Here is a 115,343-nt window from a genome sequence, read left to right as displayed (position 1 = left end):
ATGATATAAAGGATCCTTGCCTTTCAGGTAAAACCACTGATCCGCCGCTTCGGGCTTTGTTTCTACGGTGTAAGGGAAACCGGCATCGCCATATTCCCAGCCTAATTGCTGGCCTGTCAGGTTGAGCTGTTCCTTGTAATGCATCAATTGTTCTTTTAATTGTTCTAAGGAAAGGGAAGGAATGGTAGAGCCTTCTACGAATTTAATATACGCGCTTTGAGCCATGATCGATACACCTGCCTGTAATTGGACTGAAAAGGGTTACATCTGATCGGATACCATGAACATCATAGCATTTTAGAAACCGTTTTGACAATATGGATAGAAAGAGGAGAGATTATAATGAGTAAGCAGCGTTTTGAAGGATATTTATTGGTAACAGATATGGATGGTACATTATTAAACAGTGGTAAAAAAATCAGTCCAGAAAATAAACAAGCGATTGAAATGTTTGTGGAGAATGGTGGTTTGTTCACACTGGCAACTGGACGTATAACCTCCTCTGTACAGCGGTTTGCGGATCAACTGCCGCTTAATGCGCCTGCGATTGTGTATAACGGTGCTATCATCCATGATTTTGATAAAGGCATCGATGTATGGCAGCGGACGCTGGGGCCTTCGGCTGGACCGATTCTGAGTCGAGTTATGGACAAGTTTCCTGGAGTTGGTGTAGAAATATACTGCGGCAGCGAGCCTTATTTCATTCGTGAAAATCAGACAACAGACCATCATCGTCGTATGGAGAACTTTAACAGACCTGTGATCGAGGGATTCGATTCCTTAAAGGATCCGTGGTTTAAGGTTCTTTTGGCTTGGGAACCCGAACGGTTGGACGAAATTGAACGCTATATAGCAGAAACAGAAGATGAGGACGTTACTTGGGTACGATCTGATGATAAATATTTCGAAATGCTGCCGTCTGGCGCAACGAAAGGACATGCTTTGGAGCACTTGGTAGAAATAATGGGCATTGACATGGCCAAATGTATCGCGATGGGGGACCATCTGAATGACCTAGAAATGATCCGCAGAGCTGGTGTTGGGATTGCTGTGGCCAATGCCCATGAAACGCTGCTGAGTGCCTCTAATCGCTCCTGCTGTCATCATGAAGAGAATGCAGTTGCAGATGTGATTGCCTGGCTGGATCGGGAAGTTGTTAGCAAATAAGCAAATAACCGAAACAGATGAATGAACAAAGCAAAAAGAACAAGTCGACTTCGACTTGTTCTTGCGGAATAATATTTGGATGCGCAGCGAGCTTTATTCACCGGACTTTTAGTTCGAAAAGAATTAAAAGATAGCGTTAGTTTCTACGATAACTTTTACATTTTGAATACTGCGATCCTCTGGTCCTTTGACTGGTAGACCAACTTCTACATGCTCGACAATATAATTGATCAAATCTTGTGAAATGACCTCGCCGGGCAGTAGAATCGGAATCCCTGGAGGATACACATATATAAATTCGGCAATGATCCGGTCTGCCGATTCCTTGAAGGGAATAATCTCAGTATCACCGTAAAAAGCATCGCGAGGTGTCAGCGTCAGCTGTGGAATACTCGGAACCTTAATAATCAAATCCGTAGCTGGACGGATATTGTAATTTTGGCTGGATAACTCACGAAGAGCGTTCAATAGAGTATCGATGTTCTCATGAGTGTCCCCGGGAGTAATCAAGCACAGGATGTTGTACATGTCGCTAAGCTCAACCTCAATATTATAGTGATCACGCAGCCAATTTTCTGCATCGTATCCGGTGATGCCCAAGTGGCGTACATGAATATTAACCTTGGTAGGATCATAGTTAAAGGTAGCTTCGGTTCCCAGAATATCTTCACCAAAGCAGGTCAGGCCGGGAATTTCATTGATGCCGTGACGTGCAAATTGTGCGAGCTCTATCGCTTTGTCAGCCAATTCTGCTCCGTTTAATGCCAAATGGCGGCGTGCGGTATCCAGGGAGGCAAGCAGAATGTAGGAAGTGGACGTTGTGGTCAGCATACTAAGGATCGTTTTGACCCGGCTCGGATTAATGCGCCCTTCCTTAATATTTAATACTGAGCTTTGTGTCATCGAGCCGCCAAGCTTATGAACACTTGTTGCCGCCATATCAGCGCCGGCTTCCATAGCGGATATCGGCAGCTTGCTGCTAAAATGAATCAACACACCATGCGCTTCATCAACAAGTACAGGGATATCATAACTATGCACAAGGTCAACAATTTCCTTAAGATCGGCGCAAACACCATAATAGGTTGGGTTAATAACCAGTACGGCTTTCGCATCTGGATGCCTTTCCAAGGCACGTTTGACCGAGCGAGTCGTAATGCCATGGTCAATCCCGAGATTCTTATCGCGAACAGGTGAGACAAAAACAGGCTTAGCTCCAGCAAAAATAATAGCGGACATGACGGACTTATGCACATTTCGTGGAACGATAATCTTATCGCCCTGCGAGCAAACCGTCAAAATCATGGTCATGATTGCGCCGCTGGTTCCTTGAACAGAGAAGAACGTATGATCCGCTCCGAAAGCATCTGCAGCTAAATGCTGCGCTTCTTCAATCACACCCGTCGGTTGGTGCAGGTCATCCAGAGGAGCTATATTTATAAGGTCGATAGAAAGGGCGTTATCACCGATAAATGCACGGTATTCCGGATCCATTCCAACTCCTTTTTTATGGCCTGGAATATGAAATTGAATTGGATTTCGTTCTGCGTGTTCTTTCAACGCAGAGAATAGAGGGGTACGCTTGTGGTCCACAGTCATCCCTACCTTTCACGGTATTAGCATAATACAAACTCTTTTAGATACTAAACTATAATCAGCCAAGGATGCAAGCGGTTTGTGTTAATAGTTTGTTAACTTTTGCAATAAAAATACATATTTATTTTAATGGGTTTTGTCCATTTTGTTAATCTTCAGTGGTAAGGTTTCCCTGTATAAATAAGTTGTGATACGATAGGGCTACAATATAATAAGCAAATGCTTTCGAAGTCATTCTCTATCGGAAGTTTGTAGGAGGCATAAGACACAATTATGAACAAACAGCTTGCCATTATTATGGTACTGCTGATGACGATATTTATCGGCTTCGGCATTATTATTCCTGTTTTACCGGATGCGATAGCGGGATCAGGAGCAAGCAGCTTTCACTTGGGGATGCTGTTGTCCATCTACTCATTGGCTTCTTTTTTGATGGCGCCAATTTGGGGAAGCTTGTCTGACAGGATAGGCCGAAGGCCTTTGATTATTCTTGGAACGATTGGTTTTAGCGTCAGCTTTTTTATATTTGGTTTCGCTGGCGATAATTTGGCACTGATGTATGTTTCGAGGATACTTGGGGGATTGTTCTCTGGAGCAGCTACGACTTGTGCCGTGGCCTATGTTGCGGATATTACCACAGAGGATAACAGAACGAAGGGAATGGGACTTGTTGGGATGTCCATCGGTCTCGGGTTTATATTTGGCCCGGCTGTTGGCGGCATTCTTAGCCAGTGGGGCTATCAAGTTCCTTTCTATACAGCTTCTGGTCTTGCTTTCGTTACGTTCTTATTCGCTTTGGTGATGCTTCCGGAATCGTTAACTAAAGAAAAGCGGCATAAGCCGCAGGGGGCCAAGGTTTCCAGATGGACAGCATTTATGGGCACGGTTAAATATTTGTATGTCCTTTCGTTTTTTGTATCGTTTACGTTAGCAGGCTTGGAGGCAACACTGCTTCTGTTTGAAAAGGATCAGATTGGTGCGACCTCCTTACAGCTGGGTATTATGTTTGCTGTGAGCGGTATCGTAGGCGCCTTGATCCAAGGAGGAGTCGTACGCAGATTCATTAAGCGGGGGGATGAAGCACGGGTCATAGGCATTGGTTTGGTGCTATCAGCGATCGGCTTCGTATTGATTTTATTTTCTTCTAGCTTGCTTACAGCGTCGATCTACTTATCCGTTTTTGCAGCAGGAAATGCCTTGATACGCCCTTGTGTCACTTCCTTGATCACTCAAAAAACCAAAGCTGGGCAAGGTGTAGCCTCGGGACTGAGCTCCTCAATGGACAGCCTTGGACGTATAACAGGGCCGCTGCTCGGAGCAGGCGTCTACCAATTCAGCAAGCAGCTTCCTTTTTATACCGGTGCTGTTCTTTCGTTAGCGGCACTTTATCTGTTATATCGATTTATGGTACTCGATCGCAGCCAAGCAGCAGGTAACCTGCGTCAGCCTTGATAAAAGACAATGTGATTTGCATGTAGCTGTAATTTAAAAGAACCGTGGGGCTTATCGATAAGCCCCACGGTTCTTTCCGTAAATAGCGTTTAAGATTCAGGAAGGGTAGAGCAATCTATAGATGACTGCAACGGCCTCACCGCGCTTCATTTCCTTTAGGGGGCGGAAAGTGCCGTCCTCATAACCGTCGAACAGTTTTGCCTGCTGAACAGCAAGAATATTGTCTTTGGCCCAAAAGTTGTCGGCTACATCGCTAAAGCTCTTACCAGGTGCGGCCTTCAGCATTTCACCTCGTGCCAGGATAGCCGCGATTTCAGCGCGTGAAATCTGGTTGTTGGGACGAAATGTATGGTCTGCATAACCGTCAATCAATCCGTATTCAACTGCAGTAATAATATAAGTTCTATCTTCCTTGTCGGTGTTGATGTCGGTAAAATCCGACGTGGTACTGTTGGATAAAAACATTTGCTTCGCCTTGACCAAATACCGGACAAATTCAACACGGGTAATATTTTGCTCTGGTTTAAAAGACATGGTGCCGTCTTGCTTATTCACATAACCATCGATCAACTGCTTATCGAACAGCTCTTTGATTTCTTTACTTGCCCAGTGGCGGCTAATATCATTGAATTCGGTTGGGACTCCATTGAGAGAGAGAATGTATCGGGTTACATTCTTGTAATCCTCCTCGCTAAGTGATCCTGGCGAATTTTGCGGCATGCTGCGGCTAATGAATTCGTAGGCCTGCTCGTAAGTGCCGTACTTCTTTTTCACATGATCACCGACCAGCGGCGGGTAGTGGTCAAGACCTTTGCCTTCAACCGCGTGACAAGCTATACAATTCTGCTCATATACTAGCAGACCATTATTAGCAGGGACACTAGCTGCAGGAGGTAATGAGGCAGCTTGCAGGGTGCTGTCTGAACGGAGCTCATCCTGAACCCATAGAACACCGGCAATGAGAGATGTGCCGAGCAAAAGCAGTGGAAAACGAAAACGTGCGGGGTTGAATATTTTCAAAAAAAGACACCTCCATAATCAGACCTTATTGTACATTATAAACGAATAATGTGACGTAAGTGTGAAAAATATCAATTAATTAGGAAAGAAACCAACACAAAAAAGCCTCAACCTCCACAATATTAACGTGGAAATCGAGGTTTGTTGAAAAGGCTCATATTTAGCTGGCTGGCTGCTGCTTCGCAGGAGTTTGACCCCACTTGTGGTCTACCGTTTTCTCAACCCAGGGTGTGATCTGTTCAGTAATATGCTTGATCAATTGTTCTTTGCTTATTCCTTTGGCTTCAGCGATTTGGGTTAACGATTTACCGGCTTTCATCTCTGCGTTAAGCTCATCAGAGGTTATACCCAAAATTGCAGCTAATTTATCTGGAGCGGGGAGCATGCGGTTATGCTGTTTTTTGTCAGCTTTGTTAGCGCCGTGCTTCATAACTTCGCCAGTATGATTGACCATAAATTTCAAATGATCAGCCATATTTGATTTGAGTTTGTCCGCATTTTCCGTTTTGATTTTGCCTGCTAGAACGGCTTCATCGATCTTTTTGGCACGTTCTGTCAACAGCTTAACGATTAAGTCTGTTTCAGAAATGCCTTTTTCATTTGCAATTTCTACAAGATTTTTATTTTTCAGTGAAGAGCTAAGCGATGTGCTGTTCATACCCAATACGGCAGAAGCCTCTTCAAGAATGGGCATTTTTCCTTTTGCAAAATCGCGGCCAGTGGTATGTTCTTTAGTAACTTTGCCCTGACTGACTTTTGTATGCTCAGAGGAAGTGTATGGTTTAACAGCTTGATCCGGTGTTTCGGCATAAGCTCGTTGTTTCGTTGTATAGAGAGCGGTTCCACTAAGCAGCAGAGCTAATGTTAAGCTCGTGACAATGACTTGTTTGGGTTGAAATCTGTTCATCATGTATGAAGCCACCTTTCCAGTGGAAAACGATATGTGCTTTGGGTTTTATCTATCTCTAACTTACACAAGCAGTCTTAAGCTAACTTTAAGCTAACCTTAATTTAAGATGAATTTCAGGACGACGCATGACGTGCCATTTGATACAAAGGCATTAACGTCTCGAAGGTTTGTTTGATGAATTCAGCAAAAGCTTGACCGTCGGCAAGGATAGGGTTGTTATAAGCGATGTTATGTCCAATTAACAGCTCTTCCTTCTTAATATCGCGAAACCTCTCAAGCGCGGTTTGCAGTTCCCGCTCGTTGAGATTTTTAAAAGAAACACAGTCTTTCTTCATGTGATCAGCGGACAGCACGTAATCCTTGGGGATGATGCGGCGGATTTTTTTAATTTGGCTCAGATAGCTTTCGGCAATCGCCTTTTTGTTAGGAAGCTCGTAAATCAGTGCAAGCCAAATAAATACGCGGTCGTCAAACAATCCTACCTGAAAATGCGGATGCTGCTTGTAGCCGCGTTTATCATGACCGATTGCCATCCACGTATCAACGGGGGCATTGACCTTCCGACGGGCATGCTTCGCTATATGTAGAAACATTGGATTTCCTGTTAGTAAGGAGAGTTCATCACGAAGAGGTTCTCCAAGCGCTTTAAATTTAGGTTGAATCCGGGATTGAATCCCTTCCATGCGACCTTCAAGGCCAGGAATAGAGAATACATCAAAATCATTTTGCGTAAATCCGGTAAATGTCATGGGGGGAACCTCCTTAGAGTTTTGATTTAGCAAAACTGGCTTCGTACGCGTTGCTTTGAGTTTTCGGAGAAAACTTACTTCGTAAGTCATCAACTTGATAGATAGCCTTACTATATCATAGGATCATAGGCCGAACCATATGAGCAGCGGAAGTCTTTGTGACAAACCTAAAAAAAACACAAGTTAGATAAAAGGGATTCCATTGTTGAATGTCTTCATTGCAAGTAGGATAGGGGTATATCAATCAAGCATGTACAGATTCATAACCAAAGGGGGCGGCCATATGGCAAGCAAGGTTCAATCAGCAGAGCAGGTCAGCTATCGCGCAACAACCCGAAAAAGCCTATTCAGCTTTATGTGGAAATATAAAGCGCTTTATCTGATTTCACTGCCAGGCATTATTTATTTCTTTATTTTCAAGTACATTCCGTTGTTCGGTTCCATCATCGCTTTTCAGGAGTACAATTTGTTCGGAGGAATCATGGGAAGTGAATGGGTGGGGCTTGAGCATTTTAAAAGAATGTTTGCCCATTACGATTTCCTGATTATTTTAAACAATACGCTGTTAATCGGGCTATATGATTTGGTGCTCGGATTTCCAGCTCCTATTATTCTAGCTTTGCTGTTAAATGAATTACGTGTAGTCGTGTACAAAAGATTTTTGCAAACACTCGTTTACATGCCACACTTCTTGTCGTGGGTAATTGTTAGCGGAATCGCTATCGGGATTCTTTCACCATCGACAGGAATTCTTAATCAATTCATTAGTTATCTGGGGTTCCAGCCTATCTATTTTCTAGGTGAAGATTCTTATATCCGTTCCGTATTGATCGGTTCAGGGATTTGGCGGGATTCAGGCTATGGCACGATCATCTATTTGGCAGCGCTGGCAGGTATTAATCCTGATTTGTATGAAGCTGCTGAAGTGGATGGAGCGAGCCGCTGGCGTCAAACGATTTCAATCACTCTGCCTTCGTTGCTGCCGACCATTATGATTTTATTCTTGCTTCATATCGGTAAATTTCTTGATTTCGGGTTTGAGCGTGTGTATGTATTCCTCAATCCGCTTAACAGTCATAACGGTGAAATTCTCGATACGTATATTTATAAATCAGGTTTGCAGTCGCAGCAGTACAGCTACACAACAGCTATTGGTTTGTTCAAATCGATTGTTGGTCTCGTACTCATTGTGATCGGAAATATATTCAGTAAAAAAACAACGGGCGAAAGCTTGTACTAAATAGAGGAGAGGAGGAAACGGTATGAGAAAAGCAAGTGCTGGACAGCAAGTATTTAATGGATTCAACATCGTCTTTTTGACTATACTCGGATTGCTGATGTTTCTGCCCTTTTTGAATGTTCTAGCGGAATCACTTAGTTCATCAGAGGCAATAATAAACGGTAAAGTAGTGTTTTGGCCGGTTGATTTTACTATGATTAATTATCAATATGTATTCAGTGATGGTTCATTATGGAGATCGTTCGGAATTACGGTATACATTACAGTAGTGGGTACGATCATCAACTTGCTGGCTACAGCTTCGCTCGCTTATCCTGTATCCAGACAGGAGTATATGGGACGTAAATATATTGTGTTTTTCGTCTTGATAACGATGGTTTTCAGCGCTCCATTGATTCCTAACTTTATATTAATGAAGGGCTTGAACCTGACTAATTCGTTGTGGGCTTTGATTTTGCCAGGAGCTATAAGCGCTTTTAACTTCTTCGTTATGCGTGCTTTCTTTATGCAAATTCCTCCGGAAATCATTGACTCCGGTCGTATTGATGGCTGCAGCGAAACACGGATGATCTGGAGTATCGTATTGCCACTGTCGAAGCCGGTTATGGCATCGCTCGGAATATTTTACGCGGTAGGCCATTGGAATACGTATATGAATGCCCTATACTATTTGAACAACCCGAACCTATGGCCGCTTCAGGTGAAATTGCGTCAACTCATCATGTCAGATGATATCAATATCGATCCTTCGGCTACCCAATTCAGCTCACTAGCACATATGAATCCGGAAGGCATCAAGATGGCAACTATTATCATTGCTACCATTCCGATTGTTCTCATTTATCCTTTCCTGCAAAAGCATTTTGTTAAGGGTATGATGATCGGTTCGGTTAAATCATAAACGCACATCTAAAAAAAAGCCTACTGTACCTAATGAAAGTCCATTGTGACAATTCTTAGGTAAATCTACAATGAAGCTATCTTGAAAGCGCTACACATCATTGTTAACTATTATCAGCTATCAGAAAAGAGGGGTAATACATGAAAAAGTGGATGAAAGTAAGTTTGGCTTCGGTAATGGCAGTAACTACATTGACAGCATGTTCTACCAAAGCACCTGAAGCAAGTAACGCTGCTGGAGGCAGCAAGCCTGCGGAGAAAGCCAAGTTTTCCATCTCTATGCGTACATTGGCTTTTAACCACGTAGAAAAATCACCAAATATTAATGAAGACAAATGGGTGAAAAGGCTTGAAGATTTAACGAATACGGATCTGAATATCGTATTGGTTCCACACAAGGAATACGAGCAAAAGATGGTACAAATGTTTGCTACCAATGACATTCCAGATGTAGTGGGTGGCTCTGGCGGGGTATCCGGTAAGGAAATGGCTGGCTCCGTACAAGCTGGAGTGTTCATGCCACTAGATGATTTACTACAAAAATATGGACAAAATCTATTGAAAAAAATTCCTAAGGATGCATGGCAGAAAGAAACCTACAAAGGTAAAATTTACGCGATTCCTGAGTATCTGTCGAATCCTTCCCGTCGTACTGTAGCCATTCGTAAGGACTTGCTGGATAAAGCAGGGCTGCCGATTCCAAAAACAGTAGATGAATATTTGACGGTGATGCGCAAGTTTAAAGAAATGGGTGTTGAAAACCCTTACCAAGGCCGCGAAAATTTCAAGTATGCGGATTCATTCTTCGGTGCATTTGATGCCTACCCTTACATGTCGATGTTTATGAAGCAAGGTGATCAGATCGTACCTAAATTCTTCAATGTCGAAAACATGACGAAAGCGCTTCAAACGTATAAAACCATGTATGATGAGGGCTTGATCAACAAAGAGTTCGCAACCATCAACCCTACGGTTTATAAAAACTCGATTCTCGCAGGTAAATCCGGTATTTGGTCGATGAATGCCAATGAAGTACTGCAATGGGAACAGCAGATGAGAGCGAACGTGCCAACTGCCAAGATCGAGCTAATCGCAGCACCTACAGGACCTGACGGCAAGGGTGGAGCGTATCTGTATAATTCCGTTACCCGGGCTTGGTTCATTAACAAAAATGTGAAAAATCCGGAAGCCATCATCAAGTTCTTCGATTGGATGCTGTCTGATGAAGCTGAGAAGTTCTTCACATTCGGTGTAGAAGGTGAAACTTTTAAAACGGTTGATGGAAAAATTGATTACAAAGCACCTACAGATCCTCAGGCTATCGACGAAGAGCGTTACCGTCAAGCATTCCTTTGGATGGTTCAAGACACAACTTACAACAAAGGCACACTCAGCTTGACTGAAGAAGGTAAAAAGCTGATGAGTACGTATGATAACATGCTTGCTAAAGAAGGCCGCGATGGAATCCAATTCGAACCGCGCCTCGACGCACTGATCAAAAACCCGGACATTTCACCGGAATCCGACTATGCCGCACCGCTTATTTTGCAGCACATGGTCAAAATGGTTTACGGAAAAGAGCCAATTTCCGACTGGCCTAAGGTTATTGAAGAATACAAGTCCAAGGGCGGGAATGACGTCATCAAAGAAGCGACTGAGAAATTTAATAAACAAGATCCAAGCGTGACTATCAGCATGCCACGTCGATAATTGCTCTACTTTAAGCTCCTCATGTCTGATGACATGGGGAGTACGTTTTATTCAGGTCATATATCCGGCAGGATTGCGCATTAAAGATTTCATATCTGGCATCGTGTATACTACAAGCATAGATGTTTAATTCAGCAAAGGAGGCGAACTCATGTACAGTATTCTAATTGCAGATGATGAGCCGATGATCCGTAAAGGATTACAAAAGCTGATTCAACAATCAGGTCAGCCGGTATCAAACTTACGACTAGCGGAAAATGGCGATGATGCGCTGCAGCAAATTCGTGAGGCGCGCCCCGATTTCTTATTTACGGATATTCGGATGCCAAAGCTGGACGGGCTTGAGCTATGTAGACAGGTGTCAGAGCTGGACCCCAGTATACACATAGTGGTTGTGTCCGGGTACAGCGATTTTGAATATGCGCAAAAATGTTTGTCCTATGGTGTGAAGGAATATGTATTAAAGCCGATCAGCAAGAAAACCGTGGAAGCCGCTTTGGTCAAGCTGACACGTCTGCATGCTTTGCAGCAATCTCAAACCTTTGTCTCCGTACAGCGGTTGGAGGAATGGATAGGTGCTATGGAGGAAGCGATATGGTCTCTGGATCATAAAGGTTTATGTGGCATGTTGCTCAAGGTTCAACAGGAGCTTCAAGAACAGCGGCTGCGCTTGAATCAATGGATTGATGTATTGGGAGAATTCTCCTCACTGCTATATAAGCGTCTGCTTAGCAGAGATGTGTTTACTTTTATAGAAAAGCTGGATTTACAAGGTGTCAAGAATGAAGATGAGGTATATGCTCGTTTTGCAGCAAGTCTTGAGCAATTATTCGCTGAACTGAAAGTGAAACGCAAAGGCAAGCTGAAGGACCCTGTTGAAGAAGCCAAGCAATATATAGAAACACATTTAGCTGAGGAGGTATCACTTGAGGAGGTTGCGGGCCGTATTGGTCTTAATGCTTCCTACTTCAGTCAGCTCTTTAAACAATCGACCCAGGAAACCTTTGTGCAATACCGTACACGCAGACGTATGGAAAAAGCTAAGAAGCTGTTAGCTCAGCCGCATTACAGGATTACGGATATTTCCGGAGAAGTGGGCTATGCCGACCATCCGCATTTCACAAAGACCTTTAAGAAGCACACGGGTTTATTGCCATCTGAATTCAGGAACAAGCTGGGAATCGAGTGATGAGAATACGCACGCTTTCAGGACAAGTGTATTTTTATTTCGCGATTGTCATAGTAATATCGCTCGCTTCTGTTGGATTTGTGTCATATTTTCAAGCATCCCGAGCCTTGGATACGCAGGTAGAGCAGTATATGGAGCAAATGGTCGAGAACGTTGCTTATCAAACAGATATTTATTTACAAACCTACGAGCTGCTGAGCAATACCTTTTCATCCAATACGGATGTTAGAAATTTTTTCGAAATCGGTCCAAATGATTCCTACGAATATTATTATTATTCGAACGAAATTAAAAATTTTGCATTAAGATCGGTACAATCGATCCAAACGATTTACAAACAGCTGAATGTTATTTATATCGTTGGGCGGCAGGGCAGATCTGTCGTGTATGATAATCAGAACTTTCTTTTCAGTGAGGCCGGACTTAGTCCTGAAAGATATGATTGGCTGATGAAAGCTATACCTGAGGACGGTTCCATTGTTCTTTTGAATACAAGCTTTCGTCAGAGCGATCAAGGGAATGTAGTTACCATGGCACGTCAGGTGCGTGGGGCTGCTTATACGGATTTTAAAGGAATTGTAGCGATTGAGTTCAAGCTGCAGGAGCTTGCGAAGATATGGGATCGTGTCAATATAGGGAAGGAAGGGTATTTTTTTATTGTGGATGAGACGGGAAAATCGATTTATCATCCACCCTTCGCACAACCTGATGATCAGGTGTTCAATAATATTGCCTCCCATTTGACAGATAGCAGTAATAAGGTATTCCAAGCTGAATATTTGGGAAAAAACCGAATGTTTGTAGCACGGAAATCGGATTACTCGAACTGGCGGCTTCTCGCCTCCGTACCAGTCAGTGAACTGCGTAAACCGATTTCTACAATCCGAACAACGACAATTGTTGTGGGATTGCTGACTTTGGTTGTGGCGCTGTGGTTTGCTTGGCGGTTTGGACGCTCGCTATTGGCGCCGATACGAGAGCTTAAGGATAGCATGCGTGAAACGGAAAAAGGGAATTTTCAGCATATTGATGAGATCGAGCGGACAGATGAAATTGGTGGTCTCGTTCACAGCTATAATCTAATGGTCACACGCTTGTCCGAAATGATCAATAAAGTGTATGCAGCCGAGCTTCAGCAGCAGAAGGATGCTCTGCAGATACAGGAGACGGAAATTGAACGGCATCGTGCCGAATTTCAAACATTGCAGCTGCAGATTAACCCGCATTTTCTGTATAACACGTTGGAGACGATTAATTGCTATGCTATTGTTCAGGATTCGCATGAGATTACCGAAATGGTCGAAGCGATGGCTTTTATGCTAAGGTATTCGATTCAGACGAATTTGGAAGAAATCACAGTGGCCAACGAATTGAATCATGTACGTAATTACTTAATTATTTTACAGCATCGGATTGACCGCGAGTTTGAAATTGATGTGATTATCCCGCCCTCGCTGCTGTTGGAAAAAATGGTTCGTTTAACTCTTCAGCCTGTGATAGAAAACAGCTTTCAGCATGCTTTTCCGAATGGGATTGAAGTTCACCACCGGATATCTATTGATGCCCGGAAGTATAATGGACTGTTTCAAGTCATTGTAGAAGATAATGGCGTTGGTATCCCGTCTGAAAGGCTTAGGGAGCTGCAGGAGCAGTTAAAGCTGAACCGGTTGGCAGAGCAGCAGACGGAGTCAGGTTACTATCGCCGCGGCGGTATTGGGTTGATGAATGTGCATCGACGGATTCAAATGGTATTCGGCGAGCAGTATGGAATGCAGATTGAAAGTGAATGGGGACAAGGTAGTCGAGTTATATTGTCCATGCCAGATATACCTAAACCAATAAAAATATAAAACGGGATGAATTTTATAAACCGTCAATCTTAGGAGGAAACACATAATGAATACACAATTAAATGGAAAAATCGCTTTAGTTACCGGTTCTAACGCAGGAATTGGGCGCGCAACCGCAGTCTTATTGGCAGCAAACGGTGCTAAGGTTGGCGTTAGCTATATGAACAATAAAGAGCAAGGCGAAGAAACGGTAGCGATCATTCGCCAAGCCGGCGGACAAGCAGAGTTGTTTCAAGCAGACCTGACTGACGCTTCACAGATCGAAAGCCTTGTGAGTGGTGTAGAAAGTGCATTTGGCGGAACGATTGATATTCTGGTTAATAATGCCGGACATATGGTACAACGTATGCCTAATGTCGAAATGACAGAAGAGATGTATGACAAAATCATGAATGTCAATCTGAAAAGCACTGTATTTATGTGCAAACGTGTAATTCCTGGCATGAAAGCTAAGGGTGCAGGGCGAATCGTGAATATGGCTTCGGTAGCTGGACATAACGGTGGCGGACCCGGAGCAAGTATTTATGCAGCGAGTAAAGCAGCTATATCTGCGTACTCCAAGGGCTTGGCCAAAGAAGTCGCAGGTGATGGCGTTACTGTGAATATCGTATCCCCTGGCTTCATTGGGCAAACTGCGTTTCATGCGACATTTACGACCGATGCTGCACGTCAGGCAACTATTGGCGGAATCCCGTTAAAACGTGAGGGTACACCGGAGGATGTAGCGGGTGCTGTATTGTATCTGACATCGGAACTGGGCTCTTATTTGACAGGCGAGACGATTGAAGTCAACGGCGGGATGTTCATGCGATGAGAATAGAAGAGAAGCTTCAATCCACCCTATGGGCAAATGAAACCTTGCAGAAGCTGAAGGAAGAGCTGGATGCTCTTCTTTCCAGCGATAGTTTACACATTCCAAAAGAGCCTGGCGGCTGGTGGCATCAATATGTATGCCCAGAGCATCATATTGAACTGTTGTTTGATCCAAACGAACAAGATGCTTATAGCTTCCATTGTCCGCATGGCTGCCGTATTGAAGGTGACGCGTACCGCGGGGCCTGGCTTGTTTTCAAGCACCAGTCTATGGCAAGGTGTGCACTGCAAGCTGCGGCTATTTACGCAGGAATCAAGGATCAAAGCTACGCCGAGCTAGCCAAGCGAATTATTGTCAATTATGCGGCTCAATTTCCACAATATCCGGTTCATCCGGATGCCCAGCCTTGGATGCTGAAGGGGCGCGCCTTTCATCAGGCATTAACGGAGGCGATCTGGTCTACGACGCTTTTGCGCGCCTATTTGCTGCTACAGGATGAAGGGGTTCGTTTTAACGAAGAGGAAAAAGCGACACTGGATATATTTCTTTCCATGCTTGAAGAGAGTATGGTTCAGTACCGTCAGATCCTGATTCACGATCGCCAAAACCCGGAAAACAACTACACAGCTTGGTTGAATGCTTCGCTTTCCTGCGTTTATGCCGTTCGTGGTCAGCAAGAGCTTCTACAAGGCTTGATAGACGGAGAAGGTGGCTGGAAGCACCACTTGGCCATTGGTGTAAAACCGGATCAATTTGAATTTGAGGGCAGCACTTATTATCATATTTTTGTATTGCGTGCTTATTTGATTTCGGCAGAAATGGCAGAGCGGTTCGGTGTGGATTTATATCCTGTACAGGCCGAGCAAGGTCAGTCCATGCGTGGGATGTTTGATGTGCTTGTCGGTCTTGCAGATGATCAGGGTGTGCTCCCGGCACTGCATGATGGACCGTTGGCTCGGGTTCCTTTTGCTAGAGAGATCGCTGAGATTTTGGAGATTGGACTTGTCCACTATGGGAATGAGCTCTATGCACCGTTGTTAGGGGAAGCTTATCGGCAAATGGATGGGGAAGCTCGTCGTATCTCATTGGAAGCACTTGTTTATGGAGAAGGCGATGCCAATCTCGCAGATACAGGCCTATTATCTGGAAGAAGCACGCTGCTGCTAAAGGATTCGGGATTTGTTGTTGGACGGAAAGCGGGTAATTCACTCTCATTTCTCGCAGACTTCGGTCCACACGGAGGATCACATGGACACTATGATAAGCTGCATGTAACCATACAGCACGAAGAGGGGACATTTACACCTGATTTGGGCGTAGTTCCTTATGGATCTTCCCTGCGGAAGTCATGGTTTGCCGAGACGGTCAGTCATAACACAGTATCGATTGGAGGGCAATCTCAAGCTGAACATACAGGCCGCTGCAAGTTGTTTACGGAGTCGGAGCAAGCGGTATATGTATGGCTGCAGTCAGATGAAGCCTATGAGGGGTGTATATTGAACAGGCACTTGCTCTTAAGCGGAGATTGGCTGCTGGATTGGTTTGAGGTGCAGTTGGTTGAAGAGCAAACAATCGATTGGTGGATGCATCCGCTCATTAAACCTAACGCTGCAGATGGTGCTTGGGTGAGAGAAAGCGGGACCGTGGATGGCAATGGGGGACTTGGCTTCGTTGATCACGGTTATGGTCTGGTTAAGATTACGGACTATTATGAAACTGAAGAAGGCGAGAGCCTGGGACTGGAAGGACAACTAGACAAGCTTAAGGCTCCCAAGATGCTGACGCTCCGATATGTACCAGATAACGACACCACAAAGTGGCTGCATCAATCGATTCTTGCGTTTCCAGGCACGTCACTGCTTCGGGTTGAAACACCTGGCACATCGGTGGATCCAAGTCTGCCCTTAAACGGCCTTTTACAGCGGCAGACGGGCAAGCGGGCAAGCTTTGTACAGATTTATAAGGTTGGACCTGCGGCTCAAGCTAATTGGGAAGCAAGAAGCGAGGATAATAGTGAAGCGAGCAACGGGCAGCTGGTTATAAGCACACAATCGCAAGAAGCAGTTTGCGTGCTTGATCCTGAACAAGGCCTTATCGTGACCTGGAGGGATAAACATGAGTAAAGCGTTATATCAACCACAAAGTGGATTATTGACTGTGCAATATACACCAGACGAAAAGACAGTTTTGATCGAAAATCCGCCGCGGTTTACCTGGATTCCGGCTCAGCTTGAGCATGACCAGTATATATTGCAATATTCTTCCTCCTCGCTGTTCACTACAGAGGATACCATTACCGTTCAGCCGATTCCTTACAATTTGTATACACCTGATCATGTTTTTTCTGCGGGAACCTACTATTGGCGGTATGCGCTGTTGCAGCAAGGGGATGGGCAGCAAACGGAATGGAGCCACGTTCGCAGTTTTAACGTGCAGGACGGATTGCCAGAAACACCGCTGCCATCGCGCAGTCAAAGATATAAAGCACTGTCTCAGGAGCATCCAAGATTGTGGCTGCAAGCGGAAGAGCTTCCGGAATTTCGCCGCAAGGTACGTGAGCTTCCTTCCGAGTGCGGTTGGGATCTATTCGTTGAGCGCTCGGTTAAACCGTGGTTTGAACGTGAACTGATCGCTGAGCCTTTGCCTTATCCAAATAATAAGCGTGTTGCCAGCCTATGGCGTCAAATGTATATTGATTGTCAGGAAGCTCTGTACGCGGTTCGCCATCTTAGTGTGGCTGGCGTTATTCTTGAAGATAAGGCTTTGATAGCACGGGCCAAAGAATGGCTGCTACACATTACTTCGTGGAATCCAGAAGGCACGACAAGTCGGGACTATAACGACGAGGCATCCTTTCGTATTGCCGGGGCGCTTGCCTGGGGTTATGATTGGCTGTTCCATGAGCTGACGGAGGAAGATCGCGAAGCGGTACGAATCAATTTGCTGACCCGGACACGTCAAGTTGCGTTCCACGTGATCGAACGATCCAAAATCCACCATGTGCCCTTTGACAGTCATGCGGTTCGCTCCTTGTCTTCAGTTATCGTTCCAAGCTGTATGGTTCTTCTTGGTGAGGCCACAGAGGCAGAAGAATGGCTTGATTACACGCTGGAGTATTATGCATGTTTGTATTCCCCATGGGGTGGGATAGACGGGGGCTGGGCGGAAGGTCCAATGTATTGGACAACAGGAATGGCGTTTGTGACAGAAGCTATGAATCTATTAAATAAATATACGGGAATTAACTTTTACCGCCGTCCTTTCTTCCAGCGTACAGGTGATTTCCCATTGTATTGCTTTAGCCCAGATACACTTCGCGCCAGCTTTGGTGACCAATCCACGCTTGGAGATCCAGTGAGCTTGAAAACAGGCTTCAACATACGTCAATTTGCTGGTGTTACCAATAATGGACACTATCAATGGTACTATGAGCAGACTCGAGCTATCGATACCGATTCCGAGATGAAATTTTACAACTATGGTTGGTGGGATTTCCGGTTTGACGAGCTCATGTACAAACACGATTATCCGGTTGTACAAGCCAAAGCGCCTACAGATATCGAACCTGTGAAATGGTTCCGTGATATAGGCTGGGTTGCTTTTCATGCCCATATGGATCGTCCGGAAGACCACGTCATGCTGTTGGCAAAAAGCAGTCCTTATGGATCGATCAGCCACAGCCATGGAGACCAGAACGGCTTTCTGCTGCACGCCTATGGGGAACCGCTTGCTATAGAGAGCGGCTATTACATTGCCTTCGGCAGCACCATGCACATGAACTGGCGCAAGCAGACCAGGTCTACCAATAATGTACTGATCGATGGTCTGGGTCAATATGCGGGCACTAACAAGGTACTGAATATGTCGGCATCCGGAACGGTGGAGGCTGTAGAAGTCCATGAGGGCTACACCTATTCACGGTGCAATGCGACGGCAGCATATAAAGAGAATGTACCTTATTTAGAACGATATGTCAGAGAGCTGTATTTCTTTGGTGGCTCCTATATCGTCGTTGTAGACCAGATCGATCTGTCACAGCCTGGACGTGTCGATTGGCTGTTCCATACACTTTATGAGATGGAGCTGAATGGCCAGTCCTTTAAGCTTCATGGGCAAAAGGCCGACATGGAGGGGCGTTTCGTTTACAGCTCGTCTGGTGATCTGGTGTTGTCGCAGCATAACGAGTTTACGGATGTGGACCCAGCAGAGATTGAGGGTCTGGACAATCATTGGCATTTGACAGCTACAACACGGACAGCACGTAGTCATCGCATAGCAACACTTTTGGTGCCGCTACGTAAGGAAGAGCCTAAGTATGTATCCTATTTTATGGATGATCAGGGTCATGGTGTGGATATTTACTTTACCGAAGATGGTATAACACACAAAATTGAAATTCCTAAGCCTTATTAAAGGTTTGAGAGAAGGACAGCTAATCATGGGGTTAGCTGTCCTTTGATTTGATGCTGATAGCAACACAGGATAAGTAAATTGACATGAACGGATTTTTTATATACAATGGAAACTATAAAAACTAATATAGTTTCCTTGGTTTCAAGGCTGTGGAGGGCATTATTGTGGACGAAGCTATGCGCATACGTATCATACAAATAGCAACGGAGTTATTTCAAATAAATGGATATCGTTATGTGACTCTAAGTGATCTGGCGACAAAACTTGGCATGAGCAAGAAAACATTGTATTTGTATTTCGACGGAAAGGAGCAGATCGCTGCTGCTGTACTGGAGAACACTATGGCTGCGATTAGGAATAAAATTGCCGAATCCACACAGATGGATGGCGATCCGCTTCACATTTTAAGAGACACACTTCAGGGAGTCAAACAAGAGATTGTAAAGCTGAATCCAGTGTTCCTGGAGGATGTCCAGAAATATATTCCTGAACTATGGGCACATATTGAGGCTTTTCGCTCCGGGCAGCTTACTTTTATAGAAAAACTGCTGGTTCAAGCTCAGGAGGCGGGTGTGATTCGAGATGTCGATCCGCGAGTAGCGGCTGTGCTCATGTCGGAAAGTGTTCAGACCTTTTTGCGTCCTGATTTTGCAGCGAAGCATGGATTTTCAACTACTGATGTGGCAGAAACGCTGCTTGTTATGTTTACAGAGGGCCTTCGAATTCATAACAATGATTGAGGAGCGTGTGTGTGATGAAAGGATACGTTCTTGATTTTACACAGATCGATAAATCCAGCTTGCCGATTGTAGGCGGAAAAGGCGCAAATCTGGGTGAAATGACGCGGGCTGGGTTTCCGGTGCCTCCTGGGTTTTGTGTAACAACTGCAGCATATCGCGAGTTTATCCGACAAAGCGACCAAATGGCAGCTTATTTTCATCAGTTGGATGGAATAGAAGCCGATCATCTGGGTGCAATAACCGAGCTTGGGCAAAAGATACGGAATCATCTGGTGACGGTATCGATTCCTGAAGCCATTGTTGTTGAAATCCTAAACAGCTGGGAGCAATCTGGAAAAGATCATGCGTATGCTGTACGTTCCAGCGCGACAGCCGAGGATCTTCCAACGGCCTCATTTGCGGGACAGCAGGATACTTATTTAAATGTAAAAGGAAGAGAGCAGCTGCTGCAAGCTATCCGTCAATGCTGGGCTTCATTGTTCACGGATCGGGCTATTTCCTATCGCGCCAAAAATCGATTTGATCACCGAACGGTGCTGCTCTCCGTTGTTGTTCAGCAGATGGTGTTCCCTGAAGTATCTGGGATTATGTTCACAGCTGATCCGATTAGTGGACATCGGGGAACCTTGTCTATAGATGCAAGCTTTGGACTTGGAGAGGCTCTTGTTTCTGGATTGGTTTCAGCTGATTTATATCAGGTGCGCGCGGGAACGATCATTTCTAAAAAAATAGCTAAAAAGAAGCTTGCTATTTTCTCATTACCGGAGGGTGGAACCGTTACAAAGGATCTGCCTGATGACATGCAAAACAGGCAGGCGCTTGAGGATTCGAAAATTAAACAGCTGGCCTCTCTCGGTGAAAGCGTCAAAGCTCATTATGGTGCGGATCAAGATATGGAATGGTGTTTGGCGGAGGGGACTCTCTTCCTGGTTCAGAGTAGACCGATTACCTCTTTATACCCACTGCCCCAAGTGTTGACAGATCAGGGGGAATCCCCGCATATTCTCCTATCATTCGGTCACCAGCAGATGATGCCGGATGCGATGAAGCCAATGGCGCTGTCAATTTGGCAGACGATGTTTCCTTTTGGAAAGCCTGCAGTTCAAGTTGAAAGTCGGTTCACCTATCGTGCAGGCGGAAGAATGTTTATCGATATCACCCCCATACTCACACTCAAGCCCGCACGAAACATTGTGCCTAAGGTGTTGAAAGGTGTGGATGAAATGATAGGCATCGGAGTAGGCGATTTCGTTCAACGAGATGCATTCGTTCAAGGCTTGAAACAACCCAAAGGACTTCCTATGCAGGTGGCCCGTTTTGTCGCTCCTTTGTTTGGGAGAGTTGTTAATAATCTTGTGTTTGCTGATACATCACAAGCGATTCACACCGTCAACAGGTGGTTAAGATCCTCGTTCCAATCAAGCAAGGATCAATTGCCAGATGTAAGTGGTACGACTCGGGTAATTTGGGTACAAGAACACGCTGGTAAGCTGCTGCGTTCGTTATTTCAACAATTGATGGCGTATCCATTGTCGGGTGTGATTGCCTCAAAATTGATTCAAGAACTTGCTATAAGATGGTTAAATGATAAGGAAGTTATCCATACCCTGAATAAATCGCTGACTGGTAACGTCACCAGTGAGATGGGACTGATGATTGGAGATTTGGCAGATTTAGCGAGACCCTATCCGGAAGTAATCAGGCTGATTCATGAGGGCAACGTATCCAGCTTTCGTGAGGATCTTTTGACCGTTGAAGGGGGATCCCACTTTTTAGCGGGATGGGACCGCTTTATCCAGCTGTATGGCATGCGCTGTGCCGGTGAAATCGATATTACTCGTCCAAGATGGGGAGAGGACGCCAGCTCACTACTTCCCTCGATTGAAAGCCATATGAGAGCCATGAAGCCAAAGGAGCATCGGGAGCGATTCGCACAAGGCGCATTAGAAGCGCAAGCGGCCGCTGATGATTTATTAGAACGGATCGGTAGGCAATCCTTCGGATGGTTCAAAAAAAGACTGATGCGCCGCCTGATGCGAGTATTTCGTGATTTGATGTGTTTACGAGAGCATCCTAAATATTTGATGATGCAGCATTTTGGCTTATTCCGGGAGTCCATTCTGAAGGAAGCGCAGAGCTTGAAACAAACCGGTGTGCTGTTGGAACGCGAGGATGTCTTTTATTTGTCCTTAGATGAGCTGCTGCAGTTGACGGAAGGAAGGCCTATTGAGCATCTTTCCCAAATAATTGACTCACGTAAACAGGAATATGAGTACTTTAGGTCCCTAACGCCGCCGCGTCTGATGACAAGCGAGGGAGAAATCATTACGGGCAGCCGTAGTCAGAAAGCTGCACCAGAGCATGCGCTAGTCGGAACACCTGTTTCAGCAGGGGTTGTAGAAGGTATTGCTCGCGTTGTACTACGGCCTGAGGAAGCTAAATTGAACAAGGGTGAAATATTAATTGCGCCCTATACAGATCCAGGCTGGACGCCATTATTTCACTCGTGTGTCGGTCTGGTGATGGAAGTCGGTGGATTAATGACGCATGGTGCTGTCGTTGCACGCGAATACGGGCTTCCAGCTGTTGTAGGCATTGATGATGCAACCAAGCTGATTCATGATGGAGACCTGATCCGTCTCGATGGCACCCACGGATATGTAGTGGTCTTGAATTCAAGTTTCAAGTCGTGAAAAAAGCCCTTCAAGGCATCATTCAGATGCTCGAAGGGCTTTTAGACTTTACCGTATTATTTGCCTGCTTTTACTTCATTTAACAGGGTCAGATCCACAAACTTGCTCAGATCAAGCTCTTCCTTCTTTACGTCTTTAATATATCCGGCATCGATAGATACCTTAGCCATTTCTTCGATGGCTTCCTTGCTTACATCTGTGGTTAAGCTAAAACGACCCAGAGATGCTTTAATCAGGTTGATTTCCATGCCTTTACCACTCAAAGCTTTCAGACGATTGTTAATAAGCTCATATGATTTATCTGGATTTTTCTTAATAAAATCAACAGCCTCTGCATTGGCTTTAATCGCTTGCTTTGTCATTTCACGGTGATCCTTCAGGAACTTGTCGCTTACAGCAAGCAAAGTCAAAGGATAGTTACCATTGTTTGGTGGGATTTTGTCCCAATCTACGATGATTTTGCCTACACCTTCTTGCTCCATTTGTGTGCCCCAAGGTTCTGGAACAAGAGTAGCATCAATTTCTTTTTGACGCATAGCTACCATGGTGTCTGCAGGTGCACGTGCAATGATATTTACACCGGTTTTATCTGTAGTGATTTTTAAATTATTTTGCTGAAGCAGCAGGCGCAGTGAAATTTCGTTCGTGCTGCCTTTAGTCGGGATTGCAACAGTTTTACCAAGCAGATCCTTAGGGCTTGTGATGCCAGAATCTTTAGCTGCTACCAATACAGCTCCACCATTCGTTGATCCGCTGACGATCCGGAAGTTCTTACTTTTAACGAATTGGTTGGTAGCGGGTCCAGGTCCTGTATACCCCAGATCGATTTGATCTGTAGCTAGCGCTGTTGAGAAATCGGAGCCGTTGTCAAAGCCGACAACCTCGATTTTAACTTTATCTCCCCATGCTTTTTGGAACAAACCTTGTTCCAAAGCAACGTAACCTGCTGCGTGGGTAACATTCTTGAATATCCCGATGCGGACTGTCGATGCTGTTGGTGCTTGCGGAGCAGCGGCTCCTCCAGCAGCAGGAGCGGTTGGCTCTTCTTTTTTGCCGCATGCAGATAGAACCAGTACGGTGACTAACAGCAGGGCCAATAACAGTGAACCTTGTTTTTTCATTGATGAACTCTCCCTTTTTATAAATTGTCGCTATTTTTTATTTTTATTCTCGGCTAGGCCGTAGCGAACTAAAATTGTATCCTCCAACCGTTTGAAGCAAAAATGGTCGGAAAGTGTACCCAAGACGGCAATAATGATAACTACACACAGCATCAAAGCGGTATCGGATAAGCTTCTTCCATCCTGGAGCAGCTGACCAAGGCCAACACCTTTGGCTATCAACTCTCCGGATACTAGTGCCCGCCAGGCAAATGCCCATGCAACACGAACTCCCGTTATCATATGAGGGAAGGCAGCAGGGACCATAACCTGGTAAAACATCTTGAAGCCGTTGCCCGTACCCATCGTTCGTGCCGCTTTCAGGTATAAAGGAGGTATATTCATAATACCGGTTCGACTCGACATAGCCATAGTCCAGGTTGCACCAAGTGTAGTAATGAATACGACGGAAAAGTCGTTCATTCCGAACCAGATAATAGCAAAAGGCAGCCAGGCGATACTTGGGACGGTTTGCAGGGCAACGACGAGGAAGCCGAGGGTATCGTCCAAAAAGCGGTATCTGGCGAATAAAAAGCCGAGAGTAACACCAATCGATATTGCGAGTACAAACGCCGTCAGCAGCCTGCGTATGCTCTGTAGGGTTGCTTCCAACAACTGACCATGAACAAAGCCGTCATAGAACGCTTGGGCAGTTTGGACAACAGAGGGGAATTTCCAGCCCCAATCAAATATTCTAAATCCCGCTTCCCATGCTATTAGAACTACGATCAGAAAGAGTGTTCTTCTTAAGGCTGTACTCATCGCCCATCTCCTCCTTTACGACTTTTTCCAACTCATCGGCAAGAACTTCCATGATGTTGGTTTCCGTATGGTGAAGAAGTGGGTCGGATGCATCTCTTGGACGTTCTGCCTGAACGGCAAATTCTTTTTTTATGGTACCAGGTCTTGTCGACATGACGAGAACTCGGTCAGATAAAATAACAGCTTCACGTATATTGTGGGTGATGAATAGAATCGTTTTCTTGGTACGCATCCAGATCTCTTCCAGCTCTTTATGTAAAATAAGCCTGGTTTGTTCATCCAATGCAGCAAATGGTTCATCCATCAACAGGATCTCAGGGTCCATCGCCAAAGCGCGTGCAATAGCCGCTCGTTGCTTCATCCCGCCTGACAGCTCATGCGGATAACGATCTGCAAATCGGCTTAAGTGTACAGACTTGATTTGTTCCCGTGCCATTTCCTCGCGTTCCTTTTTACCTATTCCTTTTTGCTTAAGCCCGAATGCTACATTGTCGAGCACGGTTAGCCATGGAAACAGAGCGTGTTCCTGAAATACCACGACACGATCAGGTCCAGGAGTGCTGCAGTCTTTACCGTTGACGGTTATCTTTCCCTGCTCCGCATGCTCAAGTCCTGCAACCAAATTTAAGAGTGTGGATTTTCCGCAGCCGGATGGTCCCAGCAAGGAGACGAATTCCCCTTTTTGAATCGTTAAAGAGACATTGTCGATAGCGGTGAATGTGCCGCCGGTTCGCTGCTGAAACGTCTTGCTGATATTCTTGATTTCAATCATGTGTTGCTCACTCCTCCATGAACTCCGTACAAGTTAGTTTTCTTTTGAAAGATCACACTAATAGTATATACCAACCTATTCTATCGGAATTAGCATATTTGTCAATATAAAATTTATGAAGGAGAAAAGGTTCATCGTGCCGAAGTAGTCTAATTGAAAAATATACAGCCTTACAGGGTACCAACAATTCATGAACAAGAAAGGTTTGGATAGCGAATGAAACGATGGAAACGCGTGCTGATTACGGGAACTCTATTGACAACTGCATTCACGGCTGGTGTATATGCAGAGGATGTGCTTCAACGGGTCGACGCCTATTTACGTCCTGATTTCAATGTGGTGCTCGATGGAAAACCGATACAATTAGAGAGTCCAACAATAGTGTATGCAGATAAAACCTACTTATCTTTGAAGGAGATAGGCAATTTGCTGGGAGCAAGCATTATTTGGAAAGATGCGACTAAAACGATCTTCATTAACAGTCGGATCAATCCTGAGCAGCCGGTCGTTGAGAAGGATCAGTCCATTGAAGAATTTAAATTTCGCAACCCTTACTCCATCAAGGTTAATTATTTGGGAGCTGAATATCCATTGATGCTGGCTTACGCCGATGAGGGTACAGGAGTGCGAAATAATTTGATCTATTATCGTCTTTCCGATGTGAGGAAAATGGGGATTGATACGAACGGCTTGAAGCAATCCAAAGAAAAACTGACCGGAGCCATTTACATAAGTGAGCCTGAAATGAAAAAGCGCTTAAAGCAGATGCCGACACCGATCCAAAGTGGATATGAGCGTTATGTAATTTCCGGCGAAGTTAATACCAATAGAATTAAGGCGCTTCAAACGTATGTTAAAGATAGTGCGAGTAATCGTACGGACGATATTTCATTTACGAACACACCGATTATGATTGAAAAGTTGGGAACAGAGAACATGTATGAATATTTATTTTATCAAACCAGGTCAAGTTCCAAATTTACGATTAACCACTTTATCTCAACCAAGCTGATCTTAACCAAAATGGAGGAAAAATTGGTGGATGGCTCGGATGGCTATACGATTAATACTTACGGCTGGACGGATTTGGATGACCAACTAGAACGTGAAGTTACACGTAAAGAAGATGAAGCGAAAAAGGCTAGGGAAGAAGAAGCGATAAGACAATCGGCTCAAAAATAAAGGTAAAACGAACATAAGTCTTTAACAGAGAATCGTCTGGGCTATATTCCGGGCGATTTGTTTGCTTTCAAAAAAATAAATAACAATTAATTAATAAAGCAAGTTGCCAAAACATAAAATTCATAATAAAATAGCAATAAGTAACTGAATCTTCTGACTATTCATTCGAAAAATGGAGTAATCGTTTTGTCACTATTGGTTGTCGTCGATTGTGGCGCAACAAATTCACAATGAGTGCCAAGCATATATTGGAGGGGATTGCCGTGAGTAAGAGTCATGAAGTTGAATACTGCAACCTTGAGTTACGATTTGACCGTCGGCTAATCCGTAATTTCATTAAGGCGCTTATACAGGAAGGCTACTCATTGTATTGGAATGAAAGCGATCAGCAATTTATCGTATCGATTCGTACCGGCAGAAAGCTGGTAAAGCTGAAGTTCCAACGGCTGGGAGATCGCTATAAAATTGTTGGCAACTATTCTTTTAAGGATGAGAAGCTCGCTGAGTTGATGGAAAAAATGATTGGTGATACTCGCGGTCATGCAATCGTCAAACGTTTCAAGGACAGACAAATTTTGATTGAAAATATTATGTTTGGTGAAATTATCCGGATGGTAGAAATCTCGGGGGTGGAGCATAAAGTGCTATTCCAAAAGGAATCTGGAGTCACATTGGATGAAATGATGCAGGCGTTCCGATCTAAGCGTCTGGACGATCGTATCCCTGTTCTGCGTATGGAGCTCGATTACGAGCTTATGAGTCTGCAGGATGCGCTTCAAGCCAACGATTCGGAAGCCATTCATACTAGCAAAGAAAGGTTGTTGGAGCTAAGGCATGAAATGTTACAGCTGGAAATGTAAACAGTTTGACTAAATGGTCTGTGGAATTCTGCACAGGCCATTTTTCATGTATAAAAACAGCAAAAAGCGTATATACTGCGCAAAAATTGCTCGTTGTTAACGTGTGCAGCTATATGATATGATAAATTTTGAGGTGGTAGGATTGAGCGTTACAATCAAGGATATCGCCAAGCTGGCAGGCGTCTCTCATACAACAGTTTCCCGTGCTTTGAACGACAGTCCTTTAATTAATCAGGAAACCAAGGAGAAAATTAGACTGCTTGCGGCGGAATTGAATTATACACCAAATTACAACGCTAAAAGTCTTGTACTTGATCGATCCTACAATCTTGGATTGTTTTTTTCAACTTTACACACGGGTACATCGGCAGGTTTTTTATATGAGGCCATAAAAGGTGTTAACGATGTGATTCAAGATCGTTACAACTTGATCGTACGTGGAATCGACGACTATACCAGCTTTCATAAGGTTAATCGCAAAAGCTATGATGGGATTATCGTCATGAGTCAAAGCGCAACAGACCAATCTTTTATTGAATATGCTGCTGAACTTGAAATTCCACTCGTTGTGCTGAACCGCCAGATTGAGAATGTTCAGGTGATGAATATGGTACCTGATGACAAGCGAGGCGCTTATCTGATTGTGGAATATTTAATTACACAGGGCCATCGGCAAATCGCTATCATAGAGGGGAAGCAGAATTTTAAATCCACTCAAGCCCGCCGTGAAGGCTATCAGGAAGCGATGGAAGCGTATCAGGTGCCGCTAAGTGTGGACTATCAGCAACAAGGGAATTATGATCTAGAGAGCGGTCATATGGCCATGACCCAGCTGCTGCAGCTGGAAAATCGACCAACCGCCGTTTTTTGCTGCAATGATGATATGGCACTTGGTGCGATCAAAGCTATAACAGAGAAACAGCTGAGTGTTCCGGGCGATATCTCTGTAGTCGGCTTCGACGATCATATTTTTTCAGGCTTTATGACACCAGCGCTTACGACGGTACGTCGGCCCATTGAGCAAATTAGCAGAGAAGGCGCAGCCAAGCTGCTTTCTTTTATTGAATCGAAGCAGGTAGAAAAAGAAACGATTTTTTTTCATACGGAGCTCGTGATTCGGGAATCCGTGACCAACATTTCAGGAGGTATACAATAATGAGTATCTTAAGAGAAGTTCTCAAAGACATTCCGATTCCACAAATGGTGCGTATTCGTCAAAAATTCGATGGTACTAAGCTTGACAATTTGGAGGAATCCCTTAAGCTCGAGCTGCAAAAACCAGGTACGATCGACCGAATCAAACCTGGACAGCAGGTTGCTGTTGCCGTAGGGAGCCGTGGTGTTGCCAACGTTGATCTATTTACGAAAATTACAATTGATGCGATCAAAAAAGCGGGTGGACACCCCTTTATCGTACCTTGCATGGGCAGTCATGGTGGGGCAACTGCTGAAGGTCAGAAGGATGTTCTGCATCATTTGGGCGTTACAGAGGAATTAATGGGAGCACCGATCCGTTCTTCTATGGAGGTTATCAAGCTTGACGAGCTTCCAAACGGACTGCCTGTTTATGTGGATCAAATCGCTTCGACAGCAGACGCTATTGTTGTGATTAATCGGGTGAAGCCGCATACGGCTTTCCGCGGCAGAATTGAAAGCGGGATTATGAAAATGATCGCGATCGGACTAGGCAAGCAAAAGGGTGCGGAAGCCTGCCATCAGCTCGGATTTAAATATATGGCTGAAAATGTACCGGCTATGGCAACCATTATGATCGAAAAGCTGCCCATCGTGTTCGGTGTCGCACTTGTTGAGAATGCCTATGATCAAACCTGCCGCATTGAAGTGCTGCCTGCTGAGCAAATCGAAGCACGCGAGGAAGAATTGCTTAAGGAAGCAAAGGATAGACTTCCCAAAATTTTGTTCGATCAGGTCGATGTGCTGGTTATCGATTACATTGGCAAAAATATTAGTGGTGACGGAATGGACCCAAATATTACGGGAAGATATCCAACGCCTTATGCGCATGGCGGACCAGATGTATCCAAAATGGTTGTGCTTGATTTGACACCTGAGACCAAAGGAAATGCTAATGGTGTAGGAACTGCTGACTTTACGACACAACGTTTAGTCGATAAAATGGATTTGGCTGCAACTTTTGTTAATGGACTAACTTCAACAGTATGTGCACCGACCAAAATTTCGACTACGCTTGATAACGACTTTTATGCTATTAAGGCGGCTGTAAAAACGTGTAATATTCTTGACTATACCAAATGCCGTCTTATCCGAATTCAGGATACTCTGCACTTGGGTGAAATCGAAATTTCGGTCAATCTGTTGGAGGACGCCAAAAAGCATGCAGATATTGAGATTCTAAGCGAGCCTTACGATCTCCAATTTGACAGTGAAGGGAATTTGGTACAATGAGTTTGTCGTCACAAAAGCCTTACATCATAGCGGCCGATCTCGGGACAACAAGCGCCAAGACGTTGGTAATTGACCGGGAAGGCCGAGTGTTGGCTTCACATTCCGTAGAGTACCCGATGTACACACCGCGCCCGGACATGGCGGAGCAGGATCCCGATGAAATTTTTGCTGCGCTGTTAACTTCCATTCAGGCGGTAATTGCCAAGGCGCGGATTTTGCCAAGCCAGATCTTGTGTGTTTCGTTCAGCTCGGCTATGCATAGTTTGATTGCAGTCGATAGTGAACTAAATCTTTTAACACCTAACATTATTTGGGCTGATAATCGCAGTGTTGGTTATGTGAAGATACTGAACGAGCAGCTGGACGGGCATCAGATCTACATGAATACAGGCACACCCATTCACCCGATGTCCCCGCTGCTAAAGCTCATGTGGCTTAGGGACAATCAAAATGATGTATTTGAGAACGCTCATAAATTTATTGGCATTAAGGAATATATATTTGCAAAGCTGTTCGGCCAGTTTGTGGTCGATTATTCAATTGCGAGCACGACTGGTTTATTCAATTTACGTAAGCTGGATTGGGACGAGAAAGCCATGCAAGCCTGCGGAGTTCGCAGAGAGCAGCTTCCAGAGCCCGTATCTACAACGCATCATCTCGCTGGAATGAAGCAGCAATACGCTCAAGCTATGGGACTTCATGCAGATACGCCATTTGTTCTGGGTGCAGCTGATGGAGTGTTGGCAAATTTAGGGGTTGGGGCATTCGAAGAGGGTGTCTACGCCGTTACTATTGGTACGAGTGGTGCCGTGCGTGGCGTTGTGCGTGAGCCTATTACCGATCCGAAGGGACGGCTGTTTTGCTATGCGCTTAAAGAGGACTTCTGGGTCGTCGGTGGAGCGATTAACAACGGTGGAATTATGTTCCGTTGGGTACGTGATCAATTAGCTACTCTAGAAGCTGAGGAAGGTCGACGTCGAGGCCTAGACCCTTATGACTATTTGACATCGATTGCCGAGGAAGTCGCTGCAGGCTCAGACGGACTTATTTTCCTGCCGCTGCTTGCTGGAGAGCGGGCTCCTTACTGGAACGCAAACGCTCGAGGTGTATTTTTCGGACTCTCCTTGTATCACCAGAAAAAGCATATGATCCGCGCTGTTATGGAAGGTGTTATGTACCGTATCCAATCCGTGTTATCTGCGCTTGAGGAACTTTCAGGTCCTACCAAGGAAATTCGTGCTTCCGGCGGCTTTGCGCGGTCTAGCTTTTGGCTGCAAATGATGTCCGACGTAACGGGAAGCTCTGTCGTCGTACCTAATACAATTGAAAGCTCGGGACTTGGTGCTGCACAGCTGGGCTTACTTGCTATGGGCGAGATCAAAGATTTTTCCGTCGTTCATGACTGGATGCAGGTTCAACACAGACATACAGCCAATCAGGAGCACGTTGAGGTGTATCAGCAGTTGACAAGCATTTATACTCGTGTATATCATCAGCTGAAGGATGAGTTCGAAGCGATTGCGGCTTTCCAACATGCGCATACGAAGTAATCCGTTTTTGTAATGAAACGCTTTGAACTCCCGAAGAAGCTAGATCGGCTTCTACGATATTCAGAACCGTTTGTGACATATTAATCATCGACAAATTTGAGGAGGCTCATCATGAATTTATTTGATCTGACAGGAAAAACAGCGGTGGTAATCGGTGGAAACAGCACATTGGGCGGTGCTATGGCAGTAGCTCTTGGAGGTCATGGAGCGAATGTTGCTATTGTAGGCCGTAATCAGGAAAAATCCGAATTAATAAAGCAAAGTATTTTGGAAGTTGGCGGCAAAGCAGAAATTTATTCCGCTGATGCAACCCAAGTTGAGGACTTACAACAAGTACTAGCTGATGTATTAGCATGGACAGGCCGTGTGGATGTTTTAATGAATTGTCCAGGCAAGAACAGCCCAACCCCATTTTTTGATTTGAAAATGGAAGAATGGGACTCTATCATGGATGTTAACCTGAAAAGTGTCGTATTAGCGAGTCAAGTATTTGGAAAGCATATGGTTGATAAAGGCGAGGGCGGCAGCATCATCAATATCTCTTCGGCATCCTCACAAGTTCCATTATCGCGCGTGTTCACCTACTCGGCTTCCAAAGCGGCCGTTAACAGTGTAACCAAATTTCTTGCTCGTGAATTCGCACCTGCGAACGTTCGCGTGAATGCGATTATTCCAGGCTTTTTCCCAGCTGAACAAAACCGCAAGCTCTTGACTCCAGAACGTACGGCATCTATCATGGGCCATACACCGATGAATCGGTTTGGAGAAGCAGAAGAGCTGCAAGGCGCGGCTGTATTTTTGGCTTCCGATAAAGCTTCGAGCTTCGTAACAGGCTCACTTTTGACAGTTGATGGCGGGTTCACAGCAATGACGATCTAATAAAGGTTGTTAAAAAGTCGTCTTTTGATCACGAAGTCATACAAGAAGCCTACTCGGCATCGAATATTGCATTCAAGCTCGAAGTTGGTGCTCATTTAGGTTTGCCTAAAGCGTATGCGTATGAAGCAGCTTTCCTAAGGAAAGCTTGTAACTCCGCTCCTCCTTCTTCACCTTCATGCAATCTTCTCGGTGCTGAAAAGTCGACTTTTTGAACTCGTACTAATATTCTTTTGAATTTCATCGAGAAATGTTTATAATTACAAGTGAGTCGAAAAGAAACTATATGCAGGAGAGGGAGAAAACAGATGTCTAAACAGCAAGTTGGCGTAATCGGATTAGCAGTTATGGGTAAGAACCTGGCATTGAACATTGAGAGCAGAGGATTTACGGTTTCTGTGTACAATCGTTCCCGTGAGAAAACGGATGCCTTGATTGAGGAAGCAGCAGGCAAAAACCTGGTAGGTACATACAGCATCGAGGAATTCGTAGCTTCTCTGGAAACACCGCGTAAGGTACTTATCATGGTACAAGCAGGTGCTGGAACAGACGCAACAATCGATTCGCTTGTACCGCTTTTGGATAAAGGCGATATTATTATTGACGGCGGTAACGCTTATTTCCCAGATACACAGCGTAGAAATAAAGATCTGCAAGCACATGGTCTTCGCTTTATCGGTACTGGCGTTTCCGGTGGTGAAGAAGGCGCTTTGAAAGGTCCTTCGATCATGCCAGGTGGACAAAAAGACGCGTATGAGTTGGTTGAACCCATTCTAACTGCAATCTCAGCTAAAGTAGGCGGCGATCCTTGCTGCACATATATCGGACCAGACGGTGCCGGACATTATGTAAAAATGGTTCACAACGGAATTGAGTACGGCGACATGCAGTTAATCTGCGAAGCGTACCAACTGTTGAAAGATGTATTGAACGTTAGCACAGACGAGCTTTACGAAATCTTCTCCGAATGGAACAAAGGCGAGCTTGACAGCTACCTGATTGAAATCACTACAGACATCTTCACGAAAAAAGATCCGGAAACAGGCAAGCCTATGGTTGATGTGATTCTGGATTCCGCTGGTCAAAAAGGAACAGGTAAATGGACAAGCCAAAGCTCTCTGGACCTTGGTGTGCCATTGTCTATCATTACAGAATCCGTATTCTCGCGTTTCCTTTCCGCTATGAAACAAGAGCGCGTAGCTGCGAGTAAAGTATTGAACGGACCTAATGTATCCAAATATACTGGTGATCGCAAAGAGTTCATCGAAGCTGTTCGCAAAGCTCTATATGCAAGCAAAATTTGCTCATACGCACAAGGCTTCGCTCAAATGAGAGCTGCTTCTGTTGAATATAACTGGAGTCTGGATTACGGCAGTATTGCTATGATCTTCCGTGGTGGCTGCATCATTCGTGCCCGCTTCCTGCAAAACATCAAGGACGCATATGACCGCGATCCTGAATTGAAAAACCTGCTGCTTGACAGCTACTTCCAGGATGTTGTAAGCAACTATCAAGATGCTTGGAGAACTGTAATTTCAACTGCCGTAACTCGCGGTATCCCTGCACCAGCATTCGCTTCTGCCCTGGCTTATTACGATAGCTACCGTACAGAGCGTTTGCCTGCAAACCTGCTTCAGGCTCAAAGAGATTATTTCGGAGCGCATACCTTCCAGCGTCTGGATAAAGAGGGTTCATTCCACTTTAACTGGATGGAGAACTAGGAGAGACGGGAAGAGAGTGATCTGATAATAGATCGGATTGCAATCCATAAACGGCTTCAGCTATCCAGGTCTTAAGACGATCCGCTTCTTGGTCGAAACCGTTGCGCCGCTGAATCAGCATTAAAGAAATTTCTGCAAAATAATGAAAGTTTTGCAGTAAGCGTGGCTGAGAGAGCTCAAGTAATTGAGGGTTCTTCTCAGCCACCTTTTTTTTGATATATTCCAAAATCCACACGATATCGTCTTTACACAACAAATGAGCGGGATCGAGAATTTGTTGGATCTTTTGTTTGGATAGATCTGATTTCATCATAACACTCCTTAGCTTGGGGTGTAGTACCATTCATCTTATGACTTTGTCCAAGTTTCTATTCATGGTGGGGTGAGAATAATGATAGTAAAAAATGTAGTTTTGATAGGTTTTATGGGATCAGGAAAGTCGACTGTAGGCAAAGCGCTAGCGGAGCGGTTGGGCTGGGAGTTTGTTGACACGGACCAACGGATTGAAGAGAGACAAGGGATGACGATCAGCGATATGTTTGGTACGCTAGGGGAGACGGCTTTTCGTCTAGCCGAGAGTGAGACCCTTGATTTCGTTCTTGAGCAATCCTCTCAGGTCATATCTACAGGAGGCGGAGCTGTATTGGCGGAGCGTAATCGCCAGAGTATGAGGAAAGACGGCTATGTCGTTGCTCTGAAGGCCTCTGTAGAAACGATCATTGAGCGGGTTAGACATGACCAGAGCCGTCCCTTGGTGCAGGGTGATGTGGAAGAACGAGTTCATACTCTGTTGGAAACACGCAGGAATGCTTACGATTTCGCGGATCTTATTATTGATACGACAGGTGCTTCTGTCGAAGAAATTGTGGAACGGATTGCAGTCTCAATTTCCTGATGTCTATTCGAGATAAAGTTTGTCATCGTCCAATGCCAGATTTGATGTCATGTTGTGATCAATATAGAAGTGGAATATCGGCACCAACATGGGTGTCAATTTCACGGTTTGCAACCTCGTACCACTATGGTAAACTTAATCTAACTGCGTGTTGATCAAAGTCAACAGGAATTATTTGCTGAACAGGAGAGATACATATTCATGAAAGCTATTGTAAAGCCGACAAATCTATTAGAAGGTACAATAAATGCACTTTCCTCCAAAAACTATACGACCCGATATCTGTTAATTGGTGCTTTGGCGGAGGGGACAAGCACGATATATTACCCAGCACATAGTGAAGATAGTGATGCTATGCGGCGTTGTATTCGCGACCTGGGAGCTATCGTTGAAGAAGACGAAGAAAAGATGACGATTCGGGGTTTTGGTAAACATCCTCGTGATGTGTCAGAGTTGAATGTTGGTAATGCAGGAGCTGTACTTCGCTTTTTAATGTCTGTCGCCGCATTTTGTCCTGAAGTGACCTTTATTAATGCATACCCGGATTCTCTTGGCAAAAGACCGCATGATGATCTGATCGTAGCGCTTAAGGAAATGGGCGTAGAAGTAGAACATAACCAAGGCAAACTGCCTATTACGATTCGTAAAAATGAGCTGCATGGCGGCAAGATTCGGGTTTCTGGAAATGTAAGCTCGCAGTTTCTTAGCTCGCTGCTGTTTATGACACCGCTGCTTGATGAAGATAGTGAGATCGAAGTGCTTCACGATTTGAAGTCCAAGGTCATTGTTGGACAAACGCTTGAGGTGATTGCTCAAGCTGGTATCCATATTCAAGCATCCGATGATCTGATGCACTATACTATTCGTGGTGGCCAAAAATATGAGCCTCAAAAATACGTTGTCCAAGGTGATTATCCTGGATCTGCTGCTATATTGGCTGCCGCGGCAGTTACCAACTCCGATGTTAAGGTGCTCAGATTGGAGGAGAACAGTAAACAAGGTGAGAAGGCTGTTGTAGATGTTCTTCGTGCTATGGGCGTTCATCTGACACACGAGAACGGTGTTGTACATGTCAAAGGGAACCAGAAGTTGAAGGCTGGTGAGTTTGACGGCGATCATTTTACTGATGGTGTGTTGGCCATGGTGGCTGCTGCTGTGTTTGCTGAGGGGACATCCCGTTTTTACAATGTAGAAAATTTACGTTACAAAGAATGTGATCGTATCACTGATTTCGTAAATGAGCTGCGCAAAGCGGGTGCTGATGTAGAAGAAAGACAAAGCGAGATTATTATTCATGGTCGCCCTCAGGGAGTAACCGGAGGTGTTGAGATCAATGCACACTATGACCATCGTGTCATTATGGCTTTAACGATTGTGGGTCTACGTTCTGAGAAAGGACTTACGATCAACGATGCGCATCATGTAGCGAAATCATATCCTCATTATTTCGAGCATCTTAAATCCTTGGGTGCACAAATTGAGTTTGTTGAACAATAAATATTCTAAACAAGTGGGTTGATGGTCATGCCTGTACTTTGGAAAGGAATCCAAGTTACATTCGGCTTTTTTCTCATACTGGGTCTCCTTTTTGCCAGCGGTGTTTTTGCGATGCTGCTGTACGCCAAAATTACCGGACAGGGCTGGTTCAGCGAATCTTCGACTATTGCCTATGCGGATACTTTGGGCACCAGGCAGCCCATCATCATAACCGCTGCACCTCCGCCCCCGGTTCCTTTAGCACCATCGGCTATGCTGAAGGCTCCAGCCATCCGTCAACATCCTGAGCTTCCATCGGGCTGTGAAGTCACAAGTCTGACGATGATGGTTCAATATTATGGAGTTGCCAAGAGCAAGATGGAGATGGCATCCGAAATGAAACGGGATAAGACGCCGTTAAAGCGAAATAAGGATGGTTCAATTGCTTATTGGGGAAATCCTAATTTGGGCTTTGTTGGGGAGGTTACCGGTTCTGCCAAAGGTTTTGGTATTTATCATGGAGCATTGTTAGAATTACAAAAGCAATATATTCCGACCGCTATTGATTTAACGAAGCAACCCTTCGACATGCTTGAACAGCAGCTTCGTGACGGCATTCCTTCGATTGTTTGGACCACGATTAATTTTCAAGTGCCGGATAATTGGGTAATTTGGGATACACCGATAGGACCGATTCAAACGACCTTTATGGAGCATGCGGTATTGCTTGTAGGGTTTGATGAGCAGAATGTATATGTGAATGATCCCTCTACCGGAAAGAGCAATGTCAAAATTGATAAAGCACAATTTCTCGAAACCTGGGAAGCCATGGGACATCAAGCTTTGAGCTATAAGCTGTAAAAACCAAGCAACACCAAATTGTCTCTACAAGGAGCTGATCACGGTATGGTGTTTGATAATCCTGCAAGAGATCGTATTAAGGAACTGCTAAAAAATGCCGGTAATGTGGCGGTCGTAGGCCTATCGGATAAGCCGGATCGTACCTCGTATATGGTAGCAGAAGCCATGCAGAATAAAGGCTACCGCATCATACCGGTCAATCCCAATGCCACGCATATCCTTGGAGAGGTATGTTATCCTTCCCTTTCCGATATCCCTGAGCCCGTTGATATTGTCAATGTGTTTAGGCGCAGTGACCAGGTTGTTCCTGTAGCTGAAGAAGCGGTGAAGATCAATGCCAAGGTATTCTGGCTTCAATTAGGCATCTTTAATGAGGAAGCGGCACAAATTGCCAAGAGCGGTGGACTTGAAGTCATTATGGACCGTTGCATTAAGGTTGAAGATGCTATATTACTGCCTGGAGGGAAATAACGGTGTTTCAGAATCGTTTGTCACATGATTTACAAGTTTATCTGGTTATGGGTCTGAATGGCTTTGGAGAACGTACCGCGCTTGAGATTGCTCAGGAGGCATTGGCCGATGGAGTGACGATGATTCAACTCAGAGAAAAAAAAGCACCGCTAAAGCAAGTTTTGGAGCAGGGAGCGGAGTTGCAGGCTTTGTGCCGACAATACAACGTTCCATTCATTGTTAATGATCGGATCGATGTTGCCCTGCTGCTTGATGCAGATGGTGTTCATGTGGGTCAGGATGATATTCCAGGTTTGGAAGCACGCCGCTTATTGGGCTCTGACAAAATTATCGGAATATCTGCGGGAACGATGGAAGAAGCGGAATGGGCAATGTCTAATGGGGCGGATTATATTGGTGTTGGCCCTATCTATTCAACTTCAACCAAGCTGGATGCTGGTCGTGCTATCGGTGGAGATTTAATTCGGGAAATTGCAGCCCGATGGTCCATCCCTATCGTAGGGATTGGCGGTATTGACCAAACTAACGCTGTAGAAGTGCTCCAAGCTGGTGCTAACGGAATTGCAGTAGTATCTGCGATTTATAACCATCCACAACCAGGCTATGCGGCAAACACCCTTCTACGTTTGGTACGGGAGTTTTCTGATAGAGCTTAATCAGCAAAAGGATTGAGATCCAATATAAGCACAACAAAAAGGTGAGAACAATTTATGTTCTTGCCTTTTTGTTGTGCTTGAGCATTATATTCCAGCAGCTTCCATTCATAAAGGTGATCAACCCAAGAGACAATATAAAAAGCTTCTGGAATAGCAGGGCTTAGTCCTTATGGTTCCGGAAGACTTGTGGTTTCTAGGAGGAATTGTACATGTATCAAAACAATCAGCAAAACGCATATCAAAATCAATTCGGTGCATCTAACGCAGGCTCTCAATATCGTGGAATTGAGACCAAATACCAGCCGATTGGGAACGTGCAATCTCAATATAATCAATCGCTCGGCTTGGGTAATGCAAACAATTTTCAAAATAGCAATTCCTATAACAACCAATATGCAAACAATCGTTCACAAGGCCAGGATGAATTCCATACGACGAATTATCGCGGCAATCAGCAGGGGCATGATGCTTATTTAAGATCGGATTCCACACAAACCGCACAAAGCCAATTCGGTATGGGGACAGGTTACAACAATCAGGCATCATATGGAAATATGAACAACAATGCATTGTATGGTTATCAAAACCAGTATTCGTCAAATCAAACCCAAAGCCCGGATTCGTTTCATACTTCCAGCTACGTGGGAAATCAACAAGGACATGATGCGTATCTGAGATCGGATTCTACACAAACTGCACAAAGTCAATATGGCATCGGAGCAAACTCTGGCATCAATTCCTACAATATGGGAAACAGCAGTCAATACTCCAATCAACAAAACAATCAATACCAGAATCAGAACCAGCAAAATCAAGCTTATAATCAATCTCAAAATCCACAGTCCTACCACACAACAAACTATCGAGGCAATCAGCAAGGTCACGATGCCTATTTGAGATCAGATTCTACACAACCGGCACAAAGCCAATATAGTCAATCCAGCAACTCGTTTAATCGTTACCAATTCTAACTTGAGCTTCACGGGAGCGGGCCTATGGCCCGCTTTTCCTTACCTTTCAGGACTTGTTCTTATGTGGTTCCTTTGTTTGACAAAATCAGGCTTTACCTTTACCATCGAAATAGAAAGGAGGGGATGGTCAGCTTGAACTTGATGGGTAGTTTGCAGCAGTTAGGCCGGTCATTAATGCTTCCGACCATGATTCTTCCCGTTGCTGCTATTTTGTTATGGCTCGGAGCATTGCCTTGGCAAGAAATACATATGTCTCAGTTTGGCGAAATTTTGTTGTTCAGCGGCAATACCATCTTCACGTTTCTTCCCATGATCTTTGCTGTTGGCGTTGCTCTTGGATTAACGGAAAGTGCCGGTATCGCAGGAATGTCAGCGCTAATTGGACATTTGATGTTTATACAGGCTACCCGACATTACTTAGGCGCGGAATTTCATCTTGGCGTCCCTGGAGGTATTTTAATCGGTCTCATTGCTGCGATTTTGTTTCATCGCTGCAAAAATATTCAGCTTCCGGAATCGATACAATTTTTCGGTGGACCTAGAATGGTTCCACTATTGATGGGTCTTGCTATTTTTATACTTAGCTTGATAACCATTGAGGTGGGTCCATATATGGAAACCTTCATGGAATGGCTATCCACTGCGATTATCGGGCTGGGGGGCTTTGGTACGTTTGTAAACGGAGTTATCCACCGATTACTGGTGCCCTCAGGCTTGCATCATGTGTTTAACAACTTCTTTTGGTTTCAACTCGGTGCCTTTGAGAAGCCAAGTGGCGAAATGGTTTTTGGAGATTTGCCGCGATATTTCGCAGGTGATCCTAATGCGGGTGCTTACATGGCTGGATTATATCCCATCATGATGTTTGCGCTGCCAGCTATCGCTTTGGCAATTATTCAGGAAGCTCGTGAGGATCTTAAGCCCAAAATCCGCGCAACTTTTCTGACCGCTGCTCTAGCATCGTTTTTGACAGGCGTCACAGAACCGATAGAATTTGCTTTTTTGTTTGTGGCGCCCTACTTATTCGTGATTCACGCAATTCTTTCCGGTCTTTCCATGTGGATTGCAAATGCCTTACACATCCATCACGGCTTTTCTTATTCGGCAGGTGCAATCGATTATATTATCAATTTTCATTTGTCGCATAATGGCTGGATGCTGATACCGATTGGTATCGCCTATGGTTTACTTTACTATTTCTTGTTTCGTTGGGCCATTCGGCGCTTCAGAATTCCTACACCCGGAAGGGAAGAGGGCTCACAGCTGGAAGAGTGGGCAGGTGATATCCCTTACCGGTCTCCACTAATCCTGCAGTCTCTTGGCGGCAAAGACAATATCAAGAATATTGAAGCCTGCATAACAAGGCTCAGACTTACGCTAACCAATGATCGCCTATTGGACATTGCTGCGTTGAAGCATTTAGGAGCGGCAGGCGTGATTCGATTAGGTGGAGGGAATGTGCAGGTTGTATTCGGTACGTATTCCGAGTTAATTCGTGAGGAAATCAAAAAGCTTATGCGCAAGGATATTCAGCAAGTACTATTCAACGCGCCTATGCAAGGACAGATGATTCCGCTCGAGGAAGTACCGGATCAGATTTTTTCTGGCAAGCTGGTCGGAAATGGTGTAGCTTTTATGCCGGAAAAAGGGGAATTGGTTGCTCCTGTAGCTGGTAAAATTATTATTTTATACCCATCGCTGCACGCAATCGGCATTGAGACTGATGAAGGTCTTGAGGTTTTGCTTCATATTGGCATCGATACTGCACAGCTGCAGGGCAAGTGGTTTACAGCGTTTATCAAGGAAGGCGATAGGGTGGAGGTGGGCCAATTGCTGGTGAAGTTTAATCTGCAAAAGGTGAAAAAAAACTGCAAATCGCTCGCAACTCCTATGCTGATCACGAATGTGGACAAGGTCAAGTCATGGAGCTTCGCGCCTTATAAAGCAGTAAAAAAGGGACAGGCATCAGTCATGTCTGTTGTCATGAAAGAGCCGAGCATAACAGGGGGGAACGCTCATGGTTGAGGGGATCGGAGCTGCATCTGGTATAGCGATGGGGAAAGCTTTTGTCATACCGACCTGGGAATGGGACTTCCCTGAAAAGCTGATCGATGTCAAGGACTTGGCATTTGAATTTGAACGGCTGTATGATGGAATTCGGAACTCAAAAGATGAAATCGAATGTATTAAACAGGAATTTGTTACAGTACTGGGGGATGATAAGACCTCAATCTTTGATGCGCATTTGGCCATTCTGGAAGATCCAATTTTTATGAATGAGGTTCAAGGTATTATGCAGCGTCAATATAAAGCGGCTGAGGTGGCGGTTAAAGAAGCCATTGAGAAGTTTGTCAATATGTTTGACCTGCTGGATGATCAATATATGAAGGAAAGGGCTCTGGACATCAAGGATGTTGGAAACCGGCTGTTAAAGCATTTACTTGGTGCTCTGGAAGAAACGATCCCGCCGAAGGAACAGCCTTACATTGTAGTCGCCAAAGAGCTCTCTCCATCGGAAATGGTGCATCTGGATACAGCTAATGCTTTGGGGCTTGTTACGATGCTGGGTGGACAAACCTCTCATGTTTCCATTATGGCTCGTGCAATGGGAATTCCTTATGTACTGGGTCTGGAGGGTAAGCTGACAACTCCAATCCAGAATGGAGACTTTCTTATTATTGACGGTGATGAGGGACAGGTATACATCAATCCTTCGGAAGAGCTGATTGAAAAATACAAAATACGCAAATCGAATTGGCTCAAAATACGAGATAAGCTGCAGGTGCTTGCCCATATCCCGACTCAAACTGAGGACGGAGTAGCCGTCCAGCTGGCAGCCAATATCAGTACAGTAAAAGAGTTGGATCAGGTGTTGAACAATGGAGCTTCCGGAGTAGGGTTGTTCCGTACAGAGTTTTTGTATATGGATCGGGACACTCTGCCACTTGAAGAAGAGCAGTTCGGGGTATATAAGCAGGTTGCTGAGAAACTCGGCGGCAAGCGTGTTGTCATCCGAACACTTGATATCGGGGGAGATAAAAGCCTTGATTATTTTGCACTTCCGGAGGAGGACAATCCCGCTCTTGGCTATCGGGCTATCCGAATTTCGTTGGACCGTATCGATTTGTTCAAAACGCAGCTGCGTGCCATATTACGTGCCAGCTTCTACGGAAATGTGAAAATTTTGTATCCAATGATTTCATCTATCGAGGAATTGGATAAAGCGAACGCAGTGCTGGAATTAGCCAAGGAAGAGCTGCGGGCAGAGCAGATCCCGTTTCAGGAGCATATTGAAATAGGAATTATGATTGAAGTTCCTGCCGCCGTTGTTATTGCGGATTTGCTAGCACAGAAAGTGAATTTCTTTAGTATCGGAACAAACGATCTTGTGCAATATGTACTGGCTGTGGATCGAATGAACGAGACCGTAGCCCACTTATATAATCCCTTTCACCCAGCTGTATTGCGCATGCTAAAGAGCACGGTTGAAGCTGCCAAATCGGCTAATATCCACGTCAGCGTATGTGGTGAGATGGCTGGAGATATTCGGGCACTTCCCATTTGGCTTGGGCTAGATATTAAGGAATTGAGTATGTCGATCCAGTCGATATTAAGAGTTAAAAATAGTCTGCTGCAAAGCCACTTCAATCAAAGCTCGAACATCTGGGAAGAATTGCTTCGATGCAGCACCAGTACGGCCGTAGTTGAGTTGTTAAACGAGCACTTACATGAGGATGTAATTGCCAAGTAATTATAATGTTGAAATATGGATATACATAAGAAAATCTTGGAGGGATCGCGTAATGAATTTACAAGGATATAAAGTGCTTGCTTTTGTAGATGAGGAATTTGAAGATTTGGAAATGTGGTATCCTGTATTACGGCTTCGCGAAGCAGGGGCTGAGGTGCATCTTGCTGGACCAGCCGCTAAACAAGTATTTCACGGCAAGTATGGAGTTCCTATGACAACTGAATATGCTTTCAATGAGGTTCAATCTCAAGATTATATCGGACTCTATGTACCAGGTGGCTGGGCGCCTGACAAGCTTCGTCGCTATGCTGACGTTCTGAGATTGACTCGTGAGTTTCACGAGGCAGTGAAACCAATTGCCCATATATGCCATGCTGGTTGGGTACTTGCGTCCGCTAAAATATGTGAAGGATATACAATGACATCGACGCCAGGCATCAAGGACGATCTGGAGAATGCCGGAGCAATCTGGGTTGATGAGGAGGTTGTGGTTGACCGTAATATCGTTTCAGGTCGGAGACCACCTGATCTCCCTGCATTTATGAGAACCTATATCGAGGTTCTTGCCGAATATACTTCTAAGATATGAGAATCGTTACTCGCTTACTGCCTGCTGTTCTCTGGATGGGTGCTATCTTTTATTTATCCGCAAGAACAGGGGATGATATGGGTGGCTGGCTTATCCAGTTTCAGCGTTTTATTCCTTTTATGGAAGGCTTGGATTGGGGACACTTTCTAGCTTATTTTATTTTGTCCATAACCTATGCCTGGGCTTTTGGAAAACATAAGCTGAACTGGGGTCATAAATGCATAGTCGTATTGTTATGTACGCTGTATGGCATTACGGATGAGTTTCACCAATCATTTGTACCAGGCCGTGCACCGGATGTGATGGATATTCGAAATGATGCAATCGGAGCTGCTTTGGCTATGCTTTTCATATCCATTCCGATCATTAAAGTTCCGTTTGATAGATGGAAAGGTGCTAAATATTACTAGCCTGAATCGAGAAGGATTTTACCTCTGGAAGTAGAATAATTCTAGAAGGTCATAACAGCGTAAGGTCCTGAGCGATGAAGGAGTGGTATGAGTTGCATAAGTATTGTAAATGTGGCAGCCCGATGAACATAAAGCTGCGTACTGTCATTTATAAAAACAAAGTAGAGATTGAGAATGTTCCTGTTTTTTCTTGTGAAGATTGTCGCCGAAGCGAAGTGCTTGCTGAGGTGAAGGGTGAGTTGACGGGTGTGATTGGAAAGCTGGAAAAGACGACGGACAAGCAGCTTATTCAATTTAACGATATCAGCGAAATTGCACATTTAATGTTTAAAGTGACAGAGAAACAGTACGCGGCAGAACCGGTTGAAAAAATAGTAGAAGAGCGTATCAATGAATTGCTGGACCTGCTGCTGCTCGCTCAATCTTTAAAGGATGAGCCCTGGGCAGAGGATGTTCGCAAGCGGTTGGAACAAATATCCAAACAATCTCTATCTCTGAATGATTCTCCATAAATAACATGAATTGTGAAGCCGACTGCAGTGCAGTTGGCTTTTTTTGTGTTTTTTTGTTACTATAAATGAAAGAAATCGTTCCTTTCATTGCGAAAAACCGTATTTTGTCGTATGATAAAATCTAATAAGTAACGCACGCTGTTTTAATACACTTTACATACTGGAGAGAATGTCCGTGACTGTAACCATTTATGATGTAGCCAGAGAAGCAGGCGTTTCCATGGCAACCGTTTCTAGGGTTGTAAATAACAATCCTAACGTGAAGCCGCAAACGCGCAAGAAGGTATTTGAAGCCATCGAACGTCTTGGTTACCGCCCGAATGCCGTAGCCAGAGGACTCGCCAGCAAAAAAACAACCACTGTTGGTGTTGTAATTCCCGATATTTCCAACACTATTTTTTCAGAGCTTGCTAGAGGTATTGAAGATATTGCGAACATGTATCACTATAACATCATATTGTGTAATGCGGATAAGAAGAAGGATAAGGAAATACGCGTAATCAATACACTATTGGAGAAGCAGGTTGACGGTTTGCTCTTTATGGGCGGGGCTGTAACGGACGAGCATCTTCAAGCATTCAAAACATCGTCGGTTCCAATCGTATTATGTGCCACTAAGGATGACAATAATGCATTTGCTTCTGTAGACATTAATCATGAGCAGGCTGCTTTTGACGCAGTAGAGTTATTGATTCAGAATGGGCACCGCAACATTGCCATGATCTCTGGAACGCTTCAGGATCCTGCTAACGGATTTGCTCGTTACCAAGGATATAAGAGGGCACTAGAGGCGGCTAATATTCCGTTGCGTGAGGATTATGTAAGAATAGGAAATTATCGTTATGAGTCCGGCTTGGAAGTTGCCAAACATTTTCTGGAGCTAAATGAGCGTCCAACGGCAATCTTTGCGGCAACGGATGAAATGGCTATTGGTGCTATGCACACTTTACAGGACAATGGTTTACGAGTGCCGGAAGATATATCCGTCATTAGTGTAGATAACATTCGCATGGCTTCAATGGTAAGGCCGCAGTTAACGACGGTGGCAATGCCTATGTACGATATTGGTGCCGTGTCCATGAGACTGTTAACCAAACTGATGAATAAAGAGACCAAGGATGCTTCGGAACTCATGCAGGTTATTTTACCTCATGAGCTTATTCATAGAAATTCGGTGGCTCATCTCTAATATGAGCCTCTTTCTTTTTATGGGGATTAGTGAGTTCAATGAATAAGCGTTGCTGCTCCGGGAACTAAGACGGGAAGCTTGGCTTTACCGGAACCATACAAGTTACTGCCAGGTTAACGGCAATACTTTTTTAGGAGGATACCTGCTTGTCTTATGGGAAAATTGGCATTATAGGCGCAATGAAAGAAGAAATTGCATTATTTTTGGAGCATATGGAGCAGGTTGAGACTACAGAGAAAGCCCATATTCAATTTCTGGAGGGGCTCTTTCATAACCAACGAGTCGTGCTCTGCAAATCGGGTGTTGGCAAGGTCAATGCTGCTGTGACCACTCAGATATTGATTGATACGTATGGAGTCGATTCGATTATTTTCACAGGAGTTGCAGGGGCTGTTCATCCGGAATTAAATGTTGGAGATATCGTCATTTCATCAGAGTTGATGCAGCATGATATGGATGTTACTGCATTGGGATTTCCCCGTGGAACGATTCCATATGAAGAAAGCTCCTTGTTTGTATCGGATGAACGTCTCAAGAAAGCAGCCTTGGATGCTAGCAACGAGCTGTTTCCAGGACGTGCTCTAGTAGGCAGAGTGTTGTCAGGTGATCAGTTTATCGCCAGCCGAGACACCGTTGCCAAGCTTTATAGTGAGCTGCAGGGGGCGTGTACAGAAATGGAAGGCGCCGCCGTTGCGCAGGTATGTGCAATGAACAGCATCCCGCAGGTCGTGATCCGTTCGATGTCGGATAAAGCCGATGGATCGGCAGAAGTGAATTTTGCACAATTTACGGTGCAGGCATCTGAGAATTCATACCGAATTGTCGATCATATGCTGAAGCATTTGTAATCATATTGAAGGAGAGAACGAATCATGACAGTTAGCATGGATCAGGTTGTAGCATTAGCTAAGCATAGAGGTTTTATTTTTCCGGGATCAGAGATATATGGTGGATTAGCTAACACTTGGGATTACGGCCCATTAGGTGTTGAATTGAAAAATAACATTAAAAAAGCTTGGTGGAAAAAGTTTATTCAAGAGTCTCCATTCAACGTTGGTTTGGATGCGGCTATTCTGATGAATCCACAAGCATGGGTGGCATCAGGTCATGTGGGCAACTTTAATGATCCTATGATCGACTGTAAACAATGTAAATCACGCCATCGCGCGGATAAAATTATTGAAAATGCATTAGATGCAAAAGGGATTGAAATGGTTGTAGACGGTTTGTCTTTCGATCAGATGGCTGCTTTGATGGTCGAGCACCATATTGTATGTCCCGATTGCGGAGCTTTTGATTACACGGAAATCCGTCAGTTCAACCTGATGTTCAAAACATTCCAGGGTGTAACCGAAGCCAGCTCGAACGTTGTCTACATGCGTCCTGAAACTGCACAAGGTATCTTCGTTAATTTCAAAAACGTACAGCGTACGATGAGAAAGAAGCTGCCGTTTGGTATCGGACAAATCGGTAAAAGCTTCCGTAATGAAATTACACCAGGCAATTTTACATTCCGTACCCGTGAGTTTGAGCAAATGGAGCTTGAATTTTTCTGTAAGCCTGGCGAAGATATGCAATGGTTTGAATACTGGAGAAGCTACTGTTTCCAATGGCTGCTTAATCTTGGCCTTAACGAAAACAACATCCGTATGAGAGATCATTCTGATGATGAGCTGTCCCATTACAGTAATGCAACGTCAGATATCGAGTTTAAATTTCCGTTTGGATGGGGAGAGCTGTGGGGGATTGCAGACCGTACAGATTACGATCTGAAGCAGCATATGCAGCACTCGGGCGAGGATTTTAATTATATCGACCAAGAGAGCAGTGACCGCTATGTACCTTATTGTATCGAGCCGTCGCTTGGTGCTGACCGAGTCACCTTGGCATTTTTGATTGATGCTTACGAAGAGCAGCAGCTTGAAGGCGATGACAGCCGGACTGTACTGCGTTTCCATCCTGCTCTTGCACCGATTAAGGCTGCTGTGTTCCCATTGTCCAAAAAGCTCTCAGAGGGTGCACAGAAAGTGTTTGGCGACCTTTCCAAACATTTCATGGTTGATTATGATGAAGCAGGATCAATTGGCAAAAGATATCGTCGTCACGATGAGATTGGGACACCATTCTGCATTACCTACGACTTTGACTCTGAGCAGGATGGTCAAGTGACTGTACGTCACCGCGATTCCATGGAACAAACGAGAATGCCGATCAGCGAGCTGAAGGCGTTTATTGAGGAAAAAATCCAGTTTTAAAGGATACGAATACAATGAAGTACAAAAGCCCGCTTCCATGTTTTATGGAAGGCGGGCTTATTTGTCTAAATAAACAAGGAAGCTACAAGATAGGATTCGCTCTAAACTTCACCAATCAGAAGAGTCGTTAACGATGATGACAGACTCAGCATACTCTTGATCAAGGCAAATAAAGCGCAGCTATTTCTTTAATATGACGGTTTTTTAATGTGATTTCTTGACGACGAGGCATGGGATCCCACTCATCTGTTGAATCAAGCCAAGTAGTCGGCAGTTCGACTGGGCACTCGTTTTGCCATTGCGTGAGCCATGCTGAAGGCAGCCCCAATGCGGGGTCCAGCTCAATCTGCTTAATCAGCGGATGGTCGTTCATTTCGAGCCAGAGAAGGCTCCACGCGCGTGGAACGACCCGCCAGATGTCATAGCCGCCACCGCCAAGAGCTACCCAACGCCCCTTACAATATTGATGGGCAAGCTGATGGATCAGCCGCGGCATTGCTTTATAAATGTTCATGCTGCAATGGATGTGGGACAAGGGATCATAAGCATGGGCATCACAGCCATGCTGGGACACAATTAAGTCGGGCTTGAAATGATCGATAGCCTTGTTAAGAACCTCATCCAGACATTCCAGCCAAGAGGCATCCTCGGTATAAGGCTCAACGGGTATATTAATACAGGTTCCGAAGGCAATGCCTTCGCCTCTTTCATTAACAGCTCCAGTCCCGGGAAACAAATATTTTCCGGTTTCATGAATAGATACGGTGCAAACGTCCGGGTCGGTGTAAAAGCTCCACTGTACGCCATCTCCGTGATGAACATCCGTATCTATATATAGCACACGGGCGCCATATTTTTTCTTCGCATACTCAATCGCTACGGAAGCATCGTTGTACACACAGAAGCCGGCACCCTTGTTAGATAATGCATGATGGAGTCCACCTCCCAAGTGCAGGGCATGCTCCGAGCGACCGCTCATCACTGTATCGACAGCCAGCAAGGAGCCTCCGACCACGGTGGAGGTTATGGTATGCATACCTCGAAAAAAAGGTGTGTCCTCCGTATCAAGTCCGTATCGGCTCGCCTGTTTAATAGCCTCCGCATTCGGCACATCCTCACTCAGTAATTTTACTTCGTCTATGTAGTCAGCGCTGTGTACGGCTAACAACTGTTCGTCGAGGGCTGCGGAAGGTGATAATATCGTTTGTTTCGGCAGCGTATCCAGACTGCGGAGCAAGTCAACTGTCAGCATCAGCCGCTTTGGATTGAAGGGATGATCCTCATTAAAGCGATATTCCGTTTCACTTTCATCATAAATAAAAATAGCTGGATTCGTCATCATTTACGCCCCCGGGTATGGATACAATCAGTACATAAAACGTTGTTGAAATCGGACACGATCGAACTGCTCGACAGATGCTAGAGGCACCAGTTTACCTACTCGGACCATCAAACAGTTTGCGGGGTGTGAGCATATTTCTGGATCATCTGTTGCAAACCAGACCATATTTACACTCTGCATCAGCTTTTCCATCATTTTACGGTAATCCCACACATTCAACCCGCTTTTTTCCAAGTCCCAGTGCCAATAATATTCAGTAGTAAACGTAATGACATTTTCCAGCTGCCCATCCTCGAAGGCAAGACGGATCATACGTTTTCCGAGTCCAAGCCCGCGATAATCATCCGCGACCTCGATAGCTCCCAATTCTACTAAATCCTCCATATGACCTTGCGACCAGCGTTCCATTTCGTCTGCATAATGAAAGGTTACATAACCAATGATCAGATCTTCAATCCTGGATACGATGATTCGGCCTTCTGGAAGCTCAGCGATTTCAACCAGAGCAATGAACTGCTCAGGAGGGCGCCGAAACGCATCCAGATCGGGATGCATCCGGTATTGAGCTAATTGTTCAGGTGGAACAGGGCCTTCAACAACAATTGAAGAAGAATTGCTGCTTGAAACAAGCTGCGAATGGTATATTTTTATATGCTGCATGCCGTTCTTCTCCTTTCAGAGGATAAAGCGAGATTCATAGGGTACCATATCGCAGATTATAGCATGTGCGCTAACTTCTTGGAAGTCGTCTGGTTCAGCATAAAAGGTTCGAGAAGGATATCCAAAATTAATGTGCAAGAAGAGTTAGTCGGATAAAACGGGATATGGTATAATAGCCATTGTATTAATGCTATCGGTTTGTTTAAGGTTCGATAAAGGGCTTGTAAGCGTTTTATCGAGATCAATTGTTAAAATTCAGGAGGCACTTGCTATGGATCATACGAATATTGAGAGTATTGAAGCCGTTTCCACATCTTCGAATATGAAAAATTATGAGCAAGAACGTGCGAATTTCAGCTGGGAACAGATTGAACAACAGTTTTCGTGGTCGACAACTGGAAATGTAAATGCCGCATATGAGGCCATTGACAAACACGCCGAGTCTTCCAGAAAGAATAAAATTGCTCTTCATTACAGCGATGACAAGCGTGAAGTATCCTACACATACCAACAGATGAAAGAGCAATCCAATCGGTTTGGTAACGTGCTTCGTAAATTGGGCATAGCCAAGGGAGAACGTGTATTTATTTTCATGCCGCGCACACCTGAGCTTTATTTTGCTTTACTTGGCGCGATCAAGGTAGGTACAGTGGTGGGACCTCTGTTTGAAGCCTTTATGGAAACCGCAGTAAGAGATCGGCTTCAGGATAGCAGTGCGATTGCTATTGTGACAACACCTCAGCTTGTATCGAGAATTCCTGTAGCTGAGCTGCCGGATTTAAAGCATATTATTATTGTTGGAGACAATCTTGAGTTATCCGAGGGACAAGTGGATTTCCATAAGGAAATGGCACAAGCTTCTGATCAGTTGGATATCGAGTGGGTAGACCGCGAGGATGGTTTATTGATTCATTACACTTCAGGCTCTACAGGCAAGCCCAAAGGTGTATTTCATGCGCATAATGCAATGCTGCAGCATTATTATACTGGTCGTGTAGTGCTAGATTTGCAGGAAACAGATGTATATTGGTGTACTGCTGATCCAGGCTGGGTAACGGGTACCTCTTATGGTATATTTGGACCTTGGTTGAACGGAGCTACTAATGTTATTCGCGGCGGTCGTTTCAGTCCCCAGGACTGGTATCGTACATTGGAAAAATACGGTGTAACGGTTTGGTACAGTGCTCCGACGGCCTTTAGAATGCTGATGGGAGCTGGGGATGAAGTTTCCACAAGCTTTGATTTATCTAAGCTTCGACATGTACTTAGCGTAGGAGAGCCGTTAAATCCTGAAGTGGTTCGATGGGGGTTAAAGGTTTACAACCAACGTATTCACGATACATGGTGGATGACAGAGACCGGTGGACAATTAATTTGCAATTACCCGTGCATGGCCATACGTCCAGGTTCTATGGGCAAGCCGCTTCCTGGTGTAGAAGCATCGATTGTCGATGATTCCGGAAATATACTTCCTCCATACAGGATGGGTAATTTGGCAATTAAGACGCCTTGGCCTTCGATGATGCGTAAGATCTGGAACAACCCGGCCAAATTTGAAGAATACTTCCGAATCCCAGGTTGGTATATTTCAGGTGATTCGGCTTATTATGATGAAGATGGATACTTTTGGTTTCAAGGTCGAGTGGATGATGTAATTAATACCGCGGGGGAGCGGGTAGGTCCGTTCGAAGTGGAAAGCAAGCTGGTTGAGCATCCGGCTGTCGCTGAAGCAGGAGTGATAGGTAAGCCTGATCCGATGCGCGGCGAGATTATTAAAGCTTTCATTGCATTACGTGAAGGTTATACGGCCTCCGATGAATTAAAAGCGGAAATTTCCAAGTTCGTAAAAGAAGGGCTGTCTGCTCATGCAGCGCCTCGCGAAATTGAGTTTAAAGATAAGCTTCCCAAAACACGCAGCGGAAAAATCATGCGTCGTGTACTCAAAGCTTGGGAACTCAATCTGCCTACTGGAGACTTATCAACGATAGAAGATTAAACATAATTGGCTGCTGCAGTGCAGTTTACAATAAAACACCCTCTCATGATCAAACGTTCATCCAGATGAACATCGATCACGAGAGGGTGTTTATTCTTATCATTATTTTTTAAATCTGACTGCAGCTGACTGCTTAGATTCACCTAATTCGTTAGTAGCCGTTATCTTATAGAAGCCATCATAAACTGCTGCATAATATCGGAATTCCGTACCGCTGGTGATAGTACCAAGCTTGTTGAAAGTACCTGTTTCTTTGTCACTGTAAAAAATGGTGTACTGCTTAACCTTGTCTTTGGCTGGGTTGGCTTTCCAGCTTATGGTTAATCCGGCTTCGACAGTTTTGATTGCCATTCCTGTTGGTGTCTCAGGTACAGTAACTGCCGGACCTGGCGAAGATGAAGAGTCTCCCTGACTCGGTGTATTAGTATTAGGAGTCGCTCCCGTATTCGTCCCTGGTGCAGAGCCATTATTGGTACCTGTTCCTGGTGTACCTGTGCCTCCAGTTCCATTAGTGCCTGTGTTTCCTCCTGTAGGACTGCCAGTCAAAGGAGGAGGCAACATTGCGCCTGTCTCATTCGGTACAAGCATCAATGTATCGATTATAGAACCATCTGTAAAGGAAGCCTTGCTGGGTGTTGATTCTTTTCCTGCTACATCCACAGCGGTTACATAATATCCGAACACACCATTACCTGCAGCCTGATCCGTAAATTTGGTTTCTTCGCCTGCAAAAGTAATTTTTCCACTTAGACGCTCGAATGGCCCCCGATTAAGAGAACGGTACAGACGATAGCCAATTGTATCTGGACTACTGCTAGCTTGAAATGTAATAACGCTTGTATCGCCACTGCGAGTTGCAACAACCGTAATCGGTGATACAGGTGGCTTGCCATCATCAACTCGCGGATCAATCTCGGTAGGAGCATCATCATCATAATCTATAGGACGATAATGATCTATGGAATGACGGCGATCTGGCGAGACCTTTTCCATGATTTCTTGAATTTGTTTTAAAATTCCACTAACCGATTTTTCGCGTTTAATCACCGTTTTCTCTTTCACGAATTCGGCTGGCGTTGACTCCTGTGCAATGTAGTTAATTCCATTAAATGGGATGATGGATAAATTTAAAAATACATTGTCCTCAGTAGTAGGGATGTACTTCCTGTTGAATAAATCCGTGACTAGCTTCCCTGACTTGGATGAAGCTTCACTGGGAATCTTTCCTGAATAACCGGAAACCGTCATTTCCACTATATTGTCCGGTCGTTTGAATGTCTTAGTCGGAAAATATTCAGGTTTTTTACTTATCGCATCATTCATGACTAACGCCCAGATGTTTTTGGCACGCGAGGTCCCCCCTGTACGGGTACTTAATTTGTGAACAGGAGAATCATATCCGGCCCAGACCCCTAATGTAATATCTGGCGTATAGCCCATAAACCAAGCATCTGCATCGTCCTGAGTGGAGCCCGTTTTACCAACAATGGCAATTTTCCCATATTGCTTAAATTTGCTCATCAAATCTGTAGCTGTACCCGCCGTCACAACCGTTCGCATCATATCTGTCATTAGATAGGCGGTTTGTTCGGAGAATAAAGCTGTTGGCTTTGCCTGATGCTCATAAATAACCTTACCATTAGAATCGGTTATTTGTTGTATCATGAACGCTTCATTATGAACACCCTTATTGGAGATCGTGTTGTATGCGTTCGTCAATTCCTTGACTGAAACCCCATTGCGCATCCCGCCAATAACTCCGGTTTGTGCTGAGTAATCTTCTTTAGCAATGGATGTAATGCCCATTTTTTTGGCTAAATCCCAGGCATTTTCTATTCCGACAATATCCAAAAATACCTTGATAGCAGGTATATTGTAGGATTGATTAAAGGCTCTGCGTGCAGTAATTAAACCATGGAACTGGTTATCCCAATTCTCAGGTATGTGATAGCTGCCTCGGTCTTTTAAGAGAAGAGGGACATCGTCAATAATCGATCCTGGCTGTAAGGCGCCTTTCTCCATTGCCGGAATGAAAGCAGCAATTGGCTTCATTGCCGAGCCTGGTTGACGGTAAGCCTGTGTAGCGTGATTCATCTGCTCTTCGAAGAAGTCGCGGCCTTCCATCATTCCAAGAATGGCTCCGCTTTTGGAATCCATCATAACGGCCCCGATTTGCTCAGTACCCTTAACAGGGTCTTTCGGAGTGAAATTGTCTGGATTCTCTGCAATATCGCGCATAGACTCGTAAATGTCTTTGTCGAGTGTCGTATAAATCTTGTAGCCTGCCCGACCTAACTGGGACTGGGTATTTCTCAAAGCTTCATTGTAAGCATCGGAATCAGGCTGTGCACTCAGCTTCGGATTCTGTACAGACAGGATCGCTTTAGCTGCCGCCTTTTCCATTTCAATCATCAGATATGGATAGGTGGAGTATGCTTTTTTAACCGGCTCTGCCAAAGAGCCTTGCAGGTCAAAATCCAATGCTTCCTGATATTGCTGCTGATTGATCTTATTTTCTTCCAGCATCCGCCTGAGCACAAGTTGTTGTCTCACAGTGGCGCGTTTGAATGCAGCCCCGTCAAATTGTCCTTTACTCGAAAATGCAGAATAATTGCTGGGAAGCTGAGGGACACCGGCTAAATAAGCGGCTTGGGCAATGTTGAGTTCCTTCAGATCGCTGATATTGAAAATTCCTTTAGCTGCGGCTTTAATCCCATAAGCATTGTAACCGGACGAACCGTTTCCATACGGGATTTTATTCAAGTAGGCGAGCAGGATTTCATCTTTGGACATCAGACGCTCCATCCGCATGGCCAAAAAGATTTCTTTGGCTTTTCGGCTATCCTCGCGGTCTAACGTCAAAAACACACGCCGTGCGAGCTGCTGTGTTATCGTACTGCCTCCTGTTTGAACATCTTGCCTCATCAGCTTTTGATAAATAGCTCTTGCGGTTCCTTTAAAGTCAATTCCGTAGTGCTCGTAGAAATTTTTGTCTTCAATGGCAAAGACGGCATCAATAACTTGTGGAGGAATGTCTTCGAGTTTGGCCATAAGCCGATCTTCTTCCCCACGCAGCTGTCCGATAATGGAACCATCATTGAAATAAACAAAGCCTGAAAGTGCATTTTCCTGTACCTGCGCGGTCATTGATTCTTTACTCCGAATAGGTTCATCTTTGACGAGTGCGGAGATATAACCAAATGCCGCGCCGCCTCCCAAAAATCCGGCAATTACGCAAATGATTAGTATCCACTTGATGCTGATAAGCGTATATTTGACAATACTCCATATTACATGCCATGCTGTAAGTTTCTTTTTCTCCATTTCCATCTCCATACCGATAACAATTCCTCCCGATTTTGGAACGACATACGTGGTTTATTATACCACAAAGGAACTCACGATGGACACTAGTGTTCGACAATTACTTCGAAATGATGTTTGACAACGCGATAAGGTTGTGATATAAATCATGTAACTGTATATGAAAAATGCATTGATGGACTTACGTATTGGCTCCTTTCATAGAGCTGATTCAACAGTAGAATAGGGTACAATGCTTGGCAGAGAGTCGGTGGGTGGTGCGAACCGATACTTGATCTTATTCGAATTACCGTCCGGAGCAGGGAAAGGGAACGCATGGAATGCTCAGATTAGAGCCATTCTCAATGTCAGTAGCTTTCTGTCGGGTTAGACCCGTTATCGTTGTCGAGTGAAAGCTTTGGTAAAGCTGCGTTTATTACAGACTTTATCCTGCTTTAATTAGGGTGGTACCGCGAGCAATAGCCTTCTCGTCCCTTGTGGATGAGAGGGCTTTTTTTGTATTCTTGCATATCAATGAGGAGGCAGCAGATTATGGCAAAATGGGAAGAGTTAACAACAGAGCAGCAGCAGGAAGTGGAGAGACAGCTATCGTGGATTCGTCGCGGTGTGGTCGAAATTGTGCCGGAGGATGAGCTTAAACAAAAAATTATAGGTTCTGTTGTAACAGGCAAGCCATTGAAGGTGAAGCTGGGCTTAGATCCGTCTGCTCCCGATATTCACATTGGTCATACGGTGGTTTTGCATAAGCTTCGGCAATTCCAGCAGTTGGGCCATCAGGTGCAATTGATTATTGGCGACTTCACAGGGCGTATTGGCGACCCTACGGGTAAATCGGAGACACGGAAGCAATTGACTGAAGAGGATGTCAAGCGCAACGCCGAAACCTATCAGAAGCAAATTTATAAAATTTTGGATGCCGATAAAACTCAGCTTTACTACAATTCCGAGTGGCTTGGACCTTTGACCTTTGTTGATGTCGTTCAGCTGTCTGCCAAAGTTACGGTAGCGCGCATGATGGAACGGGACGATTTTTCCAAACGTTATACATCCGGTCAACCTATCCATGTGCATGAGTTTTTCTACCCCCTCATGCAGGGCTACGATTCCGTTGCTTTGAAAAGTGATGTAGAGCTTGGAGGAACGGATCAGAAATTTAATTTGTTGATGGGACGTACGCTGCAGAAGGAATATGGCGTTGCCTCTCAAGTAACTATCATGACACCTTTGCTAGAGGGACTAGATGGTATTAACAAAATGAGCAAGAGTCTTGGGAATTACATCGGAATTGATGAGGAACCTAATCAAATATACGGTAAAGCGATGTCGATCCCTGATGAGCTGATGCCTAAATATTATGAGCTGGCAACCAGCATGAGTAATGAAGATCTGAAACTGCTTCAAGACGGATTGTTGGACGGTACGGTTCACCCTCGTGATGCTAAGATGCAGCTGGCGAGAACCTTCGTAAGTATGTACCACGGAGAGCAGGCCGCGAATGATGCACAACAGCACTTCGTTACCGTATTTCAACAACGCGCACTCCCAGATGATATTGAGGAATTTGTGATAGCTGCAGATGCTCTGGAGGATGGGAAAATCGGTATCGTAAAGCTGCTGGTCACACTGGGATTATCGACTTCTAACAGTGAAGCACGTCGCAGCGTACAGCAGGGCGGAGTGAAAATCAACGAGCACAAGATCGAGGACCTGAATACCAATCTTACATTGCAGGAAGACGATATTATTCAGGTGGGCAAGCGCAAATTTGCCAAAATCAAGCTGGGCTGATACTGGGTTTGAAATCAAGCCATTCTTGAATAGCAAATTGCTTGAACAGATTAGATGTTAATCGAACAAGCAGGATGCACAAAAAAAACTGGATGCTGAGGCATCCAGTTTTTTGTATCTAATTGAAATAAAGAATTAACGGCTGTAGAACTCGACGATTTGCTTCTCGTCAATTTCTTGTGGAAGCTCAGAGCGATCTGGTAAACGAGTAAATTTACCTTCTTGAGCAGCTTCGTTATATTCAACATAAGCAGGCAAGTAGTTGCGGTTAGCCAAAGCTTCTTTAACGGAAGCAATGTTACGGCTTCTTTCGCGAAGACTTACAACATCACCAATGCTTAAAGTGTAAGAAGCGATGTCTACTTTTTTACCGTTAACTGTAATGTGACCATGAGCGACTAATTGACGCGCTCCAGCACGGGAGTGAGCAAAGCCCAAACGGTAAACAAGGTTGTCCAAACGGCTTTCCAACAAGATCATGAAGTTTTCACCGGAGATACCTTGTTGTTTGCTTGCTTTGTCGAACAAGTTACGGAATTGCTTCTCATTCATACCATACATGTGGCGCAATTTTTGCTTCTCTTGAAGCTGAATACCATAACCGCTCAATTTTTTGCGTTGTCCTGGACCATGTTGACCTGGAGGGAAAGGACGTTTCAATTCTTTACCGGAACCGCTTAGGGAAATACCCAGACGACGGCTTAATTTAAATTTAGGGCCTGTGTAGCGTGACATGTATAACGAGCTCCTTCGTTCCATTAATGGATTTAATTTGTTTTATTATGTTTTCTTCGGGTGAAGCATGTGCCCAATTTTGTTTGAAGCCATATACGATTAGTATCGCTCGGCATCTGTCAGGAGTCACAGCCGCTGTCCTGCTAGCAACAAAATCGGTGAGGGTGAACACACGTCTTCCACCATAAACGACTAACCTAAATAAAATTTGGGCTGAGTACGTTCTCGACTTCTAATTTTATAAGACGATACCCCCCTGTGTCAAGTGGTCAGCAGATTTATTTTGATCCAATAAAATGTTACACTATTCTCACAGGAGGGATTGCATTGGGAAAATGGAATGTCCAGCATTTATCCAACCTGCTAGAAACGTGGGGGCTCTGGGGACATTTTCTGGGAGCACTGCTTGCTTTTGTCCAACCGGTCGTTCCCTTTATGCCTTTTGTCGTAGTTGCAGGGGTGAATGTACTCGTATTTGGATTATGGTTTGGTTTTGCCGTTAATTATGTAATGGCTGTTCTTGGAGCTATTACTGAATTTTGGCTAGCTCGTAATTATGGTCGGAGTTGGGTTGAAAAGAAGTTGGCTAACAATGCTTATATTCAAAAGTTTAACAAGCAGATCGAGCATCACGGTTTTGTATATATCGCGATCAGCCGGATCATTCCGGTTATACCATCGTTCGGCATTAATTTGGGTGCTGCGGTTATGCGTGTGAAAACAATGGATTTTGTACTGGGAACGATTGTCGGTAAACTCCCGATGATTTTACTGGAATCGTTTATAGGGCATGATTTGCTGCATTTTCAACATAATAAAAAACGTCTGTTGCTTATGCTGGGCATCTTTGTGATCCTGCTTCTAGTCGGTCATATCTTCAGGAAAAAGCTTAGCAGAGTGGAGCAAACTTAAGGATGTTCATTTTTTGTTTACATTTAAAAAGGAGATGATAGGTATGCGTGATCCGCGTTTGGAATTGTTGGCTCGAAACCTCATTACATATTCACTGGATGTTCAACCAGGGGAAAAGGTACTGATCGAAATGATCGGTTCGGAGAGGGAAATCGTTAGCTGTCTGGTGGAAGAGGTATATGCCCGCGGTGGGCTTCCGTATGTTGAAATGATCGATCCTGTTGTGCAAAGTGCAATGCTGCGATCGATAACCCGTGAACAGATTGAGCATTGGGCGGAGATGGATCTAAAACGTATGCAGGATATGAGCTGTTATGTGGCGATTCGAGCAGGCTCTAATGTAAGCGAGATGTCGGATGTGCCTGAGGAGCAGATGAAGCTGTATGACCTCTATTATCGTAAGCCAATACATTTGGAGCAGCGAGTCAAGAAGACACGTTGGGTTGTCCTGCGCTATCCGAATGCCTCTATGGCGCAACTTGCTGGAATGAGCACAGCCAAATTTGAAAATTTTTATTTTGATGTATGCAATCTGGATTATGCACAAATGTCCAAGGCCATGGACCCGCTGCAGGCACTTATGAACCGGACGGATCGTGTACGCATTGTAGCTCCCGGTACGGACATTCAGTTTTCGATTAAGGGGATTGGCTCGGTCAAATGCTGCGGCAGACGGAACATTCCAGATGGTGAAGTATATACGGCGCCTATTCGCGATTCAGTTAACGGCACGATCACATACAACACCCCAAGTGTAAAGTCGGGAATTACTTTTGAACAAATTGCTTTTCGTTTTGAAAATGGTAAGATTGTCGAGGCCACCAGTAACCAAACCGACCGTTTAAATCAGATATTGGACACGGACGAAGGGGCCCGTTATATCGGAGAATTCAGTTTGGGCTTCAATCCCCATATACTAACGCCAATGAAAGATACACTATTTGATGAAAAGATTGACGGGAGCCTGCATTTTACCCCGGGCCAGGCTTACGAGCAGGCAGACAATGGGAATCGTTCTTCGGTTCATTGGGATCTTGTATTGATTCAACGTCCTGAATATGGCGGCGGTGAAATTTATTTTGACGATGTGCTGATCCGTAAGAATGGACGTTTTGTGATCCAGGAGTTGGAAGGGTTAAATCCGGAGCATTTGAAATAGTAGTTGCGATTTGCTGATTTCCAAGGTAAAATCAAAGAAAGAAAGCGATTTATTTAATTGTTTTGATGTCGCTGATCCATATGGAGGGATTCAAAATGTCAAGTGCCAATAACGCAGCAATCGTTGAAATTTCTCAAACCGCTAACAAATTTAGATCTTCCATTGTTTTGCAGTATGAGAACAAGTACATTGATGTCAAAAGTATTCTGGGTTTGTTCACAACTTTGCTGACAAGCAGTAATTATGATCTGCATGTGCACGGTCCTGACGCGGAAGATGCTAAGAAAGCAATGGCAGAAGTGTTTGCTAAGCATAACTTGCAAATTAACAGTATCCAAGAATAATAGGTGAAAAGCACTTCCATCCGAGGGTGGAACTGCTTTTTTCTTTTAAATGCTCACTTATTAATGAATATCAGAGAAGATGATGGACGACTCTCTTGTGTATTGGGACATTTTCGACTAATATTAAGCTATGAAGTTCGTTCAGGGGGGAAGCTCGATGTCATCATCCGATTTGTTACTCAGCCTATCACAGAAAGCACTTCTTCTTCTTCAAGAGGATGCTGATAAAATCGAAAAGCTCATCGAAGTACAAATGGAGAATTTGACAACACGCAAATGTCCTTTGTATGAAGAGGTGTTAGATACACAGATGTATGGGTTGTCAAGGGAAATTGACTTTGCCACTCGTGCCGAATTGATTTCAGAAATAACAGGAAAGCAAATCTTAGTTAAGCTGGAGAGAAATTTGGCCGAACTATACGAAGCATTAAGTAAAAAAGAGTAGCCTTCTCTACAGAAGGTTACTCTTTTTTTATAGAACGCTATATGTATCTTTACACGAGGTAAAACGCGATGCCAAGTATACAATAAACGACTAATAGAAGCACGCCTTCATACCAGTTGGTTGATCCGTCCTGTGAAATGGATTTGGCGATAATCGCGGCTACACCAATCGCAACGAGTTCAAAGGTAGTGAATACGATATCCATCGTTTTACCGAAGAATAAGGAAATGAGCACAAGCACAGGCGCTACAAACAAGGAAATTTGCAACGAGCTGCCCACTGCGATTTCTACAGCTGCCCCAATCTTGTTCTTGCGAGCCAGCATGATTGCTGCGCTATGCTCGGCTGCGTTACCTATAATCGCAATGACGAAGGCACCGACGAACAGTTCTGACAATCCGAATTGATGTGTGAATACCTCCAAGGTTCCAACAAGCCACTCACTCTGAACGGCAACCATTGCCGTAGCCAAAACCAGGAAGAAGATCGATAATCCTTTTGACCAGGCAGGCTCACCATGCTCTGCGGCTTCATCTGCAAGCTCATTCTTGTGGGTAACCATCGAAAAATATAGCCAAAGCAAGTAAGCAACAATCAATACGGCTGCGACTGTGATGCTGAGGGTGGAAATGTGAAGGGTTGTCAGTGAGCTTGCAAAGGCTGCAGGAACGAACAGGGCGATCACGGCCAGCAGCATTAAGGAACCATTATGGCTCGCCAGCTTGATATTGAAGTTTTGCTCCTTATATTTCAATCCTCCAATCAACAGACTGAGACCAAGAACAAGCAGCAAATTGCCAATGATAGAGCCGGTAATGCTTGCTTTGACAATTTCGAATTTACCTTCTTTAACCAGAAAAAAGGCAATGATCAGTTCGGCTGCGTTTCCAAAAGTAGCATTTAAAAATCCACCCACCCGTTCTCCTGCATAGTGAGCCACGCTTTCTGTAGCTTTTCCAAGGAATCCAGCAACAAAAATTATGGCGATACAGGAAAGTACAAGCTCTACGGTAGAAGGGAAAATCCCTGAATAATGAGCCGCTGCGCTTAACACAAAGCTTGCGATCAGTCCAATAGTAAAAAAATGACGCTTCACGCCAATCCCCCCCTTAACTAAAGTATACCAGTAAATCATAAAACCTATTCTTCTATACCCATTTTGAGGGATTCGATAAACAAGCAGAAACTTGTAAAGGAAAGTGCAAATTAAGCCGAACTTTGTCCAAATAAGTTGCTTTCCCTATGGGAAGTCATTACAATATGATTAGAACCCACTAAGGAGTGTGATCCATATGTCCGAAGAAATACAAACTGGTATTATCCGCATTTCAGATGATGTTGTTTCAACAATCGCAGGCTTAGCTGCGTTGGAAACTTCCGGGATCGCTGCGATGTCGGGAGGCATTTCTGAAGGGTTAGCTAAAAGACTGAGTGGTAAAAATGTACAAAGAGGTGTCTCGGTCGAAGTGGGTCAAGTAGAGGCTGCCATAGACTTGCGTGTAATTGTGAATTATGGCTCCAAGATCCAAGAGGTATGTAGTGAGCTGCAGCAAAACGTTCGTGATGCTGTAGAAAACATGACCGGCTTATCCGTTGTCGAAGTTAATGTGAAGGTTGAAGGGGTTGCTTTCCGCGAGGAAGAGGTACATGTGGAAGAAGCAAACCGAGTGAAGTAATTAAATCGATGACTCGAATGGCATAGAAGCCGCACAAAAAGAGAGCCCTTGCACTACTTTAGGCTCTCTTTTTTGTTTCCTTTTCCGGCTTATTGTATTCTCGGGATATACTAAGCAGAATGCCGAGGCTGATGAGGGTAACAAGCATGGATGAGCCTCCATAGCTGATTAAAGGCAAAGTAACACCAGTAAGAGGAATGCTCCCGGTAACTCCACCCAGGTTGATAAGTGCTTGTATGGCGATCATGCCAATAATGCCTACCCCTGCCAAGGTTCCAAACATTTCGTTACTGCGAATAGCTATGACCAGGCCCCTCCATAGAAAGGCCAAATAGATAAGAATAAACAGGGAGCTGCCAATAAAGCCGAGCTCTTCACCAATAATAGAGAAAATAAAATCGTTGTGGGCTTCAGGAAGATAGTGCAGCTTCTGAATGCCTTGCCCGAAGCCTGCACCAGAGATGCCGCCGTGACCGAAGGCATACAAAGATTGAACAACCTGATAGCCTGTGTTCAATGGATCTGCAAAGGGGTCCATGAAAGAGGTGAACCTGTCCATAATATAGTTTTGACCGCTTAATTTGGATTTAATTAAATAAATCGAGACCCCGATCAACATCACAAAGGCACCTGCCGTGCCGAGCAAGAAAATATGCTTTAAATTGGCGCCTCCAGCAATAATCACGATGGCGGCACAGAGGACAAGAATCATGGTAGAGCCGCGGTCGGGCTGCATAAGGATTAAGAATGATATAAAAGCAACAATCGTTAGCGCTGGCAGTAAGCCTTGCTTAAAGCTTCGAAACTTTTCTTCTTTTTTGCTAATTAAAGCTGCGAGGTAAAGGATAACTCCAAGCTTGGCAAATTCGGCGGGCTGCAAACCGAACCCTGCGATCACGAACCAGCTTCTGGCACCGTTAACTTTATTGCCGAATATGGGGACCAGCACCAGCAAGATAACGACAATGATGAAAGCAGGTCCAATCCATTTTTTCAAAACGTTATAATTGATGTTCATACAAAAAAACATGGCTACCGTGCCCAATGCAATCGCGGCTGCCTGGCGGATCGCCAAATACGACGGGTCATTGAGCATAGTAGCCGTAACGGAATCATAACGCGAGTAGGCCATGCTGGCACTAAAAACCATGGCTAATCCGAAGCTTACTAAGGAAAAAGCTAAAAAAAGCAGCAAAAAATCCGGCGTTCCTCTTCGCTGGGAAGTCATGAGTCCCTGCCCATTACAAGGACAATTCGGTTTTTAGCTGAGTAAGCTTTTGTGTTGCGATCTTCATGATGGAATCTGGTACTGGTGATTGATAGTCCAGTCCATGAGGAAATGTTGCTCTTCCAATATAGATATGCTCTATGTAAAGAATGGCATATGGTGATTCGAGCTTACCGGATTCTGTGCGTGTATTGATTCGCAAAAAATATTCGCTTTGATCTGTTTTGTCAACGAGCTTCAAATCATAAGTAGCGCGTGTATATTCCCACTGCCAACGAACAAAACCCAATTTTGATGAAACATCATCTAAATGTGCCAAATCGCTTTTAAGTCCTAATAAACCGTTTTTTTCAATAATCATTGTAAAGTCCTCCTAAAAGTTTTTCGCAGAAAAACGATCTCTATAATCCTTTATTCATGATAGTATGTTTCCCAAACTTGTGCAAGCCTATTGCATCTTGTGAAGGTTTCATGACAATAAAATTTGAAATTCTTGTGACACACAGATGAAAGCAGCCGTTTTTTTTGTTAAAATGGGAACATCCTAACAAACCGGAGGTATCAGATGATGGAATCCTTATTGCAAGCCATTGATTTGCTTATTCCCCAGATGATCAACTGGCGGCGTTATTTACATCAGCATCCGGAGTTGTCCTACCATGAGCGGAAGACAGCGGCCTTTGTAGCACAGCACTTGGAACAGTGGGGGCTGGATGTCCGCACAGGTGTCGGTGGACATGGGGTTGTTGCCCGATTAAAGGGAAATGGGAATGGTCCTACAGTGGCCTTGCGTGCGGATATGGACGCTCTGCCCATTCAGGATGAGAAAACCTGTGAATATGCATCAAAAAATAAAGGAATTATGCATGCATGTGGACATGACGCCCATACTTCGACATTGTTGGGTGTGGCCAAGGTAATGTCTGATCATCAAGAAGCTCTTAAAGGTGATGTTGTTTTCATATTTCAGCATGCGGAAGAACAGAGCCCCGGCGGTGCAATCAGTATGATAAAAGAAGGCGCGCTGGATGGAGTCGATTATGTATACGGAATTCACTTGTGGACACCATTTCCTATAGGCAGTGCATATTCCAAAGCGGGTCCTATGATGGCCGCGGCAGACGAGTTTGAAATCGTTGTAAAAGGTAAGGGTGGACATGGAGGGCTTCCCCATCAAACGATCGATAGTATCGTTATCGCTTCGCAGGTCGTCGTTAATCTGCAAACCATCGTTAGTCGGAGCGTCAGTCCAACCGAGCCCTGTGTTGTGTCTGTAGGCTCTTTTCATAGCGGAAGCAGCTTTAATGTTATTGCAGAGACGGCAGCCTTAAATGGCACAGTCAGAACCTATGATCCTGAACTGCGCTTGGATGTCAAGCAAAGGATGGAGAAAATCGTCAGTCAAACGTGTGAAATGTACGGAGCGGATTACAGCTTTGACTATAAAATGGGTTATCCGCCTGTTATTAATGATGCTGGTGAGGCCGAGAGATTCTTTCGAGCCGGAGCAAGCGTAATGCCAGTGAAACCCTCACCGCTTATTATGGCTGGTGAAGATTTTGCTTATTACCTGCATGAACGTAAAGGCTGTTTTATGTTCGTGGGTGCAGGCAATCCGGATCAAGGAATCGTTCATCCGCATCATCACCCCAAATTCGATATTGATGAAAGCGCAATGAGAGACGCAGCTCGATTATTCATTGCGATGGTTATGGACTGTCAGCATGGATAGAGGTTAATCGAATGGGAATCGACCGTTCGGGGAAATCTATGTCTGCGGCGAAAGCACGGTCTTCTTTATTTTATTATAAAAACCGGCTTGCGTCAGACTATACTCCGGGAGGAAATTCACATGGGCGCATCGCAAATAAAAGACATCATGACAAAGCAATTTGCAACGGTTACACTAAAGGATAACGTATATGAGGTTGCTGTTAAAATGAAGCAGGAAGACACTGGATTCATACCCGTAGTTGATGGAACGAAGCTAGTTGGAGTAATTACCGACCGGGATATTGTCATTCGCGGCTTGGCTGAGAAAAAAGAAGGCTCAGCAGCAGTAGAAAATGTGATGAGCAGTACGCAAATTACAAGCGCAACTCCCCAAACGACAATCGACGAGGCTGCTAAGCTGATGGCCAAACAGCAAATTCGACGGTTGCCGGTTGTAGATAACGGAAAGCTGGTCGGTATCGTATCCATTGGCGACCTTGCTGTCAGGGACAAATTCGCTGATGAAGCTGGCGAAGCTTTAAATCAGATTTCTGAAAAAGAAAAAGTGAAGATATAACTCAATCAATCTATTATCCCAGTTTTTTGTAATATCAATGTTCCCTTGATTGTATCGAGGGGACGTTTTTTTTGTTGTAATGTTAACGTGTGCAATGTATAATAAATGAGTACAAGAAAATGCTTACAATTATATTTTTTAATTTAAATGAGAGGCAGGGAAATACGAATGGATAAAGTACGCATCGGTATTATCGGTGTAGGCAACATGGGAAAAAGTCATATCGACTACTTGACCAAGGGCGAAGTGAATGGCGCCGAGTTGACCGCCATTGTGGATACAGACCCAACCCGACTCGAATGGGTTAGAACCCATCATGGCAACGCAAATATTCAATTGTTCGATAACGCGGAGGCTTTTTTCGCATCCAAAGCATTCGATGCTGTAATAGTAGCAACTCCACACTATGACCATCCAACATCTGCAATTCAAACACTTGCTCACGGTTACCACGTTCTTGTTGAAAAACCGGCTGGCGTTTACACGAAGCAGGTTCGTGAAATGAATGAGGCTGCTGCTAAATCCGATAAAGCATTTGGTATTATGTTCAACCAGCGTACCAATCCTCTCTATCAAAAGCTGAGAGATTTAATTACTTCTGGTGAACTGGGTGAAATTCGCCGTACTAACTGGATTATTACGAATTGGTATCGTTCCCAAAGCTATTATGATTCAGGCGGCTGGCGTGCAACTTGGGCTGGAGAAGGTGGCGGCGTACTGATCAATCAGGATCCGCATCAACTGGATTTGTGGCAGTGGACTGTAGATATGATGCCTAAGCGTGTTAGAGCATTTTGCGGCTTTGGTAAATACCGTAACATTGAGGTTGAAGATGATGTAACGGCGTACGTGGAATATGAGAATGGTGCTACGGGGCTGTTCGTGACAACAACAGGTGAAGCACCTGGAACGAATCGTTACGAAGTGAGCGGAGACAATGGTAAAATCGTGATCGAAGACGATAAGCTGACCTTCTGGCGCCTGCGTCAATCCGAGCCTGACTTTAACCGTGAGTTTAAAGGTGGCTTCGGTGCTCCTGAGTGCTGGAAATGTGAAGTTCCTGTTATCGGTGCTCCAGGACCGCAGCACAAAGGCATTACACAAAACTTTGTTGACCATATCTTAAAAGGAACCAAGCTGTTGGCTCCTGGCGAAGAGGGCATTAAAGGCTTGACGCTTTCCAATGCGATGCATTTGTCGTCATGGACTGATAATTGGGTAGATCTTCCAATTAATGAAGACCTGTATTATGAAAAACTGCAAGAACGCATTAAAAGTTCTACTTTGGTTAAGGAAACCAAGGAATTGCAGTTGGACGTTAAAGGTACACATTAATCTACAATCTATACTTTTCGATAACAAAAAGGTGACCGGTGGGATTACTCCCTACTGGTCACCTTTTTTCAAATGCGGCGTTGTAATTTTTCCATATCCCTTTTTGCTTTTGACGCGCTTCCTCCTGAGCCTTTTTGAACAAATCCACATACTTCACATTGGGTGGAAAAGTCGCCATTCGCGCATAACCTTCGCTTACTAAGGTACGGTTGAACAACTCGTCATCTACCCACACATAGGCGAGCAGACGATCGTACTGATCCTTTCGGTCCACATCCCATTCCAACTCTACTGTTTTTTTATCAAGGCGCTTTTTGGTATAGTCCGAGGCTTCTTCCCCGTAAAACATGACCGGAGTATTCGGTTTTTTCGTCTCGGGTGTGTCGATACCAATCAGCCTTACCTTTTCTTTTTTGCCGTTGAGTTGAATCTCCAATGTATCGCCATCGACTACGCGTTCTATTTTGACTTGCTGACGATTCAGCTTGGAGGAGGCTGCTTGCTGCTGACACCCAGTGATGAAAATGAAGGTGAAAATGATGGCCAGTAGGCCTGATAGTTTTCCCATGAGTCCCCCTATGTAGTTCATAATGTATCTAATTCTGTTTCGTTCCTCATTGTAGAGCTTAAAGAAATTGCTTGTAAAGAGAAAAGATGTTTATTTTGTTATCTTTTTTTTCATACTAGAGAAGATGAACAAAAGTAGCACAGAGCCCGAGCGGAGATAACAAACCCTTCTGGAGAATGAACTGTTCGGCTTTGGAGCAGGATTGTCATGATGTTTAGTTCTTATATAGATGATAGATGCTTGCGAAGCAGGTTTACCTACGGAAAGCCATGAGGAGGGAACACATGAAGATAGATTCGAAAAAGCCGCTTGTCGTGCAAAACGATTTTACGGTTCTTCTGGAGGCGCGTCATCCTGACTCGGAGCAGGTTCGAATTGTGTTGATCCGATTTGCCGATCTGGTGAAAACCCCAGGTCCTATACACACCTATCGCATGTCTGCGCTATCTCTATGGAATGCAGCAGCAGCAGGGATGACTACCTCAGAAATTATCGATTTTCTGGAGATGCACGCCAAATTCGGAGTTTCACTGCATGTTAAACAAGATATTCGAAGGTTCGTTGAACGTTATGGGTTAATAAGAATTGAAAGCTTGGGTGAGGATCTTCTACTTATTTCTGATGATGTGGAAGCTATTAAAGAGATGGTGTCTTACAGATCGCTTCGTTCTTATGGTCTGTGTCAAATCGATTCGCGAACACTGCGCTTCTCATCAACATATCGGGGTGTTCTCAAACAGGAGCTGATTAAGCTGGGTTATCCCGTGCAGGACTTGGCTGGTTATAGTCGTGGAGAAGAACTGCCAATTAGTTTAAAACATTCCACCCGACAGGGTGAGTCTTTTGAGCTGCGGGATTATCAGCAGGTTGCAGTCGATTCCTTTTATCAGGACGGTAGTACACTTGGTGGCAGCGGCGTTCTGGTGCTCCCCTGCGGAGCGGGGAAAACTCTCATAGGTATTGCGGCAATGGGTAAGCTGAATTGTGCCACCTTGATACTCACAACGAATAGTACATCCGTGAAGCAGTGGAAGCGAGAAATCCTTGATAAAACGAATGTGACAGAGGATATGGTTGGGGAATACAGCGGCTTGGTTAAGCAGGTCCGACCGATTACAATTGCTACTTATCAAATCCTGACTTACCGGAAGTCAAAGGATGACTTGTTTGTGCATATGGATCTCTTCAATAAACGTGATTGGGGTTTGATCGTTTACGATGAAGTACATTTGCTGCCGGCACCGGTCTTTCGCGTTACTGCAAATATTCAAGCAACGAGAAGGCTTGGGCTGACAGCTACCCTAATTCGTGAAGATGGCAGGGAAGAGGACGTATTCTCTCTTGTTGGCCCCAAACGATACGACATGCCATGGAAGGAGCTGGAGGGCAAAGGCTGGATAGCGTCTGTAAATTGTTCCGAAATCCGGGTCGAGCTCTCTAAGGGTGAGAGGGAACGGTATGATGTCTCGGGACCGAGGCAGCAAATGAGATTGTCCAGTATGAACAGCACTAAGCTTGACGTGATTAATGAACTGTTAAAAAGGCATTCAACTGAACAGGTTCTTATTATTGGGCAATATATCGAACAGCTCAAGCAAATAGCACAAGTAGTACAGGCACCCATGATTTATGGTGAAATTTCTCATGAAAGACGCGAGGAGTTGTTTCAAAAGTTCCGAACCGGAGAAATTAGGGTGCTCATTGTGTCCAAAGTGGCTAACTTTGCGGTAGATCTGCCGGATGCAGCGGTAGCGATTCAAATTTCGGGCAGCTTTGGCTCGCGGCAGGAGGAAGCACAGCGGCTTGGCCGGATTTTACGTCCCAAAGCAAATCGGAACGAGGCTTTCTTTTACTCAATTGTTTCAGATAATACCAAAGAGCAGGATTATGCGCTAAACCGCCAGTTGTTTTTGGTTGAGCAGGGATATCGTTACCGGATTCAACCATGGCTACCTGTCAAGTCAGAGGCAACACCATTATGAACCATGCCTACTTCCTGAGTCGTATGGAGCAAGGTTTTATTCAAAAGCTGGAGTCAGAACGTATTTATGCACCATGGATTCAGCAGGGGAAACAGCTTGTATACATATGGAACCATAACGAAATAATGAAGTCGATCTATGCACAATTGTCTGGTAGAGAGCGCCGCCTGCTGCTGCTGCTCATCACTCACATAGGCTGCGAGCCCTTTGATTGGCCTAAACTTGAAAAGCATACACAGTCGTTGATTTCAGGAGCTGAAGCTCGGGTTGGACTGATGCTGCTTGTTAAAAAGGGTCTTTTGTTTGCATTGCGTAAATCGTGGGGAGAGCAGTTGTATGTGATGGCACATGATGGGCTTGCAATGTGGCAGCAGATTGTGTGGTCTCAAGAGTATGAGAAACTATTCTGGAATGGTGAAACGCAAGCAGTTAATGAAAAGGGGACTGTGCCCGCAGCTGAGCAAGAAAGAAGACAAAGAGAAATCGTTCTGACGAATCAAGGAGGAACGGGGCTTGCCCATATCATATTTCAATCACTGGTGTATATGAGTCAAAATGAAATGAAGCTGACCAAAAGTGGAGCTTTGACAAAAAGAGCTTTGCACAAGTGGAAAGAGGGGTTACCCCTAAATGATGATACGTTCCAAGCATGCGGAATTAAGTATGCTTATATGGATGTGTACAGTGAATCGATAGCGGTCGTGCTGGATTTCATGATTAGACTGGAAATCGTCCTTGAGAAGAGTGAGGAGCTTGTGCTTCAAGTTGAGGAGATCAGGCACTGGCTGACCCTAAGCGAAGCAGAGCAGAATAAACGATTGTACCAATTGTGGAAGCAGTTGATGTTCCCGGCAGAGTCGTGGCTGCAGCATATTGCCCTTTTACTGGAACGCCAACCGAATGAGGTATGGATTAGCACAGATGATATGTTAAGGTGGCTCAGGAATTGTGAAGTTATATCAGAGAACTCGTTTCTACATGCTGAAAAGCTGGTAGAGAAATTGGAAGCAGAATGGATTCATCCTTTGCTGGCGTTCGGTTGGTTGGAGAAGGGCAGGTATAGTTCGCAAGAACAAGCTCATTTTTATCGTTGGAGTCAACATCCTCTTGCCTCTGTTGCGATCAATGACGATTCGGAAGGATATCTATATATCCAGCCGGACTTTGAAGTGCTGGTACCGCCGGACGTTGGGTTTGCTGTGAGATGGGAGCTGTCAGCGATGGCTGATCATCGACATACAGATTCAATGTCCCTTTATCAAATAACGAAGAAGAGCTTGCAGCGTGGTATCGAAACGGGGCGCCGTATTGAACAAATACTTGCGTTTCTTAAACAGCATTCAGTTGATGGCATCCCTGAACATGTGCAGTTTACAATTGAGCAGTGGGCCAGAGAGTTTGGATATAAAGCTGAGATGTTTGACAAGCAGAGGGACAAATCCATAATAATGGAAACGACGGGGGTCGTAGTATCTGAGATGAAAGAAGAGCAGCAGATGGCCATAAGAAAAGGGTTCTTAGATTCGCGCCATCTGTTTATTCATTTGGAAATGGAAAGACAGCTTCCCGCATTGGAAGAACTGTATCCTGAACTCCGTGCGGTTCCGACAGCATGGTTGAAGGATTATCGAACATATCATTTGAGTACCCGAAGAGAGATCATTGAGAAAGCGATGGAATGGAAAACCACACTGCAAATCCGTGGTAATGGGATAGATCGAGTCATCCTTCCAAGAAAGCTGCATGAAGTAGACGAAACGTTGCAGATAATAGGTGTTGAAGAACCATATGGGAATGAAATTAACCTGTTTTTCGGTGATTGTGAAGAAATGCGGATAATTGTGCCGGGATTATATGAGAAATATTGATCTGCATAAGGGCCTTTTGTGTGTTATGATAGGAGAGAATACAACAATCATAAACATTCGATAAGGCAGGTGCGATTATGGCAGTAACAGAAGCGCAAACCTTGGACATGTCTGCTATTCTCATGCAGGCGTATGATTTGGGGGATATGATTAAAAGTTCCGCTGAAACGGCGGAGTTTCTATATTGGAAGCAGCGGATAGATCAGGATACAGAGGTAAGCGGATTGGTACGCCAATTTGACAAAAAGAAAGAGCTGTTCGAGGAATGCCAGAGATTTGGGCATTTTCACCCTGATTATCATGCCGCGTTGGGACAGGTGCAGGAGATTCAGAATCAATTGGACAGCCTGGAATCAGTGAGAAGGTTTAAGCTTGCTGAGGAGAAGCTCGATAATTTATTGTATTCCGTATCCCAAACGATAGCACATAGTGTATCGGATACAATTAAAGTACCGAGTAATGACCCGCTTGCAAGCGGCGGTAGTTGTTCAACAGGCAGCTGCTCTACAGGAGGAAGCTGCAGCGGTGGCTGCAGCTAACCAATAGGTGGTTTTAAGAAGTAGGGTTGCTCTACTTATGATTTCGGACTGACAGCCTAATCAAAATGCCATTTCAGCATTGCATTCGGCTGGATGCTGCCTACGATTTGATCGTGACAGTTTCTGATATCGGGTTGATGAAATGAACGTAAAGCTTCGATTTCTTGTTCCTGAAGCAGTTTTAATTGAATTAATGTTTCCATGACAGCTGGATATAGTGCGCGTTTGGCACCATCTTCAATTTTAAGCGCAATTCCCCAGCTCTTCTCGGGTATGCAGAGGGCGAATATGCCCTCTGCGCCCATTTTTCCGATGATACGTCCTTTAGTTACCTCGATCAGTCGGGTATCGAATCGATCACTTCCCGCGAGATAATAGGGTTCTCTGGATATGGCCCCGATGATACGGTTGCAGGCTTCTGCACGGGAGGGACTTAGATTTATAGGGTTCCCGAGCTGTGCATAAGCATATGCCAATGCCTCAAGAGGCATAGCAAATACAGGGACGCCACAGCCGTCTGTACCAAGTGTAATCTGCTCACTCGAAATATTGCTCATGTCCGCTATGATATGCAGCATACGCTGCTGAACGGGATGAGTGATCTCTATATAGGATTGCGTGGACACTTCAAGTATTTGAGCTAATGCCAGCATGCCAGTGTGCTTTCCAGAGCAATTGTTGCGTAGTGGAGAGATGGGTTGGTTAGATTGCTTTAAACGTTCTGCTGTAGGTTCATGAAACGGTTCGTGAACTCCGCAGCACAATGCAGATTCATCAAGTTCTAGCTGATGCAAAGTATGATTAACCATTCTGGCATGATCGTCTTCGCCATTGTGGGAAGCACATAACAAGGCGATTTGTTTATCATCAAGATGTAAGCGCTCAGCACCACCAGCCTCCAGCAGCGGAATAGCTTGGAGCAGTTTGGCAGTAGAACGTGCAAACGTATAATAACAAGAATCTCCCGCGGAGGCGATCAGCTTGCGGTTTATATCCATTACAGCGACATGAGCGATGTGCCGGCTTTCTGTAAGAGCTCCGCGCAATATGTGAATAATCATTTCTCCGTTGTCCAAAGTCAATCATCCTTTCATTTGACTCTATAGAAAGAAGGTAATGCTGATGTTAACCGATCGAAGCGGTCTTATTGTTTGGGTGACAGACCTCAAAGCAGCGAATAAGCATTTGGAGCGTTATGGAAGTGTGCATTTTATTTCTAAAAGATTACACTATGCAGCCATGTATGTCCATGCAAGTAAGCTGGAGGAAACGATGAAGCAGCTGCAAAAGTTGGCTTTTGTCAAAAAAGTCGAACGTTCCTACCGCAATGAAATTCAAACCGAGTATAGTAACAACGGGGCTGATAAATCAAGCTTATATACGTTGTGAGCGTATAGAATGTGTTTCTATAATTGGATAATTTAGTTCATTATATACACTTTAGAAGGAAAGCTTCTGATACCAGAGGCTTTTTTTGTTATAATATCAGAATTTATAAGTTTTCAGCGAAGCTGAACATTCTGATATTTTAAGAAAGGCTACCGATACAACACGAATGTACCTTCGTCGAGTAGGATTTGATAAGAAGCTTTTCTTATAAAGTATCAAGTTTACAAGGATTAACTAAAGAATAATTAATTTGGCAATCGTTTTCAATTAAGGTAATATGGAAATATATACTCCTTGTACATAGGTTTCAAGTACTAATTTCATAGGTGGGGGGTTGTGATTTATGAGGGATAGAACGATAGAACGATCAAATGGTTGTGAACCGATTTTTGTTTCATTAGGTAACAAAAACATAACGGATATCGTAATCACGAATCATGCCCAAATCCGTTGGAATGACCGTGTCGAGCATGAAAAAACGGGCTTTGAGGATATTTGCGCTTTCCTGTGGGATCGACTGAAAGAGGGTCATATCAAGTCTTACTACAAAAATGGCGAAGATGCGTATCTTGTGGACGATGATTTGGTGTTGATCGCCGAATTCACAGAAATGGAAAATCCTATAAGCTCCGTTCCGAAGCTGCATCGTATGGTCGTCGTAACTTTTCTTGGACGCATGTCCGAAACGATTGAGCTCAGAGATTTGAAATCCTATTACTCATGGCTGCGGCATTCGCGACGGATGACGTTGATCAAAAACAGTCGGAAACGTCGATAATTCATATTTGCTAAGAGTATTCTGCAAGGATGCAGCATGCTCTTTTTTTATTTGCTATAATAGGTTTACAATGCATGTTGGAGGTACACAGATCATGGCACTTAATTTTCATCAACTTCATATTTTCTATACGGTCGCAGAGAAAGGCAGTTTCTCTTATGCGGCACAAGCCCTTCACATGACCCAGCCTGCTGTTACGATGCAGGTGCAGTCGTTAGAGGATTATTTTGGTACGAAGCTGTTTCATCGTTCAACAAAAAAAATTGAACTCTCAGATGCGGGCAGAACCTTGATACCCTTTGCCAAGCGGAGTATTGATTTAATAAAAGAAACAGACATCAGCATGTCCAAATTTACGCATATGCTGGAGGGAAGACTTCATCTGGGAGCAAGTATGACGGTTGGGGAATATATTTTGCCTCGTCTGCTTGGACCTTTCGGAAAGGAATATCCAAACATCTCGATCAGTATGAAGGTTATCAATACGAGGCAAATTCTCGAAGAAGTGCTCAACCACCAGCTGAATTTTGGTATTGTGGAAGCAGAAGTCCACCATCCCGATGTGCATATAGAAGCTGTGATGAATGATGAATTGATGCTGATTGTTTCGAAGGATCATCCTTTAGCGGATTCGCCGATTGTTACGCTGGAAGAGATGCTGAAGTATCCCTTTATATTAAGAGAGCAGGGGTCGGGAACGAGAACGGTCATGGAAGAAGAGCTTGCACGTGCAGGCTGTGATCCGGGCGATATGAAAATTGTTATGGAGCTTGGTAGTACGGGGGCTGTTAAATCGGCTGTTGAAGCTGGCTTGGGTATCTCCATATTGTCCCAATCCTCACTCAAGCATGAGGCGGCACTGGGTGTGCTGGTCGTGAAGAAAATTGAAGGCGTATGCTTTACACGCAGTTTTCACGCGATTTACTTGAACTCGACAATTTTACCAATTTCAGCAGTTACCTTCTTGACTTTTTTGCGTGAACGGGATTTGAGTCAATGGCTTTAGAAGAAGTTATTGAAGAAGCATTACGGTATGAGATATTCTCGATTACCAGGGTTTTTGGATGCAAAAATCAGAATCGAAATTAGGAAAAGAGGGTTTACATGGTATACGCAGATTTGCACAGTCATACTCTGGCCTCCGATGGAATGCAGTCGCCAGCTGAAAATGTACGGCTTGCTGTAGCGGCGGGCCTTGGAGCTATTGCAATAACCGATCATGATACGGTAGCCGGTTTACAAGAAGCGTTAGCCGCTGGTGAGCAATATGGAATCCAAGTCGTCCCTGGTGTGGAGATCAGCACCGTTGCTGCCGGGGAAGATATTCATGTTCTGGGTTATTGGATTGATTACGAAAACGAACTGTTTTTGGAGCGATTGGCGAATCTGAGGCACGTTCGGGACAGGCGGAACGAGATGATTCTTGAGAAGCTAAATGAGTTGGGCGTTCCACTGACGATGGAGGAAGTGCGAGCTTCTCTGCAAGTATCGAAAAAAGTCGATGAAACACTTGGTAGGCCGCATATCGCCGATGCCTTGCTGCGCAAGGGACATGTCACCTCCATTGCGGAGGCATTTGACCGATATCTCGGAAAAGATGGAGCCGCTTATTTCAATCCGCCGCGTATTGAGCCAGCAACAGCCATCCAGTGGATCCAAGATGCAGAAGGTGTCCCAGTGCTTGCACATCCCGGTTTATATGGACAGGATCAATTAATCGGCGAGCTCGTCGAAAGCGGTTTAGCGGGCCTTGAAGTATATCATGCAGATCATACGACCCAGCAGGAGCAGCATTATTTGTCGATAGCCAATCAATATGGGCTGATTGTTACGGCGGGTTCGGATTTTCATGGTGAACGGGGTGGAATTGTCTTCCATTCACCTATAGGTTCAAGAAAAACCGATATTTCCGTTGTCCAACAGCTTTTTGAAGCTAAGCGGTCATTGTGATGAAAGCTGCAAGGTAGAAGTTCAGGAGGACTATTATGAAAATACGTAAAGCCATTATACCAGCCGCAGGTTTGGGAACCCGTTTTCTACCTGCTACCAAAGCCCAACCCAAAGAAATGCTGCCGATTGTCGACAAACCGGCGATTCAATATATTGTTGAAGAAGCGATTGCCTCAGGTATTGAAGATATTATGATTGTTACGGGTCGTAATAAAAGAGCGATCGAGGACCATTTTGACAAATCATTTGAGCTGGAAATGATGCTTGAGGAAAAAGGGAATCTTGAGCTGTTGAAGCTCGTGCAGGATGTGTCGAACCTTGCGGATGTTCACTATATTCGCCAAAAGCAGCCTTTGGGCCTAGGACATGCCGTATTATGCGCACGGAAATTTATCGGCAACGAACCGTTTGCTGTGCTTTTGGGCGATGACATTATCCAAGCGGAGCCGCCGTTTTTGCAGCAAATGATTGAGCTGTATGAGCATACGGAAACATCGATCATTGCTGTATCCGAGGTGCCGTGGGAGGATGTGGACAAGTATGGAATTGTCTCTCCTTCCCCAGTAGTACACCCTTATTACCGGTATATCGAGGATTTGATAGAAAAACCGGACCTTGGCCATGCTCCATCGAATTTGGCAGTCATCGGCAGATATATCATTCAACCGGAGATTTTTAGCATCCTGGAAAATTGTGAGCCTGGCAGAAACGGTGAAATTCAGCTGACGGATGCACTGCGCATTTTGAACGGCCAAAACCCAATGGTCATATGCCCGGTGCAAGGTAGACGTTATGATGTCGGCGATAAGCTGGGATATCTTGAAGCCACTATCGAAATCGCTCTTCAGCGCGAAGACCTTCAGGACGCCTTAAAAGCATATTTACAAAAACTAACAAGCGGTTGGCACTCTTAATACAGTACAAAAGCCTGTACGAACAACCAAGCGTGTTCCTCAGGGATGATGCGTTTCAAGCACAAAAAAACGCATCTGTCCCAGCCCCACATCCAAGCGAGTCCCGCAGGGACGATGCGTTTCAAGCACAAAAAACGCATCCATCCCAGCTCCACAGCCAAGCGAGTCCCGTAGGGACGATGCGTCTCAAGCCCACCCAAAAACCGTACTCAACCCCAGCATCACAACCAAGCGTGTCCCGCAGGGACGAAAGCGTCCCGAGAACACCAAAAAACCGCACCATCCCAAGGACCCTCTGCCAAGCGTGTCCCGTAGGGACGAAAGCGCCCCGAGAACACAAAATATCCGCACACGGTGAGGGAGTCCAGAGGGCAACGCCCTTTGGGGCCCTCCCTATAGGGAGGGTTTGGGAGGGTACGCCAAAACTGTTACTTGATACTCACAGGCAGCTGCTTAATTCCATCAGCATCAGGTGTGATGAACAAGGTTTTCTGATGATCATAGATCACAAAACCCGGTTTGGCGCCGCTTGGCTTACGGACATGCTTGATCATCGTATAATCTACTGGCACCTGACTGGAAGCTTTAGCTTGGCTAAAATAGGCCGCAAGCTGGGCGGCTTCATTAAGCGTTGCATCTCCGAACTGCAGGCTGCGAATGACAACATGAGAGCCAGGAATATCCTTCGTGTGAAGCCATGTATCTGCAGACTGAGCAAGTCGGTTCGTTAAGTATTCGTTCTGCGTATTATTTTTCCCGACATAGATCGGTATGCCTTCACTTGAAGTAAAGCAAGATAGCAGCGGCCGCTGGTTTTGCTTCTTTTTGCGTGTTTTTTTACTGCGATCGCGAATATAGCCCTGCTCAATAAGCTCATCACGGATTTCGCTAATATCACTGAGAGATGCCGTGCCAAGCTGCTGCAGCAAGCTGTCCAAATAGAGGATTTCTTCGTGAGTTTGCTCCATTTGTTCCTTTACGGCAATAAGACTGTTTTTGCTCTTGGTATACTTTTTAAAATAGCGCTGTGCATTTTCCGAAGGAGTGAGCAGGGGATCCAGTGGAATAGCGATCATTCGCTGCTCTTCATCATAATAATTGATAACTTCGATCACGGAAGTGCCTTTTTGAATCTGATGCATAGATGCTGTGAGTAAGTCGCCAAGTATACGTAATTTGTCAGAGTCCTGAGCCTCATTCAGTGTTTCCTGAAGCTTTTCCAGCTTTTTAGCGTTTTTGTTTCTTTCATTTTGAAGAAATTTAAGTAAATCGGATACCCGCTGCTTGACAGTATCGCGTTCTGCCTTATCTCCATAAAAGGCCTCAAGACATTGGCTAACTGTGTCATAATATTGGATTTCTCCTTGCAAATGCGTAAGCTTGATAACGGAAAAATAGGCTTTGCCCGTTTCCTCTTGCTCACAAATATGAGGTGAACCACTGCCTGAGCGGAGTTGATTAATGATTGAGAAGAACGGCTCCCACAGACGTGAGGCGTTCTCAACAGGCGTATGTGCTACGGTTATCTTAGGTTCAGTCCGGTACACAATTTCTTTGGCTACCAAGGGACTTAAGCCGCTAAACCGAGCGACAAGACGCTGCTCCCATGTAAGATCTTCCCAAAGCTGAGCTGGCTTAGCGGGTGCTTTGAACGGATCTTCCTGCTCGGCTTGGAGAGGCGGGGCCTCTGTGAGCAATTCAATAAAAGAATCACGGCTAACTTCAAAAGGCTGTTCCTTATGCTGCTCGGGCGGTGCCGTGTAGCGGCTGCCAGGCATGATGATACGGTAGCTGCTGATTGCAGGCGTCACATGATGGATTCCATCAATGATCGTATCCGTCGATGGATCCAGTAAAATAATATTACTGTGCCGTCCCATGATTTCAATGATAATCGTTTTGCTGCTGACATCACCAAGCTCATCTCGCTGCCTCAAGCCTATGTGAATGACCCGTTCCAGGCCAGGCTGTGTAATGCTTTCAATAATTCCGCTTTCGCAATGTTTGCGGAGCAGCATACAGAACATGGGCGCATCCAGCGGGTTGGGATAGGACTTCTCAGTAAGATGTACACGAGGATAGGTTGGATTAGCAGACAACAGCAGCTTAAGGTTACTGCCCTGAGCGCGAAGCTGCAGTATGATATCGTTGCCCGAGGGCATATGAATTTTATTGATTCGGCCGCCCACGCATGCTTGGAGCTCTTGCACCAGACTATGGACGACGAGGCCGTCTAACGACATGTCGATTACAACTCCGTTCATACTTCAAATTTAGATGCACTGATAGTTCACCCTCTATCATGCCATACTTTGAACAAAAACTTAAGCGTCTTTTCATTTGTGATATTTCGCAGCTTGTCTGAATACATTTACTCATGAGGAATTTGTAATGAAAATTGAGCTTTGCAGCCTTTCGCAAGGCGGTATCAGAGCAACCTTATGGGAGGTAATACGGAATGAGTCAGAAGAAGTGGTATCAGATGACAAGTGAGGAGACGATGGAAGCCCAAAACATGCAGACATTACTGGGACTGACCACGTCAGAAGCAGAGAAGCGATTGGAGCAATATGGCAGCAATGAATTATCCGATGGTCCCAAGTTGTCACCAATTACTTTATTCCTGGGTCAGTTTAAAGATTTTATGGTGCTTGTGCTCGTCGGAGCAACACTAATTTCGGGACTGCTCGGTGAATATCTGGACGCGATAACGATTGTTGCGATCATTATTATGAACGGCATTCTTGGTTTTATTCAAGAGTATCGGGCTGAGCGTTCACTTCGTGCATTAAAGGAATTGTCTGCTCCTAATGCCCGTGTCCTTCGAAACGAGACGACATTGCAAATTCCAGCCCGCGAGCTGGTCCCGGGAGATATTGTACTGCTTGAAAGTGGAGACCGGATTCCTGCAGATTTACGATTTATTGAAGCAAATAGCCTGTATGCGGAAGAATCGGCTTTAACGGGTGAGTCGGTGCCTGTTAACAAGCACACGGAAGCATTGCACGGTGATGAGGTATCACTTGGCGACCAACGTAATCTTGGGTTCATGGGAACGATGGTTACTCGCGGAACAGCCAGGGCTGTAGTTATTCGGACGGGTATGCATACGGAGATGGGTAAAATTGCTGATTTGATCCAAAACACAGAATCAATGGAAACGCCGCTGCAGCATCGTCTGGAGCAGCTAGGGAAAATATTGATTATTGTGGCTTTGGTACTCACCCTGCTGGTTGTAGTAGCTGGCATTTTGCATGGTCAGGAGCCATACAGCATGTTTTTGGCGGGAGTCAGTTTAGCGGTAGCAGCAATTCCAGAGGGACTGCCGGCTATTGTTACGATAGCTCTGGCCATGGGAGTTCAGCGGATGATACTGCGCAAGGCGATTGTTCGCAAGCTGCCTTCGGTTGAGACGTTAGGTTGTGCTTCCGTGATTTGCTCGGATAAAACGGGAACGTTGACACAAAACAAAATGACCGTTACCCATTTATGGCTGGGCGGAGAAATTTTAGAGGTGTCGGGTGAGGGTTATGAACCTCAAGGGGATATCAAACTCAAGGGCGAACGAGTGGATGTACGCAACCATTTGATGCTGCGCAAGCTTCTTCAAGTATCCGTACTGTGTAACAATGCACAGCTCATGGAGCAGACGGAAGTGACTAAACGAAAGAAACAATTAACGGATGAGCCAAAAAGCATTTGGAGTTTACAGGGTGATCCGACTGAAGGTGCACTTATTGTATTGGGAGCCAAAGCAGGATTGACTTCACAATCCTTATCCGGTTTGTTCAACCGTACTAGTGAATTTCCATTTGATTCCGAACGCAAGCGAATGTCTGTACTTGTGGAGCATCAGGGAGGACGGATGGCTTGCACCAAAGGCGCTCCGGATGTTCTTATTATGCAGTGCAGCTATATTTTATGGGATGATAAGGTGATTCCGTTTACCCCAACGCTCAGACAAAAAGTGCTTGCGGCCAATGAAGGCATGGCGAACAACGCATTGCGTGTTCTGGGACTTGCTTACCGTGATTTGAAGCCGACAGAGAACTGCACGGAGGAATCAGAGGTTGAGCATGGTTTAATTTTCATTGGATTGACAGGAATGATTGACCCGCCGCGCAGGGAGGTTCGGGAGGCTATTACGAAATGCCGGAAAGCCGGTATCAAAACCGTGATGATCACAGGTGATCATCAAGGAACAGCTGAAGCGATTGCCAAACAGCTTGGCATTATGCCGGCCATGAATGGATTAACCTTGAACGGACAGCAATTAACTTTGCTAAGTGATGATGAGCTTGACAAGCAGGTTGAGGATACTTGTGTATACGCTAGAGTTTCACCAGAACATAAGCTGCGGATTGTCAAATCACTGCAGCGTATGGGTCATGTGGTAGCAATGACCGGAGATGGAGTTAATGATGCCCCTGCCATTAAAGCGGCAGACATAGGAATTGCCATGGGGATTAGCGGAACGGATGTATCCAAAGAAGCCGCATCACTCGTGTTGAGTGACGATAATTTTGCCTCGATTGTTTCCGCTATTGAGGAAGGGCGCGGCATTTACGAAAATATCCGCAAGTTTATCCGGTATTTACTGGCATCTAATGTGGGTGAGATCATGACGATGTTTTTTGCAATGATGGCGGGCTTGCCGCTGCCACTCGTTCCGATTCAGATATTATGGGTCAATCTGGTAACGGATGGACTTCCAGCCATGGCACTCGGGGTCGATCAAGCTGAAAAGGATTTAATGCAACAGAAGCCGCGAGGTTCACGTGAAAATATTTTCGCTCGTAGGCTGGGTTGGAAAATCATCTCTCGAGGCATGCTGATCGGCATTTGTACGTTGGCGGCATTTTTGATTGCCTTACAGCAGGGATTGCACGATGAAGCAGCAACATTAATAAAAGCACAAACGGTTGCTTTTGCCACTTTGGTTATGGCGCAGCTCATTCATGTATTCGATTGCCGCAGCTCACGCTCTATCTTTCATCGTAATCCGCTGCAAAACCGTTATTTGGTTCTAGCCGTTCTGTCCTCACTCCTGTTGATGCTGGCAGTGCTGTATATTGAGCCCCTACAGCCCATTTTCAAAACCGTACCACTCAATATTAAGGATTGGATCGTCGTCCTCATTTTTGCTGGAATTCCAACTTTTCTAATGGGGTTTGGGAGTTTGATGAGCAAGCCTTCGAAACGTAAGCCGATTCGTTATGGAACGACAAAGCCTGTTATTCGTTAATTATTCATTTGATGCCGAGACCTGGGGATTCATTCCATGTTTCGGCTTTTCGTATTTTGTACATTTAAAACGGGCGGAATTTTGTCAAAAAACTATGCATACCTGTCATTTTGCGTTATGATAATGGCTATCAACACTAAAGGGATAAGGTAAGAAAGTAGGGGAACGGCTATGAATTTCACAAAAATGCATGGGCTTGGGAATGATTTCATTGTCGTTGCAGGTCAGCAAAAGCTTCCTATTGATGCAAATGAACTTGCGATCCGTTTGTGCAGTCGTTTTTTTGGCATTGGAGCAGACGGGCTTGTGTATATACTTCCTTCGAAAATCGCTGACTTTCAGATGAGGATCATCAATTCTGATGGTTCGGAATCCGAGCAGTGCGGCAATGCAATTCGTTGTGTAGCCAAATATATTTATGAACATGGCATGATCGACGCATCAGCATCAGAATTAACCATTGAGACAATCGGTGCTGGCTCACAGCAGGTGCAGCTTACTGTAGTTGATGGTAAAGTAACAGCGGTTCGTGTTGATATGGGAGAGCCGATCCTGCAGGGTGCCTTAATTCCTACAGCATTGGATCAGGAACAGGTGCTCAATCACCCCATTGAAGTGGATGGACAACAATTTCAATTTACTGCGGTTTCAATGGGCAACCCTCATTGTGTGATCTATGTCGATGATGCAGCAAATTTTGATTTGGCGGTATGGGGGCCGAAGCTGGAATCCCATCCGATGTTCCCGCGTCGTGTGAATGTAGAGTTTACAACAGTGAAGGCACGCAATGCGATGGATATGCGGGTGTGGGAACGTGGAGCGGGGCCTACGCTTGCTTGCGGGACCGGAGCATGTGCGACGCTTGTAGCTTCTGTGCTAAATGATGTATCTGATCGTTCAGCGATGGTTTCTTTAAAAGGTGGCGACTTGTTCATCGAATGGGATATTGCCGACAATCATGTATATATGACAGGGCCTGCTGAGCAGGTCTATGAAGGAAATTTATCTATATAGAAATATATATGTCAAATCCTGAATACTAGATGGATTGCAGCTTTGTGGAAAGGGGCGGACAACAGCAAATGAAGCTTGACTTAAGAGAAGCTCTTCATCAGGATATTTTGGTTGGTGATGGAGCAATGGGTACTTTTTTATATCAAATGGGCTTTCCTGTCGGGATTTCATATGAAGAGCTGAATCTTCTCAAACCGGAGGTTATCGCTGATGTGCATCGCCGTTATTATGAGGCCGGTGCGCGCGTAATTGAGACCAATACATTTTCAGCAAACCGTGAAAAATTGTCTAAATTCGGTTTGGAGCAAGAAGTAGAAGCCATCAACCGGGCAGGTGTGGAAATCGCTCGTAAAGCGGTGGGCAGTGATGCTTATGTCGTAGGGGCGATGGGCTCCATTCGTGCGGGTAAGCGTAAAAATGTTCGCACAACCAAGCTTAAGGATGATTTACGTCAACAAATCGAGGTTTTACTAGATACTCAGGTGGATGGCTTGCTGCTGGAATCTTTTCTGGATCTAGAAGAAATGCTGCTTGCCTTGAAAATAATTCGTAAGCTAAGCAACATCCCGGTTATTTGCCAATTTGCAACAGAAGGTTCTGGGACAACGGAGGACGGCATTCTGCTGAACGAGGCATTTGACAAGCTAAAGCACAATGGAGCCGATGTAGTTGGATTTAACTGCCGCAGCGGTCCAAATGGGTTATTACGCTCGTTGGAAAAAGCTGCAGCGTCCGGACCTGTGTTACCATACTCTGTATTTCCAAATGCGGGAATCGCCGATTATGTCGATGGCCGCTTTACCTTTGCAGCGACACCTGAATATTTTGCCGAAACAGCTTTGAAGTTTGCTGATCTGGGAGCTCGAATTATTGGTGGCTGCTGCGGTACGACTCCTGAACATATCTCTTTTATGGCAAATGCGCTGAATGGTTACAAACCTGATCCTTCACGGATTAACAAGCTGCACTCAAAAGTACAGTTTACGGGTGTGTCCACTGTCGTAAATGGTAGCTCAGGCGAATCGACTCTTGAATTAGTACCTTCTTCAACTAACGGAGCTGCGGAAATGCCGCCTGCTGACGAACCCAATATCGTAGAATTGGTGAAGCAGCGTCATACCGTTATTGTCGAGTTGGACCCGCCTCGCGATCTGGACATTGATAAATTTATGAAGGGTGCACACGCGTTGAAGGAAGCGCGGATTGACGCCCTGACGATGGCTGACAATTCATTGGCTGTTACACGAATGAGCAATTTAGCGCTTGGCTACCTGGTGAAGGAGCAGACCGGACTTCGTCCTCTAATTCATATCGCTTGCCGAGACCGCAATATGATTGGTACGCAATCGCACATGATGGGGCTTCATGCTTTGGGAATCGACCATGTACTAGCTGTGACAGGTGATCCTGCGCGCTTTGGAGATCTTCCTGGATCCAGCTCTGTCTATGATTTGACTTCATTTGAGATTATTCGGATGATCAAGCAATTGAATGAAGGGGTTGCCTTCTCGGGTAAACAGCTTAAGAAGAAAGCCAATTTCATAGTTGGCGCAGCCTTCAATCCCAATGTTAAATATTTGGAAAAGGCAGTTCAGCGTCTGGAACGGAAAATCGAAGCAGGTGCCGATTACATTATGACGCAGCCTGTTTATGATGCTAAGCTGATTGAACGAATATATGAGACTACCAAGCATTTGAATATCCCGATTTTTCTTGGTATTATGCCGCTCGCAAGTGGTGGTAATGCAGAATATTTGCATAATGAGGTTCCTGGGATACAACTTTCTGACGATGTGCGTCAGCGTATGAGCGAACTGAAGGGTGAAGAGGGGCGCGCAATGGGCGTGCAGATCGCCAAGGAGCTTTTGGATGCGGCTATGCCTTACTTTAACGGAATTTATTTGATGACCCCATTCCTTTCATACGAGATGACAGCAGATTTGACGAAATATGTGTGGGAGAAATCAGAAAGCATGATTTCCACTTGTACCCTCTAGCAAAATGAATTAAAATAAGCTAATGGATGTGAACAGCTTGATGAAGAGTATGACCGGATTCGGACAAGCAAACTGTAGGTTTGCCGGTTATATCGTGCAAATGGATCTTAAATCGGTCAATCATCGCTATTGCGAGGTCAACGTGCGAATTCCTCGTGAATATATGAAAGTTGAGGATTTGCTCAAAAAAACCGTGCAGCAGCATTTAAAGCGCGGCAGAGCCGATTTGTTTGTAACGATTGAACGAAATGCCGAGGCGTCTCGTATCGTAGAGCTGAACTGGCCGTTAGCGGAAGAGTTTCAAGCAGCAGCAGAACAGCTTGCGACAAGATTCGGTTTGAAGTCATCACTGGATGTTCGGGATTTTATGGCTATTCCCGATTTGATTACCTTCAAAGAAACGGCTCTAGTTACGGATGAAGAGTTTCAAAATGAGTTAGTGGCTTGTGCAGAAGAAGCAGTGCTGAAGCTCACCCAAATGCGGGAATCGGAAGGCGCCCATTTAAGTATGGATATCGAGCAGCGAATTGAAACCATGAACCGTTATCTGGAGCAATCGTATCAGCTGGCTCCGCAAGTGGTGCAGCATTATGCGGGTAAGCTACGGGCGCGTATTCAGGAAATGCACCAGCAGCCTATACTTGATGAAGCACGCATAGCCATGGAAGTTGCATTGTTGGCGGATCGTTCGAACATAGACGAAGAATTAGTGCGTCTGCAAAGTCATATTCAACAGTGCAATCAACTGATTAGTGAAGTTGAACCGATTGGTAGAAAGTTTGATTTTCTCTTGCAAGAAATGAATCGGGAAGTGAACACAATCGGATCCAAAGCGAATCATGCAGAACTCACCACGATAGTCGTCGAAATGAAGGCTGAAATGGAAAAATTGAGAGAGCAGATTCAAAATATAGAATAAAAACGTTAATGACTAAGTAGCTTTCTGCTAGTGAGTAAGGCTTAATAAAGTGAAATGTTTAGAAAATCTAAGATAGTGCTTACGAAGTAGCTTTGCTAGAGCAAAGCTTAAATAATGCTTGCGATGCGGCTTAGCTAAAGGAAAGCTTGTAGGAGGAAAACAGATGGCTATCAAACTTATCAATATTGGCTTCGGGAACATTGTGTCTGCCAACCGAATCATTTCCATCGTTAGTCCGGAATCGGCCCCAATCAAAAGAATTATTCAGGAAGCTCGTGATCGGCACATGCTGATCGATGCAACCTATGGACGTCGTACGCGGGCGGTTATTATTACGGATAGCGACCATGTTATTTTATCTGCGGTGCAGCCCGAGACGGTGGCCCATCGACTTTCCAATAAGGACGATGATCATGACGAGTAAGGAAAGAGGAATTTTAATCGTATTATCAGGACCTTCTGGCGTAGGTAAAGGAACGGTTTGTAAGGCTCTACGCGGCTGTGCTCCAGACTTGGTTTACTCTGTATCAGCTACAACTCGCGATCCCCGCGCAGGTGAAGTGGATGGAGTGAATTATTTCTTCAAAACTAGGGAACAATTTAAGAAGTTGATCGATACCGATCAAATACTAGAATGGGCGGAATATGTAGGCAATTTCTACGGAACCCCACGTCAATTTGTTGAGGAAACGTTAAATTCGGGTAAAGACATCATTCTTGAGATCGAAGTGCAGGGTGCACTTCAAGTTAAACAAAAGTTTCCTGAGGGTGTATTTATATTTTTGCTGCCTCCTTCATTAGATGAATTGGAAAGCCGGATTATCGGCCGCGGTACCGAATCGGAGGAATCGATTAGGAGCCGGATGTCGGTTGCTATGGACGAATTCCGATTAATGGATTATTATGACTATGCGATTGTAAACGATAAGGTGGAAAATGCCTGTTCACGCATTCAATCGATTATTGTAGCCGAGCACTGTCGCACGGATAAGGTTTTCAGTAAAATAAAACAGTGGATGGTTGAGGTGAAATAACATGTTGTATCCTTCGATTGATGAGCTTTTAGAGAAAGTTGACAGTAAGTATTCCTTGGTAGTAGCAGCATCCAAGCGGGCAAGATTATTGCGTGATGGTGCTAAATCGGAAATTCGTAACAAAAAGTCCTACAAGCAGGTAGGTCTTGCGCTTGAAGAAATTTATGAGGATTTGATTTCTTACGAGAAGCTGTATAAAGAAACCTAAGGTACACTTAAACGACAACCCTTGTGGTTGTTATTTTTTTCTCGATAAATGGGGAGGGATCGACTATGCTGCAGGGAAAAACGATTATACTTGGTGTCAGCGGAGGAATTGCGGCTTATAAGGCAGCTGCTATTTGCAGCAAACTGGCGCAGGCGGGCGCCGATGTTCGCGTGATTATGACGGAATCGGCAGTCAAGTTCATAGCACCATTGACCTTTCAAACCTTATCCAGACACGATGTTATTGTTGACACATTCGATGAAAAAGATGCATCGGTTGTTTCCCATATAGATCTTGCGGATCGTGCAGATTTATTCCTCGTTGCCCCCGCAACAGCCAATATAATTGCCAAAATGGCTCATGGGCTCGCTGATGATATGCTGAGTACGACATTACTTGCGACGATGGCGCCAGTATGGATAGCGCCTGCAATGAATGTTCATATGTATGCGCACCCTGCAGTTCAGGCGAATTTGGAATTGCTTGCTTCCCGGGGAGTACAGTTCATCGAGCCTGGCACCGGACAGCTGGCTTGTGGCTATGTAGGCAAAGGAAGATTGGAAGAACCAGAGAACATCGTTTCAGCCATTATCCAATTTTTTGAAGAAAAGAAATGGCTTGATGGTAAAAAAATGGTGATCACAGCAGGTGGAACCGTGGAGCGCATTGATCCCGTGAGGTATTTAACAAATGACTCCTCCGGAAAAATGGGCATTGCATTGGCGGAAGCCGCACAGAGCATGGGCGCTGATGTCACACTTATCGCAGGCAAAATCTCTGTACCTGTTCCCTCAGGCATTCGTATCGTTAGAGTTGAATCTGCCCAGGATATGCTGGAAGCCGTCATGGAGCGGATGGACAATTCCGATGTAATCATTAAAGCTGCGGCGGTTGCTGATTATCGTCCTCAGGAGCGTGCGCAACAAAAAATTAAGAAAAAGTCGGAAGAAATGACTTTGACGCTGGTGAAGAATACAGATATTTTACAAACAATCGGTGAGCGTAAAACGAAGCAGTTTATCGTAGGATTTGCAGCGGAAACTGAAAATGTTGACGAGCATGCTCTGGACAAACTGAGACGGAAGCATTGTGATCTGATTGTGGCAAACGATGTGACTCAGGAGGGTGCAGGCTTTGGCACTGACACGAATGCTGTGCGGATTTACGATGCGGCTGGATTGGTTAAGAGTTTGCCGATCATGAGTAAGTTCGGTGTGGCACGTGAGCTGCTGATATTAATAGCAGAACGGATGGCGAAAGGAGCAGAATCGCGCTGATGTATGCAAAAGTAATTGTGGATGTTCCATCCAAGCAGACAAACCGCGGTTTTGATTACTTGATACCTGAATCCATGCGGGAGTGGGTTGCGATTGGGAGTCGGGTGGGTGTTCCTTTTGGCCCAAGAAAACTTCAGGGATTTGTCGTTGAGCTGCATGATCGTGCGGACTTTGATCCTGCCAAATTAAAGCCGATTTCTGAGGTCATGGACTTGTATCCTCCATTAACTCCTGACTTGGTGGATCTCGCTCAATGGGTAAGCAAAACCTACCTTTGTCATGAGATTACTGCGCTCCAAGCAATGATTCCCGGCGCTTTGAAAGCGAAGTACGAGCGGCATGTCAAAGTGAACGATATCTATATGATTGGTCATGAAGGCGATTTACTATCACAGGGTCAGCACACGATGCTGCTGCCGATTCAGGAGGATATTGTTGCCTATATCCGTGATAAGAGCTCGGTAGAGATTGGGGCATTATTAGACAAATATACCGCTCAGGGTGGTTTGATCAAGCAAATGATCACCCAGGGACTGCTTGTAGAAGTGCAATTAATTAAAGATCGTATGTCAGCCAAGAAGGTGTTAACGATCTTTCCTTTGGGAAAGTCAGAGCAGCTAAAACAGTGGGCAGATATGCTGCCAACCAGATCTATGAAGCAAAAGGAAGTATTGCTATATTTGGCGGAACAGCCTTATCCGATCAAATTGACGGATCTACTCAATGAGCTTGGAATTAGTGCTAGTACGGTTAAAAGCTTGGCTGATAGAGAGTTTCTCTCGATCAAGGAAGTTGAGGTTTTTCGTGATCCGTATGCGCAAAGAAATTTCCCGCGCACCAAGCCTTTGACGTTAACACCAGAGCAGAGCCAAGTATTCAGCCGTATTTCCGAGGCGGTCAACGAGCGGAATCATCAGGTGTTTTTGCTGCACGGGGTTACAGGGAGTGGAAAAACAGAAGTTTATTTGCAGTCGATCCAAACCTGTCTTGATCAAGACAGAGAGGCGATTGTACTGGTGCCGGAAATATCTTTAACTCCACAGATGGTCGAGCGGTTCAAAGGCCGTTTTGGCAATCAAGTCGCTGTGCTGCACAGTCGCTTGTCTCAGGGTGAACGCTATGATGAGTGGCGCAAAATCATGCTGAAGCAGGTTAGTGTCGTGATCGGCGCTCGCTCAGCCATTTTTGCCCCATTTACAAAGATCGGTCTGGTTATCATAGACGAGGAGCATGAATCCTCTTACAAGCAGGAAGAAAGCCCTAAATATCACGCTCGTGATGTGTCTGTGGCGAGAGCTATGCAGCATGGAGCCGTTGTTATATTGGGCTCTGCCACTCCTTCGTTGGAGAGTATGTATGGAACATTGCCTGAAGCGGCGCTGGGTACATCTAATGCCGAAGCACCGATTAAGCTTTTAACGATGAAAGAACGGGTTGAAGGACGACCTTTGCCTAAGGTTCATATTGTTGATATGCGCGAGGAGCTGAGCAAAGGAAATCGTTCTATGTTCAGCCGTGGCTTGCACAAAGCGATCGAAGAGCGTCTGGAAAAAAAAGAACAAATTGTTCTGCTGCTGAATCGTCGAGGGTATGCCACCTTTGTCATGTGCCGAAGCTGCGGCTTCGTTGCTGGCTGTCCACATTGTGATATTTCGTTGACTTATCATCAGTCTGCACGGACACTACGCTGCCACTATTGTGGGTATACAGAACGTGAAGCAACGATTTGTCCAAGCTGCAGCAGCGAGCATATTCGCCATTTTGGCACCGGAACGCAGAGAGTAGAAGAAGAACTGGGCAAGCTTTTTCCAGGCATTCGTGTGATTCGTATGGATGTAGATACGACGACAGAGAAGGGCTCCCATGAGAAATGGCTCACTCTTTTCCGCAATCAACAGGCAGATGTGCTTCTAGGCACACAAATGGTTGCCAAGGGTCTGGATTTTCCTCAAGTAACACTGGTTGGTGCTTTAGCAGCGGATACGGTACTGAATCTACCGGACTTTCGTGCGGCGGAGCGAACCTTCCAGTTGATGACACAGGTAGGCGGACGGGCAGGACGACATGAGCTTCCAGGTGAGGTATTCATCCAGACATATACACCGGAGCATTATAGCATCATCAGCGCCAGCAATCATGATTACACAAGCTTTATGGAAAAAGAGATGACTTTTCGTAAATTCCATGACTATCCACCTTTTCATAAACTTATACTTATTACATTGTCACACGAACAAATTCCGCTGCTCATGCGCTCGGCAGAGACGTTAGCTGCCAAATTGAAAGAGCTTGCCAAGACTATGTCGCCGATACCCATTGATATTCTTGGACCGGTAGCTTCACCTATTTCACGAATCAAGGATAGATATCGGTTTCAATGCATGGTAAAATATCGTGAAGAAGTTTCGATAGCGGGACTTGTTCAGCAAGCAGCAGCCACTCTAGACGATGTAGTAAAGCAGCATAAGCTGACGATCAGTATAGATGTGGATCCGCAGGTGTTGATGTGATTCATCATCAGCGCCAGCAGATTCCGTCTTCTAATTGGATGAAAAATCCATATAAATTTGTTAAACCTATTCACGAAAGGTGTGCTCATCCAATGGCCATTAAATTAATTGTAAAAGATCCAGATCCTGTGCTGCGCGAAAAATGCAAGCCAGTAAAAAAAATCACTCCAAACATTCATAAGCTGCTCAAGGATATGGCGGATACGATGTATGATGCCCAAGGTGTCGGTTTGGCTGCGCCTCAGATCGGTATATTAAAGCGGGTTATTGTTATGGATGTTGGAAATGAGCAGGGCTTGATCGAATTGATCAATCCAGAAGTGATTGAAGAGGAAGGCGAGCAGTTCGGATCCGAAGGCTGCTTAAGTATTCCAGGTATGAATGGAGATGTTCGCCGTGCTATGCGAGTCGTGGTCAAAGGCCTGAATCGTGATGGCGAGGAAATTGTTGTAGAGGGGACGGAATTGCTTGCACGCTGCATCCTGCATGAAGTGGATCACCTCAATGGGGTATTATACACTGATTTAGCGGAAAAGATGTATCGTAATGAGCCTCAGGGCGGTGAAGTATGAGAGTCGTTTTTATGGGCACGCCAGAATTTGCCGTGCCTGCTTTACAAGTCTTAATAAATTACTCAGGAATTGAAGTCGTTGGTGTGGTTACCCAGCCGGATCGTCCCGTTGGGAGGAAGCGGCTGCTGACGCCAACTCCAGTAAAAGCAGAGGCTCAGAAGCACGATATACCAGTACTTCAACCTGAAAAGCTGCGTCGACCCGAGTCTGTGGAAGAGCTGCAGGCGTTACATCCTGATTTAATCGTAACAGCCGCTTATGGGCAAATATTGCCGAAGTCGGTGCTGGCGATTCCCAAGCTGGGTTGTATCAATATACATGCTTCATTGCTTCCGCGTTATCGCGGAGGCGCTCCTATCCATCATGCCGTGATGAATGGAGACACGGTAACAGGTGTGACGATTATGTATATGGCAGAAGGATTGGATACAGGTGATATGATTAGCAGCGTTGAGCTTCCTATCGAGGATATCGACACGACGGGTTCCATGTTTAAGAAGCTGAGTGCGGCAGGCGCCCAACTGCTTTTGGATACTTTACCCGATCTGCTTGTTGGTCATGTTCAGGCCGTTGCTCAAAATCATGAGATAGCGGTGTATTCACCGAATATCAGCAGGGAGCAGGAGCTTATCAATTGGAGCCAATCCGCTATTTCCATATGGAATCAAGTTCGTGGACTTAATCCAAGTCCAGGAGCGTATACGATTTGGAATGGTGAAGTTTTGAAAATTTGGACCTGCGACAAGCCAGGCCAGTCTGAGGGAACGAATGTCTCAGCAAATGAGATTAACGGGACTCAAGTGACCAAAGCGGGCAGCTATGAGCCAGGTACGGTTGTTGCCGTCAGTGAGCAGGGCATTCAGGTGGCTGCAGGTGAAGGTGTGCTCACGATTACGGAGCTGCAGCCAGCGGGCAAGAAAGCAATGCAGGCAGCACAATTCGTACTTGGTGGCCGACTTGAGGTTGGTACTGTGCTTGGATAAGCACGGCAGCGCATGGCATCTAATAATGGGGGCTACAACAATTGAAGCAAAGCTTTGAAAATACGAATAATGACAGAGGAAGTACAAGTAAACCGAGGAATGACAATCATGGTCCGGGTCGTCCAGATACAAGAATACCAACAACAAGCAAATCAAGTGCTGGAAAACCCCATGAAAACTTCCCGTCTACAGGAAAAAAACATATAAATAAGTCTGGAGCCAGTACCGGCAAGCCAAAAGGCAGTGCCCGGGAGGCTGCTCTTGAGGTGCTGGTACGTACGGAGCAAGATCGTTCCTATAGCAATCTGCTGCTGAACCAAACCTTACAGCAATATCATCTGGACAAGCAGGATGCAGGTTTAACGACAGAAATTGTTTATGGCACCATTCAGCGGCTCAATACAATCGATTATTTTTTGAATCGGTTTGTTGCCAAAGGTCTTGTTAAGCTGGAGCCCTGGGTCCGAAGCTTGTTAAGGCTGAGCTATTACCAAATGCTTTATCTGGATCGGGTTCCGGATCATGCAATTGTGAACGAAGCCGTCAATTTGGCCAAGAAAAAAGGTCATGCAGGTATTTCCGGCATGGTTAACGGCGTTTTACGTAATGTAATCCGCAACAAAGAAGCCTTACAGCTTCCGACTAACTTGTCTGCTGTAGATCGTATAGCTTTGACATACTCTCATCCGCAATGGATGGTTAAACGCTGGATTGATCAAATCGGTGAAGCCCGAACAGAATTGCTTTGTGAAGCTAACAACAAACCGCCTCATGTCAGTATTCGTACGAATACGATGAAGCTAAGCCGTAATGATCTAATCTTCTTATTGAACAAATCAGGCGTGGAGGCTGTTCCTTCCGAGCTGGCTGCCGATGGGATTCTGGTCAAGAACGGTGGTAATATGGCACTGACGCCTTGGTATGAAGAAGGATTATTTTCGATACAAGACGAAAGCTCCATGCTAGTAGCTGAAACGCTTCAGCCGGAACCGGGTGAGCGGATATTGGATTGCTGTGCAGCTCCTGGAGGTAAAACGGCTCATATAGCTGAAAAGATGGGCAATCTTGGAGAAATATGGGCTTGTGATATTCACGAGCATAAAGAAAAGCTAATTCGTGAGCAGGCTGCACGTTTAGGTTTAACTTCAGTGCATACCTTGGTTTCTGATGCACGTGATCTGCCCCAGCATTTTGCCGAGGGAAGCTTTGATCGTATTTTGCTTGATGCGCCTTGCTCTGGACTCGGTGTAATCCGTCGTAAGCCGGATATGAAGTGGAATAAACGCGAACAGGATTTAAACGAGGTTTGCCTTATCCAGAAAGAGCTTCTGGATAGTATCCATCCATTGCTCAAGGTCGGAGGCACACTCATCTATAGCACCTGCACATTGGAATATAATGAAAATGAAGGCAGGGTCCAACAGTTTCTAGATAATCACCCCGATTTCGAGTGGGATCAGCTCAAGCCAATCGAAATTTATCCTTATGAGCATTTATCGGATGGTTTTTTTATTGCACGGCTCCGGAAACGAGCGTAAGTTCTGGAACTATGTTAAAATTAAAACTATGTGCCGTGTTTGTTAACTATAATCAAGCACGAATTAACCTAACAGGTCGTGATGATGGATGAAATTAATAGATCAAGATAAGCAAGCAGGAACGAAACCTTATGTTTATGATTTAAGCCTAGAAGAATGGCAGGATTGGATTAAATCGAACGGAGAGCCAGGCTTCCGGGCAGGTCAGATTTTTGACTGGCTGTATGTGAAAAGAATTTCAAGCTTCGAAGAAATGTCCAATTTGCCAAAAGCTCTTCGGGACAAACTCAGCCACCATTTTGATTTTGTGACGATGACAGAGGTCGCCAAGTATGAGTCGAAGGATGGCACGGTCAAATTTTTATTTGAGCTGTCCGACAAAAATGCTATCGAAACCGTCATTATGAAGCACAGCTATGGCAACAGTGTTTGTGTGACGACCCAAGTGGGCTGCCGCGTTGGTTGTACCTTCTGTGCTTCGACGCTTACAGGCTTAAAACGCAATCTGACGCCAGGGGAGATCATTGCCCAGGTTGTGAAATCTCAGCAGCTGCTGGATGCTACAGGCGAACGGGTCAGCAGTATCGTCATTATGGGTATTGGTGAGCCTTTTGAAAATTATGATGCCATGATGACCTTTTTGAAAGTTATGATCCATCCTAAAGGCTTGAACATTGGGCAGAGGCACATTACTGTTTCGACGAGCGGGATCGTACCGAATATTTATCGTTTTGCTGATGAGCAAACGCAGATTAATTTGGCGATTTCGATCCATGCACCTAACGATACTCTCCGCTCCAAGCTGATGCCGGTCAATCGCAGGTTTCCTTTTGCCCAATTGATTGAAGCCTGTCAATATTATGTGGCCAAGACAGGACGGCGGATTACATTTGAATATGCCTTGATGGGTGGAGTCAATGATCAGCCTGAGCATGCGGAAGAACTGGCACAGGTACTTAAGTTGTTTCCTATGGCACACGTGAATTTAATTCCTGTTAACTTTGTAACAGAACGTGATTATGTGCGAACGCCAAGGGATGATATATTTACGTTTCAACGTATTTTGGAACGAAACAAGGTCAACGCTACAATACGCAGAGAGCAAGGCAGCGATATCGCGGCGGCTTGTGGGCAGTTGCGGGCGAAGCATATGGAGTCAGGTGCGAGGTGAAGCGAAAGATGTTAAAGACAGCTGCTTTAACAGACGTGGGACGCGTTCGTTTGGTTAATGAGGACCGGGCGGTTGTTCAAGAGGATATTAATGGAGTTGCGCTTGCTATTTTGGCAGATGGTATGGGAGGACATCAGGCTGGTGATATTGCCAGTCAGATGGCTGTAGATATTATTCATGAGCAGTTGCAGACCTTAACGGCTGAGGCAACTGTTCTTGAGCGCAAATCATGTTTGAAAGATGCTGTTGAACTAGCTAACGAGAAAATTTTTGAATTCGCCTCCCAAAGAGAAAACTATCATGGTATGGGAACCACCGTTGTGGTAGCTATGGCAGACGAGGATACAGTTGTGATCGGTCATGTCGGTGACAGCCGCGTGTATCGGATTAACCAGAGTGGGATCGAACAGTTGACCGAGGACCATTCCCTGGTCAACGTTCTTGTAAAAAGCGGTCAAATTACTCGTGAAGAAGCCGGGCATCATCCGCGTCGCAATGTGTTGACACGTGCACTTGGCACAGAATCAACAATAGAAATTGATATTCAGGATCTGACCTGGCAGCAAGGAGATACCTTGCTGTTATGCAGCGACGGGCTTAGCAGCCTGATCAGCAGCGAGCAGATCGCTGCACCTATCCACCAAGCAGCAGGATCATTGGAGGAAATAGCTCAACAGCTTGTTAATGAAGCTTTGACAGCAGGTGGGGATGATAACGTTACTGTAGTACTGGTGAGTAATGAATCCGATACCAAGAAAGCGGCAGATGATGTTCATGATGAGAAGAGGTGATGATGAATGAAGGGCAAGCAGCTGGGAGGCCGTTACGAAATTCTGGATCGCGTAGGCGGAGGCGGAATGGCCATCGTATACAAGGCTCTGGATATTTTGCTGCACCGGCACGTTGCCGTTAAAATACTCCGTCTGCAATATGTGCATGATGAGGAATTTATTGAAAGGTTCCGTCGTGAAGCACAGGCAGCGGCTTCATTGTCACACTCGAATATCGTTAGTATTTATGATGTGGGTCAAGAGGAAGAAATCCATTATATTGTGATGGAATACATCGAAGGTACGACGTTAAACGATTTGATCAAAGAAAAAGCTCCCATACAGGTGGAGGAAGCGATTCGAATAGCCAGTCAAATCTGCGAGGCTCTTGAACACGCCCACCATAATCAAATCATACATCGCGATATTAAACCTCATAATATACTTATCGGCAAAAATGGGCGGGTTAAGGTTACCGATTTTGGAATCGCCCGTGCGGTTACCTCGTCCACCATTACACAAACCGGTTCCGTGATGGGCTCTGTTCATTATTTTTCACCTGAGCATGCTAAAGGCACGTTTACAGGTGAACAATCGGACCTGTATTCACTGGGTATTGTTATGTATCAAATGCTGACTGGAAAGCTGCCTTTCATTGGTGAAAGTCCGATTAGTGTAGCCCTTAAGCATTTGCAGGAAAATGTAGAGGATCCGCGTCGAGTTAATCCGTTAATTCCACAAAGTGTGGAAAATGTGATATTACGTGCAGTACGTAAAGACCCTTCCGATCGCTATAGCTCCGCCAGTCAGATGCTTGAAGATTTGGAAAGCTGTTTGCTGCCGCATAGACGGAATGAAGCCAAACTGATTTTCAAAGATATTGATGAGCTGGATGAGGAAAAAACGAGAGTAATACCAGCTATTCGCCCTGGACAATATATACCCGTAAATGACGACGATGATGATGGACACTATTCCGAATCGGATTCTCCGACTAATGAGAAAAAGAAGCGCGTGTGGATAAAGCCTGTGATATGGATCGTTGTGTTGATCGGACTCCTTGGTGGCATGTGGTATATGGTTGGCTACGTCAAAGCCAGTATGAAGGTACAAGAGGTTATGGTGCCTGATGTAGTAGGCAAGCCGCTGGCTGAAGCACAACAGGCACTGAAGGATGTTCAGTTGGATTTTGATGTGATAAGGGAAGATTCCAAAGACGTACCTAAAGATGTCGTTATCAGTCAAAGCTCTAGCAATATGAAAAAATTAATAAACAGTAAAATTACACTTCATGTCAGTAAGGGTATTGACATGCTGAAGATGCCCAATTTGGTCAATTCGAATTTAGCGGATGCCAAAACAGCTTTAATGGCCATGGGTATACAGGATAACCGGATTGGCGTAGATCAGCAATTTGAAGAAAAAGATCCTGGAACTGTTCTCCAGCAGGTACCGCCACCTAATGAACTGATCGATCCGCTTAAGGCAAATGTAAAGCTGACCATAAGTAAGGGTAAGGAAACATTTAAGATGAAAGACCTCAAAGGTTTAACTGAGGAGGCGGCCAAAGCCTGGATCACGGCTAACAAGCTGAAGCTGGCAGCTAGCAATGTGACAACAGAAGCAAGCTATAAGCAGCCGAAGGGGAGAGTTGTGAGACAGTTTCCTTATGGTCAGGACGACGATGTTTCCCCAGGGTATGAAATTACCCAATTGATTATTTCCTCTGGGTTACCTGAGAATGCGGGTCCTATGACTATTAAAATACCGTATAAACCGGCAGCTGAAGGAAAAGCGAGTACGATCAAGGTTACTTTGACCGATGCTCAATATGATGAATTTGAATATAAATCGATTCCTAATGTGACAAAACCTTCAGAGGTCGAAGTCAAGCTGGTTGTTGCTCCTGATAAAAATGCGATTATCAAAGTTAGGCAGGACAATGAGCTGACCGATCTGATTACAGTTACGTACCAGGACTATCTGTCTCAGAAAAACGGCAAGCCGTTTAATCCGCCGACGTCTGGCTCTGCTGGATCTTCTACACAGCCACCATCAGGCAACGGCAACGGAACAACAAAACCAACGACACCGCAAGCTCCAGGAACCGGTACGCCTAGCACAGGTACGGGAACGAATCCAGGCACAACAACTCCAGTCAATCCTGGAACTACAACTCCAGGAGGTACCGGAGCAGGTAGTACAGCACCAACAACAGGCGGGACCTCTACTCCTGTTAACCCGGTACCTAATCCCGCAGCTCCAGCGAACGTCAAGCCAAGTAATCCAACACATACAGGGGGCTAAGATAGATGCCATCCGGCTTAATTATCAAGGCACTAAGTGGTTTTTATTATGTTCTTCCTGAAGACGAGCACAACATGATTTCGATTCAGTGTCGCGCCCGTGGAATTTTCAAAAAACGCGGTGAGTCCCCTCTTGTAGGGGACCGTGTGAAGTACGAGCTGACCGAAAATGGAGAAGGCACCGTAGATGAGATTTTGCCTCGTATCTCGGAGCTTGTTCGTCCACCTATTGCTAATGTTGAACTGGCCGTTCTTGTATTCGCTGTACAGGAGCCCGCTTTGAATTTGCAATTACTGGACAAATTCCTCGTGCACACTGAAAGCTCTGGGCTTCATACGATCATTTGCTTAACAAAGCAGGACTTGATTGAAGAGGTCCCTTGCCCCGTCGTTTCTTTGGAAGAAGAAAGCGCAATAAACCTGCTGGAAGAAAAGGATATTCCTCAAACGATGCAAGAGGTCGTTCGCATGTACGAAGCGATAGGCTATCAAGTCGTGGTGACAAGTGCTAAGCTCGGTATAGGTATTGAAACCGTTCTGGATCGCTTGGCAGGCCATATCAGCGTGTTTGCTGGCCAATCAGGTGTTGGCAAATCCTCTTTGCTGAACGCTATGGTACCAGGCCTTCAATTGGAAACGAATCAGATCAGCATGAAACTTGGCAGAGGTAAGCATACCACGCGACATGTGGAGTTGATACGGCTGCACAATGGAGGGCTGGTAGCAGATACACCGGGTTTTAGTTCACTTGATTTCTTGCAGGTGAAGGAAGCTGAGGATCTGAGCGACAGCTTCAAGGAATTTCGGTCATACGCTGCTCATTGCAAGTTTCGAGGTTGTTTGCATCTGCATGAGCCAGAGTGCAAAGTAATTGAAGCTACCAAAGAAGGACATATTGCACCTTCGCGTTACAAACATTACCTTCATTTTTTAGGGGAAATTAAAGAGAGAAAAAGGAGATACTAATATGCTGATCATCGCACCATCGATATTATCCGCAGACTTTTCCAAATTGGGAGCTGAAATTGCCGATGTGGAAAAGGGTGGGGCAGATTGGATTCACGTGGATGTGATGGATGGACATTTTGTCCCTAACATTACGATTGGTCCTCTTATCGTGCAAGCAATCCGTCCACATACACAGCTTCCACTCGATGTCCATTTGATGATCGAGAATCCGGATGCGTACATCCCTGCTTTCGTAAATGCGGGAGCTGATCATATATCTGTTCACGTAGAGGCCTGCAAGCATTTGCACCGCACCTTGAAATTTATTAAAGACCAAGGCGTTAAAGCAGGAGTCGTACTGAATCCGGCAACACCGCTATCTTCCATTGAGTATGTAATGAACGAGAGCCTGGATTATGTACTGCTAATGACGGTCAATCCGGGCTTTGGCGGTCAACAATTTATTGATGGGATGCTGCCCAAAATTACGAAGCTTCGTGAAATGCTGAATGAGCGGGGACTTCACCATGTACATATTCAAGTTGATGGCGGTGTGAATGCTGAAACTGCTCGTCAAGTTGCAGCTGCTGGAGCCAATGTTCTTGTAGCAGGCAATGCTGTATTTGGACATGCAGATCGCGAAGAAGCGATCAGGTTGATTAGAGGCAAGGAGTGAACAGTCTTTGAAATTCCTGGTGGTAGTGGTATACAGTCTGCTGTGCGCGATACTGCTCAGTCTTTTTTCACAAATTCAGGATTTGCTTAAATATTTATTTTCTTTAGGAGCTCTATATCTGGGTATTCAGTTTTTCAAAAAGCATGATGAACGATGGATGCGAATTACTTTTGTCATATTGACGATAATACTGTATTTTCTTATTGCTGTCGGTTATGCTTTTTATCGCTACATTCAATATGGGGATGTCCCAGCGTAGAGCTAGAAATAACGTGTTAAGCACAGTGGTTTTGTCATAAATCGGCGCTCGGCCTCATAAACTGGTTACAAAAGTTTCGGCTTTTGTGGCCTTTTTTTGTTTTATTTTGGACTTGGTTAATTGAATAGGCACATTTTCCAAGCTGCGGAATATAATGGAGTATAATGAGCCATGTTCCTGGTCAAATGACGCAATCTCAGGAAAACGAACATTCGAGTGAGCTGAAGGAGGGGTAGAAGTGAAATTTTATACAATCAAGCTACCAAGGTTTTTGGGCGGTCTTGTAAAGGCTGTACTTCATACATTCAGCAAAAATTGATACATTAATGCGAATAAAGACCGTTGATGCCACTGAATGAGCACTAAAAAAAGCACCTGAGAGCAGGTGCTTTTTGTACGTGGAAGTTAAAAACTACACACGTGCGATTTTGCCGGATTTCAAAGCTCTAGTGCTAACATAAACGCGCTTTGGTTTACCGTCCACAAGAATACGAACCTTTTGAACGTTAACACCCCAAGTACGTTTCGCCTTGTTGTTCGCATGAGAAACGTGGTTGCCTGTTCCAGGTTTTTTGCCAGTAATGAAACATTTGCGGGACATTGTACTACACCTCCTTAAAAGCCTCGAAGACCCATAAGTCTTGTCCTCGGAAGCGATCTCTCTATAAGCAAAGAGTATTCAAAAACATACTTGAATATCATATCACAGCACAATTAAAGACGTCAACGTCACAATGATGAATTTGTGGCTACAACGGGCTTATTTATTTATTTATTCATGTATTTATAGTAGAATGAGACGAGGATACATCGTAAACCAAAGGAGCTGGGAAGATGACGATTGAACTGGATGCGGAATATGGAAAAATATATGTAGCAGATGAGGTCATCGCCATGTTGGCGGGTTCGGCTGCTTTGGAATGCTATGGACTTGTGGGTATGGCTACTCGTAATCAGTTAAAGGATGGAATATCTGAATTACTTAGACGTGACAATTCAAGCAGAGGCGTTGTCGTTCATCGCAATGGTCTGGAATCACCGATCATTGATCTCTATATTATTGTAGGCTACGGTACCAAAATATCAGTGGTCGCCCAAAATGTACAAAGAAAAGTAAAGTATATATTAAATGAGGTTATTGGGTTAAAGGTAAACGTAGTGAACATCTATGTACAAGGAGTACGTGTAGCTCAATAGCTTGAAAGACGGTAATCCGTCAGGTGCTGAGTTAGGTACTTGTGGCAGAAGGAGGGGGAAAATTTGAGTAAGCGCTTAAATCTAATAAACGGAACGGATTTTATTCGAATGGTCGAAATGGGTGCTGAGCAGCTTCGTCAAAATGCGGAACAGGTCAATGCGCTGAATGTTTTTCCTGTACCTGATGGAGACACAGGAACGAATATGAATCTAACTTTTCAATCCGGCGTTGAAGAGCTTCGCCGACGCCCTTCCTCCCATATCGGTAAAGCGGCAGAAGCGCTGGCAAAGGGGCTGTTGATGGGAGCCAGAGGAAACTCAGGTGTTATTTTATCACAGCTATTCCGTGGTTTTGCCAAGTCTGTAGTTAATATGGAAGCAGTTAACGCCGAGCAGTTGGCAGCAGCTTTTCAATTAGGTGTCGATATGGCCTATAAAGCTGTTGTGAGGCCTGTAGAGGGTACAATTCTTACAGTAGCGAAGGAAGCGTCCAAGCAAGGCATACAGCATGCCAAGCGACCATCGGATATCCTAACACTTATGAATGCTATACAAGATAAAGCAAGTGCAGCATTAGCCTATACGCCAGAGCAATTGCCTGTATTAAAGCAAGTTGGGGTAGTTGATGCCGGAGGGCAGGGACTGCTGTTTATTTACAATGGCTTTGTTCACGCGTTAGCGGATTCGCAGATAGGTACAGTGTACACTGGAGTTGGACATGTATCAAGAAATGTGAGGCATTTGACAGTGCCCTCAGGAGCTTCAAATCGTGCCAACGATAATGAGAAGCAGTTGGGCTATCGCGAGCCAGTAAGCGCCCAAGCTAAGCTTGCAACCGAAGACATTGTATTCGGCTATTGCACGGAATTCATGGTAACGCTGAATGTGCAAAAGGAGAAGGCTCGTCATTTTGAGGAGCATGATTTCCGTGAACGTCTGTCTGCATTCGGTGATTCGCTGCTGGTCGTCGCAGATGATGACTTGGTCAGGGTGCATATTCATGCGGAATATCCGGGTACGGTGATGAATGAGGCCATGGAGTATGGTGAACTGAGCCGAATCAAGATTGAAAATATGCGGGATCAGCATTCACATATTTTGATGGAGGAGCTGGAACAGGCTGAGCACAGCAATCATGTGGACAAAGTAATGTCTGCGGCTGAGCTCACACTTCAAGGGGAACAGGAAGCTGTGAAGCTGAAGAGCTATGGTTTCATGACGATATCAGCGGGGACAGGCATTAGTGGCATTTTCAAAAGTCTAGGTGCGGACCAGGTTATTCATGGTGGACAGTCGATGAACCCGAGCACCGAGGATATGGTTCAAGCTGTAAACCAGATTGATGCGCAGACTGTATTTATTTTGCCGAACAACTCGAATATTGTACTGGCTGCACAACAAGCCGCCCAACTAGTTGAAGGGAAAACACTTGTAGTTATTCCTACGCGCACGATCCCTCAAGGGATAGCGGCGATGATTGCTTTTCAGCAGGATGAAGAACCTGAGCTTAATATAAAGCTTATGCAGCAGGCAGCAGATCAAGTTGAATCAGGAGCTGTTACTTATGCGGTACGTGATACGGTATTAGATGAACTGGACATCAAGCAGGGGGATTACATCGGACTCCATAATAGCAAGATCATAACGGCGGATAAGGATTTGCTTCATGCTAGCTGCACACTCATTGACAGCTTGCTTGCTAATGGCGGCGAAGTGGTTACGATCTATACCGGGGAAGAAGCGAATAAAGAGCAAAACCAACAGTTGGTACAGTATGTCGAGCAGACCTACAGTGATGTAGAAGTAGAAATTCATCATGGTGGTCAGCCTGTTTATTACTATATCATATCAGCGGAATAAGAATAATTACATTAACATGAAAGTGAATGGGGGATATCGATTGAGACAGGTTCGCATCGTTACGGACAGCACATCGGATATTCCGGAGGAGCTGCAAAAGTCACTTGGCATTCACGTTGTCCCATTGAAAGTTCATTTTGGGGCAGACACGTATCAGGATGGGGTTGATATGGGCTCTGAGGCTTTTTTTGAGAAGCTGATTGATTCCTCAGTACTGCCGACAACCTCACAACCGTCTCCGGTAGAGTTTCTCGAAATTTATAAAAGTCTGGCAAAGGAATCGGATGCTCCTATTCTCTCTCTACATTTGTCGTCGGCCTTAAGCGGGACCTATCAATCTGCCATCTTAGCCCAAACCATGCTGGAGGTGCCTGCGGATGTCATGGTGATTGACTCCAAATTATGTTCATACGGATTTGGCATGCTCGTTGTTGCAGCAGCAGAGGCGGCCATGGAAGGCAAGAGCAAGGATGAGATTACACAGCTTGTCGATAAGATGCGTAAAGAAACGAAGCTTTACTTTCTAGTAGATACGCTGGAGTATTTACAAAAAGGTGGTCGTATAGGAAAAGCCGCGGCGCTGCTCGGTTCTCTACTCAATATTAAGCCTATTTTGTCAATGAATGCGGATGGTGAGGTTCATTCCGTAGACAAGCTTCGCGGTCATAAAAAGGCGTTGGCAAGAATCGTGGAGCTGCTAAAGCGAGATTTTGGGGATCAACCTTTGCAAATCGGCATTGCAGATGCACATAGTAAAGCAGGAGCGGAAGAGTTCAGCTTGATGATGAAGCAGCATTTTGTTGTTAACCATCTTCAGTCTACCCAAATTGGTCCTGTTGTCGGGACACATACCGGTCCGGGAACCGTAGCTGTGTTCGTCTGTCCGGTCTAGTATGAAGCTGAATGTGTATGAAATACCAGTTAAACAGGTGCAGGGAGTTAGAGGAAAAAAGCCAGAGGAGTTATTGGCACTTGGAATATCTACAGTGGGTGATCTTCTCGACTATTATCCATTTCGATATGAAGACTACACGCTACGCGATCTTACAGAGGTTAAGGACGGAGATCGGATAACGGTTCAAGGTACAATCGTCGGAGTACCGCAGGTGCAGATGTATGGTCGGATCAAATCCCGTCTCACTTGCAAAATTGTCGTCGATCCCTTATTTATTACAGCAGTATGGTTCAACCGCCATTTTATGAAGGATCAATTGGTAGCGGGAGCCGAGGTTGTACTGACAGGGAAGTGGGATCAGAAAAGGCTGCATCTGACCGTATCCGAATCCGAATTTCCGGGAAAAGGAGCCTCGCAAACGGGCACACTGCAGCCTGTCTATTCCATTGCAGGACCAATAACCCAAAAGTGGATGCGCAAGACGACCAAGCAGGCACTGGAGCAGTATGGTGACCTTCTGATCGAGGTATTGCCTCAGGAGCTGCTCGATCGTTATGATCTAATGGCTCGTAAGGATGCGGTTGCACTGCTGCATATGCCAGGCTCAGTCAAAGAGGGGCTGCAAGCACGTAAACGGATGGTTTACGAGGAGCTGTTTTTGTTTCAGCTGAAGATGCAGGCATACCGAGCCTTGAATCATGAAAGAGCGGATGGAGTAGCTCACCCTCTGGATTTGCCGGAGGTACGCGCGTTTGTGAGAGCATTGCCCTTTGTGCTCACGGATTCGCAAAAGAACGTGTTAGCCGAAATTTTGCACGATTTACAGCAGTCGTTTTGTATGAGCCGCCTGCTGCAAGGCGATGTTGGTGCTGGGAAAACGGTTGTCGCCGCAACAGCGCTGTTCGCTGTCGTCAAGGCTGGCTATCAGGGAGCGCTAATGGTTCCTACAGAAATACTTGCCGAGCAGCACAAACGTTCCCTGGACCGTTTATTTGAGCCCTATGGGATTCAGGTTGGACTATTGACCGGTAGTGTATCGGACAAGAAACGACGTGATCTATTGGCGTCCTTACAAATGGGATTGATCGATATTGTTGTGGGAACACATGCATTGATCCAGGAGGATGTGTATTTCCGCAGTCTGGGTCTCGTAGTCACGGATGAGCAGCATCGGTTTGGCGTCAACCAACGGAGCATATTGCGACGCAAGGGCATGAATCCCGATGTACTGACGATGACAGCCACTCCCATTCCACGGACGTTGGCAATTACCGCATTTGGTGATATGGATGTATCGACACTACGCGAGCTTCCAAAAGGGCGCAAGCCGATTAAAACGTATTCAGTTACTCATGAGATGCTGGAGAGGGTGCTCGGTTTCATTCGTCGTGAGGTATCAGAAGGAAGACAAGCCTATATCATTTGTCCATTAATTGAGGAATCCGAAAAGCTGGATGTGCAGAATGCCATTGATGTTCATGCACAGCTGCAGTTTGCTTTTCCTGATTATCAGGTAGGTTTATTGCATGGTCGCATGACCGCAGCGGAGAAGGATGGCGTCATGCGAGAGTTCAGCGCCAATCGACTTCAAGTGCTTGTGTCGACCACAGTTATTGAGGTAGGTGTGGACGTGCCTAATGCGACTCTGATGATTGTGTACGATGCGCATCGATTTGGACTCTCTCAGCTGCATCAGCTGCGTGGTCGTGTCGGACGTGGTGAGCACCAGTCTTACTGCGTACTCATCGCTGATCCCAAGAATGAGATCGGGAAGCAGCGGATGAAAGCTATGACCGATACGAATGATGGATTTGAAATCGCCCGCCGCGATCTTGAGCTTCGTGGGCCAGGAGATTTTTTTGGTACGAAGCAGAGCGGCTTGCCAGATTTTCGGCTTGCAGATATGGTCGCTGACTTTGAGACGATGGAGCAGGCCCGTGACGATGCAGCCCAGCTTGTAAAACGCCCGGATTTTTGGACAGGTGCAGCTTACAGCGTGCTGCGGGAATTTTTGCGGCGAGAACAAATATTTGATAGCGAGATGCTGGACTGAGGCGTAATTTTTTTAAAAAGCACATAATCGATGACTCCGACATAGACTTACTATGGGTTCTATTTTCTCGGTCGGAGGTGTTAGCAGGAATGAGCTATCAAAAATATGGGTTTGAGCCGGCTTTTGTAGAACGTGTGAAGCTGAAAATGAAAAATCCCGACACCAAGGAACGAATCAAAATGATGCTGCAAGGAGTAACCAAATATGATCTGCAGGATCGCACCAAGGTAAGGCGGTTTGTTGGTATGCTGTCTAAGGTGCTTGGCGAGAAGCTGACTGATAAGCAAACTGAGAATATGATCAGCTTTGTGATTGCTCAAAAGATTGACCCCAATAGCACCTTTCACTTAATTAAGTTATGGAGTATGTTCCGTTAACAGGGCATCCTCTTGCGGGCTGGAAGGTAAAAGGGAAATACGCAGATGGGTTGCCAGAGTGATGCTCCCAAGTTATAATTTGGGTAGATTGCTCAGGGGGAGGAACCTTCATTGCTGCCATTGGAACCTACAAATACGGACAAACACACGAATAAACCGATAACCCGCAGGAAACTGTTGGCAAGTTTAAGCGCTGCTGGTGTACTGCTGGCTACAGGAGCCGGATTCACGGGTGAAGCTCAGGCGGCCGTTACGGTCCCTGTTGTGAATACGAATACATGGTGGTATAACGTTAAAGACTTTGGCGCGCAGGGGAATGATCGCAATGATCAAGACGATAGCCCGTTCATTCAGGCTGCCATCAACGCAGCGGCTATAACAGGAGGAACGGTCTATTTGCCTGCGGGTAAATATATGATCAAAACAGGTTTGTTTTTGCGTTCCAAGGTACATCTGCTTGGAGCAGGGGTGGAAGCATCGATTCTTAAAGCCGGTTTGGTTAATATGCAGATGGTAACGTGCTCTTCACAAGTGAAACAAGCTTCTGTTGAAGGATTGACTTTTGAAGGAATTGGCAGTGTTACGAGCTCTGTAACTACTTTGGTAGAGCGGGGTATTCATATTCTTGAGTCTTCGTTTATTCGTATCAGCAAATGTTTATTTAAAGGAATAGCCAATGGCGTGCACCTGGTTCGTTCCGAGCATGTCACTGTTCAGGATTGTTCGTTTATCTCTATTTTAGCTGGTACTAGCGTTTATGAGGGATACGGGGTAACGGCAGAAGGCGGAGCGAATCACAGCATTCAAGGAAATCATTTTAAAAGCATGTCCAGATCCTGCATTCAACTCACTGCTGGCTGTTCGTACTCCTTGGTTGCGGGCAATGTGATGGAAGCTTGCCTTGAGGGAGCCATTACACTTTCGTCCAAGCTTTCCGTCTGCATGTATAATGTGATAAAGGGCAATACAGTCACTGCCTTTGGCTTGATTGACAAGGAGACAAGCTGTACCTATGGAATCAGACTTAAGGATGCTTGCAGCTATAATCACATCGTTAATAATTCCGTCACACGTTCGACATTTGCAGGTATCCAATTGGAAGCAGTAGACAACGCCGGAGATGATAGGCCGTACGGAAATGTAATTACCGGTAATAAAATCGATACCAGCGTGCGTGGCATAGCTGTACTCAATGGTACTGTTAATTCGTTGATGGCCAACGAAGTGCGTCGAGTCGAGTTGGGTATCCTGATAGATACAACTGGTGAAGGCAATGCTTCAATTGCCAAACAAAATGTAGTGACCGGTAATAGCTTGTTTCAATGTTCAACATCTGCTGTTAAGATTGGCTCCGCACGTTGCCAGTCCAACATGGTACATAGTAATTCAGGATTCGATAATGGGGCCGGACTAAGTGATAGTGGAACAGATACGGTAACGGTTGGTTTTTAAAAAAAGAGCGGGTTGTCCTCCACAAAGGGCAATCCGCTCATTTGTTGTTGTGTAGCTGGGCTCATTAGATAAGATAGCGTAAATAAATATACACACTGGATATAACAATCGAAAGAATCATCAATGGAAATCCGATCTTCAGGAAGGCTATAAAGGTTATCGGACGGCCTTCCTTGGCAGCCATTCCAGCAACGATCAAGTTAGCGCTAGCGCCAACTAATGAACCGTTTCCTCCCAAGCAAGCGCCCAAGGCAAGACTCCACCACAAGCTGTTCAAATTAGTTACACCCATATTGCCCATATCCTGAATCAAAGGGATCATCGTTGCCACAAAAGGAATGTTATCGACAAAAGCTGAAGCAATAGCACTTAGCCATAAAATCAACATAGCAGTCGCTACTTCATTTCCTCCCGTGAGTTGAACCGCCTGCTTGGCCAAGCTTGAAATGACTCCAGTCTCAACGAGGCCGGAGACAATGACAAACAGTCCGATAAAAAAGAAGACGGTGGTCCATTCAACCCTGCTCAAGGATTTTTCGAGATAATGCTCGCCTGTTAAGAGCAATAGAAGAAATGCTCCCGTTAATGCGACAGTGGCAGATTCTACATGTATAATCTGATGAATAAAAAAACCGCCAATCGTTAGTGCAAGCATACTTAAGCATTTTTTGAGCAACTTGGGATCGGTGATTTCACTTTTTTCATCCATAAGCATGATCCCGGCCTTCAAGTCTGGGGTAGTTTGTATTTGTTTGCGGTATATGAGCACAAAGATGACTAAGGTTATGATCAAAATCAATATCGAAATCAGAGACAGATTATTGATAAATGCCATAAAAGTAAGTTCCTTTACAGCACTTCCAATCATAATATTGGGTGGGTCACCGATCATAGTCATGGTGCCCCCGATATTGGAAGTGATAATGATGACAATTAAATAAGGTAGAGGATTTACTCTCAATTGGCGAGTTATACTGAAGGCAATAGGGACCATTAGCAGTACGGTGGTCACATTATCCAACAATGCCGATCCAAAAGCCGTGATCAGAGCTAAATAAATCAGGATGGTCACGGGTTCGCCTTTTCCTTTCTTGGCGGCCCAAATAGCCAAATATTTAAAAAGACCGGTTTCAGAAGTTATCGATACCATAATCATCATACCGATAAGCAAACCCAATGTGTTGAAATCAATGTGGTGCAGAGCTGTTTCCTGATTAACAACTCCCAACATGATCATCACAATACCGCCCAGTATAGCGGCAAGTGTACGATGAATCTTTTCCGAGGTGATAAGTGCATAACTAATTAAAAATATTCCGATTGCTAATAACGCTTGATTGTCCATGATGTCCTCCTTGAAATAGTGCGATTCTGACTCCGTTCACCTGCCACAGCCCACACAGAACTCCAAAAAAGACAAAAAGAAGCCTGCAGTGGCAGGCTCCTCCGGGTCGTGCATTATCGTATTATGAATATAACTATAGCTTATTATTCATTCGATGTAAATGGAAATCCGTTTACAGCTACAAGGGAAGAGTAGAGTATATTGCACATCAATATGCAACTGATCCTGAAGCCACTCAGAAACGCATCATATCTAGACGACAACAAATCTATCAATATGGGAGAACCGTAATCGTGAAATTTGAGCAAATGTATACAACTTATAAGCCGCTGCTGTTATCAATAGCTTACCGAATGTTGGGATCAATTTCAGATGCTGAGGATATCGTTCAGGATGTGTTTGTTTCACTCCAGCAGACAAGTCTAGAGAATGTGCATCATTTAAAGGCGTATTTGGCTAAGATCACGACCAACCGTTGTTTGAACCTGTTGAATTCCTCCCGTAAGCAAAGAGAGTTATATCCAGGTCCATGGCTGCCGGAACCGGATATCCAGATGATAGAGCATGGTCCAGAGGACAGAATCGTCATGGAGGAAAAGGTTACTTATGCATTACTTGTGCTGCTCCAAAAGTTGTCTCCTATGGAGCGGGCGGTGTACGTGCTGAGGGAAGTTCTTGAATTTGATTACAAGGATTTATCTGAGATGCTGGGTAAAAGCGAGGTAAGCTGCCGTAAGGTGATGAGTCGCTTGAAGCAGAAACTTGATCGGGATAAAGCAGTGGAAATTGCTCCAACAAATGGTGAACAGATGCAAGCATTCGTGCAAACATTTATCCAGGCTTCAAGAACCGGAAGCTTCGGAGCTTTTATCGATCTGCTGATCGAAGACAGCACGCTTCTAACCGATGGAGGCGGCAAGGTACGAGCAGCGCTTAACCCCATTTACGGAAGTGATCGTATTCAATCCTTTTGGGAAGGTATATTCATTAAAGGCGCGCTTGAAGGTGAATACCGTCAAGTACAAATTAATGGAGAGGCAGGGATTTTGCTTATGCAACAGGGGCAGCTCAAATGGTCGGTTTGTTTTGAAATGACGGATAATCTATCTGCTATCCGAACGATTTATATGATTTCAAATCCGGAAAAGCTTAAGCACTGTCGTTAGATCTATATAAGATGAACCAAAGAAGCACACAGCCCGAGCGGAGAAAGCGGACCCTCCTGGAGAAACGAAGTGTTCGCCTTTGCAGACAGATTCTTACCCCTATGGGTCTAAGAATCGAAAGAATCTGGCTGCTACAGCGATTGGAAGAGGGGTCTGCTTTCGCAGCGCCTCCTTTGCTGTCATGATGTTTAGTTCATCTTATAGAGTAAATAACAATTATTTTCGAGTTTGGTCACAAAATCATCCCCATATTGGTCATATTAGTGTAAGACCAATAAGTGTGATTCCAAAGGAGAGATTTTTGTGAAAACCCGATTAAATCATAGTGAAGTCCAACCGCAGGCCCTGCAAGCCATGTTGAAAATGGAAGGATTCATCCAAAGCAGCGGTCTGGATAAAAAGCTTTATGAGTTGATCAAAATCCGCGCTTCGCAAATTAATGGTTGTGCCTTTTGCCTCAATATGCATACTATTGATGCACGTGCGATGGGGGAGACAGAGCAGCGCCTCTATTTGCTTAGTGCCTGGCGTGAAGCTCCTTTCTACACGGAAGCAGAACGGGCTGTTCTGGCATTAACGGAAGCTGTAACTCTTATATCCAAAGAAGGAGTTTCACAGGAAGTGTATGAAAAGGTTCGAGAGCATTTTGATGAAGTCCAGTTCGTTAATTTGATTATGGCAATCAATACGATCAATGGATGGAATCGAATTGCTATTGCGACGGGTATGTTTCCCACAGCGTAGAAACAGCAGCAGCTACTGGAATATAAGTTGATCCATTGATCCAATTGGATGGTTATGCAGGAGTCTTATCCAATAAGAGGAATAAGGCTCCTTTGTTTTGGGAAAAATATGCAACCTTTTCCGTTAGTTAACGTACTAATTAGAAAGCGTCAACTACAGCCACAAGTGAAGAGGAGTCAGGAATCTTATGAAAACAATCGGAATTGCCAGTATCGCGAGCTTGCTGCTCTTAGGTTCCGTTGCGCCTGCGTCGGCACAACCTTTGAATGGAGCTAATGTACCTACAAGTCATCAAGCACAAATATTGGCTGATAAGGAAGCTGAACAGCTTGAATTAGAGTATGAGGACGATGATGCACCACTCGATACCCAAATAAAGCGTGACCGAGCCATCGACCTGGCCAAACAATATGTAACGATCTCTAGTGGCTACAAGCTCCAGGGTGTAGACTATCAGAGTCATTTGTACACATCAAGCAACAGCGGCGGCTCCTGGGTGATTTTCTTTGCAAAGGAGGATCACAAAAGCTATGGAGACATCAGCGTAACGATAGATTCGGATACAGGCAAGTTGCTCTCTTACTATATCAACGAAGTGGACCCTGATAAGGTACTTGCGTTCCCACCAAAAATAGATCTGGAGCATGCCAAGCAAACAGCTTTTAATTACATAACGAAGATGAATCCACAAGAAATCAGCCAGCTCAAATATGATGAGGATTATGAGAAAAGCTTTCGTCGACCGCTTGATGGCAACGTGGAATATCCACTTTGTTATGTGAGAGTAGTGAACGGAGTCGTATTTCCACAAAATTATGTTGTGATAACTGTGAATGGTGAAGGGAAAATTACTTCTTACATGCTGCAGTGGGATGAGAAGCTTACTTTCCAGACACCACATAATCCGATCTCCGTAGGGCAAGCTACCGAGCAATTTATTAAGCAGGCAGAACCTCGTCTGCAATATATAGTTCCCGATACTCCAAACGGTAATGCTACTCCTGCGATTGCTTATGAGACGGATGTGTTCATACTGGATGCCGAGACGGGCGAAGTGCTGCTGCCATCAGGGATGAAGAAAGAGAAGCTGCCCAAACCGCTTCAGGTCAGCGAAAAACCAATTATAAATGGTTCGTCTAAAGCTCTGAAGCTAACCAAGGAGCAGGCAGCAAGTCGGGTATCTTCGTTGATCCCACTTCCGGCAAGCGCTAAACTGCAAGAAACTGACTATCAGGAAAATACCGATCCGGTTACAGGTGTAACTTCATTTGAGTGGGATTTAAGTTGGTCAGTTGCCTCGGATAATAAACGAGATGATTCTACGATTTTTGCGACCGTGGACAGTAGTACAGGCTCTATTCTTGGTTATTCCAGATATACATTTCATGATTCGGATTCAAAGGTTACTTCCCAACCAGGTTCACCAAGCTATGAGCAACAAAAAATGAAAGCGCTGGAGACAGTCAAGAAGCTGCTGCCAGATTATGCACATGAACTGTATCTGGAACCTCAACTTGGCGAGTATTCTCAGGATGAGCACCAACAAATGCAAGCTTTTGATTATTACTTCCATCGAAATATCAAGGGAGTGGATATTCCGAATGATTACGTTACGATCAGCTTTGATCGACAAACAGGAGAAATTCAGGAATTCAACAGCAGCTTGTTGACCTCGTATTATCCAGCTGAGCCGCCCAAAGTTATTTCTTCTGAGAGAGCAAGAGATATATGGATGTCTCAATTTAAGGTGGAGCAGCAATATATTGTTGTTGACAAAGAAAATTACAATTTGTACCAGAAGGAACTTGCGCTACCTGTGGAGCTGGAGGAAACGAAGCTCGTATATAGCTTGAAGCCTGTCATTCATTTCCGCGATTCGACTTATCTGGATGCTGTAACGGGCGAGTGGAAAAATAACGAAACCAACCAAATTGTACATCCGCGAATTACCGATCCTGTTGATCTGAAAGGGAATGCGGCTGAAGAAGCGTTAAGACTTATGCTCGATTATGAAGCACTGGAATTAGTAGACAACAAGGTGCAGCCGGATGCATTGATCTTTCGTGGTGAATGGCTGAAAATGCTCATTATCACTTTGAACAGCGGTTATTCTCCGTTGGCCGCTGATTATGCCGATCGTTCGGCTAGCTTCTCTGACGTTACGAAGGACTCTAAATATTTCCCTTACGTCGAGAATGCAATAGATTATAACCTGATTGACCGGGCATCCGGCATATATGATCCCAATGCTGCATTAACACGCTCTGAAGTAGCCGATTTAATTGTCAAAGCGCTTGGTTATAGTAATCTGTCCAAGGTTAAAGGCTTGTTTAATACGAAAGCAACAGATGTGAATGAGCTGCCTAACCAAGGAGCTATTGCGATCGTCAGTGCCCTGGACATTGTTACGTTGAATGGTGAAACTTTCTCTCCGTATGAAAAGGTTACCCGAGCACAAGCTGCCACAGCTTTTTATAATTTTTTGAAGGCTCTTTCCCAACTGCGAGATTCGTCCCTTGCAAAATAATAGGTAAACATAGTTTTGATACTAAAAAGCACGTACTCCCAAAATGAGAGTACGTGCTTTCCATTTTATTTAACAATTAACACAGGAACCTTTGCATTTTGTACAATATGATGACTTACGCTGCCGAGAAAGAATTCTCTTATGGGTCCCAAGCCACGGCTGCCAGTGATAATCAGGTCGTGATGTTTTTCTTCGGCATATTGAAGAATTGTTGCAGCAGGTGCTCCTTGGAGAAGCACATATTTGACAGAAAGCGTGGAGGGCACATAGGCCTTGGCCTCTTCTATAATTGTTTTTCCCTGTTCAATAATGTAAGTGCTTGCACTTGTGTCCACAAAGTAAGGGGTGCTGGCAACTGAAGGGTAATGGTAAACATGAATGATGTCTAATTGCCGAACCTGAGAAATATGGTTTTCCTCTTGAACCAGACTTACTGCTTTTTCGAGTGCTTTTTTAGAGAGATTGGAACCATCAAACGCAACAAGGATTTTAGTAAATAGCACATGAATCACCCCATCTGCGAGTATTGGCTTACATACTTAGTATAGCATAATTTCATATTGAATAATCAGAATATTCTGTTATTGTGCGTTTTATCTAGAATTATCACAAGGCTTTAAAATGAACGACAGCACTGTAAAGCATTCTATTTTGAAGCGGGTTGAAGACGATGTTATGACTAATCGAGTAAACACTCAGCAATAGGGCTTTATTATTATCAATCTGTTCAGCAATTTTTCTTTCCAGCGTTTGCAGATCGTAAGCTTCAAAAAACTCGATCTTGTTTTCCATTTTATCCAGCATAAAGCTCATTTGTTCTCGCTCCTCTGTGATGTTAATTAATCTGCTTGATGCAACAATAAAGTTGCCCTTCCGTTCATATTTATCCGCACCAATCCGTGCACGCAATATTTATAGTCTAAGTAAGGATTGACGCTCTGCATGGGGTTTGCAGGTTTTGCATACGCCAACTACCTTCTCATGACCGGAATAAAAAGAAAGCTCCTTCGGATTCACCTTACGTTTGCAGTAGGAGCAGCTTTGATATTGGCTTGTTAAAGATTTTTCAGTTGAATCCTTCCGATGATGCTTTCGGGATGAAGCTTTGGCAGATGATGAGAACGGATTCTGATTATTCCGATGACGCTTTACAACCATTAGGATGATGCCAACTATAACGAAAAGTACAACGATACACAATGATATGGAGGTCAATCTATCAAAAGTCATATTATTTGAGTGGCTCCTTTGGATTAACTTCCATCAGAATAACATACAGTCCTTATTAT

104 protein-coding genes (1 of these 104 cut by a window edge) are annotated in these 115,343 nt (G+C 44.9%); 79 read left to right on the top strand and 25 right to left on the bottom strand.

The window, feature by feature from the left end:
* Nucleotides 1–225: the 5' portion of a DUF1885 family protein gene (locus tag BM210_RS16255; protein WP_091170127.1), read on the bottom strand. 195 nt of this gene lie to the left of the window's left edge; only the first 225 of its 420 coding nucleotides appear in the window; the start codon lies at nt 223–225; its stop codon lies beyond the left edge, outside the window.
* A 117-nt stretch (nt 226–342) separates the two neighbouring features.
* On the opposite strand from BM210_RS16255, the gene BM210_RS16250 reads away from it, so the two are divergent.
* Nucleotides 343–1,167: a Cof-type HAD-IIB family hydrolase gene (locus tag BM210_RS16250; protein WP_091170125.1), complete on the top strand. Its 825-nt coding sequence runs from the start codon at nt 343–345 to the stop codon at nt 1,165–1,167.
* Between the two features lie 123 nt (nt 1,168–1,290).
* On the opposite strand, the gene BM210_RS16245 is transcribed toward BM210_RS16250, so the two are convergent.
* Complete coding sequence (locus BM210_RS16245; RefSeq protein WP_091170122.1) at nt 1,291–2,766, bottom strand: aminotransferase class I/II-fold pyridoxal phosphate-dependent enzyme; 1,476 nt, start codon at nt 2,764–2,766, stop codon at nt 1,291–1,293.
* A 270-nt stretch (nt 2,767–3,036) separates the two neighbouring features.
* Between BM210_RS16245 and BM210_RS16240 the strand changes: the two genes are divergently transcribed.
* On the top strand, nt 3,037–4,215 hold the full coding sequence (locus BM210_RS16240) for an MFS transporter (RefSeq protein WP_091170119.1): 1,179 nt from the start codon (nt 3,037–3,039) through the stop codon (nt 4,213–4,215).
* Nucleotides 4,216–4,311: 96 nt separating this feature from the next.
* Here the strand turns inward: BM210_RS16240 and BM210_RS16235 are convergent, their stop codons facing one another.
* From BM210_RS16235 to BM210_RS16225, 3 genes are all read right to left on the bottom strand, one after another.
* Nucleotides 4,312–5,235, bottom strand: coding sequence for an S-layer homology domain-containing protein (locus BM210_RS16235; RefSeq protein WP_091170117.1), 924 nt, complete (start codon nt 5,233–5,235; stop codon nt 4,312–4,314).
* Between the two features lie 160 nt (nt 5,236–5,395).
* Nucleotides 5,396–6,145, bottom strand: a complete 750-nt coding sequence (locus BM210_RS16230) for a hypothetical protein (protein ID WP_256223663.1) — start codon at nt 6,143–6,145, stop codon at nt 5,396–5,398.
* Between the two features lie 113 nt (nt 6,146–6,258).
* Nucleotides 6,259–6,894 (bottom strand): DUF1054 domain-containing protein, encoded by a 636-nt coding sequence (locus BM210_RS16225; RefSeq protein WP_091170114.1) that lies wholly within the window; start codon nt 6,892–6,894, stop codon nt 6,259–6,261.
* Nucleotides 6,895–7,177: 283 nt separating this feature from the next.
* Between BM210_RS16225 and BM210_RS16220 the strand changes: the two genes are divergently transcribed.
* The 10 genes from BM210_RS16220 to BM210_RS16175 all read left to right on the top strand — a co-directional run bounded on the left by BM210_RS16220 (nt 7,178) and on the right by BM210_RS16175 (nt 22,443).
* Complete coding sequence (locus BM210_RS16220) at nt 7,178–8,134, top strand: ABC transporter permease (RefSeq protein ID WP_091170111.1); 957 nt, start codon at nt 7,178–7,180, stop codon at nt 8,132–8,134.
* 22 nt (nt 8,135–8,156) lie between these two features.
* The gene (locus BM210_RS16215; protein ID WP_091170108.1) at nt 8,157–9,035 is read left to right on the top strand and encodes a carbohydrate ABC transporter permease; all 879 of its coding nucleotides are present in this window, start codon (nt 8,157–8,159) and stop codon (nt 9,033–9,035) included.
* A 140-nt stretch (nt 9,036–9,175) separates the two neighbouring features.
* Nucleotides 9,176–10,744, top strand: coding sequence for an extracellular solute-binding protein (locus BM210_RS16210; protein WP_091170105.1), 1,569 nt, complete (start codon nt 9,176–9,178; stop codon nt 10,742–10,744).
* 151 nt (nt 10,745–10,895) lie between these two features.
* On the top strand, nt 10,896–11,933 hold the full coding sequence (locus BM210_RS16205) for a response regulator transcription factor (RefSeq protein WP_091170103.1): 1,038 nt from the start codon (nt 10,896–10,898) through the stop codon (nt 11,931–11,933).
* Nucleotides 11,933–13,783 (top strand): cache domain-containing sensor histidine kinase, encoded by a 1,851-nt coding sequence (locus BM210_RS16200; protein ID WP_091170102.1) that lies wholly within the window; start codon nt 11,933–11,935, stop codon nt 13,781–13,783. Before BM210_RS16205 ends, BM210_RS16200 begins: the two co-directional genes overlap by 1 nt.
* 46 nt (nt 13,784–13,829) lie before the next feature.
* Nucleotides 13,830–14,597, top strand: coding sequence for an SDR family NAD(P)-dependent oxidoreductase (locus tag BM210_RS16195; protein ID WP_091170099.1), 768 nt, complete (start codon nt 13,830–13,832; stop codon nt 14,595–14,597).
* Nucleotides 14,594–16,720 carry a heparinase II/III domain-containing protein gene (locus tag BM210_RS16190; protein ID WP_091170097.1) on the top strand — a complete coding sequence of 709 codons (2,127 nt, stop codon included), beginning with the start codon at nt 14,594–14,596 and terminating at the stop codon, nt 16,718–16,720. Before BM210_RS16195 ends, BM210_RS16190 begins: the two co-directional genes overlap by 4 nt.
* Complete coding sequence (locus BM210_RS16185) at nt 16,713–19,010, top strand: DUF4962 domain-containing protein (RefSeq protein ID WP_091170094.1); 2,298 nt, start codon at nt 16,713–16,715, stop codon at nt 19,008–19,010. Before BM210_RS16190 ends, BM210_RS16185 begins: the two co-directional genes overlap by 8 nt.
* 164 nt (nt 19,011–19,174) lie before the next feature.
* On the top strand, nt 19,175–19,750 hold the full coding sequence (locus BM210_RS16180; RefSeq protein WP_091170091.1) for a TetR/AcrR family transcriptional regulator: 576 nt from the start codon (nt 19,175–19,177) through the stop codon (nt 19,748–19,750).
* Between the two features lie 14 nt (nt 19,751–19,764).
* On the top strand, nt 19,765–22,443 hold the full coding sequence (locus BM210_RS16175) for a phosphoenolpyruvate synthase (protein WP_091170088.1): 2,679 nt from the start codon (nt 19,765–19,767) through the stop codon (nt 22,441–22,443).
* 56 nt (nt 22,444–22,499) lie between these two features.
* Here the strand turns inward: BM210_RS16175 and BM210_RS16170 are convergent, their stop codons facing one another.
* The 3 genes from BM210_RS16170 to BM210_RS16160 are packed head-to-tail and all read right to left on the bottom strand — an operon-like array spanning nt 22,500 to nt 25,137.
* Entirely contained in the window at nt 22,500–23,564 is a 1,065-nt protein-coding gene (locus BM210_RS16170; protein WP_091170087.1) for an ABC transporter substrate-binding protein, read from the bottom strand.
* A 30-nt stretch (nt 23,565–23,594) separates the two neighbouring features.
* Nucleotides 23,595–24,365 (bottom strand): ABC transporter permease, encoded by a 771-nt coding sequence (locus BM210_RS16165; RefSeq protein WP_256223662.1) that lies wholly within the window; start codon nt 24,363–24,365, stop codon nt 23,595–23,597.
* Nucleotides 24,298–25,137 (bottom strand): ABC transporter ATP-binding protein, encoded by an 840-nt coding sequence (locus BM210_RS16160; RefSeq protein WP_091170084.1) that lies wholly within the window; start codon nt 25,135–25,137, stop codon nt 24,298–24,300. The genes BM210_RS16165 and BM210_RS16160 overlap by 68 nt, the downstream gene beginning before the upstream one ends.
* 216 nt (nt 25,138–25,353) lie before the next feature.
* On the opposite strand from BM210_RS16160, the gene BM210_RS16155 reads away from it, so the two are divergent.
* The 7 genes from BM210_RS16155 to gndA all read left to right on the top strand — a co-directional run bounded on the left by BM210_RS16155 (nt 25,354) and on the right by gndA (nt 33,753).
* Nucleotides 25,354–26,319 carry a stalk domain-containing protein gene (locus BM210_RS16155; RefSeq protein WP_091170082.1) on the top strand — a complete coding sequence of 322 codons (966 nt, stop codon included), beginning with the start codon at nt 25,354–25,356 and terminating at the stop codon, nt 26,317–26,319.
* A 263-nt stretch (nt 26,320–26,582) separates the two neighbouring features.
* Nucleotides 26,583–27,179, top strand: coding sequence for a hypothetical protein (locus BM210_RS16150; RefSeq protein WP_091170080.1), 597 nt, complete (start codon nt 26,583–26,585; stop codon nt 27,177–27,179).
* A gap of 142 nt (nt 27,180–27,321) precedes the next feature.
* On the top strand, nt 27,322–28,335 hold the full coding sequence (locus tag BM210_RS16145) for a LacI family DNA-binding transcriptional regulator (RefSeq protein ID WP_091170078.1): 1,014 nt from the start codon (nt 27,322–27,324) through the stop codon (nt 28,333–28,335).
* Entirely contained in the window at nt 28,335–29,606 is a 1,272-nt protein-coding gene (locus BM210_RS16140) for a nickel pincer cofactor-dependent isomerase, group 22 (RefSeq protein ID WP_091170075.1), read from the top strand. The genes BM210_RS16145 and BM210_RS16140 overlap by 1 nt, the downstream gene beginning before the upstream one ends.
* Nucleotides 29,603–31,156: a gluconokinase gene (gntK, locus tag BM210_RS16135; protein WP_091170073.1), complete on the top strand. Its 1,554-nt coding sequence runs from the start codon at nt 29,603–29,605 to the stop codon at nt 31,154–31,156. Before BM210_RS16140 ends, gntK begins: the two co-directional genes overlap by 4 nt.
* Before the next feature lie 111 nt (nt 31,157–31,267).
* Nucleotides 31,268–32,035, top strand: coding sequence for an SDR family oxidoreductase (locus tag BM210_RS16130; protein ID WP_091170070.1), 768 nt, complete (start codon nt 31,268–31,270; stop codon nt 32,033–32,035).
* Nucleotides 32,036–32,340: 305 nt separating this feature from the next.
* Nucleotides 32,341–33,753: an NADP-dependent phosphogluconate dehydrogenase gene (gene gndA / locus BM210_RS16125; protein WP_091170068.1), complete on the top strand. Its 1,413-nt coding sequence runs from the start codon at nt 32,341–32,343 to the stop codon at nt 33,751–33,753.
* Here the strand turns inward: gndA and BM210_RS16120 are convergent.
* The gene (locus BM210_RS16120) at nt 33,734–34,066 is read right to left on the bottom strand and encodes a hypothetical protein (protein WP_091170065.1); all 333 of its coding nucleotides are present in this window, start codon (nt 34,064–34,066) and stop codon (nt 33,734–33,736) included. The genes gndA and BM210_RS16120 overlap by 20 nt on opposite strands.
* A 78-nt stretch (nt 34,067–34,144) precedes the next feature.
* Here BM210_RS16120 and BM210_RS16115 point away from each other — a divergent pair, with 78 nt between their 5' ends.
* From BM210_RS16115 to BM210_RS16050, 14 genes are all read left to right on the top strand, one after another.
* On the top strand, nt 34,145–34,648 hold the full coding sequence (locus BM210_RS16115; protein ID WP_091170062.1) for a shikimate kinase: 504 nt from the start codon (nt 34,145–34,147) through the stop codon (nt 34,646–34,648).
* 201 nt (nt 34,649–34,849) lie between these two features.
* Entirely contained in the window at nt 34,850–36,145 is a 1,296-nt protein-coding gene (aroA, locus tag BM210_RS16110) for a 3-phosphoshikimate 1-carboxyvinyltransferase (protein ID WP_091170059.1), read from the top strand.
* A 27-nt stretch (nt 36,146–36,172) separates the two neighbouring features.
* On the top strand, nt 36,173–36,985 hold the full coding sequence (locus BM210_RS16105; protein WP_091170057.1) for a C39 family peptidase: 813 nt from the start codon (nt 36,173–36,175) through the stop codon (nt 36,983–36,985).
* Between the two features lie 45 nt (nt 36,986–37,030).
* A complete protein-coding gene (locus BM210_RS16100) occupies nt 37,031–37,456 on the top strand; it encodes a CoA-binding protein (RefSeq protein WP_091170055.1) in 426 nt (141 codons plus the stop codon).
* A gap of 2 nt (nt 37,457–37,458) precedes the next feature.
* Nucleotides 37,459–38,112, top strand: a complete 654-nt coding sequence (thiE, locus tag BM210_RS16095; RefSeq protein WP_091170053.1) for a thiamine phosphate synthase — start codon at nt 37,459–37,461, stop codon at nt 38,110–38,112.
* A gap of 209 nt (nt 38,113–38,321) precedes the next feature.
* The gene (locus BM210_RS16090) at nt 38,322–39,083 is read left to right on the top strand and encodes a hypothetical protein (RefSeq protein WP_091170050.1); all 762 of its coding nucleotides are present in this window, start codon (nt 38,322–38,324) and stop codon (nt 39,081–39,083) included.
* Between the two features lie 132 nt (nt 39,084–39,215).
* Complete coding sequence (locus BM210_RS16085; RefSeq protein WP_091170305.1) at nt 39,216–41,108, top strand: glucose PTS transporter subunit IIA; 1,893 nt, start codon at nt 39,216–39,218, stop codon at nt 41,106–41,108.
* A complete protein-coding gene (gene ptsP, locus BM210_RS16080; RefSeq protein WP_091170047.1) occupies nt 41,101–42,834 on the top strand; it encodes a phosphoenolpyruvate--protein phosphotransferase in 1,734 nt (577 codons plus the stop codon). Before BM210_RS16085 ends, ptsP begins: the two co-directional genes overlap by 8 nt.
* 52 nt (nt 42,835–42,886) lie before the next feature.
* The gene (locus BM210_RS16075) at nt 42,887–43,423 is read left to right on the top strand and encodes a type 1 glutamine amidotransferase domain-containing protein (protein WP_091170046.1); all 537 of its coding nucleotides are present in this window, start codon (nt 42,887–42,889) and stop codon (nt 43,421–43,423) included.
* Nucleotides 43,420–43,833 carry a VanZ family protein gene (locus BM210_RS16070; protein ID WP_091170043.1) on the top strand — a complete coding sequence of 138 codons (414 nt, stop codon included), beginning with the start codon at nt 43,420–43,422 and terminating at the stop codon, nt 43,831–43,833. The genes BM210_RS16075 and BM210_RS16070 overlap by 4 nt, the downstream gene beginning before the upstream one ends.
* Before the next feature lie 122 nt (nt 43,834–43,955).
* Complete coding sequence (locus BM210_RS16065; protein WP_256223661.1) at nt 43,956–44,345, top strand: hypothetical protein; 390 nt, start codon at nt 43,956–43,958, stop codon at nt 44,343–44,345.
* Nucleotides 44,346–44,520: 175 nt separating this feature from the next.
* Entirely contained in the window at nt 44,521–45,534 is a 1,014-nt protein-coding gene (gene ccpA, locus BM210_RS16060) for a catabolite control protein A (RefSeq protein WP_091170039.1), read from the top strand.
* A 146-nt stretch (nt 45,535–45,680) separates the two neighbouring features.
* The gene (locus BM210_RS16055) at nt 45,681–46,382 is read left to right on the top strand and encodes a 5'-methylthioadenosine/adenosylhomocysteine nucleosidase (RefSeq protein ID WP_091170036.1); all 702 of its coding nucleotides are present in this window, start codon (nt 45,681–45,683) and stop codon (nt 46,380–46,382) included.
* Between the two features lie 24 nt (nt 46,383–46,406).
* Nucleotides 46,407–47,789: a glycine--tRNA ligase gene (locus BM210_RS16050; protein ID WP_091170034.1), complete on the top strand. Its 1,383-nt coding sequence runs from the start codon at nt 46,407–46,409 to the stop codon at nt 47,787–47,789.
* A gap of 160 nt (nt 47,790–47,949) precedes the next feature.
* On the opposite strand, the gene BM210_RS16045 is transcribed toward BM210_RS16050, so the two are convergent.
* A complete protein-coding gene (locus BM210_RS16045) occupies nt 47,950–49,128 on the bottom strand; it encodes an acetoin utilization protein AcuC (protein WP_091170032.1) in 1,179 nt (392 codons plus the stop codon).
* A gap of 27 nt (nt 49,129–49,155) precedes the next feature.
* The gene (locus BM210_RS16040) at nt 49,156–49,791 is read right to left on the bottom strand and encodes a GNAT family N-acetyltransferase (RefSeq protein ID WP_091170030.1); all 636 of its coding nucleotides are present in this window, start codon (nt 49,789–49,791) and stop codon (nt 49,156–49,158) included.
* A 271-nt stretch (nt 49,792–50,062) separates the two neighbouring features.
* Here BM210_RS16040 and acsA point away from each other — a divergent pair, with 271 nt between their 5' ends.
* Complete coding sequence (acsA, locus tag BM210_RS16035; RefSeq protein ID WP_091170027.1) at nt 50,063–51,787, top strand: acetate--CoA ligase; 1,725 nt, start codon at nt 50,063–50,065, stop codon at nt 51,785–51,787.
* A gap of 102 nt (nt 51,788–51,889) precedes the next feature.
* Here acsA and BM210_RS16030 read toward each other — a convergent pair whose 3' ends face one another.
* The gene (locus BM210_RS16030) at nt 51,890–55,123 is read right to left on the bottom strand and encodes a transglycosylase domain-containing protein (RefSeq protein WP_091170025.1); all 3,234 of its coding nucleotides are present in this window, start codon (nt 55,121–55,123) and stop codon (nt 51,890–51,892) included.
* 519 nt (nt 55,124–55,642) lie between these two features.
* Here BM210_RS16030 and tyrS point away from each other — a divergent pair.
* Nucleotides 55,643–56,899 carry a tyrosine--tRNA ligase gene (gene tyrS, locus BM210_RS16025; protein ID WP_091170022.1) on the top strand — a complete coding sequence of 419 codons (1,257 nt, stop codon included), beginning with the start codon at nt 55,643–55,645 and terminating at the stop codon, nt 56,897–56,899.
* 135 nt (nt 56,900–57,034) lie between these two features.
* Here the strand turns inward: tyrS and rpsD are convergent, their stop codons facing one another.
* Nucleotides 57,035–57,634, bottom strand: coding sequence for a 30S ribosomal protein S4 (rpsD, locus tag BM210_RS16020; protein WP_076236022.1), 600 nt, complete (start codon nt 57,632–57,634; stop codon nt 57,035–57,037).
* Between the two features lie 327 nt (nt 57,635–57,961).
* On the opposite strand from rpsD, the gene BM210_RS16015 reads away from it, so the two are divergent.
* The 4 genes from BM210_RS16015 to BM210_RS16000 all read left to right on the top strand — a co-directional run bounded on the left by BM210_RS16015 (nt 57,962) and on the right by BM210_RS16000 (nt 60,494).
* Nucleotides 57,962–58,546: a TVP38/TMEM64 family protein gene (locus BM210_RS16015; protein ID WP_091170020.1), complete on the top strand. Its 585-nt coding sequence runs from the start codon at nt 57,962–57,964 to the stop codon at nt 58,544–58,546.
* Between the two features lie 43 nt (nt 58,547–58,589).
* Nucleotides 58,590–59,705 carry an aminopeptidase gene (locus BM210_RS16010; RefSeq protein ID WP_091170017.1) on the top strand — a complete coding sequence of 372 codons (1,116 nt, stop codon included), beginning with the start codon at nt 58,590–58,592 and terminating at the stop codon, nt 59,703–59,705.
* 95 nt (nt 59,706–59,800) lie between these two features.
* Nucleotides 59,801–60,049: an HPr family phosphocarrier protein gene (locus BM210_RS16005; protein ID WP_091170013.1), complete on the top strand. Its 249-nt coding sequence runs from the start codon at nt 59,801–59,803 to the stop codon at nt 60,047–60,049.
* A 157-nt stretch (nt 60,050–60,206) separates the two neighbouring features.
* The gene (locus BM210_RS16000; protein WP_091170010.1) at nt 60,207–60,494 is read left to right on the top strand and encodes an Fpa/YlaN family protein; all 288 of its coding nucleotides are present in this window, start codon (nt 60,207–60,209) and stop codon (nt 60,492–60,494) included.
* A gap of 49 nt (nt 60,495–60,543) precedes the next feature.
* Here the strand turns inward: BM210_RS16000 and cax are convergent, their stop codons facing one another.
* The gene (cax, locus tag BM210_RS15995; RefSeq protein WP_091170007.1) at nt 60,544–61,629 is read right to left on the bottom strand and encodes a calcium/proton exchanger; all 1,086 of its coding nucleotides are present in this window, start codon (nt 61,627–61,629) and stop codon (nt 60,544–60,546) included.
* Nucleotides 61,630–61,786: 157 nt separating this feature from the next.
* On the opposite strand from cax, the gene BM210_RS15990 reads away from it, so the two are divergent.
* Nucleotides 61,787–62,170: an Asp23/Gls24 family envelope stress response protein gene (locus BM210_RS15990; RefSeq protein ID WP_091170003.1), complete on the top strand. Its 384-nt coding sequence runs from the start codon at nt 61,787–61,789 to the stop codon at nt 62,168–62,170.
* 58 nt (nt 62,171–62,228) lie between these two features.
* Here BM210_RS15990 and ftsW read toward each other — a convergent pair whose 3' ends face one another.
* Both ftsW and BM210_RS15980 read right to left on the bottom strand, forming a co-directional pair.
* Complete coding sequence (gene ftsW, locus BM210_RS15985; protein WP_091170001.1) at nt 62,229–63,398, bottom strand: putative lipid II flippase FtsW; 1,170 nt, start codon at nt 63,396–63,398, stop codon at nt 62,229–62,231.
* 13 nt (nt 63,399–63,411) lie between these two features.
* Nucleotides 63,412–63,759 (bottom strand): YugN family protein, encoded by a 348-nt coding sequence (locus tag BM210_RS15980; protein ID WP_076236003.1) that lies wholly within the window; start codon nt 63,757–63,759, stop codon nt 63,412–63,414.
* 207 nt (nt 63,760–63,966) lie between these two features.
* Between BM210_RS15980 and BM210_RS15975 the strand changes: the two genes are divergently transcribed.
* The 3 genes from BM210_RS15975 (at nt 63,967) to BM210_RS15965 (ending at nt 67,023) form a co-directional block, all read left to right on the top strand.
* Nucleotides 63,967–65,130, top strand: coding sequence for an amidohydrolase (locus BM210_RS15975; RefSeq protein ID WP_091170303.1), 1,164 nt, complete (start codon nt 63,967–63,969; stop codon nt 65,128–65,130).
* A gap of 120 nt (nt 65,131–65,250) precedes the next feature.
* Nucleotides 65,251–65,688 carry a CBS domain-containing protein gene (locus tag BM210_RS15970; protein WP_091169999.1) on the top strand — a complete coding sequence of 146 codons (438 nt, stop codon included), beginning with the start codon at nt 65,251–65,253 and terminating at the stop codon, nt 65,686–65,688.
* Nucleotides 65,689–65,856: 168 nt separating this feature from the next.
* Nucleotides 65,857–67,023: a Gfo/Idh/MocA family protein gene (locus BM210_RS15965; RefSeq protein WP_091169997.1), complete on the top strand. Its 1,167-nt coding sequence runs from the start codon at nt 65,857–65,859 to the stop codon at nt 67,021–67,023.
* A 58-nt stretch (nt 67,024–67,081) separates the two neighbouring features.
* On the opposite strand, the gene BM210_RS15960 is transcribed toward BM210_RS15965, so the two are convergent.
* Nucleotides 67,082–67,591 (bottom strand): thermonuclease family protein, encoded by a 510-nt coding sequence (locus tag BM210_RS15960; protein WP_256223658.1) that lies wholly within the window; start codon nt 67,589–67,591, stop codon nt 67,082–67,084.
* Between the two features lie 284 nt (nt 67,592–67,875).
* Between BM210_RS15960 and BM210_RS15955 the strand changes: the two genes are divergently transcribed.
* From BM210_RS15955 to BM210_RS15945, 3 genes are all read left to right on the top strand, one after another.
* On the top strand, nt 67,876–69,573 hold the full coding sequence (locus BM210_RS15955; RefSeq protein ID WP_091169991.1) for a DNA repair helicase XPB: 1,698 nt from the start codon (nt 67,876–67,878) through the stop codon (nt 69,571–69,573).
* Entirely contained in the window at nt 69,537–71,441 is a 1,905-nt protein-coding gene (locus tag BM210_RS15950) for a helicase-associated domain-containing protein (RefSeq protein ID WP_091169988.1), read from the top strand. Before BM210_RS15955 ends, BM210_RS15950 begins: the two co-directional genes overlap by 37 nt.
* Before the next feature lie 77 nt (nt 71,442–71,518).
* A complete protein-coding gene (locus tag BM210_RS15945; protein WP_091169986.1) occupies nt 71,519–71,980 on the top strand; it encodes a YlbF/YmcA family competence regulator in 462 nt (153 codons plus the stop codon).
* Between the two features lie 56 nt (nt 71,981–72,036).
* Here BM210_RS15945 and BM210_RS15940 read toward each other — a convergent pair whose 3' ends face one another.
* Nucleotides 72,037–73,056 (bottom strand): asparaginase, encoded by a 1,020-nt coding sequence (locus BM210_RS15940; RefSeq protein WP_256223657.1) that lies wholly within the window; start codon nt 73,054–73,056, stop codon nt 72,037–72,039.
* A gap of 46 nt (nt 73,057–73,102) precedes the next feature.
* Between BM210_RS15940 and BM210_RS15935 the strand changes: the two genes are divergently transcribed.
* The 5 genes from BM210_RS15935 (at nt 73,103) to galU (ending at nt 77,011) form a co-directional block, all read left to right on the top strand.
* Complete coding sequence (locus BM210_RS15935; RefSeq protein ID WP_091169984.1) at nt 73,103–73,369, top strand: YlbG family protein; 267 nt, start codon at nt 73,103–73,105, stop codon at nt 73,367–73,369.
* 343 nt (nt 73,370–73,712) lie between these two features.
* Complete coding sequence (locus tag BM210_RS15930) at nt 73,713–74,147, top strand: hypothetical protein (protein ID WP_091169981.1); 435 nt, start codon at nt 73,713–73,715, stop codon at nt 74,145–74,147.
* A 94-nt stretch (nt 74,148–74,241) separates the two neighbouring features.
* Nucleotides 74,242–75,153 carry a selenium metabolism-associated LysR family transcriptional regulator gene (locus BM210_RS15925; protein WP_091169978.1) on the top strand — a complete coding sequence of 304 codons (912 nt, stop codon included), beginning with the start codon at nt 74,242–74,244 and terminating at the stop codon, nt 75,151–75,153.
* Between the two features lie 98 nt (nt 75,154–75,251).
* The gene (locus tag BM210_RS15920) at nt 75,252–76,097 is read left to right on the top strand and encodes a PHP domain-containing protein (protein WP_091169976.1); all 846 of its coding nucleotides are present in this window, start codon (nt 75,252–75,254) and stop codon (nt 76,095–76,097) included.
* Between the two features lie 35 nt (nt 76,098–76,132).
* Nucleotides 76,133–77,011, top strand: coding sequence for a UTP--glucose-1-phosphate uridylyltransferase GalU (galU, locus tag BM210_RS15915; protein ID WP_091169973.1), 879 nt, complete (start codon nt 76,133–76,135; stop codon nt 77,009–77,011).
* Here galU and BM210_RS34330 read toward each other — a convergent pair.
* Nucleotides 77,008–77,211 (bottom strand): hypothetical protein, encoded by a 204-nt coding sequence (locus BM210_RS34330; protein ID WP_143101057.1) that lies wholly within the window; start codon nt 77,209–77,211, stop codon nt 77,008–77,010. The genes galU and BM210_RS34330 overlap by 4 nt on opposite strands.
* A gap of 228 nt (nt 77,212–77,439) precedes the next feature.
* Nucleotides 77,440–79,254: an Rqc2 family fibronectin-binding protein gene (locus BM210_RS15910; RefSeq protein ID WP_091169971.1), complete on the bottom strand. Its 1,815-nt coding sequence runs from the start codon at nt 79,252–79,254 to the stop codon at nt 77,440–77,442.
* Nucleotides 79,255–79,469: 215 nt separating this feature from the next.
* On the opposite strand from BM210_RS15910, the gene BM210_RS15905 reads away from it, so the two are divergent.
* The 19 genes from BM210_RS15905 (at nt 79,470) to spoVM (ending at nt 100,757) form a co-directional block, all read left to right on the top strand.
* Nucleotides 79,470–82,256 (top strand): calcium-translocating P-type ATPase, SERCA-type, encoded by a 2,787-nt coding sequence (locus tag BM210_RS15905; RefSeq protein ID WP_091169969.1) that lies wholly within the window; start codon nt 79,470–79,472, stop codon nt 82,254–82,256.
* A gap of 171 nt (nt 82,257–82,427) precedes the next feature.
* Nucleotides 82,428–83,270, top strand: a complete 843-nt coding sequence (gene dapF / locus BM210_RS15900) for a diaminopimelate epimerase (protein ID WP_091169966.1) — start codon at nt 82,428–82,430, stop codon at nt 83,268–83,270.
* Between the two features lie 68 nt (nt 83,271–83,338).
* Nucleotides 83,339–85,267: a bifunctional homocysteine S-methyltransferase/methylenetetrahydrofolate reductase gene (locus tag BM210_RS15895; RefSeq protein WP_091169964.1), complete on the top strand. Its 1,929-nt coding sequence runs from the start codon at nt 83,339–83,341 to the stop codon at nt 85,265–85,267.
* Nucleotides 85,268–85,304: 37 nt separating this feature from the next.
* Nucleotides 85,305–86,186: a YicC/YloC family endoribonuclease gene (locus tag BM210_RS15890; RefSeq protein ID WP_091169961.1), complete on the top strand. Its 882-nt coding sequence runs from the start codon at nt 85,305–85,307 to the stop codon at nt 86,184–86,186.
* 163 nt (nt 86,187–86,349) lie between these two features.
* Complete coding sequence (remA, locus tag BM210_RS15885; protein ID WP_009672664.1) at nt 86,350–86,610, top strand: extracellular matrix/biofilm regulator RemA; 261 nt, start codon at nt 86,350–86,352, stop codon at nt 86,608–86,610.
* Complete coding sequence (gmk, locus tag BM210_RS15880) at nt 86,600–87,220, top strand: guanylate kinase (RefSeq protein WP_091169959.1); 621 nt, start codon at nt 86,600–86,602, stop codon at nt 87,218–87,220. The genes remA and gmk overlap by 11 nt, the downstream gene beginning before the upstream one ends.
* A 1-nt stretch (nt 87,221) precedes the next feature.
* The gene (gene rpoZ / locus BM210_RS15875; RefSeq protein ID WP_091169956.1) at nt 87,222–87,428 is read left to right on the top strand and encodes a DNA-directed RNA polymerase subunit omega; all 207 of its coding nucleotides are present in this window, start codon (nt 87,222–87,224) and stop codon (nt 87,426–87,428) included.
* 65 nt (nt 87,429–87,493) lie between these two features.
* On the top strand, nt 87,494–88,705 hold the full coding sequence (coaBC, locus tag BM210_RS15870; RefSeq protein ID WP_091169954.1) for a bifunctional phosphopantothenoylcysteine decarboxylase/phosphopantothenate--cysteine ligase CoaBC: 1,212 nt from the start codon (nt 87,494–87,496) through the stop codon (nt 88,703–88,705).
* Entirely contained in the window at nt 88,705–91,215 is a 2,511-nt protein-coding gene (priA, locus tag BM210_RS15865) for a primosomal protein N' (protein ID WP_091169952.1), read from the top strand. Before coaBC ends, priA begins: the two co-directional genes overlap by 1 nt.
* 92 nt (nt 91,216–91,307) lie before the next feature.
* Nucleotides 91,308–91,787 (top strand): peptide deformylase, encoded by a 480-nt coding sequence (gene def, locus BM210_RS15860; RefSeq protein WP_091169949.1) that lies wholly within the window; start codon nt 91,308–91,310, stop codon nt 91,785–91,787.
* Nucleotides 91,784–92,770 carry a methionyl-tRNA formyltransferase gene (gene fmt, locus BM210_RS15855; protein WP_177237836.1) on the top strand — a complete coding sequence of 329 codons (987 nt, stop codon included), beginning with the start codon at nt 91,784–91,786 and terminating at the stop codon, nt 92,768–92,770. Before def ends, fmt begins: the two co-directional genes overlap by 4 nt.
* Before the next feature lie 203 nt (nt 92,771–92,973).
* Nucleotides 92,974–94,308, top strand: coding sequence for a 16S rRNA (cytosine(967)-C(5))-methyltransferase RsmB (gene rsmB, locus BM210_RS15850; protein ID WP_256223679.1), 1,335 nt, complete (start codon nt 92,974–92,976; stop codon nt 94,306–94,308).
* Nucleotides 94,309–94,396: 88 nt separating this feature from the next.
* On the top strand, nt 94,397–95,479 hold the full coding sequence (gene rlmN / locus BM210_RS15845) for a dual-specificity RNA methyltransferase RlmN (protein ID WP_091169948.1): 1,083 nt from the start codon (nt 94,397–94,399) through the stop codon (nt 95,477–95,479).
* Nucleotides 95,480–95,487: 8 nt separating this feature from the next.
* Nucleotides 95,488–96,270 (top strand): Stp1/IreP family PP2C-type Ser/Thr phosphatase, encoded by a 783-nt coding sequence (locus BM210_RS15840; protein WP_091169945.1) that lies wholly within the window; start codon nt 95,488–95,490, stop codon nt 96,268–96,270.
* A 6-nt stretch (nt 96,271–96,276) separates the two neighbouring features.
* A complete protein-coding gene (gene pknB, locus BM210_RS15835; RefSeq protein WP_091169944.1) occupies nt 96,277–98,556 on the top strand; it encodes a Stk1 family PASTA domain-containing Ser/Thr kinase in 2,280 nt (759 codons plus the stop codon).
* 5 nt (nt 98,557–98,561) lie between these two features.
* Entirely contained in the window at nt 98,562–99,521 is a 960-nt protein-coding gene (gene rsgA / locus BM210_RS15830) for a ribosome small subunit-dependent GTPase A (protein WP_091169942.1), read from the top strand.
* Nucleotide 99,522: 1 nt separating this feature from the next.
* Nucleotides 99,523–100,179 (top strand): ribulose-phosphate 3-epimerase, encoded by a 657-nt coding sequence (gene rpe / locus BM210_RS15825; protein WP_091169939.1) that lies wholly within the window; start codon nt 99,523–99,525, stop codon nt 100,177–100,179.
* Nucleotides 100,180–100,186: 7 nt separating this feature from the next.
* Nucleotides 100,187–100,438 carry a hypothetical protein gene (locus BM210_RS15820; protein WP_091169938.1) on the top strand — a complete coding sequence of 84 codons (252 nt, stop codon included), beginning with the start codon at nt 100,187–100,189 and terminating at the stop codon, nt 100,436–100,438.
* 238 nt (nt 100,439–100,676) lie between these two features.
* Nucleotides 100,677–100,757: a stage V sporulation protein SpoVM gene (spoVM, locus tag BM210_RS15815; RefSeq protein ID WP_076232607.1), complete on the top strand. Its 81-nt coding sequence runs from the start codon at nt 100,677–100,679 to the stop codon at nt 100,755–100,757.
* Between the two features lie 93 nt (nt 100,758–100,850).
* Here the strand turns inward: spoVM and rpmB are convergent, their stop codons facing one another.
* A complete protein-coding gene (gene rpmB, locus BM210_RS15810) occupies nt 100,851–101,039 on the bottom strand; it encodes a 50S ribosomal protein L28 (RefSeq protein ID WP_076232610.1) in 189 nt (62 codons plus the stop codon).
* A gap of 233 nt (nt 101,040–101,272) precedes the next feature.
* Between rpmB and BM210_RS15805 the strand changes: the two genes are divergently transcribed.
* The 6 genes from BM210_RS15805 (at nt 101,273) to BM210_RS15780 (ending at nt 108,272) form a co-directional block, all read left to right on the top strand.
* Nucleotides 101,273–101,635 (top strand): Asp23/Gls24 family envelope stress response protein, encoded by a 363-nt coding sequence (locus BM210_RS15805; protein ID WP_091169935.1) that lies wholly within the window; start codon nt 101,273–101,275, stop codon nt 101,633–101,635.
* A gap of 63 nt (nt 101,636–101,698) precedes the next feature.
* Nucleotides 101,699–103,495: a DAK2 domain-containing protein gene (locus BM210_RS15800; protein WP_256223655.1), complete on the top strand. Its 1,797-nt coding sequence runs from the start codon at nt 101,699–101,701 to the stop codon at nt 103,493–103,495.
* Between the two features lie 40 nt (nt 103,496–103,535).
* Complete coding sequence (locus BM210_RS15795; RefSeq protein WP_091169933.1) at nt 103,536–104,387, top strand: DegV family protein; 852 nt, start codon at nt 103,536–103,538, stop codon at nt 104,385–104,387.
* A gap of 1 nt (nt 104,388) precedes the next feature.
* Nucleotides 104,389–106,443: an ATP-dependent DNA helicase RecG gene (recG, locus tag BM210_RS15790; protein WP_091169931.1), complete on the top strand. Its 2,055-nt coding sequence runs from the start codon at nt 104,389–104,391 to the stop codon at nt 106,441–106,443.
* An 89-nt stretch (nt 106,444–106,532) separates the two neighbouring features.
* Nucleotides 106,533–106,820 (top strand): stage VI sporulation protein F, encoded by a 288-nt coding sequence (locus tag BM210_RS15785; RefSeq protein ID WP_091169929.1) that lies wholly within the window; start codon nt 106,533–106,535, stop codon nt 106,818–106,820.
* Nucleotides 106,821–106,931: 111 nt separating this feature from the next.
* The gene (locus BM210_RS15780) at nt 106,932–108,272 is read left to right on the top strand and encodes a glycosyl hydrolase family 28-related protein (protein ID WP_177237835.1); all 1,341 of its coding nucleotides are present in this window, start codon (nt 106,932–106,934) and stop codon (nt 108,270–108,272) included.
* 64 nt (nt 108,273–108,336) lie between these two features.
* Here the strand turns inward: BM210_RS15780 and BM210_RS15775 are convergent, their stop codons facing one another.
* Nucleotides 108,337–109,617, bottom strand: a complete 1,281-nt coding sequence (locus tag BM210_RS15775; protein WP_091169924.1) for an ArsB/NhaD family transporter — start codon at nt 109,615–109,617, stop codon at nt 108,337–108,339.
* A gap of 293 nt (nt 109,618–109,910) precedes the next feature.
* On the opposite strand from BM210_RS15775, the gene BM210_RS15770 reads away from it, so the two are divergent.
* From BM210_RS15770 to BM210_RS15760, 3 genes are all read left to right on the top strand, one after another.
* Nucleotides 109,911–110,783: a sigma-70 family RNA polymerase sigma factor gene (locus tag BM210_RS15770; RefSeq protein ID WP_091169922.1), complete on the top strand. Its 873-nt coding sequence runs from the start codon at nt 109,911–109,913 to the stop codon at nt 110,781–110,783.
* A 303-nt stretch (nt 110,784–111,086) separates the two neighbouring features.
* The gene (locus BM210_RS15765; RefSeq protein WP_091169919.1) at nt 111,087–111,527 is read left to right on the top strand and encodes a carboxymuconolactone decarboxylase family protein; all 441 of its coding nucleotides are present in this window, start codon (nt 111,087–111,089) and stop codon (nt 111,525–111,527) included.
* Between the two features lie 187 nt (nt 111,528–111,714).
* Nucleotides 111,715–114,054 (top strand): S-layer homology domain-containing protein, encoded by a 2,340-nt coding sequence (locus BM210_RS15760; RefSeq protein ID WP_091169917.1) that lies wholly within the window; start codon nt 111,715–111,717, stop codon nt 114,052–114,054.
* 65 nt (nt 114,055–114,119) lie between these two features.
* Here the strand turns inward: BM210_RS15760 and BM210_RS15755 are convergent, their stop codons facing one another.
* From BM210_RS15755 to BM210_RS34325, 3 genes are all read right to left on the bottom strand, one after another.
* On the bottom strand, nt 114,120–114,557 hold the full coding sequence (locus BM210_RS15755) for a universal stress protein (RefSeq protein ID WP_091169914.1): 438 nt from the start codon (nt 114,555–114,557) through the stop codon (nt 114,120–114,122).
* 103 nt (nt 114,558–114,660) lie between these two features.
* The gene (locus tag BM210_RS15750) at nt 114,661–114,867 is read right to left on the bottom strand and encodes a YrzA family protein (protein WP_091169912.1); all 207 of its coding nucleotides are present in this window, start codon (nt 114,865–114,867) and stop codon (nt 114,661–114,663) included.
* A gap of 99 nt (nt 114,868–114,966) precedes the next feature.
* Complete coding sequence (locus BM210_RS34325) at nt 114,967–115,284, bottom strand: hypothetical protein (RefSeq protein ID WP_143101056.1); 318 nt, start codon at nt 115,282–115,284, stop codon at nt 114,967–114,969.
* Between the last annotated feature and the right edge of the window lie 59 nt (nt 115,285–115,343).

Origin of the sequence: Paenibacillus sp. 1_12 (assembly GCF_900114475.1) — a bacterium.
Lineage (GTDB): Bacteria > Bacillota > Bacilli > Paenibacillales > NBRC-103111 > Paenibacillus_S.
This window is presented reverse-complemented; position numbering and strand designations above follow the sequence as displayed.

Excerpts from the sequence above, each read along its gene's own strand:
- BM210_RS16250 (WP_091170125.1), top strand. The coding sequence starts at position 343 with ATGAGTAAGCAGCGTTTTGAAGGATATTTATTGGTAACAGATATGGAT.
- BM210_RS16245 (WP_091170122.1), bottom strand. The coding sequence starts at position 2,766 with ATGACTGTGGACCACAAGCGTACCCCTCTATTCTCTGCGTTGAAAGAA.
- BM210_RS16240 (WP_091170119.1), top strand. The coding sequence starts at position 3,037 with ATGAACAAACAGCTTGCCATTATTATGGTACTGCTGATGACGATATTT.
- BM210_RS16230 (WP_256223663.1), bottom strand. The coding sequence starts at position 6,145 with ATGATGAACAGATTTCAACCCAAACAAGTCATTGTCACGAGCTTAACA.
- BM210_RS16225 (WP_091170114.1), bottom strand. The coding sequence starts at position 6,894 with ATGACATTTACCGGATTTACGCAAAATGATTTTGATGTATTCTCTATT.
- BM210_RS16220 (WP_091170111.1), top strand. The coding sequence starts at position 7,178 with ATGGCAAGCAAGGTTCAATCAGCAGAGCAGGTCAGCTATCGCGCAACA.
- BM210_RS16215 (WP_091170108.1), top strand. The coding sequence starts at position 8,157 with ATGAGAAAAGCAAGTGCTGGACAGCAAGTATTTAATGGATTCAACATC.
- BM210_RS16210 (WP_091170105.1), top strand. The coding sequence starts at position 9,176 with ATGAAAAAGTGGATGAAAGTAAGTTTGGCTTCGGTAATGGCAGTAACT.
- BM210_RS16205 (WP_091170103.1), top strand. The coding sequence starts at position 10,896 with ATGTACAGTATTCTAATTGCAGATGATGAGCCGATGATCCGTAAAGGA.
- BM210_RS16200 (WP_091170102.1), top strand. The coding sequence starts at position 11,933 with ATGAGAATACGCACGCTTTCAGGACAAGTGTATTTTTATTTCGCGATT.
- BM210_RS16195 (WP_091170099.1), top strand. The coding sequence starts at position 13,830 with ATGAATACACAATTAAATGGAAAAATCGCTTTAGTTACCGGTTCTAAC.
- BM210_RS16190 (WP_091170097.1), top strand. The coding sequence starts at position 14,594 with ATGAGAATAGAAGAGAAGCTTCAATCCACCCTATGGGCAAATGAAACC.
- BM210_RS16185 (WP_091170094.1), top strand. The coding sequence starts at position 16,713 with ATGAGTAAAGCGTTATATCAACCACAAAGTGGATTATTGACTGTGCAA.
- BM210_RS16175 (WP_091170088.1), top strand. The coding sequence starts at position 19,765 with ATGAAAGGATACGTTCTTGATTTTACACAGATCGATAAATCCAGCTTG.
- BM210_RS16170 (WP_091170087.1), bottom strand. The coding sequence starts at position 23,564 with ATGAAAAAACAAGGTTCACTGTTATTGGCCCTGCTGTTAGTCACCGTA.
- BM210_RS16165 (WP_256223662.1), bottom strand. The coding sequence starts at position 24,365 with ATGAGTACAGCCTTAAGAAGAACACTCTTTCTGATCGTAGTTCTAATA.
- BM210_RS16160 (WP_091170084.1), bottom strand. The coding sequence starts at position 25,137 with ATGATTGAAATCAAGAATATCAGCAAGACGTTTCAGCAGCGAACCGGC.
- BM210_RS16155 (WP_091170082.1), top strand. The coding sequence starts at position 25,354 with ATGAAACGATGGAAACGCGTGCTGATTACGGGAACTCTATTGACAACT.
- BM210_RS16140 (WP_091170075.1), top strand. The coding sequence starts at position 28,335 with ATGAGTATCTTAAGAGAAGTTCTCAAAGACATTCCGATTCCACAAATG.
- gntK (WP_091170073.1), top strand. The coding sequence starts at position 29,603 with ATGAGTTTGTCGTCACAAAAGCCTTACATCATAGCGGCCGATCTCGGG.
- BM210_RS16130 (WP_091170070.1), top strand. The coding sequence starts at position 31,268 with ATGAATTTATTTGATCTGACAGGAAAAACAGCGGTGGTAATCGGTGGA.
- gndA (WP_091170068.1), top strand. The coding sequence starts at position 32,341 with ATGTCTAAACAGCAAGTTGGCGTAATCGGATTAGCAGTTATGGGTAAG.
- BM210_RS16120 (WP_091170065.1), bottom strand. The coding sequence starts at position 34,066 with ATGATGAAATCAGATCTATCCAAACAAAAGATCCAACAAATTCTCGAT.
- BM210_RS16115 (WP_091170062.1), top strand. The coding sequence starts at position 34,145 with ATGATAGTAAAAAATGTAGTTTTGATAGGTTTTATGGGATCAGGAAAG.
- aroA (WP_091170059.1), top strand. The coding sequence starts at position 34,850 with ATGAAAGCTATTGTAAAGCCGACAAATCTATTAGAAGGTACAATAAAT.
- BM210_RS16105 (WP_091170057.1), top strand. The coding sequence starts at position 36,173 with ATGCCTGTACTTTGGAAAGGAATCCAAGTTACATTCGGCTTTTTTCTC.
- BM210_RS16100 (WP_091170055.1), top strand. The coding sequence starts at position 37,031 with ATGGTGTTTGATAATCCTGCAAGAGATCGTATTAAGGAACTGCTAAAA.
- BM210_RS16090 (WP_091170050.1), top strand. The coding sequence starts at position 38,322 with ATGTATCAAAACAATCAGCAAAACGCATATCAAAATCAATTCGGTGCA.
- ptsP (WP_091170047.1), top strand. The coding sequence starts at position 41,101 with ATGGTTGAGGGGATCGGAGCTGCATCTGGTATAGCGATGGGGAAAGCT.
- BM210_RS16075 (WP_091170046.1), top strand. The coding sequence starts at position 42,887 with ATGAATTTACAAGGATATAAAGTGCTTGCTTTTGTAGATGAGGAATTT.
- BM210_RS16070 (WP_091170043.1), top strand. The coding sequence starts at position 43,420 with ATGAGAATCGTTACTCGCTTACTGCCTGCTGTTCTCTGGATGGGTGCT.
- BM210_RS16065 (WP_256223661.1), top strand. The coding sequence starts at position 43,956 with ATGAACATAAAGCTGCGTACTGTCATTTATAAAAACAAAGTAGAGATT.
- BM210_RS16050 (WP_091170034.1), top strand. The coding sequence starts at position 46,407 with ATGACAGTTAGCATGGATCAGGTTGTAGCATTAGCTAAGCATAGAGGT.
- BM210_RS16045 (WP_091170032.1), bottom strand. The coding sequence starts at position 49,128 with ATGACGAATCCAGCTATTTTTATTTATGATGAAAGTGAAACGGAATAT.
- BM210_RS16040 (WP_091170030.1), bottom strand. The coding sequence starts at position 49,791 with ATGCAGCATATAAAAATATACCATTCGCAGCTTGTTTCAAGCAGCAAT.
- acsA (WP_091170027.1), top strand. The coding sequence starts at position 50,063 with ATGGATCATACGAATATTGAGAGTATTGAAGCCGTTTCCACATCTTCG.
- BM210_RS16030 (WP_091170025.1), bottom strand. The coding sequence starts at position 55,123 with ATGGAGATGGAAATGGAGAAAAAGAAACTTACAGCATGGCATGTAATA.
- tyrS (WP_091170022.1), top strand. The coding sequence starts at position 55,643 with ATGGCAAAATGGGAAGAGTTAACAACAGAGCAGCAGCAGGAAGTGGAG.
- rpsD (WP_076236022.1), bottom strand. The coding sequence starts at position 57,634 with ATGTCACGCTACACAGGCCCTAAATTTAAATTAAGCCGTCGTCTGGGT.
- BM210_RS16010 (WP_091170017.1), top strand. The coding sequence starts at position 58,590 with ATGCGTGATCCGCGTTTGGAATTGTTGGCTCGAAACCTCATTACATAT.
- BM210_RS16005 (WP_091170013.1), top strand. The coding sequence starts at position 59,801 with ATGTCAAGTGCCAATAACGCAGCAATCGTTGAAATTTCTCAAACCGCT.
- BM210_RS16000 (WP_091170010.1), top strand. The coding sequence starts at position 60,207 with ATGTCATCATCCGATTTGTTACTCAGCCTATCACAGAAAGCACTTCTT.
- cax (WP_091170007.1), bottom strand. The coding sequence starts at position 61,629 with ATGATTTACTGGTATACTTTAGTTAAGGGGGGGATTGGCGTGAAGCGT.
- BM210_RS15990 (WP_091170003.1), top strand. The coding sequence starts at position 61,787 with ATGTCCGAAGAAATACAAACTGGTATTATCCGCATTTCAGATGATGTT.
- ftsW (WP_091170001.1), bottom strand. The coding sequence starts at position 63,398 with ATGACTTCCCAGCGAAGAGGAACGCCGGATTTTTTGCTGCTTTTTTTA.
- BM210_RS15980 (WP_076236003.1), bottom strand. The coding sequence starts at position 63,759 with ATGATTATTGAAAAAAACGGTTTATTAGGACTTAAAAGCGATTTGGCA.
- BM210_RS15975 (WP_091170303.1), top strand. The coding sequence starts at position 63,967 with ATGGAATCCTTATTGCAAGCCATTGATTTGCTTATTCCCCAGATGATC.
- BM210_RS15970 (WP_091169999.1), top strand. The coding sequence starts at position 65,251 with ATGGGCGCATCGCAAATAAAAGACATCATGACAAAGCAATTTGCAACG.
- BM210_RS15965 (WP_091169997.1), top strand. The coding sequence starts at position 65,857 with ATGGATAAAGTACGCATCGGTATTATCGGTGTAGGCAACATGGGAAAA.
- BM210_RS15960 (WP_256223658.1), bottom strand. The coding sequence starts at position 67,591 with ATGGGAAAACTATCAGGCCTACTGGCCATCATTTTCACCTTCATTTTC.
- BM210_RS15955 (WP_091169991.1), top strand. The coding sequence starts at position 67,876 with ATGAAGATAGATTCGAAAAAGCCGCTTGTCGTGCAAAACGATTTTACG.
- BM210_RS15950 (WP_091169988.1), top strand. The coding sequence starts at position 69,537 with ATGGCTACCTGTCAAGTCAGAGGCAACACCATTATGAACCATGCCTAC.
- BM210_RS15945 (WP_091169986.1), top strand. The coding sequence starts at position 71,519 with ATGGCAGTAACAGAAGCGCAAACCTTGGACATGTCTGCTATTCTCATG.
- BM210_RS15935 (WP_091169984.1), top strand. The coding sequence starts at position 73,103 with ATGTTAACCGATCGAAGCGGTCTTATTGTTTGGGTGACAGACCTCAAA.
- BM210_RS15930 (WP_091169981.1), top strand. The coding sequence starts at position 73,713 with ATGAGGGATAGAACGATAGAACGATCAAATGGTTGTGAACCGATTTTT.
- BM210_RS15925 (WP_091169978.1), top strand. The coding sequence starts at position 74,242 with ATGGCACTTAATTTTCATCAACTTCATATTTTCTATACGGTCGCAGAG.
- BM210_RS15920 (WP_091169976.1), top strand. The coding sequence starts at position 75,252 with ATGGTATACGCAGATTTGCACAGTCATACTCTGGCCTCCGATGGAATG.
- galU (WP_091169973.1), top strand. The coding sequence starts at position 76,133 with ATGAAAATACGTAAAGCCATTATACCAGCCGCAGGTTTGGGAACCCGT.
- BM210_RS15910 (WP_091169971.1), bottom strand. The coding sequence starts at position 79,254 with ATGTCGTTAGACGGCCTCGTCGTCCATAGTCTGGTGCAAGAGCTCCAA.
- BM210_RS15905 (WP_091169969.1), top strand. The coding sequence starts at position 79,470 with ATGAGTCAGAAGAAGTGGTATCAGATGACAAGTGAGGAGACGATGGAA.
- dapF (WP_091169966.1), top strand. The coding sequence starts at position 82,428 with ATGAATTTCACAAAAATGCATGGGCTTGGGAATGATTTCATTGTCGTT.
- BM210_RS15895 (WP_091169964.1), top strand. The coding sequence starts at position 83,339 with ATGAAGCTTGACTTAAGAGAAGCTCTTCATCAGGATATTTTGGTTGGT.
- remA (WP_009672664.1), top strand. The coding sequence starts at position 86,350 with ATGGCTATCAAACTTATCAATATTGGCTTCGGGAACATTGTGTCTGCC.
- gmk (WP_091169959.1), top strand. The coding sequence starts at position 86,600 with ATGACGAGTAAGGAAAGAGGAATTTTAATCGTATTATCAGGACCTTCT.
- rpoZ (WP_091169956.1), top strand. The coding sequence starts at position 87,222 with ATGTTGTATCCTTCGATTGATGAGCTTTTAGAGAAAGTTGACAGTAAG.
- coaBC (WP_091169954.1), top strand. The coding sequence starts at position 87,494 with ATGCTGCAGGGAAAAACGATTATACTTGGTGTCAGCGGAGGAATTGCG.
- priA (WP_091169952.1), top strand. The coding sequence starts at position 88,705 with ATGTATGCAAAAGTAATTGTGGATGTTCCATCCAAGCAGACAAACCGC.
- def (WP_091169949.1), top strand. The coding sequence starts at position 91,308 with ATGGCCATTAAATTAATTGTAAAAGATCCAGATCCTGTGCTGCGCGAA.
- fmt (WP_177237836.1), top strand. The coding sequence starts at position 91,784 with ATGAGAGTCGTTTTTATGGGCACGCCAGAATTTGCCGTGCCTGCTTTA.
- rlmN (WP_091169948.1), top strand. The coding sequence starts at position 94,397 with ATGAAATTAATAGATCAAGATAAGCAAGCAGGAACGAAACCTTATGTT.
- BM210_RS15840 (WP_091169945.1), top strand. The coding sequence starts at position 95,488 with ATGTTAAAGACAGCTGCTTTAACAGACGTGGGACGCGTTCGTTTGGTT.
- pknB (WP_091169944.1), top strand. The coding sequence starts at position 96,277 with ATGAAGGGCAAGCAGCTGGGAGGCCGTTACGAAATTCTGGATCGCGTA.
- rsgA (WP_091169942.1), top strand. The coding sequence starts at position 98,562 with ATGCCATCCGGCTTAATTATCAAGGCACTAAGTGGTTTTTATTATGTT.
- rpe (WP_091169939.1), top strand. The coding sequence starts at position 99,523 with ATGCTGATCATCGCACCATCGATATTATCCGCAGACTTTTCCAAATTG.
- rpmB (WP_076232610.1), bottom strand. The coding sequence starts at position 101,039 with ATGTCCCGCAAATGTTTCATTACTGGCAAAAAACCTGGAACAGGCAAC.
- BM210_RS15805 (WP_091169935.1), top strand. The coding sequence starts at position 101,273 with ATGACGATTGAACTGGATGCGGAATATGGAAAAATATATGTAGCAGAT.
- recG (WP_091169931.1), top strand. The coding sequence starts at position 104,389 with ATGAAGCTGAATGTGTATGAAATACCAGTTAAACAGGTGCAGGGAGTT.
- BM210_RS15785 (WP_091169929.1), top strand. The coding sequence starts at position 106,533 with ATGAGCTATCAAAAATATGGGTTTGAGCCGGCTTTTGTAGAACGTGTG.
- BM210_RS15775 (WP_091169924.1), bottom strand. The coding sequence starts at position 109,617 with ATGGACAATCAAGCGTTATTAGCAATCGGAATATTTTTAATTAGTTAT.
- BM210_RS15760 (WP_091169917.1), top strand. The coding sequence starts at position 111,715 with ATGAAAACAATCGGAATTGCCAGTATCGCGAGCTTGCTGCTCTTAGGT.
- BM210_RS15750 (WP_091169912.1), bottom strand. The coding sequence starts at position 114,867 with ATGAGCTTTATGCTGGATAAAATGGAAAACAAGATCGAGTTTTTTGAA.
- BM210_RS34325 (WP_143101056.1), bottom strand. The coding sequence starts at position 115,284 with ATGACTTTTGATAGATTGACCTCCATATCATTGTGTATCGTTGTACTT.